Here is an 81,228-nt window from a genome sequence, read left to right on the forward strand (position 1 = left end):
GAGGCGGCGCCCGCACGGGGCCCCGTCACGCCCGCCCCGGCCCCGGCGGAGCGCACCCCGGACGCTCCCCGGGCCGCCGCCCCGGACCCCGCCCCGGACCCCGCCCCGGCCCTCACCGCTTCCGCCCGCGACGACGGCGCCGAACTCGTCGTCCTGGACGGAGGGATCGGCCTGATCAGGATGAACTCACCCATGTTCACCGAGCGGTTGCTGGGCGACCTGCGCGCGGCCTTCGACGCGGTCGCGGTGCGCACGGACGTCAAAGCGGTCGTCATCACGGGCTCCGACGGCGTGTTCAGCATGGGCGGCACCGCCGAGGCACTGGAGACACTGGCCGACGGCGAGGGACGCTTCACCGACCAGGCCTTCGTGTACGAGGGGCTGCTGCGCTGCGACCGCCCCGTGGTCGCCGCGATCGACGGGCACGCCTCCGGAGGCGGCCTGGCCTTCGGGCTGTACGCCGACGTGGTGCTGTTGGCCGAGGAGAGCGTCTACAGTGCCAACTTCGTCGCGTACGGCTTCACCCCCGGCATGGGGGCCACCTACGTCCTGGAACGCCGGTTCGGCTCGGCCCTCGCGGACGAGATGATGCTCACGGGCAGGCCCGTGTCCGGCGCCGAACTGCACCGCCACGGTGCCATGGTGACGGTCCTGCCGCGCGGTGAGGTGCTGCCGGCGGCGCTGGACCGCGCCCGCGCGCTCGCCGCCCGGCCGGAGGGAGCCGTACGCCGTCTCAAGCGGGAACTGGCCGGCCGGGTGCTGGCCCGGCTGGACGAGGTGGTCGGGCGCGAGGTCCGGATGCACGAGGAGGTGCTCGGCAGCGGCGCCCGCGACCGGGTCAGGGGTCACTTCGCCCGCGTGGCGGCGTTCGGGAGGCCGGGGGACACCACGGCGAGGACTCCCGGCCCCGCGCTCCCACCCGAGCCCTCGGTGGCGTCGGCGGGGGAGGCCGCGCCGGAGGCCGTCGCCGGGCCCTCCGAGGCCGAGGTGCGCGCGGACGTCGTCGCGTCCCTGGTGCAAGTCCTCTATCTGCGGCCGGAGGAGATCGACGACGAGCGGACCTTCGCCGAGATGGGACTGGACTCGATCGGCGCCGTCGAGGTCGTCCGCCACCTCAACGAACGGTACGGCGCCGGTCTGGAGGCCGTCGCGGTCTACGACCACCCGACCGTGCCGGCGATGACCAAGGCCCTCCTGAGCGCCCGCCGGCGGACTGCGGCCCTCCACCGCGCGGCCCTCGAACCGGCGGCGCGGGCCGAGGACGACAGCCGCGACACCGGCACCGGCACCGGCATCGACACCGGCACCAGCGCCGGAGGCACCGCCCACGGTCCCACCCCCGCGCCGGAACCCGCCCCGCCGACCCCCCGGTATCGCGGCCGGTGCCCCCGGCGCCCAGACCGCCGTACCGACCACGTCCACCACGCCTGCCGGCACGGTGACCCTGCGACCGGTGCCCCGTCGTTCCCCGGCCGGGACCAAGGCCGTACCCGGCGAGGAGGAGCGGAGCCCCGACCCGGAACCCGAACCGGCCGGCCCACCGGACGGACCGGACGTCGCCCGCGCCGACATCGCGGTGATCGGCATGTCCGGCCGTTTCCCCGGCGCCGACGACCTCGACACCTTCTGGCGGAACCTGGAGGCCGGGCGGAGCGAGATCGCCGAAGTGCCCCCGGAGCGCTGGTGCGTGGACCGCTGGTACGACCCGGACCGGTCCGTCGCCGACCGCACCGACAGCAAGTGGGCGGCGCTGGTGCGCGGAGCGGACGAGTTCGACCCCGCGTTCTTCCGGCTCTCGCCGCTGGAGGCGGAGGCCATGGACCCGCAGCAGCGCCTCTTCCTCCAGGAGGCGTGGAGGGCGTTGGAGGACGCCGGTCACGGCGCCGGCGGGACCGACCGGCCGACCGAACGCGGCACCCGGGACTGCGGCGTGTTCGTCGGCTGCGGCGCAGGAGACTACGCGGACCTCCTCGCGGCGGCCGGACAGGCCGACACCGGGCACGCCTTCCTCGGCTCCTCGCCGTCCGTGCTCGCCTCCCGCATCTCCTACTTCCTCGACCTGACCGGCCCCACCCTCGCCGTCGACACCGCGTGCTCCTCCTCCCTCACCGCCGTCCACCTGGCCTGCGAGAGCCTGCGCCGCGGCGAGTGCCGTACCGCCCTCGCGGGCGGCGTCGCCCTGATGTTCACCCCGCGACTGCACATCCGCTGCAGCAACGCCGGAATGCTGTCCCCCTCCGGCACCAGCGCCCCCTTCGACGCGCGGGCCGACGGCATCGTGCTCGGCGAGGGCGTCGGCGTGGTCGTACTGAAGCCGCTGGCACGGGCAGTGGCCGACGGCGACCACATCCACGGCGTCATCAAGGCCACCGGCGTGAACGGCGACGGCCGGACCAACGGCATGACCGCGCCCAGCGCCGCCGCCCAGACCGAACTCCTGCGCCGCGTCCACCGCGCGGCCGGCGTCACCGCCGCGGACATCGGCTACGTCGAGGCCCACGGCACCGGCACCCCGCTCGGCGACCCGATCGAGGTGAAGGCACTCCAGGACGCGTTCCGCCCCGACGGCCCCGACGGCCCCGACGGCCCCGACGGCCCCGACGGCCCCGACCGCGCCGCTCCCGCCGCGCCGACCGTGCTCGGCTCGGTGAAGGCCAACATCGGGCACACCACCATGGCCGCCGGCATCGCGGGCCTGCTGAAGGTCCTGCTGGCGCTGCGGCACCGCCGGATCCCCCCGACCCCGCACTTCAGCGAGGCCAACCCGGAGATCGACCTGTCCCGGGGCCCCTTCCGCGTGCTCACCGGCGCCGCCGACTGGCACCCCGGCCCGCGCGGCACCCGGATCGCCACGCTCAGCAGCTTCGGATTCAGCGGCACCAACGCGCACGCCGTCATCGCCGAGGCGCCGCCCCGGCCACCCGCCCCCGCCGAGGCCGCCGAGAGCGGCCGGGCCCGTCTGATCCCGGTCTCGGCACGCGACGGGAACGCCCTGGGCCGGGCCCTGACCGGGCTCGCCGACGCCCTCGAGACCGAGGACGCGCCCGCCCTCGCCGACGTCGCACTCACCCTCGGCACCGGCCGCACCCACTTCCCGCTGCGTGCCGCGTTGGTCGTCCGGGACCGGGCCGAACTCGTCCGCGCGCTCCGCGACGCCGCCGCGTGTCGCGAGGTGCCGTACGTGTACGCACCGGAGACCGCCGAGCCCGCTCTCCGGGCCCTCGCCGAGACGTACGCGCACGGCGGGCCCGTCGACTGGGCGGCCCTGAACCCCCGTGGCGCCGCGCGCCGGGTTCCGCTGCCCACCTACCCCTTCGCCCGTCACCGGCACTGGCTGCCCGGCGCCGGGCCGGACACCGGCGCACCCCGCCGCTCCGAGGACGCCCCCGGCACGCTGACCCAGGCCCTCGACCCGCGCGACCGCGTCGTGGCCGACCACCGGCTCGCCGGGCGGCCCGTGCTTCCCGGCGTCGCCGGTCTCTCGCTCGCCGTACGCGCCGCCGCCCGGCACGGGATCACCGGGGCCGTCCGCGTCTCCCGGGTGCAGTGGCTGCGCCCGGTGGAGGCAGGCGCCGTACGTGACGTCCGGGTCACGACGAAGGAGGACCCGGCGGGCGGAGTGGCCTTCGAGCTGACGGCCGCCGACGGCGCACGGGTTCCGTGCGTCCGGGGCCGCGTGGAGCCGCTCACCGGCGAAGACACCCCGGAGGGCCCGCTCCCCGTCGAGGCGGTGCGCGAACGCTGCCCGTCCTGGCACCCGGGGAAGGACCTCTACGCCGCCTTCGCCGCCGGAGACCTCGCGTACGGGCCCGCCTACCAGGCGCTGGAGGGCGTCTGGGCGGGTACCGACGAGGCGCTCGGCGTGCTGCGGGCCCCGGACACGCCCGTGGGAGAGGAGGCGTCCTGGCCGCTCGACCCGGCCGTCCTGGACGCGGCCCTCCAGACGCTGACCGTGCTGGTCCGCGACGCCGGCGACGGACCGCTCGTCCCCTTCGCGCTGCGGGCCCTGGAGGTACGGGCCCCGCTGCCGGCCCACGGCCACGCGCACGCGGTACGGGACGGCGCCACCTTCACGGTACGGGTGACCGATTCCGGGGGCCGGGTGTGCGCGTCTTTCCTGGGAGTGGCGCTGCGACCGCTGCCGACGGCGGACGACGAGCGGGAACCGGCGGCCGACGAGCGGGAACCGGCGGCCGGACGACCCGAGACCGTGGTCCTCGTCCCGCGGCTGAGGGAGGCCGGCCCGCCGGACCGGGGGGCACTCCCGGACGAGGGGACGACCTGGGTGTTCCACACGCCCGCCGCCCGGCCGCTCGCCGGGGTCCTTGCGGACGCGGGGCGGCCGGTGACCACCGTCGACCTCCCGGCCACCGACGGCACCGCGTCCCTCGCGGTGCCCGACGGGATGCCGGACACGGTCTACTGGCTCGCCCTGCACGACCCCGCCGAGCCGGTGCCCGTACCGGGTCCGGACCCGGCGACCCTCGGCCTGTTCCGGCTGCTGAAGACACTGCTCGGGCGCGGAGCCGGCAGCCGGCGGCTCACCCTGAAGGTGGCACTGTCCGGTGCCGTCGCCGACGAGGAGCGGGGGCCCGTCCAGCCGCACAGCGCCGGTCTTATCGGACTGACGCGGTCGGCCGCCGCCGAGTACCCCAAGTGGCGCGCGGGCTGCGTCGACCTGACCCCGGAGCCGCCCGCACCGGGCGAGTCGGCGGACCTGCTGCTGGCCGAGCCCTGCACGGAACCCCTCGTCGTCCTGCGGGGCACCCGTCGGCTGGTGCGCGACCTGGCCCCGCTGCCGGTCCCGCGCCCGGCCGGGCCGGGGAAGGCGCTCCGGGACGACGGCGCGTACCTCGTGATCGGCGGTACGGGCGGCATCGGCACCGCGCTCGCCCGCCACCTGGCCCGGCACCACCGTGCGCGGCTGGTGCTGGTCGGCCGCCGTCCGCAGGACGAGTCCGTGCGGGCGCTGCTCGCCGAACTCGACGCGCTGGGCGGGCAAGCCGCGTATGTGCGCGGCGACGTGGCCGAACCGGCCGACGCCCGGCGGATCGTCGCCGAGGCACGGGAGCGGACGGGCCGGGTCGACGGTGTCTTCCACAGCGCGCTGGTGCTGCGCGACCGCACGCTGGCCGCCATGGACGAGGACACCTTCCTGGACGTGCTGGCGGCGAAGACGAGCGGCCTGACGGCGCTGGCCGCCGCGCTCGACGACGAGCCGCCGGGTTTCCTGGTCTGCTTCTCCTCGGCGATCTCCTTCACCGACGCACCGGGACAGGCCAACTACGCCGCGGCCAGCACCTTCGAGGACGCCTTCGCCGGGTACCTGCGCGAGCGCTCCTTCCCCGCCTCGGTGATCAACTGGGGTTTCTGGGGAAGCGTCGGGGTGGTCGCGCAGCAGCGTCGCGTCGAGCGGTTCGCCGAGCTGGGCATCGGCTCACTGGACCCCGCCGAGGGCATCGACGCGCTCACCCGCGCCCTCCGGGCGGATCTCGCCCAGGCGGTTGTCGTGAAGGCCGACCGGCGGGGACTCGCCCTCCTCGGCGCCGCACCCGACGGCACCCCGGACACCCTGGCCCGGGCCCGCGCCGGGTTCGCCGAACTGGAGCGGGTCGCGGCGAGCCTGCTGCGCGCCCGGCTGCCCGGAGCCGACGGCGATCCCGACACCGTCCTGGCCCGGTGGAGCGGCCGGCATCCCGAGAGCGGAGCCGGTGAGCGGCTGCTGCGGGCCGTGGTGGACCTGCTGCGGCGCTCCGGGCCCGGGGGTCCCTCCGCGCAGGAGGTGATCGCCCGTCATCCCGCGATGCGCCCGCACGTCACCCTGCTGCGGCGCTGCGTCGAAGCCCTGCCCGAGGTGCTCGACGGCTCCCGGCCGCCCACGGACGTGCTCTTCCCGGACGGATCGGTGGACCTGGTCGAATCCGTCTACCGGGGCCAGCCGTTGTCCGACCACCACCACCGGCTCATGGCGGCCCAGACCCTGGCCGCCCTGAAACGCCACCGTTCGGCCGACGGCGGGCGTCCGTTGCGGATCCTTGAGATCGGCGCGGGCACGGGCGCCGGGACGGCGTTCGTCCTCGACGCCCTCGACGCCGCCCTTGAAGAAGCCCCGCATGGCACGGACGGCACGGGCGGCCCCCCACCGGTGTCGTACACCTACACGGACGTCTCCTCCGCCTTCCTCGCGCACGGCGAGCGGGAGTTCGGACCCGGCAGGCCCTACCTGTCCTTCCGGATCCTCGACATCGAACGCCCGCCCGCGACGCAGGACTTCACCCCGCACGGCTACGACCTGGTCCTCGCCACCAACGTGCTGCACGCCACCGCCGACATCGGGCGGACCCTGGCCCATGTGCGCGAACTGCTGGCCCCCGGCGGCACCCTGCTGGTCAACGAGGTCACGCGGGCCTCGGACTTCCTCACCCTCACCTTCGGACTGACCCCCGGCTGGTGGGTGTTCCGGGACGCGGAGCGCAGGCTCCCGCACACACCCCTGCTGGGGCCGGACCAGTGGCACCGGGCGCTGACCGCCGGCGGATTCGGGCCGGTCCGGACCCTCGGTGTGCCGGACGCCCCCGTCGAGCGCCTGGACCAGTGCGTGTTCGTGGCCCGGACGGCTCCCGAGCCCGTCGCCCCCGAGGCCGCACCCGACGGCGCCCGGGTCCGCGCGTACGTGCGTGACGTCTTCGCCGAGGTGCTGAAGTTCGACCCCGGTGCGCTGGCCGACGAGGTCACCTTCGACAACTACGGGGTCGACTCACTGGTCAGCCTGCGCATCGTCAGCCGCTTCGAGGAGGACTTCGGAGAACTGCCCGCGACGCTGCTCTTCGAGCGGCTGACGATCGCGCGGCTGGCCGACTACTTCGCCGAGGAACACCCCGCGGCCGTCGCCGGGCTGCTCGCCCGCGGAGACGCGCGCCCGGAGACACCCGTGGCCGCCGAGACACCGGCCCCGGACCCCGGGCCACTGCCGGGCCCGGCCGCGTCCGGGGACATCGCCGTGATCGGGGTCGGCGGCCGCTACCCGGGCGCACCCGACCTGGACACGTTCTGGCACAACATCGCCGCCGGCACGGCCTCGTTCAGCGAGGTGCCGGCCGAACGCTGGGACTGGCGGCCGACGTTCGACGCCCGGCGCGGCACGCCCCAGCACACCTACAGCCGATGGGGCGCCTTCCTGGACGGCATCGACCGGTTCGACCCCGCGTTCTTCGGCATCCTGGGCCGCGACGCGGCACACATCGACCCGCAGGAACGGCTGTTCCTGGAGACCGCCTGGAACCTGCTGGAGGAGAACGGCCACCTCGGTCCGGACACCCACGACCCGGACACCGGTGTCTTCGTCGGAGTCATGTACGGCACCTACGGACAGCTCGCGGCCACCGGCTGGCCCCGGGGCCGCCTGTCCGGCGCGCACTCGGCCCACTGGTCGGTCGCCAACCGGGTGTCGTACTTCTTCGACTTCCAGGGCCCGAGCCTCTCCGTCGACAGCGCCTGCTCGTCCTCGCTCACCGCCGTCCACCTGGCCTGCGAGAGCCTGCGGCGCGGCGAGTGCCGTACCGCCTTGGCGGGCGGAGTGAGCCTCATCCTGCACCCCGCCCACCATGTGTCGCTGAGCGCCCTCAACATGCTGTCCGCCGACGGCAGGTGCAAGGTGTTCGACGCCGACGCCGACGGGTTCGTGCCCGGAGAGGGCGTCGGCGCCGTCCTGCTCAAACCGCTCGACCGCGCCGTCGCCGACGGCGACCGGATCTGGGCGGTGATCAAGGGCGGCGCCATGAACGCCGGCGGCAGGACCGGCGGCTACACCGTCCCCAACCCCAACGCGCAGGCCGCCCTCGTCCGCCGTGTCCTGGAGCGCACCGGCGTGCCGCCCGAAACCGTGTCGTACGTCGAGTGCCACGGCACCGGTACCTCCCTCGGCGACCCGATCGAGATCGCGGCACTCGGCAAGGCGTTCGGCGCGGCCCCCCGCCCGGCTCCCTGCGCGGTCGGCTCGGTCAAGTCCAACATCGGGCACCTCGAAGGCGCGGCGGGCATCGCCGGACTGACCAAGCTGCTGCTCCAGCTGCGGCACCGTCGCCTCGCGCCCTGCGTCAACCTCGACACCCCCAACCCCAGGATCGATTTCGCCACCGCGGCCCTGGAACCGGTCACGACGCTCACCGACTGGCCCGCCTCGCCCGACGGGACTCCCCGCCGGGCCGGCGTCAGTTCCTTCGGCGCGGGCGGCGCCAACACCCATCTGATCCTGGAGGAGTACCTCCAACCGGACACGACCGCTCCCGAGGCCACCGGACCGCAGCTCTTCCTGCTGTCGGCGCGGTCCACCGAACGCCTTCGCGTCTACGCCCGCCGCGTGGCCGACCACCTCGCGGGTCCGGACGGCACCGGGACGGCCCTCGCCGCGCTCGCCCGGACCAGCCAGACCGGCCGCCGCCACTTCCCGGAACGGCTGGCGGTCGTCTGCGCCGACACCGACCGGCTCGCCGTCCTGCTGCGCTCCTTCGCCGACACCGGCCGTGCCGAGATCCCCGGCCTCGTCGTCGGCAGGGCCGCCCCGGGCCGGGGCGAGCGGCGCCACGGGCCCGGCTCCGCCCTGCTGCGCGACGCCCGTGGCACCGATCCGGCGCAGGCCCTCGCGCGGCTCGGTGGACGCTGGGCCAGCGGTGACGACGTCGACTGGGCCGCGCTGTGGGAGGGGAGCGCGGTACGGCGGGTGCCGTATCCCACGTACCCCTTCGACCGGACCCGGCACTGGCTCGACACGGGCGTGGCGGACCCGACCATGGGAGGCACCACCACGCGGGATCCGGTCCAGGAAGCGGCCGGGACGCCGCGACCCCCGTCCCGGGAAGACGGGTCCGGCGCCCTGCACCGCCTCGTTCCCACCCTGGAGCCCTGCCCTCGGGACGCATCCGTGCCGGTCGATCCGCCCCGCCGGGTCCTGCTGCTCGGGCCGGACTCCCGCGTCCGCCGCGCCCTGGCCGAGGAGTTCGACCGCCGAGGCGCCCACTGCCTCGCGGCGAGCGCGGGCGAACCGGGAGCGGACGGCGCCGTGCCGGCCACCCCCGACGCCCTGCGCCGGTTCGTGCACGACCTGGCCGAACGCGACCTGCTGCCCGACACGCTCGTCCTGGTCTGCCCGCCGGAGGCCGGACCGCCCGGGCCCGGCACCGTCGCCGACGACCTCGACCGCGGCCCCCACCCGCTCCTGTGGACGGCGGCGGCCCTGCTCGCCCGCGACCGCCGGGTGCGGCTGCGTACGGCCGTCGCCCACGGGCCGGCCGCGCGGCAACCGCAGTTCTCCGCGACCGGCGCCCTGCTCAAGTCGCTCGCGCTGGAGCACAGCGGCTGCACCGGGGTGACCCTCGGCTTCGAGACGTACGAGGACGCGGCGGCCGACACCGCCACGGCGGCCCGGTTCGCCGAAGCCGTCGCCGACGAACTGGAGCACTGCGGCGACGGTGTCACCGAAGTCGTCCACGACCGCGACGGGCGGCGGCACCTGCGCCGCCTCACCGAGCGGCCGGTGCCGACCCAGGCCGCCGACGCGCCGCTGCCCGTCCGGGCCGGCGGCACCTACCTCGTCACCGGCGGCGCGGGCGCCCTCGGCCGGATCCTCGGCGGGCTCCTCGCCGACACCGCCCCCGTCAACCTGGTGCTCGCCGGGCGCTCACCGCTCGACGACGACATCGAGCGGCGCACGGCCGAGCTGTGGCGCGGCGGCAGCACCGTCTGGTACAGGCGGACCGACCTCTCCTCCGCGACGGACGTCGCCGGCCTGGTCGCCGACATCCGCGGCCGTTACGGCACGCTGAACGGCATCGTGCACGCGGCCGGAGTGCACCGCGACGCCCGCGCCGTGGTCAAGACCGCCGCCGAATCGGCCGAGGTACTCGGTCCCAAGGTGGCCGGCACGGTGCTGCTGGACCACGCCACCCGCGACGAGGACCTCGACTTCTACGTCCTGTGCGCCTCCCTGGTGGGGGAGACCGGCAACCTCGGACAGACCGACTACGCCTACGCCAACGCCTTCCAGCTGGACTTCGCCGAGGGCAGGGAGCGGCTGCGCGCACACGGCGAGCGCCCGGGGCGGACCGTGGCGATCGGGTGGCCGCTGTGGGAGGACGGCGGCATGGACGTCGACGACGCCACCCGCAGGCTCTTCGCCCAGCTCTGGTCGATGGCACCGCTGCGCACCGGCACCGGCCTCGCCGCCTTCCGCGCCGCCCTGACCGGCACCGATACGCGGTGGCTGCCCGTGGAGCGCCTGCCCGTGGAGCGGACGCCGGTGGAGCGGACACCCGTGCCCCGGTCCCCGGCCACGCACCCGGTCACGCACCCGACCACTCCGGCCGAGCCGTCCGCCGGGTACGAGAGGGAGGTACGTACGGACACCACGAGCGGCGCCCGGCATCCGGGCGCCGATGCCCCGAACGAGGCGGTGAGGCGCCGACTGCGCGCCTTCACGGCGGAGTTCCTGCTGGTCGACCCGGACGAGGTGGACACCGCCGCCGAACTGATGGACCTCGGCTTCGACTCGATCTCGCTGAGCGAGCTGATCGTCCGCGTCAACGACCACTACGGCCTGGAACTGCTGCCGACCGTACTGTTCGAACACCCCACGCTGAACGACGTGGCCGTCCACCTCAGCCGCGAGCACCCGGCGGAGGTGAGCGCCGTGGACCCGGACCCGGAGCCGGCCTCGGCCCCGGCCGTGGACCCGGTACCGGCACCCGCGGCGCCCGCGGCATCCCGGCCCACCGCGGTGGTCCGGGACGACCCGGAGCCCGTCGCCCCGGTGCGGTCCCCGGCGTCGGCTCCCGCGAGCCGTCGCCGGGACGTGGCCGTGATCGGTATGGCGGGGCGGCTTCCGGGGTCGCCGGACCTGGACGCCTTCTGGCGGCATCTGAGCGCCGGGGACGACCTGGTCGGGCCGGTGCCCGCGGACCGCGCCGACCTGCTGGCGGACGCCACCACGGCGGGCCTGCGCGGCGGGTTCCTCGCGGACGTGGCCGACTTCGACGCCGCGTTCTTCCGGATCTCCCCGGCCGAGGCCCGGCTGATGGACCCCCAGCACCGGCTGTTCCTGGAGACCGTCTGGCGCACCTTCGAGGACGCCGGACACCGGCCGGAGGACCGCGCGGGCACCTCGACCGGCGTCTTCGTGGGCATGGCCACCTCCGACTACGGCGAGCTGATCGCCCGGTCCGGCGCGGACCCCGAGGCCCACATGGCCACCGGAGTCGCCCGCTCCCTGGTCGCCAACCGCGTCTCCCACCTGCTCGACCTGCGCGGACCCAGCGAGACCGTCGACACGGCCTGCTCCAGTTCCCTGGTCGCCCTGCACCGCGCGGTCGGTGCCGTGGCCGGCGGCGAGTGCGACGAGGCGATCGCGGGCGGCGTCAGCCTGGCGCTGAGCCCGGGGCTGTTCCGGGTGTTCGACCAGTCCGGCATGCTGAGTCCCGCCGGACGCTGCCGCACCTTCGACAAGGACGCCGACGGATACGTCCGCGGGGAAGGGGTCGGCGCGGTCCTGCTGAAGCCGCTGGAGCGGGCCGAGGCCGACGGCGACCGTATTCTCGCCGTCGTCCGCGGCACCGCCGTCAACCACTGCGGGCGGTCGCCCTCGCTGACCGCCCCCAACCCGCGTGCCCAGGCCGACGTCGTGGTCCGCGCCCACCGTGCCGCCGGAGTCTCCCCGGCCACCGTCACCTACATCGAGACCCACGGCACCGGCACCCGGCTCGGCGACCCGATCGAGACCGAGGGCCTCAAGGACGCCTTCACCCGCCTGTACGGCGACGCGGGCGAACCCGTGCCCGCCGATCCGCACATCACGCTCGGCTCGGTGAAGACCAACATCGGCCACCTGGAGGCGGCGGCCGGGATCGCCGGGCTGCTCAAGGTGCTGCTCGCCCTGTGGCACCGCACCCTCCCCGCCCATCTGCACCTGCGGGAGACGAACCCCTACCTCCGGCTGGACGGCACACCGTTCCGTATCGGTACCACCACCACCCCGTGGGAGGGGGCCAAGGACGAGCACGGCCGCCCCACCTGGCGGGCGGGGGTCAGCTCGTTCGGCTTCGGCGGCACCAACGCCCATGCCGTCCTGGAGGCCTGGACGCCACCCGACGACGCACCCCGGCCGGCCGGACGCGCCCAGGCGTTGCCGAGGGCCGAGTTCCAGCCGCGCCGCCACTGGTTCAGCACCCCGACCGCACCCCGGCCGGCGAGGACGGAGTCCCTCATGCCGCACCCCGAACAGGCAGCCACGACCACACCTCCGCAGCAGGACGCGAATCCCGCACCCGCCACCCGCCCCCGGGTACGGCTCCAACCCCTCGGCGCGACCGCACCGGCCGTCCCCGAGGAGGCCGCCCCCGAGGAGGCCGCCCCCGAAGAGGCCACCCCCGCGGAGACCGCTTCGGACGAAGCCGCTCCCGTCCGGCCGACCCCGCAGACCCGCGTCGAGCGCCCCGCCGAAGCGGACACCGCGCCCCCGGCGGCACCCGCGACCGGAGACGCCGGGCCCTCCCTGACGGAGATCCGCGCCACCGTACGCGGCCTGGTCGCCGACGTCCTCGGCCTGTCCGCCGCCGACCTCGCCCACGACACGCCCTTCGCCGACCTCGGCCTGGACTCCATCTTCCGCATGGACGTGGCCCGTGCCCTCAACGACCGGCACGGCCTCGACCTCCAGGGCGCCGAGCTGTACGAGCACGACACCATCGCCGCCCTCGCGGACCACGTGCTGACGGCCGTCGCCACGGGCGCGCCCCGACCGGCACCGCGTGAGATCCCGCCGCCGCCCGCACCGGACGGCCGCGACGACGCCCGCGACGCCCTGCGCCAGGTGCTGGAACACGCCCTCGGCCGACCCTTCGATCCGACGGTCACCTTCGAGGACAACGGCTTCACCTCCTTCGACATGCTCCGCGGTGTCAGTGCCCTGGAGGCCGGCCTCGGCGCCCTGCCCAAGGCCCTGCTCTTCGAGCGGCCCACCCTCGACCGGCTCACCGACTCCCTGTGCGAGACTCACGGCGAGCAGGCCGTCGCCCGGGTCCGGCCACCTGCCCCGCAGGAGACCCCGGCACCCGCTCCCGGCCCCGCCACCGGGGCCAGGACGCTCACCCGTACCGAGGCCGCCGCCGACCCCGAACTCGGCCCGGTCGTGGCGGAGTTGGAGCGGCGGTACGGCAAGGAGAGCGGGCTCGGCGGCCGTGACATCGCCCCGCACCTCTTCGTGGGCGCCGAACGCCGCGGCCTCTTCGCCCTGTCCAAGCGGGACCGGACCCTGCTCGTGTGGAACTACACCGGCCCCGAGGACCACTTCGCCGAGCTGGCGGCCGAGTACTTCGAGCACGCCCGGCGCACCGGCCTGCGACCCAATCTGCTGTCCCTGGTCCGCCTGGCGGAGGTGGGCGGGGAGCCCGTCACCGCGACCCCCTTCGGGGCGCTCCAGCGCATCGAGGACCTCGGCTCCTTCACGCTGTCCGGCGGCCGGATGAGCCGGCTGCGGTACATGGTCAAGCGGTTCGAGAAGGCCGGTGCCTGCCGTACGGTCGAGTACCGCAGCGGCGACGACCCGGCCGTGGACGCGGAGCTGGCCGCGCTCGTGGACGGCTGGGCGGCGACCAAGCAGATGGTCAACCCCTATGTGCGGCGGGTGCGCGGGGAACTGGCCGGCGGCAGGCTCGACGAGCGTCACCGGCTGTTCCTGACGTATCTGGACGATGCCCTGGTGAACGCCGTCGTCGTCACCCGGATCCCGTCCGAGAACGGTTACCTGCTCGACGTCGAGTTCTACCCCGGCCACATGCCGCTCGGCGGGCTGGAGTTCGCGCTCGTGCGGATCCTGGAGCGACTGCGCGAGGAGGGCTGCGAGGTCTTCAGCTTCGGCGCCAGTTTCGGCGGCGAGCCGGGCACCTCGCCCAACGCGTCCGAGTCCGCCGTACGCGCCCTTTCGGAGCTGCGGGACGCCGGCATCTTCGGTGGCGGCAACTACCAGTTCAAGAACAAGTTCCGGCCCGAGAACCGGACCCTGTACCTGGTGCAGCCCGAGGGCGACGGGGCCAGCGAGGTCGGCGACGTCATCCTGATGATCGCCGACCCGGCGGCACCCGCGGCCGCCGCCCCCGCACCGCGCGGACCCGACCCCGACCTGGCGCCGCGCGCGGCCCGGCTGTCCGCGCACGGCCACAACCCCGTCCGGCTGCCGCACCTGGCCGTCGAACTGGACCTGATCACGGACTCCTGGGCGGACCGTGCCGATCCCTGGCAGCGTGACAGGAACCGGGCGCTGGGCGAACTGGCCGACGCCGCCGGGGTCACCGGGGAGGAGCCGCCGGCCGTGCCCTGGCTGCCGTTCGCCCACCGGTTCTTCGCGGCGTCCGGCCGTGCGGCCGAGGAGCGGGTGTGCCGGGCCTGGCCGGGGCCGCGCGGCCGGGTCCTGCACGCCTCGGCCTTCCCGACCTGGCTCGGCGCGCTGACGGAACACGGCTTCGACCCGTCGGTCGCGCTGCCCGTCGTGGGCGAGGGCCCCTGCGCGGCGGACCTCCGGCTCACCGCACTGGAGGACGCGCTGGACCGGTACGCCGGGCAGGTGTCCTTCGTCCTCGTGGAGACCGCCACCAACGCCCACGGAGGCGCCCCGCTCTCCCTGGAGAACCTGCGCGGCGTCGCGGAGCGCACGCGGGCCCGCGGCGTGCCGCTGCTGCTGGACGCCACCCGGCTGCTGGACAACGCTCTGCTGGTCTCCGGCGCCGACCGGGGCCGGCCGGCCCGGGACCCGTGGGAGGTGGTCCGCGAGATGCTGGGCCTCGCCCAGACGGTGACGTTCAGTCTCTCGAAGGACTTCGGGGTCGACGGCGGCGGGCTGATCGCCACCGGTGACGAACGCCTGGCCGAGCGGCTCACCGAGCGGATGCTGGAACGCGGCCGGGAACCCGGCCTGTCCGCGCGCCGGCTGCTGTCCGCCGCCCTGCTGGACCAGGAGTCCACGACGCGGCTGGTGACCGAGCGGGTGGCGAACGTGGCCGCGTTCCGGCAGCGCCTGGAGCTGGGCGGGGTACCCCTGGTACCCGGCCCCTCCGCGCACTGCGTGCTGCTCGACGTCGACAAGGCCGCCGCCGGCAGCGCGCTCCGCCACCCCGTCGCCTCCTACCTGGCCGGGATCTACGCGGCCACCGGTGTACGCGGCGGCCCCCACCTCACCCCCGGCGCCCGCCTCGCCGACGGCTCCGCACCCCAGGAACGGCACCTGATCCGGCTCGCCGTACCGCTGGGCATGGACCGCGCGACCCTGGAACGGGGCGCCGACCGGATCGCCGCGCTCGTCGCCGCCCCGGCACCGCCGCCGGACCTCACGGAGGTCACCGGCACCCCCGGGCCCGCCGCACTGCGCACCTACCACCCCACCGACGCCCTGCCCACCGACATCCGCGAGGCCCTGGAGGAGGGCCCCGCACCCGCCACCACCGCCTCCGCCAACCACGACGTGCTCAGCGAGCGGGTCCCCGGGGTGCGGCGGCACCTGCTGCCGACGGCCGACGGCACGGTGGAGGTGTTCGACTGCGGCAGCGGCCCGGCCGTACTCATGCTGCCGCCCTTCAACATCGGCGGCGGTATCTTCGCCGACCAGATGGCGGGCCTGTCGGACCGCCACCGGACACTCGTCGTCCACCACCCCGGCGTGGGCGCCACCACCACCGCGGACGACATCTCGCTGCCCGGCATCGCCGACCTGTACGCCGACGTCCTGGACCGGCTCGACGTGCGGGGCCCGGTCCATGTGGTGGGCACCTCCTTCGGCGGCCTCCTCGCCCAGAGCTTCGTCCTCGCCCATCCGGGCCGGGCCGCGTCGCTGGCCCTGGTGTGCAGCTCGTACCGCTACGCCAACCGCGTGGGCGAGGTGAACCGCCTGGCGGACCTGGTCGCCGAGGACCTGGACCGGATCGTCGCCGCCGGGGCCGAGGACGTGGCACGGCACCGCGCCGAGTACACCGAGCGGCTGCTGCGCTGCGAGAGCATGGCCCCGCACATCGGACTGCGCTACCTGGACGTCTTCGCCCAGCAGCCCGACCTGCTGGGGCGGCTCGCCGACATCGCCGTACCCACTCTCGTGGTGGCAGGCGGCGTCGACGCCGTCGTACCGCGCAAGACCTCGCACCTGATGCACGGCGCCATCCCCGACGCCCGCTACCACGAACTGCCGCTGGCCGGGCACTTCCCGACCGTCACCGACCCCGACGGGGTGACCGCCGCCCTGGCCGCCTTCCTCGCCGAACTCGGGGAGGAACGATGACCGGGTACGGCATCGAGGCCCTGGACGTGTACGCGGGCAGCGCGGCCGTCAGCGCCCGCGCGGTGTTCGACGGACGGGGCCTGGACCCGCGCCGCTTCGACAACGTCGCATCCGACCGGCGGTCGGTGGCACTGCCCTTCGAGGACCCCGTCACCCACGCCGTCAACGCCGCACGTCCCCTGCTGGAACGGATGCCGCCGGCCGACCGCGACCGGATCGAACTCCTCGTCACCACCAGCGAGTCCGGCATCGACTACAGCAAGTCCATCGCCTCCTACGTCCACGACCACCTCGGCCTGCCGCCCACCTGCCGCATGCTGGAGATGAAGCAGGCCTGCTACGCGGCCACCGGCGCACTGCAACTCGCCGTCGGCTACCTGGCCGCCGGACTCTCACCCGGCGCGAAGGTGCTCGTCGTCGCCACCGACATGTCCCTCGCCGACGAACGCGCCCAGTACGCCGAGCCGGTCACCGGCACCGGGGCCGTGGCGCTGCTCGTCGGCGACCGGCCCCGCGTTCTCACCGCCGACCTGGGCGCGTTCGGCGTGCACGCCTTCGAGACCCTGGACTCCGCCCGGCCGGGCCCCGACCTCGACATCGCGGACGCCGACCGGTCGCTCATGGCCTACCTGGAGTGCTTCTCGCGCAGCTTCGCCGACTACCGCTCCCGCGTGGAGGGCGCCGACTTCGCGACCACCTTCGACCTGCTCGCCCTGCACACCCCGTTCTCCGGCATGGTCCGGGCCGCGCACCGCAGGCTGCTGCGCGAGGTGTACGGCAGCCCCGCCGACGCCGTGGCAGCGGACTTCGAACGCCGGGTCGCGCCCTCCCTGATCCACCCCGGCCAGACCGGCAACCTCTTCTCCGGCTCGCTCTACCTGGCCCTGGCCAGCGCGCTCGACCACACCGCGCTCGACGGCCCCGCCCGCGTCGGGCTGTTCTCCTACGGTTCCGGCTGCTCCTCGGAGTTCTTCAGCGGCGTCGTCGGCCCCGAGTCGGCCGCCGCCGTCGCCGAGGCACGCATCGGGCCCCGGCTGCGGGCCCGAGCCGACCTCGACTTCGCCGAGTACACCGCGCTGCTCGCGGAGAACACCGCCTGCCTGCGACCCGTCCCGCACCGCGACATCGACCCCGGCCGCTACGACGCCCTGCTGCGCCGGGCCGTGGACCGTCCCAAGCTCCTCGCCCTGACCGGCGTGCGCGACCACCACCGCCAGTACGCGTGGATCTGACGAACCGGAGGTAGCCCCCATGAACGGATCGGACGCAAGCTTCGCCGGCCCGGACAACGCCGAGGAACGAGTCCTGGCGGTGCTGCGCCGCACCACCCTGGACATCGTGCCGGAGGTCGAACCGGCCTCGTTCACGCCCGACCGGACCCTGTCCGACCTGGGCTGCAACAGCATCGACCGGGCCGAGATCGTCACCCTGACCATGGAGGAACTGGACATCGCGGTGCCCGTGCACGAGTTCCACCAGGGGATGGACATCGGCACCCTGGCCGCACTCATGCGGAAGCAGCTGTGAGCGGACCTGCCGCGGACGGGCGCGCCGTGGTGGTGACCGGGCTCGGTGTGCTCGGCGCCGTCGCGACCGGCCCCGAGGACCTGACCGCCGCCCTGCGTTCGGGACGGTGCGCCCTCAGCGCGCCGTCCCCACCCGCCGACGCGGACCGGCCGGGCGTGTCCTGGCCCGCGTTCACCGCCGACCTGGCGGCGGACGACGTACCCGACCGGGCCCTGGAGACGCTGCCCGGCCTGCCCGACGCCCTGCGCGGCGCGGCCCGGCGGACCGTGCTGCGGGCGCCGGTCCCGGTACGGACGGGCGTCGTCGCCGCGCTCCAGGCATGGCTGGAGGCCGGGCTCGACCGTACGGCACCGCCGCCCGAGCGCATCGGCGTCGCGGTGGCCGGCAACAACCTGACGGAGCGGGTCACCGAGGACGGCCGGGCCCGTGCCGAGCGCAACCCCGCCCATCTGCCCGCCCGTTACGCCCTGCAGCACCAGGACACCGACCACGTCGCCACGCTCAGCCGCGTCCTGGGCCTGCGGGGCGAGGGCTGCACGGTCGGCGGCGCCTCGGCGAGCGGCAACCTCGCCCTCGTCCACGGCGCCCGGATGCTCACCGCGGGGGCCGCCGACGTGTGCCTCGTCGTGGGTGCCATGACCCGGCTGTCGCGGTTGCAGACCCGCGGCTTCCTCACGCTCGGCGCGATGGCCCCGGCGGACGGCGCGCCCCCGCGCCCGCCGGCGCCGTTCGACACCGGCCACCGGGGCTTCCACCCCGGGCAGGCGGCGGCCTGCATGGTCCTGGAGACCGCCGCCTCCGCCCGGCTGCGCGGCGCGCCCGCCCTGGCCGGTATCGCGGGCGGCGCCGTCGTCCTGGACGGCAACCATCTGGCCGACCCGTCGGTGGACGGGGAGGCACGGGCCATGTCCGGGGCCCTCGCGCGAGCGGGCGTGGGCGCGGCGGACATCGGCTGGGTCAGCGCCCACGGCACCGGGTCGCCGCTGGGCGACCGCACCGAGGCCGACGCCCTGCGCAAGGTCTTCGGAGCGGACGACGAGGGCCCCTGGATCAACGCGACGAAGACCCTCTCCGGGCACTGCCTCAGCGCTGCCGGCGTGGTCGAGGCGGTGGCCGCCGTCCTGCAACTGCGGGCCGGGTTCGTCCACCCCGACCCCGGTCTTCGCGAACCCGTCGACGCCGGTCTGCGCTTCGTGCGCGACGAGCCGCGGCGCGCGTCCGGCGGATTCGTGCTCTCGAACGGGTTCGGCTTCGGCGGCATCAACACCGCGGTCGTGCTGGCCCATCCGGACGCCTGAGCCGAGCCGTCGATGGCGCCGATGCTCAGAAGTGAACAGAACCGGGGCACCGCCGGAACGTAGGGTCGCGACCCGTGCCGGGAGCGGGCCGACGGTGGCAGCGAGGGAAGGGTTTCCTATGACGGACACGACCGACAACGCCGGACCGCTGCGGGACGCCGATGCCGGACCGCCCGCCTTTCCGCAGGAGAAGGCACCGGGCTGCCCCTTCGACCCGCCGCCCGGATACCGCCGGTTCCAGGCCGAGGACCCGTTCGCCCCGGTCACCCTGCCCAGCGGACAGCGGGCGCGCGTGGTCACCCGGCACCGGGACGTACGGGCCGTGCTGGACGACCCCCGCTTCAGCGCCGACAGCGCCCACCCGGACTTCCCGCGGATGTTCCCCCGGCCCGTGCCCCAGGTCCTCAAGGGCACCTTCCCCCGGCTCGACGGCGCCGAGCACCTGCGCTACCGCCGGATGCTCGCCAGGGACTTCACCGGCCGCAGGGCGGAGGAACTGCGGTCCCGGATCGAGCAGATCGTGGACCACCGCCTGGACCTGATGGAGGAGCGGGGCGGCCCGCTCGACCTCATGGAGGAACTCGCCTACCCCGTGCCGTCCACCGTCGTGTGCGAACTGCTCGGGGTGCCGGCCGAGGACAGCCCGCTGTTCGAGTCCCGCACCCGGGTCCTCATCAACGGCCGCAGCACCCCCGAGGAGACGCTGCGGGCCAAGGACGACATCCTCCACCATCTCGAAGGGGTGGTGGCGGCCAAGGAGAAGCAGCCCGGCGACGACCTGATCAGCCGGCTGCTGGTCGAACAGGTCGCCCCCGGACTCCTGGACCGCGCCGAGGTCGCCGTCATCGCCTGGCTGCTGCTCGCCGCCGGCCACCACACCACCGCGACCATGATCGGCACCGGCACCATGCTGCTGCTGGAGAACCCGGAACAACTGGCCGCCCTGCGCGCCGACCCGGCGCTGCTGCCGGGCGCGGTGGACGAACTGCTGCGGCACCAGACGGCCATGCAGATCGGCATGAACCGGATCGCCACCGAGGACGTCACCCTCGGGGAGCGGACCGTGCGCGCGGGGGAGGGCGTCGTGTGCCAGCTGGCGACGGCCAACCGGGACGCCGATGTCTTCCCCGACCCCGACCGCTTCGACGTGACCCGCACCGCCCGCGGCCAGCTGGCCTTCGGCCACGGTCCCCACCAGTGCCCCGGACAGTCCCTGGCCCGCGTCGAGCTCCAGGTCACCCTGGGCCGGCTGTTCGACCGGCTGCCCGGACTGCGGCTCGCCGTCCCCGCGGCCGACGTGCCGTTCTGGCACCACCTGTTCGGCATCCACGGCGTCAAGGAACTGCCGGTCACCTGGTGAAACCCGGCGTCGCCCCGCGGTACGGGGGCGGCCCCGCCGCGGCCCCGCCCAAGCGACGGAGGAGGAGTCGTTGTCGGAGGTACAGCAGGAGCTGGTCCACCTGTTCGACGGGTTGCGCGCGGTCTCGCTGTCCACCCGGCGCAGCGAGAAGTGGCGGCGCTACCCGCCCGACATACTCCCGGCGTTCATCGCCGAGATGGACTTCCCCGTCGCCGAGCCGGTGCTCGAAGCCATTCGGGCGCACCTCACGGTGGGCGGGGACCTCGGCTACGCCTACGCCTACACCACCGAGGCGCCCGTGCAGCGGGCGTTCGCGGCCTGGGCGCGGGCGAGTTACGACTGGCCGGTGGAGCCGCGGAGGGTGGTGCTGTTCCCGGACACCATGCGGGTGATGGAGGTGGCGCTGGAGCAGTTCACCGAGCCGGGCGACGGCATCGTGGTCGACGTGCCCGCCTATCCGCCCTACTTCGAGGCCATCGCCGCGGCCGGCCGGCAGGTCGTGCCCCGGCCGATGCGGCTGCGCGGGGGCCGCTGGCGGCTCGATCTGGAGGGACTGGCCAGGGCCTTCCGGGCCGGGGCCGCCGCCTACTTCCTGTGCAACCCGCACAACCCCACCGGGCGGGTCCTGACCGGTGACGAACTGCGCGAAGTCCTCGCGCTGGCGGCGGAGTTCGGGGTCGCGGTGATCTCCGACGAGGTGCACGCGCCGCTCACGCACCCGGGGTACCGGCACGTGCCGCTCGGCTCGCTGCCCGAGGCGACGCGGGTGGCGACGGTGACGGCGGCCTCGGCGAGCAAGGGCTGGAACCTGTCAGGTCTGAAGTGCGCGATGGCGGTGGCCGGCCGGTCCCGGGACCACGACCGGCTCATGGAGATGCGGCCGAGGGAACGGGACGGCGTGGGCATCCTCGGGGTGAGCGCGAGCGAAGCCGCCTTCACCCTGGGCGAGCCCTGGCTGCGTGCCGTCCGCCACTACCTGCACGGCAGCCGGAGGATGCTCGTCGAACTGTTCGAGTCCTTCGGTCCGGACCTGGAGCTGGTCCCACCGGAGGCGAGCTACCTGGCGTGGCTCGACGGGCGGCGGCTGGCCGACCGGCTGGGCAGTGACGATCTGGCGGAGTTCTTCCTCGGGCGCGGCAAGGTGGCCGTCAGCGACGGCCGGGAGTACGGGAGTGAGGGCTTCATCCGGCTCAATTTCGGCACGTCCCAGCGCCTGCTGGAGGAAATGGTCCGCCGGATGGAGAAGGCGGTGCGGGAGGAGTCCCCGGAATCGGGCGGCGCCACCGGGGCGCCGCCGCCGAATGTTCCGGGATATCCCGCTCCGGTATGCAGGTCCTACAGACCGGCGGACAAGGAGGAGTTCTCCAGATAGTCCGTCAGCTCGGCTATGTGAATACACAGATGTGCTTCATCGGTGCGATGCACCACGCCGGCCACCGAGAACCTCTTGAGGAAGTAGCCGACGCGGGAGCGGGTTGTCCCGACCATTTCCGCCAGCTCTTCCTGCGTTATTCGATCGCGTATCTGAGCGGTCTGGTCCTTGCGTCTTCCCACCTTTTCCCCGAGTTTCACCAGCAATGCGGCCAGCCTGTGTTCACTGTCCATCGTGACCAGATTGGCGATCACCTGCTGCTGCTCCAGCAGACGGTTCGCCATGTGGCCGATCAGCGCCTCGCGCAGCGGCGGATCGCAGTCGTTCATGATCTGTGCGACGTGGACCTGCACCAACGTCGTGACCTGCATGGCCTGTGCGGTCTCGGTGTGCTTGGCGGCCAGTACGCTCGACTCCCCGAACACGTCGCCCGGACCGTGTATGGACAGCAGGCACTGCTTTCCGTCGCGGGTGTGCGTCAGTGTCTTCACCTGGCCGCTCTCGACCAGATAGATGTGCGCGTCCGGCTGACCGAGATTGTACACGTGTTCTTTCCGGCCGACACGAAATCTTGTCCCCCTGATGGTCCCTCTTCTAGCTGCTTCCTGAAGTGCGGTAGCCAGGCTTCGTTCTGTGTTACAGAAGGGTTCCATTCTGCTCCCGGTGACCGTATTTGATCGCCAAAGCCGCTGGTGAAGAACGTTGCGCAGATCGAATTCCTGCGCCGAATCTAAAGCATCGGTACAAGGTAACGGTAGTGCTACGGTCCAGGTTGGCTGCAAATGGCCGCAACATGCTGAGATGGATTGTTCTACGACACTCCGCCGGCCCGCCGCCGAAAAATAACTACGGGTTCTCGCGGGGCTGCCCGAGCCGTAGGGTGTTGTCGTGGCCGAGGGGATCGAGGCGGTTCTGGCGGAGAAGTACGCCTGCTTGTTGCCGCATCTGGACGAGCGGCAGCGGCGGCTGGCTCTGGGGGCGGACGCGAGGGCTCTGGGGCGCGGAGGCATCCGGCTGGTGGCCGGGGCTGCCGGGGTCTCGCGGGAGACGGTCTCGCGCGGCGTGGCGGAACTCGCCGGCGCCCCGGGACCGCCGGGCCGGGTGCGGCGTGCGGGCGGCGGGCGCAAGCGGCTGCGGGAGAAGCACCCCGGCCTGGTGCCGGCCCTGCTGGCACTGGTGGAACCGGTACCCCGCGGGGATCCGGAGCCGCCGCTGCTGTGGACGACGAAGTCGACCCGGAAGCTGGCCCAGGCGCTGACCGCCCAGGGGCTCAGGGTCGGTGCGGACACGGTGGCGGCGTTGCTGAAGGAGGAAGGTTTCTCCTTGCGGGGTGCCGGCCGCACGACCGAGGGGGCCCGCCACCCGGACCGGGACGCCCAGTTCCGCTACATCAACGGCCGGGTCCGGGAGTTCGCCGACGCCGGACAGCCGGTGATCAGTGTGGACGCCAGGAAGACGCCGGCGCCGGGTCACCGCGCGGGCGCCGGGACCGACCCGTACGGGAGCCACGAACCGCCCGCGGACGCAGGCCGGGTGCCGGCCGGGTGTGAGGGTGACACGGCCGCGTTCGCGGTGGCCACGCTGCGACGCTGGTGGGACGGCGAGGGCAGCCGCCGCCACCCGCATGCCGCGCGCCTGCTGATCACCGCGGACGCCGGAGGCTCGGACGGCTGCCGGGTGCGGGCGTGGCAGAAGGGACTAGCGGACTTCGCCCGCTCCACCGGCCTGACCGTGACGGCCTGCCACCTCCCGCCGGGAACCTCGAAATGGAACCGGAGCGAGCACCGGCTCCTGTCCCGCATCAGCACGCACTGGCGGGGGTGGCCGCTGACCAGTCACGAAGTCGTGGTCAGCGGGATCGGCGAGGTCGCCACCGGCACGGGCCCGGCCGTCCACGCCGCGTCCGGCCCCGCCCAGGACCCCGTCCGCGTCCACGTCCCGGACGAGGCCGTCGCCACCCTGCCGCTGACACCCCACGACTGGCACGGCACCTGGAACTACACCCTCGATCCGGGACGGCCGGCCAGGAGGTTCCCGAAGTCCTGAAGTTGTTTTTCGGCGGCTCCCCGAGGCCACGACGGTCGGACGCGACCCGTCCGACGGCGGCGGGGGCTCCGGCCCCCGACCAGCGCGGTGGGTGGTCCAGCAGGTCATCGGGGGCCTCCAGCCGCACCCACTCCGCGCTCGCGCCCCGGCCACCGGCCCCGCCCGCAGCCACTCCGGGGGAGCGGCCCTGCCGGGCGAGGGGCGGCGCATCCGCGAGCGGGCCGCGCGCCGGCCGACAGCGGGATGCTGTCGCCTCCCTGTGAACGGAGGGAGTCAAGAGCGAATTCCGGCCGAGAATCCGCCTTCCCTTCGCGTCCGAACCACCCGGTGTCTCCGGCCCGGTGGCGCCGTCACACCCGGCGACTGAATTTGATGGAGTCCGACCGTTTCTCCGTCATTCGGGAGCGGGTCTGTATCCGGCTTATCGGGCTGTCGTACGAGGCCTCATACCAGAGCGGGACGTTGCCCGGGGGACTTTGGCAACTGCCCACCGCACATGAGGGGCAGACGACTACTGTCAGTGTCCGTCGGGCGACGCAGGGCCGACGGACCAGTACACGGACCAGTACGAGGACACCGATGTCTCACCTCCGCGCCCCGGCCGCGCGAGCAGACCGCCGCGAGGGCGGGCGGCACGGCCGGCCGGCCCCACGTACCACCGCCACGCTCCCCGAGACCCACATACGGTCCCAACTCCTGAGGCTCGCCGTCCTGCCGCCGGTCGCGGTCGCCCTCAGCGGCTGCGCGGTCGTCCTGTTCACCGTCCGGTCCACCGGCGCCCGGCCCGCCCCCGTCCTGTGGGGCGTCCTGGCCGGTGCCGTCTCGGTGACCCTCGCGGCCGTCGCCATCGCCGCCGTCGCCGCCGACCGCGCCGCGCGGTCCGTGCACGACCGTGTCGGCGCGCTACGGCGCAGCACCGCGCGCCACGAGGGCGACCTGCGCGCCGTCGTCGAGGCGTTGCGCCGCGGCGAGGCACCGCCCCCGCGCACCCCGCGCGGCGGACCGCCGGACGACGCCGACGACCTCGAACTGCTCGCCGCCGACCTCTCCCGCGCCCACGACGGCGCCGTCACCGCCGTCGTCCGGGCCGCCCAGCTCTCCAGCCAGGCGGGCAGCGAACAGAAGCTGGAGGTCTTCGTCAACCTCGCCCGGCGCCTGCAGTCCCTGGTGCACCGGGAGATCTCCATCCTGGACGAGCTGGAGAACGAGATCGAGGACCCCGACCTCCTCAAGGGCCTCTTCCACGTCGACCACCTCGCCACCCGCATCCGCCGCCACGCCGAGAACCTGGCCGTGCTCGGCGGTGCCGTCTCCCGCCGCCAGTGGAGCAACCCGGTCGACATGACCGAGGTGCTGCGCTCGGCCATCGCCGAGGTCGAGCAGTACTCCCGGGTCCGGCTGGTCCCGCCGATCGACGGCACCCTGCGCGGCCACGCCGTCGCCGACGTCATCCACCTGCTGGCCGAACTCGTCGAGAACGCCACCCTGTTCTCCGCCCCGCAGACCCAGGTGCTGATGCGCGCCAACCTCGTCACCTCGGGCCTGGCCGTCGAGGTCGAGGACCGCGGACTGGGCATGCCCGTCGGCGAGCAGAGCCGGATGAACGCCCTGCTCGCCGACCCCGACCAGGTCAACGTCGCCCGCCTGCTGGCGGACGGGCGCATCGGGCTGTTCGTCGTCTCCCAGCTCGCCAAGCGGCACGGGATCACCGTGCGGCTGCAGACCAACATCTACGGCGGTGTCCAGGCCGTACTGGTGGTGCCCCAGGCCCTGTTGGGCACCGAGCCGGGGGCGCTGCCCGGGGGCGGGGCGGGGCAGACGCAGGCCACCGGTGCCGAACGGGTGCCCGTGGCGCCGCCGCCCGGGCAGCAGTTGCGGGCCGTGTCTCCTGTGACGCCGCAGGCTCCGGTCCTCTCCAGCACGCTCCACGTGCCGACCCCGGACGGACGTACCCCCCAGGCACCGACCCTCGACGCACCCGCTCCGGCCGCGCCGACGCCGGTGCCCGCCCGACCGGCTCCCGCCGTTCCCCCGCCCGCGCCCGTTCCCGCCCCCGCTTCCGAGGTGCCGGGTCCGGCCCAGGTGCGCAGGGCCGACGGCGAACCCGTGCCGCTGCCCGTGCGCGGCACGCACCGGAACCGCCCCACCCCGGCCGCCGCCGTGCCCGGTGTGCGGTCCGAGGACCGGGGCGTCCTCGCCGAGCACGCGGCCACCCCGCCCGTCCCGCGGCACAGCGCGGTGCGCGGCACCATGGGGAAGCCCCGGCTGCCGCGCCGCCGCGCCCAGGAGCACATCGCGCCCCAGTTGCGCGGTGGCCCCGCGCCCCGCCAGGAACCCGAGCAGTACACCGGGCACGACCCGGGTCTGATGGCCGCCTTCCAGCGCGGCGTCGGCCTCGCGGAGGCCCAGCAGCACACCGAACCGGCGCCTTCGGCACCGACCCACCGCGACCCGGGCGTGACAGCCGAATGACCCTCCGCACGACCACCCCCACGACCGCCCTCACCCCCACCCCCACTCCCACGACCAGCGCTCCCGCAGACCTTCGTACCCCAAGGAGTCGATCCACCATGGCGAGCGATGCGCCGACCGGCCACGTGTCCGACCTCGACTGGCTGATGAGCGGCCTCGTCCAGCGCGTACCGCACACCAGCAGCGCGGTGCTCCTGTCCGCCGACGGACTCGTGAAGTCCGTCCACGGACTCGACGCCGACAGCGCCGACCACATGGCGGCCCTGGCCTCCGGTCTGTACTCCCTCGGCCGCAGCGCCGGCGTCCGCTTCGGCGACGGCGGGGACGTGCGGCAGGTCGTCGTCGAACTCGACTCGACCCTGCTCTTCGTCACCACCGCGGGCTCCGGCACCTGCCTCGCCGTGCTGGCCGGCCGCGAGGCCGACGCGGCCGTCCTCGGCTACGAGATGGCGATGCTGGTCAAGAGCGTCCGCCCCTACCTGGTCACCGCGCCCCGGCAGCACGCCGTCGAACCCCCGGCGATGAGGCCTTGACGGTGGCCGCGGCCGGCGACGGGCCCTGGCTCGACGACGCGGCCGGACGGCTGGTGCGCCCCTTCACCGTCAGCAACGGCCGTACCCGGCCCACCGTCTCGCTCGACCTGATGTCCCAGGTCATGGCCACCGGGGCGACCCCCCTCGGCTACCTCGGACCCGAGCACGCGCAGGCGCTCGACCTGTGCCGGGCGCCCCTCCCGGTCGCCGAGCTCGCCGCACATCTGCGGCTTCCGGTGGCGGTCACCAAGGTGCTGCTCTCGGACCTCGTCGACTGCGGCGCGCTGACCACCAAACCCCCCGCCGCGTTCCACCACCACCCCACGGACCGGGCCCTTCTGGAGGCAGTGCTCGATGGACTACGACGACAGCTCTGACTACGCACACGGCGAAGGCGCCGACCCGTTCCCCACCGCCCTGAAGATCCTCGTGGCGGGCGGATTCGGCGTCGGCAAGACGACCTTCGTCGGCGCGGTCAGCGAGATCGCACCGCTGAGCACGGAGGAACTGCTCACCACGGTCAGCGCCGCGACCGACAACCTCGACGGAATCGAGAACAAGCTCGAAACGACCGTGGCCATGGACTTCGGCCGCCTCACCCTCGATGCCGAACACGTCCTGTACCTGTTCGGAACGCCCGGCCAGGAACGCTTCTGGTTCATGTGGGACGAGCTGTGCGAAGGCGCGCTCGGCGCGGTGATCCTCGCCGACACCCGCCGCCTGGAGGAGTCCTTCGCCGCCGTCGACTTCTTCGAGGAGCGCGGACTCGGCTTCGTCGTCGCGATCAACGAGTTCGACGGTTCCTACCGCTACGACCCCGAGGAGGTGCGCGCGGCCATGGACCTGCACCCCGAGATCCCGATCGTGCGCTGCGACGCCCGGATCTCCAGCTCCGGCGTCCAGACGCTGCTCACCCTCGTACGCCACCTCATCGCCCACACCCCGGCCCCGGCGTCCGGGTCCGGCGCCGGAGTCCGCCCATGAGCTACGACCCGCCGCGCCCGGCCGGACGTCTGCTGCTCACCCCCGAGGACCGGGAGGCCCCCGCCCGGGTACGACGGCTGCGCCGGCTCGGCCTGGCGGAACGCCCCGACCCGGCCCTGGACGCCTTCGCCGCCCACCTCGCGGGCCTCGCCGAGGCGCCATACGCGATGGTCAACTTCCTGGTGGAGGGCGGGCAGTTCTTCGCCGGTCTGCGGGTGCCGGAGGTGCCGCCGGTGACGCGGGGCGACGGGACCAGCCCCGAGTTCGGCCGGCTCCAGCCCAGGGACCACGGCTTCTGTCCCCACGTGGTGGTCCGGCGCAAGGCGCTGGTCCTGGAGGACGTGCGCGACTACCCGCGTTTCGCGGGCAACCCCGTCGTCGACGCGTTCGGCATCCGCTCCTACCTCGGTGCCCCGCTCATCGACAGCACGGGGACGGTCCTCGGCACCGTGTCCGCGGCCGACGTGCGGCCCCGGACCTGGGGGACCGCGGGCCTGGCCACGATCAAGTCGACGGCGGCCGACCTCGTACGGCGCATCGAGCGCAGCGCGGAGGACGGGCTGCCCCTGTGAGCTGCGGGCGGGCCCGCGCGGCAGCCTGTGCGGCGGCCGGCGCGGAGGGCGTGAAGGAAAGCTGCGGCCGGGCTTAAGAAAGGCTCGATGGACCCGGGACGGTGTCGTACGGCAGATTGCTGTGCGATTCCCCTCCCCATCCCGGACGCGGGCCGCTCCGGCGTGCCACCGCCGGGACCTCACCCCCGTCAGGAGCCGTTCCGTTGAAGGCGCTGGTCAAGGAGAAGGCGGAGCCCGGGCTGTGGCTCGCGGACGTGCCCGAGCCCGCCGTGGGACCCGGTGACGTCCTCATCAAGGTGCTGCGCACCGGCATCTGCGGCACCGACCTGCACATCCGGGCCTGGGACGGCTGGGCGCGGCAGGCCATCCGCACCCCGCTCGTCGTCGGCCACGAGTTCGTCGGCGAGGTCGTCGGCACCGGGCGCGACGTCACCGACATCAAGACCGGCGACCGCGTCAGCGGCGAGGGCCACCTGGTCTGCGGCAAGTGCCGCAACTGCCTGGCCGGACGGCGCCACCTGTGCCGCGCCACCATCGGGCTCGGCGTCGGCCGGGACGGGGCGTTCGCCGAGTACGTCGCCCTGCCCGCTTCCAACGTCTGGGTGCACCGCGTCCCCGTCGACCTCGACGTCGCCGCGATCTTCGACCCGTTCGGCAACGCCGTGCACACCGCGCTGTCCTTCCCGCTGGTCGGCGAGGACGTCCTCATCACCGGCGCCGGACCGATCGGCCTGATGGCCGCCGCCGTGGCCCGGCACGCGGGCGCCCGCAACGTCGTGATCACCGACGTGAGCGAGGAGCGGCTGGACCTCGCCCGCAAGGTCGGCGTCAGCCTCGCCCTGAACGTCTCGGACGCCACCATCGCCGACGGACAGCGCGAGCTGGGCCTGCGCGAGGGCTTCGACATCGGCCTGGAGATGTCCGGCCGCCCCGAGGCCATGCAAGACATGATCGCCAACATGACGCACGGCGGCCGGATCGCCATGCTCGGCCTGCCCGCCGAGGAGTTCCCGGTCGACTGGGCCCGCATCGTCACGTCCATGATCACCGTCAAGGGCATCTACGGCCGCGAGATGTTCGAGACCTGGTACGCCATGTCCGTGCTGCTGGAAGGCGGCCTCGACCTCGCCCCGGTGATCACCGGCCGGTACTCCCACCGCGACTTCGAGGCCGCGTTCGCCGACGCGGCGAGCGGCAGGGGCGGCAAGGTCATCCTCGACTGGACCGCGTAAGTCATCTGCTTTCCTAGGAGCTTCTGAGATGTTCGACTCCGTGCGCGACGACCTGCGCGCCACCCTCGACGAGATCCGCGCCGCCGGCCTGCACAAGCCCGAACGCGTCATCGGCACCCCGCAGTCCGCGACCGTCAGCGTCACCGCGGGCGGCCGCCCCGGCGAGGTCCTCAACTTCTGCGCCAACAACTACCTCGGCCTCGCCGACCACCCCGAGGTCGTCGCCGCCGCCCACGAGGCACTGGACCGCTGGGGCTACGGGATGGCCTCCGTGCGCTTCATCTGCGGCACCCAGGAGGTGCACAAGGAACTGGAGGCCAGGCTCTCGGCGTTCCTCGGCCAGGAGGACACGATCCTCTACTCCTCCTGCTTCGACGCCAACGGCGGCGTCTTCGAGACCCTCCTCGGCCCCGAGGACGCGGTGATCTCCGACGCCCTCAACCACGCCTCGATCATCGACGGCATCCGGCTCAGCAAGGCCAAGCGCCTGCGCTACGCCAACCGCGACATGGCCGACCTGGAGACGCAGCTCAAGGCCGCGGGCGAGGCCCGCCGCAAGCTGATCGTCACCGACGGCGTCTTCTCCATGGACGGCTACGTGGCCCCGCTCGCCGAGATCTGCGACCTGGCCGACCGCTACGACGCCATGGTCATGGTCGACGACTCGCACGCCGTCGGCTTCGTCGGCCCCGGCGGCCGCGGCACCCCCGAACTGCACGGCGTCATGGACCGGGTCGACCTCATCACCGGCACCCTCGGCAAGGCGCTGGGCGGTGCCTCCGGCGGCTACGTCGCCGCCCGCGCGGAGATCGTCGCCCTGCTGCGCCAGCGCTCGCGTCCGTACCTGTTCTCCAACACCCTCGCCCCGGTGATCGCCGCCGCCTCCCTCAAGGTGCTCGACCTGCTGGAGTCGGCCGACGACCTGCGCGTACGGCTCGCCGAGAACACCGCCCTGTTCCGCCGCCGGATGACCGAGGAGGGCTTCGACATCCTCCCCGGCGACCACCCCATCGCGCCCGTCATGATCGGCGACGCGACGAAGGCGGGCCGCATGGCGGAGCTGCTCCTGGAGCGCGGCGTGTACGTGATCGGCTTCTCCTACCCGGTGGTCCCGCAGGACAAGGCCCGCATCCGCGTCCAGCTGTCCGCCGCCCACTCCACGGACGACGTGCACCGCGCGGTGGACGCCTTCGTCTCCGCGCGGGAGCGGCTCGCCGCCTGAAACCCCCGGTGACCTGAGAGAATCGATCCCATGATCGAGGCGCGGCGGCTGCACATCCTGCGAGCGGTGGCGGACCACCGCACCGTGACGGCGGCCGCCGCCGCGCTGTACCTCACCCCGTCCGCGGTTTCCCAGCAGCTCGCCGCCCTGGAGCAGGAGACCGGGCACCGCCTGGTCGAGCGCGGCGCCAGGGGCGTACGGCTGACCCCGGCCGGGGAGATCCTGCTCAGCCACACCAACGCCGTCCTCGCCCAGCTGGAGCGGGCGGAGGCCGAGCTGGCCGCGTACGGCTCGGGCGAGGCCGGCACGGTCACGGTCGCCTCCTTCGCGACCGGTATCGCGCTCGTCGTCGCGCCCGCCCTGGCCCGCCTCGCCGCCTCGGCGCCCGGCATCCGCATCCGCGTCCAGGACGCCGAGGGCGACGCCAGTCTGCCGATGGTCCTGGACCGGCAGGTCGACGTGGCCGTCGCCGTCGAGTACCGCGGCGCGCCTTCCGCCGACGACCCCCGCCTGACCCACGTCCCGCTGTACGCCGAGCCCTTCGACGCGGTCGTCCCGGTCGCCCACCGCCTCGCCGACGCCGAGGAGGTGCCGCTCGCCGAGCTGGCCAAGGACACCTGGATCGGCCCCTACCCGGGCAACCCGTGCCACGACGTGGTCGTGCTGGCCTGCGAGAGCGCCGGGTTCCAGCCCCGCCTCGAACACTCCTCGGACGACTTCCGTGCCGTGGTGTCGCTGGCCGCGGCCGACGCCGGGGTGGCGCTCGTCCCGCGCTCGGCGCTGCACGGCACCGACCTCACCGGCGTGGTCGTCCGCCCGGTCGACGGGGTGGCGCCGACCCGCCGGGTCTTCGCGGCCGTACGCCGGGGAGCGGAGGAGCACCCGCTGATCCGCCCGGTCCTCGACGCGCTCGGCGAGGCGGCCCGGGCGTGAGGCTTCCGTAGTACGGCGTCTCCTGTACCGGTGGGCCGGGCGGACCCGGGCCGGCGCGATCCCCGAGTACGCGGCGGACCCGCGGCCGGTGACGCTCCTCTTCTTGCAGGTCGGCGTGCGGCTGGGCGCACCCGTCGTCGCCGGGTGATTGTCGGTGGCGGCGGCTACCGTGCCTGTCATGCCGGACGCAGAAGACGTACGCCGTATCGCCCTGTCCCTGCCGGACACGACGGAGAAGATCGCCTGGAGCATGCCCACCTTCCGGGTCGCGGGAAAGATGTTCGCGACGCTGCCCGAGGAGGAGACCTCCCTCGCGGTGCGCTGCCCGAAGGAGGAACGCGACGAACTGGTGCTGGCCGAACCGCGGAAGTTCTGGATCGCCGCGCACGAGGCGCAGTTCGCCTGGGTGCGGGCCCGGCTCGCCGCCCTGGAGGGCGAGGACGAGCTGCGCGACATCCTCGCCGACTCCTGGCGCCAGGCGGCCCCGACCCGGCTGCTGGAGGCCCATCCCCGGCTGGGGCTGCCCGCCGGGGGCTGAAAACCCCTCGGGCGTTGTCAGTGCCCCGTGGCATGATCCGAAGACGTGCGTGACAGCCGGGACCGGAGGGGGGTTCCGGCTGTCGGACGCACGGTGCCACGGGAGGGCAAGGGGAGGGGAGAGGACGGGATGGCCGGTACGTCGTCGCGGCCGACGGCGGCGCGAGCCGTCTGGTCGCGGGACTTCGCGCTGTTCTTCGCCGCCCGGGCGGTGGCCCGGCTCGGCGACACCATGCTGCCCGTCGCGCTCGCCGCCGGACTGCTCCAGCACGGGTACGGGGCGGGCGCGGTCGGCCTCGCCATGGCCGCGACGGCCGCCGCCTTCGCCGGTCTGGTCGTCTTCGGCGGAGTCCTCGCCGACCGCTTCAGCACCCGCAAGCTGATGATCGGCGCCGACCTGGTCCGGCTCGGCACCCAGGCCGCGGCCGCCGCGCTCTTCTTCTCCGGGCACGTCGTGCTCTGGCAGATCTGCGCCATCGGGTTCGCCAACGGCGTCGCGGGCGCCGTCTTCCAGCCCGGCGTCGCCAGCACCGTGCCCCGGCTCGCCTCCGACGTCCAGGGTGCCAACGGCGCGATACGCGTCGCCGAGTCCGCCGCCCAGCTCGCCGGACCCGCCGTGGCGGGACTCCTGGTCGGCTTCGCCTCGCCCGGCGGGGTCTTCGCCGCCCACGCCACCACCTACGCGATCAGCGCCCTGTGCCTGCTGCTGCTCCGGCTGCCGCCGCCCGCGCCCGGGAGCCGAGCGGTCTCCGGCCGCGGGAGCAAGGCCTTCCGCGCCGACCTGGTCCAGGGATGGCGGGAGTTCCGTGCGCGGCGGTGGCTGTGGAGCGTCATAGCCGTCTGGTGCGTCTACATGATCGCGGTCTGGGGTCCGACCGTCCCGCTCGTCGCCACCGAGGTGGTGCAGCAGCACGGCCCGCGCGCCTACGGGCTGGTCAACTCCGCCCTGGGCGCGGGGACCGTCGTGGGCGGCCTGCTCGCCCTGCGGCTGCGGCCGCTGCGCATGCTCCGGGCCGGTGCGATCGCCCTGGTCGGCTTCGCCGCCTTCCCGGCGAGCGTCGGTGCCGGGCTCGGCGTACCCGCCATGGCGGCCGGAGCCGCCGTCGCCGGGGCCGGCCTGTCCTTCTGGGGCGTGATGTGGGCGACCAGCGTGCAGACCCAGGTCCCGCCGGACGTCCTCAACCGCATCCACGCCTACGACGTGGCGGGCTCGCTCGCGATGATGCCCGTCGGCCAGGCCCTGGCCGGTCCGGCCGCCTCCGTCCTCGGCGCCGACCACGTGCTGCTCGTCGCCGGTGCGACGAGCTTCGCCGTGTGTGCGGCCCTGCTCCTGATCCCGGCGGTGCGCGGGCTGGTGCGCGTGGAAGCGGCCGCGGCGGGATCGAGCGGCACCCCGGCCCCGGCCCAGCCCCCGACCGAGGCCGAGCCGCCCCGCCCGCAGACGTGCTGACGCACCCCGGGCGCGCGCCGGAAAAGCGGTGCGCGACCATCGGCCCGAGTGCGGTATGGTTTTCCTGCGCGTTCGACCGGGGGAAACCCCAGGTCAGACGGGCAACGGGACGTGGCGCAGCTTGGTAGCGCACTTGACTGGGGGTCAAGGGGTCGCAGGTTCAAATCCTGTCGTCCCGACTGGAGACGGTCGTTGATCGAGGGGCGGTTTCGGAGAGATCCGAAACCGCCCCTCGATTGTTCTCCCTGCGGCGTGCCTGGACGCTCGGGCGAGATGCCCGATATATCACTGTCGGGTGTCCGTGCTCATCCTCTGCCACTTCGCGCTCGCGCTGTTCGCCGCGCCGTTGGTGAGATGGTGCGGAACCCGGGCCTTCCTCGTGCTGGCCCTGCCGCCCGCCGCGGCGACCGCCTGGGCCGCCACCCGGTGGAGCACGACGGCCGCGGGCGGCGCCGACACCGTCGAGTGGCGCTGGCTGCCGACCTACCACGTGGACTGGGCGCTCAGACTGGACGCCCTCGCCGAACTCATGGTGCTGCTCGCCGCGGGCGTGGGCACCCTCGTCCTGGTCTACTGCGCCTCCTACTTCGACGACCGCTCGCGGCAGCTGGGCAGGTTCGCCGGGAACCTCCTCGCCTTCGCCGGGGCGATGCTCGGCCTGGTCCTCGCCGACGACCTCGTCCTGCTCTACATCTTCTGGGAACTGACCACCGTTTTCTCCTACCTGCTGATCGGCCAGACCAGCGACCACAAGCGGAACCGGCGCAGCGCCCTGCAGGCCCTGACGGTCACTGCGCTCGGCGGACTGACCATGCTCGTCGGCCTCCTGCTCCTCGGACACGAGGCGGGCACCTACCGCGTCTCGGCGATCCTCGCCGATCCGCCGCCCCCGTCGGCGGCGCTGTCCACGGCGGTCGTGCTGATCCTCGTCGGCGCCCTGTCCAAGTCCGCGATCTGGCCCTTCAGCCTCTGGCTGCCCAACGCCATGGCCGCCCCCACCCCCGTCAGCGCCTATCTGCACGCCGCCGCGATGGTCAAGGCGGGCGTCTACCTCGTCGCCCGGCTCGCCCCCGCCTTCGCCGACATCACGCCCTGGCGCCCGCTGCTGCTCGTCCTCGGCTCGGCGACGATGCTGCTGGGCGGCTGGCGGGCGCTGCGGCTGCACGACCTGAAACTCGTCCTGGCCTACGGCACCGTCAGCCAGCTCGGCTTCCTCACCGTCCTGACCGGTGCGGGCCGCCACGACACCGGCCTCGCCGCCACCGCCATGATCCTCGGGCACGCCCTGTTCAAGGCGCCGCTCTTCCTCGTCACCGGCATCGTCGACCACGCCACCGGCACCCGCGACCTGCGCAAGCTCTCCGGACTCGGACGCCGGCTGCCCGCCGTGTGCGCCGTCGCCGTGATCGCCGGAGCGTCCATGGCCGCGGTGCCGCCGCTGCTCGGCTTCAGTGCCAAGGAGGCCGCCTTCCAGGCGCTCCTGGACGGGAGCACCGGTGACCGCTGGGCGCTCGCCGCGGCCGTCGTCGGCTCCGCCCTGACCACCGCCTACACCCTGCGCTACCTGTGGGGCGCCTTCGCCCGCAAGCCCGGCCTGCCCGACACCGACGCACACCGTGTCCGGGCGGCCTTCCTGGCGCCGCCCGCCGTGCTCGCCCTGGCCTGCCTCGTCCTCGGCCCCGGAGTGTCCTGGCTCCAGGGCCTCCTCGGCACCTACGCCGGGCAGTTTCCGGCGCCCGCCCACCCGTCCCACCTGGCGCTGTGGCACGGCGCGGGCCCCGCACTCGCCCTGTCCGGCGCGGCCTGGGCGGGCGGCGTCCTGCTGTTCCTCGCCGCGGGCCCCGTCCAACGGGCCGGCCAGGCGGTCGCCTGGCGCTCCGCGGACCTCGTCTTCGGACGGCTGCTGCTCGCCCTGGAGCGCACCGCCCTGCAGTGCACCGGACTCGTGCAGCGCGGCTCGCTGTCGGTGTACCTGGTGACGACCATGAGCGTGGTCCTCGCCGGGCAGATCGCCGTGCTGGTCGCCGACGAACCCTGGAGGGCGGTGCCGGCCCCGCGCCTGTGGGACCACCCGGCCCAGGCCGCCGTCGCCCTGCTGACCTGCGCGGCGGCCCTGCTGTGCCTGGGGGTGCGGCGCCGGATGAAGGCGGTCGTCTTCGCCGGCCTCACCGGATACGGCACCGCGCTGCTCTTCGTCGCGCAGGGCGCGCCCGACCTCGCGCTCACCCAGTTCTGCGTGGAGACCGTCTCGATGATCGTCTTCGTGCTGGTGCTGCGCCGGATGCCGGTGCGCTTCGAGGAGAACTTCAGCCGGTGGCGACGCCTGCTGCGGATGCCGGTGGCCCTCGCGGGCGGTGCCGCCGTCGCCGTCGTCGTCTGGATCATGGCGGGGCATCGCCGGGGTGACGGCGCGGGAGCGGCGATGGTCGAGGAGACCGCGCACCACGGGCTGAAGGACGTCGTCGCGACGATCCTGGTCGACCTGCGCGCCTGGGACACCATGGGCGAGTCCGCGGTCCTCGCGGCCGCCGCGATCGGCGTCACCAGCCTCATCTACCTGCACCGCCGCGCCGACGGCGCCGAGCAGCCCGTACTGCCGCTGCCCGGGGACCACCCGCACGCCGGGCTGCGCACCGCGTGGCGGGCGAGCCGGTACGAATCGGCGGGCCTGCCCAGCGGCGACGAGGGGGCACCCGAGCGGACCTGGCTCGCCGCCAGCGCCACCCTCGCCCCCGAGCGCCGCTCCCTCGTCCTGGAGGTGGTCGCCCGCCTCATCTTCCACCCCGTCCTCGTCCTCTCCGTCTACCTGCTGCTGTGCGCGGAGAACCTGCCGGGCGGCGGCTTCGTCGCCGGACTGACCGCGGGCGTCGCCTTCATCGCCCGCTACCTCGCCGGCGGCCGTCACGAACTCGCCGACGCCGTGCCCTTCAAACCGGGCGTGTTCACCGGCCTCGGCCTGTTCCTGTCCACCGGGGTCGCGCTCGGCGGCCTCGGCGAGGGCACCGTGCTGCACGGCTGGACCTGGCACGGCCACCTGCCCGTGTGGGGCGACGCCCACCTGTCCACCGCCGTCCTCTTCGACTGCGGGGTCTACCTGCTCGTGCTCGGCGTGGTCCTGGACATCGTGCGGGCCCTCGGCGCCCGGATCGACCGCCAGATCGAGCGGGCCGCCCCGCGCCCGGAGGCGGGCCGCCCATGACCGTGAGCCTGTCCCTGCTGGTGGCGGCCGCCGTCCTCAACGCCGTCGGCGCGAGCCTGCTGCTGACCCGGTCGCTGACCCGGATCCTGCTCGGCGCCGTCGTCCTCGGCAACGGCGTCAACCTGCTGGTGCTCGCCTCCACGGGAAGCGCGGGCGACGCGCCGCTGCTCTACCCGCACATCATCCGCAACCGCGTCACCGACCCGCTGCCCCAGGCCATCGCCCTGACCGCGATCGTCATCACCCTCGCCACCACCGCCTTCCTGCTCGCCATGGCCTACCGCAGCCACCAGGTCACCGGCTCCGACGAGATCAGCGACGACACCGAGGACCGGCTGGTCGCCCTGCGCGCCGAGTTCCTCCACCGGCGCGGCGAACTCCGCGACCGCTACCGCGAGGCCCGCGCCGAGGACGGCGGCGCCGACGCCGAGCAGCGCGCCCGCTACCGCGCCGCCCGCAAACGGCTGCGCCGCAGGGTCCGCGAGGAACGCGCCTACCAGGCCCGCGCCAACGACGTCTCCGGGAACCTCTGGAACGACATCCTCGGCGCCGACCCCGAGGACTACCGGGAGGGCCGCGAGCTGGGCTCCACCGACGCGGCCGGCCGCCCCGGACCCGCCCCGGCCCGCGTCGCCGGGCCCTCCAACGACCCCGAGGAGACCGGCCGCGAACCCGACTCGCTCCCCGGCGAGGACTCCTGCCACCCGCCGCCCGACCAGCCCGACGACCCCGCGGGCGCCGGCACGGAAGGAACCAGGTGAACGCGCTCGTCCCGCTCCCCGTCCTGCTGCCCCTGTGCGTCACGGGCCTGAAGCTGGCCATCGGACCCCGGCTGCACCGGTTCCAGCGCTTCATCAGCCTCGCCGTGCTCGGCGCGGTCCTGGTGCTCTCCGTGATGCTCATGGTCGCCGCCGACCGCCACGGCCCGCTCAGCGTGCACCTCGGCGACTTCGCGCCGCCGGTCGGCATCACCCTGGTCGCCGACCGGCTGGCGGGCCTGATGCTCACCGTCTCCAGCGCCGTCACCCTGCTCGTCCTCGTGTACTCGCTGGGCCAGGGCATGGCCGACCGCGACGACCAGGCGCCGGTCGGTGTCTTCCACCCCGCCTACCTCATCCTCGTGGCGGGCGTCTCCTGCACCTTCCTCGCCGGAGACCTCGTCAACCTCTACGTCGGCTTCGAGATCATGCTCGTCGCGAGCTTCGTGCTGCTCACCATCGGCGGCACCGCGACCCGTATCCGGGCCGGGTCGACGTACGTGATCGTCTCGCTGTTCTCCTCCGTGCTCTTCCTGGTCGCCATCGCGATGACCTACGCGGTGGCGGGCACCGTGAACTTCGCCCAGCTCGCCGGGCGGCTGCAGGAGGTGCCGCTCGGGGCGCGCACCCTGCTGGAGGCGATGCTGCTGACGGTCTTCGCGATCAAGGCGGCGGTGTTCCCGCTCGCGGCCTGGCTGCCCGACTCCTACCCGACCGCGCCCGCACCGGTCACCGCGGTCTTCGCCGGGCTGCTGACCAAGGTCGGCGTGTACTCGATGCTGCGCACCCAGACCCTGCTCTTCCCCGGCCACCGCCTCGGCGACCTGCTGATGCTCGCCGCACTCGCCTCCATGGCCGTCGGCATCCTCGGCGCCGTCGCCCAGACCGACCTGAAACGGGTGCTGTCCTTCACCCTCATCAGTCACATCGGCTACATGGTCTTCGGTGTCGCGCTCGCCGGGCGCGGCTCGATCGCCGGGGCGATCGTGTACGTCGCCCACCACATCACCGTGCAGACCACCCTGTTCCTCGTCGCCGGGCTCATCGAGCGGCGCGACGGCACCACGGAACTCACCCGCCTCGGCGGGCTGGCGAAGGCGGCGCCGCTGCTCGCCGTGCTGTTCTTCGTGCCCGCCATGAACCTCGCGGGCATCCCGCCGCTGTCCGGCTTCATCGGCAAGCTCGGCCTGATGCGGGCAGGCGTCGCCGACGGCGGCGGCTGGGCCTGGGCACTCGTCGCCGGGTCCGCCGCCACCAGCCTGCTCACCCTCTACGTCATGGCGAAGGTCTGGAACCTCGCGTTCTGGCGCGACGCGCCGCCCGGCGCCGAGGAGGAGGGCGTGGTGCTGGAGTCCGCCGAGGACGAGGAGCCGGACGACGAACCGGACGACGAGGAACGGCCGACCGGCTCGGGGAGCGGGCTGCCGGTGCCCGCGGGCGCCGTGGTCGCCGCGGGCTTCCTGGGGCAGTCCATCACCACCAGCAAACGGCTGCCCTGGCCGATGCTGGTGGCCACCGGCGCCGCCGTCGCCCTCGGCCTGTCGTACACCGTACTCGGCGGTCCCCTCACCACCTTCACCCAGGCCGCCGCCACCGAACTCCTCGCCCGCACCCCCTACATCGAGGCGGTGCTCGGCCGGTGAGCAACCTCTTCCGCGACCGTTCCCCCTACAGCTGGTCCTTCCGCGTCGGCCGCGGGCGACGCGTGCTCGACCTGCCGCTCGTCGGCTGGCTCACCGTCATCTGGATCCTGCTGTGGGGCACCCCGTCCTGGGCCAACCTCGTCAACGGCGTTCTCGTCGCGGTCTGCCTGTGCCTGGCCTTCCCGCTGCCCGCCGTGGACATCGGCCTCAGGCTGCGCCCCCTGGGCATCCTGCGCCTGGCGGCCTACCTGCTGTACGACATGTTCTCCTCCAGCGTCGAGGTCACCCGGCAGATTTTCGCCAAGGGCCCCTACCAGGCGGCGGTCGTGGCCGTCCCGCTGCGGGTGCGCAGCGATCTGATGCTCACGGCCACCGCCGTCGCCGTCTCCAACGTCCCCGGCGGCTCCGTGATCGAGGTGCGCCGGTCGACGGCCACCCTGTTCCTGCACGTCCTCGACGCGGCCAACCCCGGCGAGATCGAGGGCGCCCAGCGGCAGGTGTGGCGCATGGAGGAACTCGTCGCCCGGGCCTTCGGCACCGCCAAGGACATCGCCGACGCCGCCCGCCCCGTACCGGAAGGTGACCCCTCGCCGTGACCACCCTGCACGCGGTCGAAGACGCGCTGCTCGTCGCCGCGCTCGCGATGATCCTCGTCGCCGGCGCACTGCTGCTGTACCGCATCTGGTACGGCCCCTCGATGCTGGACCGCGCCGTCGCGCTGGACGTGGCCGCGGCGCTCATCATCGCCGGCATCGGCGTCAAGGCCGCCCACGACCGCGACTCCTTCTACTTCCCCGTGATGCTGGTGCTCGCCTTCCTCGGGTTCACCGGCTCGGTGGGCATCGCCCGCTTCATCGCCGTACGCGACCGGCCCTCCGTGCGGGCGGACGGCCGGCAGGACCACCGGTGAACGCCTGGGCCCGGGCCGCCGACCTGGCCGGAACCGTCCTGCTGTTCCTCGGCTGCCTGCAGTGCCTCCTCGGCGTGATCGGGATGCTCCGCTTCCCCGACGTGCTCTCCCGCAGCCACGCCGCCACCAAGCCGCAGACCCTCGGGATGCTCCTCGTCCTGGCCGGGGTGGCGCTGAGGCTGCGCCACGGCACCGACGTGGGCACCCTCGCGCTCATCGCCTTCTTCCAGTTCCTCACCAGCCCGGTCGCTTCCCACCTGGTGGCCCGCTCCGCCTACCGCACCGGGCAGACGGGGTCCCGGGGCCTGCTCAGGGACGACCTGGACCCGCAGCTCAGCGACGGGCGACGGCCGGAGGAGTGACCCCGGGGGCCGGGAGCGTTCAGTCCACGCAGCCCACGTGCGCCAGCGCCTGCTTCAGCAGCACCCCGTGGCCGCCCGGCATCTCGCCGCGCACCGCCTCGGACAGGGCCTCGCGCGGATCGAACCAGACCAGGTCGAGGGCGTCCTGGCGCGGCCGGCAGTCACCGGTCACCGGCACGACGTAGGCGAGCGAGACCGCGTGCTGCCGGGGGTCGTGGTACGGCGTGACACCGTGCGTCGGGAAGTACTCGGCCACCGTGAACGGCTGGAGCGAGGACGGCACCCGGGGCAGTGCCACCGGGCCGAGGTCCTTCTCCAGGTGGCGCAGCAGGGCGTCCCGCACCCGCTCGTGGTGCAGCACCCGGCCGGAGACCAGCGTCCGGCTGACCGTCCCGTCGGGCCCGATGCGCAGGAGCAGGCCGACGCTGGTGACTTCGCCGCTGTCGTCCACCCGCACGGGCACGGCCTCGACGTACAGGATCGGCATACGGGCGCGCGCCATTTCGAGTTCGTCGCTCGTCAGCCAGCCCGGCGTGGTTTCGGTCATGTCAGACATCGCTTGATCATACTTTCAGCCGTTCGTACTTCCTGGGCGGCGCTCCGGGACTGTGACCCGTCCCACGCCGCTCAGCCGTCGTCCGCCGGACCGCCGGGCAGCCGGTAGACCCGCCGGGCGTTGTCCCGTCCCGTCCAGCGGGCCAGGCGCAGCGCGTCCGGCAGGGACAGCTCGTCGGCGTCCAGCCGCTCCTGCAGCAGTCCGGTCAGTCCCCGCCGGAAGGCCAGCGCCCCCAGGTAGTGGAACTCGGCCGGCCCGTAGGCGTCGGAGCTGTACAGCAGCTTGCGGAACGGGGTGATCTCCAGTGCCTCGGCGAGGATCGAGCCCGCCCGCGCGGGACCGACGTGGTGCAGGGTGAGCCCCACGTCGAGGTACACCCGCTCGAAGACCGCGGACAGATAGGCCGCCTGGCGCTGGTAGGGCCAGCAGTGCAGCAGCAGGACCGGGATGGTGCCGGCGGTCAGATGCAGCCAGTCGGTCAGCAGGGTGGGGTCCACCCGGTGCAGGCGGATGTCGCTGTCGCCGAACCCCGTGTGCAGTTGCAGCGGGCGCCCGAGGTCCACGGCGGTCCACAGCAGGTGTCTCGTCAGCACCGGATCGTCGAGTCGGCCGCCGCCGCGCGCCAGCCAGCGCCGGGCGGCCTCGGTGACCTCGCCGGGCGCGGGACGGGCCGGATCCAGGTCGAAGCCGGTCCGGTAGGCCGCCACCGACTTGACGCCCACCACGCCGGGCTGCCGCACCGCCTCCCACGCCGCGGCGCGGAACGCCCGGGCGTAGGCGTCCGGTTCCACCCCGGCCGCCGCCACCGCCTCCGCGACCCCCTCCAGCCGGACCACCTCGTACGCCCTGGCGCCCGCCGCCTGGGCCAGCTCGGCCGGAGCGGTCACGCGGTGCGGGGCGTATCCCGTGTCCACACAGAACACGCCGGTCCGCGCGGCCCGCAGGAACCGCCGGTTGACCTCGGCGGCGCCCAGTTCCGACCGACGGGCCAGGTACACGTCGGCGGGGGAGTGGCGCGGCAGACCCAGCAGGGGCGCGCAGTGGCGGCGCACGGCCAGGCCGACGGGGCTGTCGAAGGGGGAGACGCCGGGCCACGCCTCGCCCTCGGTGAGCAGGGACTCGAAGCCCGCCCGGTCCAGGTCGTCGGTGACGGCGCCGTGGCAGTGGTGGTCCACCAGCTCCAGCGCGGCGAGCCGCTCGTGCACGGGCCCGGCGGCCATCTCAGTACGTCCAGCGGTAGGCCGCCGCCACGCCGTCGTCGTCCAGCCCCTCGACCGACCGGGCCTCGCCGAGGCGTACGGCGATCACCGCGTCCGCCAGCACCGGACCCAGCGCCTCGCGCAGTACGCCGTCGGCGCGGAAGGCCTCCACCGACTCGGTGAGCGTGACCGGCAGCCGCCGCACGCCCCGGGCCGCCGCCTCGGTGGCGTCCAGCCGGGCCGGGTCGCCGGTGGTCTCCTCGGGCAGCGGCGCCGACGAGGAGAGCCCGTCGAGACCGGCGGCGATCACCGAGGCGAGGGCGAGATAGGGGTTGGCGGCGAGGTCGACCGGCTTGACCTCCAGGTTCGCCGCACGGTCGCGGATCCCTGCGGTGCCGGTGACGATCCGTAGCGCGGCCTCGCGGGTCTCCCGGCCCCAGGCGGTGAACACCCCGGCCCACTGCGAGGGGCGCAGCCGCAGGTGACTGGCCGGGCTCGGCGCGGTCATCGCCGTGAGCGCCGGGAGCCGGCCGAGGATCCCGGCCACGAAGGACTCGGCCTCGGCGGTCATGCCGTACCGGCCCGTGCCGCCCGCGTGCAGGTTCGTCCCGCCGCGCCAGGCGGAGAGGTGGAGGTGTCCGCCGTTGCCGACGCCCCGTCCGAGGACCGCCGGGGCGAAGGAGACCCGCAGCCCGTGCCGCCGGGACACCGCCCGGATCGTCTGCCGCACCAGCACGCTGTGGTCGGCCGCCGCCACCGGGCCGAGCGCGCCCACCGAGATCTCGAACTGCCCCGCCGCGTACTCGGGGTGGAACTGCTCCACGTCCACGCCCTGCGCCGCGAGCGCCGCCAGCAGGTCCGCGGCGCAGTCGCTCAGCTCGATCTGCCGGGTCGCGCCGTACGCCGGTCCGGACACCGCAGGGACGAACGCGTCGCCGTCCGCGTCGCCCCGCCCCACCACCCACTCGATCTCGACGGCGGCCCGGAAGGTGATGCCGTGCCGCTCGGCGGCCCGCGCCACGGTGCGGCGCAGGACGGTGCGCCCGCACGCCGGATGCGGTGCGCCCTCCTGCGTGATCCGGTCGACCGGCGCCCACGCCCAGCCGGGCTGCGCCGCCAGTACGGTCAGCCGGTCGAGGTCGGGGTAGAGGCGCAGGTCGCCGTCGGGGGAGCCGAGGACGTCCGTGGTGACGATCGAGTCGTCGGCGAGGAAGGTGTCGAACACCGGCGACATGCCCACGCCCCAGGCCGCTGCCGCGGCGAGCCCGGCGGTGGGCACGGTCTTCACCCGGGCGATCCCGGCGGTGTCGACGTACGCCAGCACCACGCCGTGCACGCCCCGTCCGGTCAGTTCGCCGGTCAGCGCGGTGGCCCGCTCGACCTCGCCGGGGCGCCCGCCGGGCACGGGGTCGCTGTCGCTCACGTCTCGGCTCCTTCGCGGGTGCGCCGTCCGTCGCGCACCATTGTGCCGCCCGGTGATCACCCTGTCCGGGTTTCGCCGGATGTGCGCACGACGCGGTGGAGCCCGGTCGGGGTCAGTCCAGGTCGGCGGGCTGCGGCGAGGGGGTGCCGCCGTCCAGGACGGTCTTGAGGCGCTCGGTGCCCTGGCGTACCGCCTGCTCGACGGCGTCGGTCTGCCCGCCGTCCAGGCCGCCGCCCATGACGGTGACGGCGGAGGTGTCGACGCGGACCGTGGCGATGTCCAGGGTGAGCGTGGCCGGGCCGCCGTCGGCGTCGCCCCGCACGGTCACCCGCAGCCCCGTACGGGCGTCGCCCACGTCGGGCACCGACGCCTCGGTCACCTGGACCGTGCGCTTGGCGCCCCCGGAGCCGGTGGCGGTGAACTCGTCGCAGGTGTCCGGCAGGGTCCGCAGCCACTTCATACGGGCGTCCAGACCGGCGCGGTCGTACCCGGCGACCTGTTCGAGCAGGCGGGAGTCGCCCTGCTCGAAGCCGGTGAGGGCCGACGGCCCGGAGGGGTCGCCCAGCAGGTCGTCGCCGTAGAGGGCGTCCAGCAGGGCCTGGCAGTCCGTCGCGGCGGCCTTGGCGGTGAGGAAGCCGGCCACGTCGACCTTGCCGACGAGCAGCCGGTCGCGCCACTTGTCCGCGTCCTGGACCTGGTTCCAGCCGCCCTCCAGGTCGGCCTCGGTGAGCAGCGCGGCCTTGGCGCCGGACTCGGTGAGGGCTGCGGGGGAGGCGCTGGGGGAGCCCGTCGGGGAGTTCGTGGGCGAGCCGCTCGGGGTCTGCTTCGCCGCGTTCTGCCGGGCGACCCCGGCCTGTTCGGCGGCGGTGTCCGAGGCGCTCTCCGACCCGCCGCCGTCCGAGCAGGCCGCGGTGGTCAGCAGCGCGCCCGCCGCCAGGGCGGAGGCCAGGAGACGGACGGGGTGGGACGGACGACGGCTCATCGCGGGATGCCTCCTGGGACGGGAAACGGTGTCCTCAGCGCATCACCGGGGCCGGGGGCGCACCAGCGCACGGGCCTGTTCGGGTGACCGGCGCGGCCGGGCGGCGGGAGCGGGTCCATCCGCCGGGCCCGGCGCGCTCAGCCGACGCGGCCGAGGGTGTCCTCGGCCACGTCCTTGTCCACCGCCGCACGCACCAGCGCCGCCGCCAGGACGGCGGGTTCCGTCTTCCCGGCCAGGGAGAGGAGCCGGTCCGGGTCGCCGGGCAGCCCGAGTCGCTCGGCACCCTGGAGTGCCTTGCGGTCCAGGCGTGGCCCCGCCTCCGGCCAGACCAGCTGGGCCTCCCGCAGGAAGATGTCCGCGCCGGTCGGGCCCACTCCGGGGAACTCCTGGAGCAGCCGCCGTATCCCGGGGACGTCGCCGTCCGCCTCGGCGCGGAGCCGGCGCAGGTCACCGCCCCAGCGCTCGATCAGCAGGGCGGCGGCCTCGCCGAGCTGGCCGGCGGTACGCTCGTCGTAGCGCCGGTAGCCGCCCCGGCCGAGCGCGTCCACCCGCTCCTGCCAGGTGGCGTCCGCCATGCGGCGCGGGTCGCGCAGTCCCGCCTCGCTCAGGGCGCGGGCGGCGGCGACCGCGATGGAGGCGCTGATGCGGGCGCTGAGCAGGTGCGCGAGGACCAGCAGCCGGTACAGCGGCTGCGGGGTGTCCTTCAGATGGATGCCCGCCTCCTCGGCGTACGTCCGCCCGTGCGCGTCGACGAGTTCGCGCACGGTCCGCCGTTGGTCGCGGCCCACCGCTAGGGCTTCAGCGGATCGTGACCGACCGTCATGAGCCGGTGCCTGAGCCGGGTGTCGTCGGACCGGGGCTCGTTCTCCAGGTCGGCCTGCGAGGTCACGGTGTCCACGACCTCGCGCATCGCCCGCAGGTCGTCCTCGGTCAGGTCGGTACGCCGCTTCTGCAGGATCGCGAGGACGTGCCGGCCCAGCGGCGGCCCGGCGTCGTCCGGCAGCGGCTCGGTCAGCTCACCGGAGTCGCGCACCCGGAGCCAGTCCGCGAGTTCCGCGGAGGTCATGTTCACCACGCGGTGGAAGTCCTCCCACAGCGCGTCGAGTTCGAGGGCGTCGGCCATGAGGTGTCCTTCATTTCGTCGTGCGTACGTGCGTGTCGCGCGGTCAGCCGGAGCAGCGCGACGCGCTCCGCCTCGTCGGTGCCGCCCCACACGCCCGACGTCTGCCCCGACTCCAGCGCGAACGTCAGGCACTCGGGGGTCACCGGGCATCTGGCGCAGACCCGCTTGGCGGCCGCCGTGTCCCGCAGGGCGGGTCCGGCGGTGCCCACCGGGAAGAACAGATCGGGGTCCTCATCCACGCAGGCGGCGCGGCGCAACCACTCCATGCGGGCGCGGGTGCCCAGGGGACGCCGGGGACAAACTCCGGATGGACGGCCGCCGCGGGCCCCGCGGGCGCCGGGCCGGGTCAGCGGGCGAGGACGCCGTCCAGGAAGCGCGTGACGTCCGCGAACACCTCCGCCCGGTTCGTCTCGTTGAAGACCTCGTGCCGGGCGCCCGGGTAGATCCGCTCGGTCAGGTCGCCGCCGCTCAGCGGCTCGACGCCGACGCGGCTGCCGGGCAGCGGCACCAGCCGGTCGTCGTCCCCGTGCACCCACAGCAGCGGCAGCCGGCCGACGTCGCCGCCCTCGGCCACGGTCTCCAGCGTCCGCACGAACGCCTGAAGCGTCGGCCGCTTCATCGGCCCGTGCCACACCAGCGGGTCCGCCGCGTACGCCGCTCCCACCGCCGGGTCGCGGGAGAGCGAGGCCGGGCTGATCGGGGTGTCGGGGATCTCCGCCAGGGCGAGCAGCCGGCGCGGCAGCTCCCAGTCGCCGATGACGGGCCCCGACAGCACCAGCGCCGTCAGCTCGCCGGGGTGGCGCTGGGCGTAGCGGGCGGCGACGAGGCCGCCCATGGAGTGTCCGATCAGGACGACCGGCAGGCCGGGGTGGGCGGCGCGGGCGAGATCCGCCACGGTGTGCACGTCGGTGACCACGTCCTCGAAGTCCTCGATCACCACCCGCTCGCCGTCCGAGCGCCCGTGCCCGGTGTGGTCCGGCGCGTAGACGGCCGCGCCGTGTCCGGTCAGCACGTCCGCCACCTCCTCGTAGCGCCCGGTGTGCTCGCCGTACCCGTGGACCAGCAGCGCGACGTAGCGGGGGCGCCCGGCGGGCCACTCGCGGACGGCGATCCGCCCCCGCGTCCCGGTCAGCGTGTGCTCGCGGGCCTCGGCCATGTCTTCTCCGGCTGTGTCGGCGACGGTCCTCCGGAGGATCTTCCCAGGACCCCGTCCGGCGGTCTATAGTCCAAAACTAGCAGTGCTAATTAAGGCTGGTGTTCAGCAAGGTTCGTGATGGTCGACGCGGCGGCGGTGCGCCGTCCGGTGACCGCGCGACGACGGTCAGGAGTCTTTCGTGCGTCCCGTCCACTTCGCGGCCGCCCGCCGCACCCCGATCGGCAAGCTGCGCGGCGCGCTGTCCGCCGTACGGCCCGACGACCTCGCCGCCGCCGTGATCCGGGGCCTGGTCGCCGACGTGCCCGCGCTGGACCCGGCCCGGATCGACGACGTCTACTGGGGCGCCGCCAACCAGGCGGGCGAGGACAACCGCAACGTCGCCCGGATGGCCGCCCTGCTCGCGGGCCTGCCCGAGACCGTGCCCGGCGCCACCGTCAACCGGCTGTGCGCCTCCGGTCTCGAAGCCGTCACCACCGCCGCCCGCACCATCGCCGCGGGTGAGGCCGACATCGTGCTGGCCGGCGGCTCCGAGTCCATGAGCCGCGCCCCCTTCGTGCTGCCCCGCCCCGACGAGGCGCTGCCGCACCGCATCGAGACCGCCGACACCCGGCTCGGCTGGCGCCTGGTCAACCCGGCGATGAAGGACCTGCACGGACTGCTCGCCATGGGGGAGACGGCCGAGGAGGTCGCCGAGCGGTACGGCGTCCCGCGCGAGCGCCAGGACGAGTTCGCCCTGCGCAGCCACCGCCTCGCCGCCGAGGCCCGGAAGAACGGTCACTTCGACGACGAGATCCTCCCCGTCGAGCGCCCGGACGGCGTGGTCGTCGACACCGACGAGTGCGTCCGCGAGGACACCTCCCTGGAGAAGCTGAGCCGCCTCAAGCCGGTTTTCCGCCCCGGCGGCACGGTCACCGCGGGCAACGCCTCCCCCATGAACGACGGCGCCGCGGGCCTCCTCCTGGTCAGCGAGGAGGCGCTGAACGACCTCGGCCTGGAGTCGCTGGGCCGCTACGTCGCGGGCGGCTCGGCCGGTGTCCACCCCGACGTCATGGGCATCGGCCCGGTCCCGGCCACCCGCAAGGTGCTCGCCCGGGCCGGCTGGAGCGTCGGCGACCTCGCGGAGGCCGAGTTCAACGAGGCGTTCGCCGCCCAGGCCCTCGCCTGCGTCGACCGGCTCGGCATCGACCCCGACCTGGTCAACCCCACCGGCGGTGCCATCGCGCTGGGCCACCCGCTCGGCTGCTCCGGCGCCCGCATCCTCACCACCCTGCTCCACCGCATGCGCCGCACGGGGGCCGGCCGCGGGCTGGCCACGATGTGCGTGGGCGTGGGGCAGGGCAGCGCGGTCCTCGTCGAACGCCACTAGGCCCGCGCCGGTCGAAGCCACCCCCTCTGCAGAGCCGCAGCAAGGAAACGGAGCAACACCCCATGGCAACCCTCTCCGTCGCCGCCATCCTGGCCGAGAACGCCCGGCGCCGTCCCGACAAGGAGGCGCTCGTCGAGGGCGACCTGCGGCTGACCTTCGCCGAGGTGTGGCGGCGGGCCCGCGCCCGGGCCGGTGCCCTGGCCGGCCTGGACGTCCGGCCCGGGGACCGGGTGGCGCTGATGGCACCGAACACCGCCGACTTCCCCGTCGCGTACTACGCCGCCGCCGCGGCCGGAGCCGTCGTGGTGCCGGTGCACCTGCTGCTGTCGGCGGCCGAGGTCGAGCACGTGCTGCGCGACAGCGGTGCCACCCTGCTGCTGTGCCATCCGGCGCAGGCCGGGACCGGAGCGGCCGCCGCGCGGGAGACCGGCGTACGGATGATCACGCTCGGCGAGGAGTTCGACAAACTCGCCGCGGACGCCGAGCCGCTGCCCTCCTACGTCACCCGTAACGCCGACGACCCGGCCGTCGTCTTCTACACCAGCGGCACGACCGGCGTTCCCAAGGGCGCCGTGCTCAGCCACTTCAACCTGGTGATGAACGCGACGGTCAACGCCTTCGACGCCAACGACATCCGGCCCGACGACGTGGCGCTCGGCGCGCTGCCCCTCTTCCACGCCTTCGGCCAGACGGTCTCCCTGAACTCCACCTGGCGGGCGGGCGCGACCCTCGTCCTGCTGCCGCGCTTCGACGCGGCGCGCGCCGTCGAGCTGATGGTGAAGGAGGGCGTCAACACGTTCCACGGGGTGCCGACCATGTTCGTCGCCCTCGCCGCCGCGGCGGCCGGGGCCGCGGTCCTGCCGGAGCTGCGGGTGTGTATCTCCGGCGGCGCCTCGCTGCCGGTGGCCGTCCTCGAACGGTTCGAGGAGGCCTTCCGGGCGAAGATCTACGAGGGGTACGGGCTGTCGGAGACCTCTCCGGCGGCCGCCGTGAACCAGCCGGTGTTCGGCGCCAGGCCCGGCACCATCGGCCACCCGCTGTGGGGCGTCGACGTGGAGATCGCCCGCGCCGAGGTCGAGGGCGCGGTGGAACTGCTGCCGCCCGGCGAGCTGGGCGAGGTCGTCGTCCGCGGCCACAACGTCTTCTCCGGCTACCTCGGCCGCCCCGAGGCCACCGCGGAGGCACTCGTCGACGGCTGGTTCCGCACCGGGGACCTGGGCACCAAGGACGAGGACGGCTTCCTGAGGATCGTCGACCGGAAGAAGGACGTCATCATCCGGGGCGGCTACAACGTCTATCCGCGGGAGGTCGAGGAGGTGCTGCTGCGCCACCCCGGCATCGCACAGGTCGCCGTCATCGGCCTCCCGGACGAACTGCACGGCGAGGAGGTCTGCGCCGTGGTCGTGCGCGCCCCCGGCACGACGGCCGACGCGGCGGTTGCGGACGCCGGGGACGTCACCGAGTGGTCCAAGCGGCACCTCGGGCGGCACAAGTACCCGCGCCGGGTCGAGTTCGCGGACGAGCTGCCGCTCGGGCCGAGCATGAAGGTGCTGAAGCGGGAGCTGCGCGTGCGGTACACCGACCACTGAGGACCGATGGGCGAGACGGTGCTCACCGCGCCGGTGGGCCGGGCATAGCATCGGTCCCCGCAATGGACACCATGACGCTCTGGCACCTCACCGGCTGGGAATTCGCCGCCCTCGCCTTCGCGGCCCTGCTCGTCGGCTTCTCCAAGACCGCGGTGAGCGGGGCCAACACGGTCAGCCTCGCGATCTTCGCGGCGGTCCTGCCCGCCCGCGCCTCCACCGGCATCCTGCTGCCGATCCTGATCGCCGGTGACATCCTGGCCGTCCTCACCTACCGGCGCCACGCGCACTGGCCCACCCTGTGGCGGCTGTTCCCGGCGGTCGGGGTGGGCGTGGTGGTCGGCACCGTGTTCCTGGTGTGGGCCGACGACGCGGTCGTGCGCACGTCGATCGGCGCGATCCTGCTCCTCATGGCCGGGGTGACGGTGTGGCGCCGGCGGCAGGCCGACGCCGCCGAGCAACCGGACGAGGTCACCTCGCGCGCCGGCCGGGTGAAGGCCCGCTCGTACGGAGTCCTGGGCGGCTTCACCACGATGGTCGCCAACGCGGGCGGCCCGGTGATGTCGCTGTACCTGCTCTCCGCGGGGTTCCGGAAACTCGGCTTCCTGGGCACGTCGGCGTTCTTCTTCCTGATCGTCAACGTCTCCAAGCTGCCCTTCAGCGCGGGCCTCGGCCTGATCGACGGCCACTCGCTGCTGCTCGACGCGGCGCTGGTCGTCTTCGTGGTGCCCGGCGCCTTGCTCGGCAAATGGGCCGTGAACCGCATCAACCAACGCCTGTTCGAGCGTCTGGTGATCGCGGCGACGGTGGTGGGCGGTCTTCAGCTCCTGCTCGCCTGACGCGTTCCGGGAGACCGCTGCTGAGGTCCTCCACCAGCAGCCGCTTGGCGATGGCGTCGACGGCGGCGCGCAGCTCCGCGTCCGTGGGGCGGCCGATGTCCCGCTCCACCCGGTCCTCCAGCCAGGTCGCCCAGGCCCGGCCGATCACCAGCGCCTCGCGGGCCCCCGCGTCGGTGTGGGAGAGCAGGGAGCCGTGGCGGGTCAGGAACCCCTCCTCCACCATCCGGTCGAAGACCGGCAGCAGCACCTCCGGCGGGAGCCGGCGGCGGGCGGCGATCAGGCCGAGGCTGGCGTGCCCGACCAGCCGCGTGAACAGGTCCACCTGCATCACCGCCCAGGCGCCGGCGACGTCCAGCCGGGTGTCGCTGTCCGCGACGATCCGGCGCGCGGTGTCCAGTTCCGTACCGCCGATGATCTTCCCGACGGAAGCCTCCAGCGTCCGCCTGCTGTTGGCGTCGTGCGGTGAGGCGAAGCCCTCGCCCATGTCCGTGGAGCCCGCGCGGGCGCTGTCGCGCAGCTGGACCTGCTTGAGGAACAGGGCGACGACGAAGCCCAGGACCGCGACCGGCACCGTCCACAGGAACACGGTCTGGATGGTGTCCGCGTACGCGCCGACGATCGGCGCCGACGCCGGGGGCGGCAACCGGTGCACGCCCTCCGGACTGGTCGACGCCCTGGCGATCACCGACGGGTCGGCGGCCCCGGTGCGGGCCGCCGCCGTGACGCCGTCACGCAGGTTGGGGCCGAGCGCGTTGGCGTAGATCGTGCCGAACACGGCGGTGCCGAAGGAACTGCCCAGCGTGCGGAAGAAGGTGACGCCGGAGGTCGCGGTGCCGAGGTCGGCGTATTCGACGGTGTTCTGCACGGCGATGGTCAGCACCTGCATGGACAGGCCGATCCCCGTGCCGAGGACGAACATGTACAGCGATTCGAGCCCCGCGCCCGTGGCCGGACCCATCAGCGACATCAGGTACAGGCCGACGCCCATCACCAGCGTGCCCGCGATCGGGAACAGCCGGTAGCGGCCCGTCTTGCTGACCACGTTGCCGCTGAACACCGAGGCGATCAGCAGCCCCGCCACCATCGGCAGCGTCCGCACCCCGGAGACGGTGGCCGAGTCCCCGTCCACGTACTGCAGATACGTCGGCAGGTACGTCAGCGCGCCCAGCATGGCGAAGCCGACGATGAAGCTGAGGATCGAGCAGACCGTGAACACCGGGTTGGAGAACAGCCGCATCGGCAGCATCGGTTCGGCCGCCCGGGTCTCCACCCAGCAGAACAGGCCGAGCGCGATCAGCCCGCCCGCGAACAGGCCGATGATCACGGCCGAGCCCCACGCGTACTGGTTGCCGCCCCAGCTGGTCGCCAGGATCAGCGCGCTGGCGCCGACCGCGACCAGCGCGATGCCCAGGTAGTCGATGACGGGACGGGCCGCCGACTTCACCACCGGGATGGTGCGGGCGGCGGCGATCACGACGACGACCGCGATGGGCACGTTGACGTAGAAGGCCCAGCGCCAGGACAGGTGGTCGGTGAACAGCCCGCCCAGCAGCGGCCCGATGACGGTCGCGACCCCGAACACCGCGCCGATCGCGCCCTGGTACTTGCCCCGCTCCCGCAGCGGGATGACGTCCGCGATCAGCGCCATCGACGTCACCATCAGGCCGCCCGCGCCGACGCCCTGCACCGCCCGCCAGAGGATCAGCAGCGGCATGTTCGTCGCGAGCCCGCACAGGAACGAGCCGGTGATGAACACGACCGCGGACACCTGGAAGACCACCTTGCGGCCGAACAGGTCACCGAACTTGCCGACCAGGACCGTCGCCACGGTCTCCGCGAGCAGGTACGAGGTCACCACCCACGACATGTGTTCGGCACCGCCCAGGTCCGACACGATCGTGGGCAGCGCGGTGCCCACGATCGTCTGGTCCAGGGCCGCGAGGAGCATACCGAGCATGATCGTGACGAAGACGACGTTGCGGCGCCGCCGGTCCAGCACGGGCGGCTGGGAGGCGGCGGTCCGCGGCGATTCCTCGGCGACTGTCACACGGTCACGATCACACCCGTGCACCGGCCACGCATGCGGGGACGGTCCGCCCGGGTGTGCCCAGAGGACCCGGTCGGGACCGGCCCGGTCAGCGGTCGCCGGGGTTGCGCCGCAGCAGGTACGTGTCCATGATCCAGCCCTTGCGCTCCCGCGCCTCGGCGCGCAGCCGCTCGATGCGGGGCGCGGCCTCGGCGATCGGGCCGGAGTCGAGGATCTCGTCCGGGGTGCCCAGGTAGGCGCCCCAGTAGATGTCGATGTCCTGGTCCGCGTACTGCCGGAAGGTCTGGTGGGCGTCGAGCATCACGACGACGTCGTCCGCGTCCTCGGGGAAGCCCTCGGCGAGCCGCCGCCCCGTGGTGATCTGCACCGGGCGCGCCACCCGGTTCAGCCCGGTCCGGTGCCGGGCGACGAGGGAGGAGACGCTGCTGATGCCGGGCACCACGTCGTACTCGAACGCCACCGAGCCGCGCTCCAGGATCTCCTCCAGGATGCCCAGCGTGCTGTCGTAGAGCGCCGGGTCGCCCCACACCAGGAACGCGCCGCTCTCGTCCTCGCCCAGCTCCTCGGCGATCAGCCGCTCGTAGATGCCCGCGCGGGCACTGCGCCAGTCCCCGACCGCGGGGGAGTACGCCGCCCCGCCCGCGCCGCGGTCCCGCTCGGGGTCGCGCGCCTCGACGACCCGGTACGCCCCCTCCGGTATGTGCGTCTCCAGCATGTCCCGGCGCAGCCGCACCAGGTCGGCCTTGGCCTCGCCCTTGTCCAGGACGAAGAACACGTCCGTGCTCCGCAGCGCCGCGACTGCCTGGAGCGTCAGCTGGTCGGGGTCGCCCGCGCCGATTCCGATCACATGAATGGTCCGCACGCCACGAGTCTGCCGTACGCCTCCGACAACGCCCCGGCCGGGCTGCCCCGGCTGCGGGTTCAGCCCCGCAGCCGGGGCGCCCGCGCCGCCGCGTCCACGGTCCCGCCGCCCTCCACCTCACCGGCCAGCTCCCGGGCCCACCCGGCGACCGCCCCCAGATCCATCCCGTACGGCCGCTTCCGCCCGGCCGATGCCGCCCACTCGGTCACGGCGCCCGCCCCGCGCCGCAGCAGCCTGGCCCCGCCGGTGACATTGCCGCGCGCGGAGTGCGTGAGGCCGACGGCCAGCTGGGCCATGCCCCGCCACAGCTCCCGCTCCTCGTCGGGCCCCGACTTCCAGGCGTCCTCGAAGACCTCGTGCGCGTGGAACGGCTTCCCGCCGTCCAGCAGCCGCTGCGCCTCGGCGACGGTCTCCTCCGGGGCCCGTACGACGCCCTCGGGCTGGCGGTCCACACCGTCCGCGCCGTACGGCAGCGGGCGTCCGAGCCCGTCCCGGGGCCGGGCGTTGCGCGCCCGGCCCTCGTCGTCACGGTCCCGCCCCTCCGCCGGGCGGTCGGAGGCGGTGCGGTCCACGGGGTTGTCGGCAGGGCTGTCCATGGGACCGATTGTCCCTCGCCGACGCCCGCTTAGGCGTCGCCCGGTGTGTGGGGTAAAGTGCTGTCCGCGTGATCGCGCGGTACACCGCGCGTGAGCACACCGGGACGTGGCGCAGCTTGGTAGCGCACTTGACTGGGGGTCAAGGGGTCGCAGGTTCAAATCCTGTCGTCCCGACGGTGTGGAGGGCCTGCACGGACGGGAGTCCGTGGGGGCCCTTTTCTCGTGCTGTCGCCGCCTCCCGGCGGTCAGTCCCGCGGTCGTGCGCCCGCGGTGACGAGCAGGTCCATCGTCTCCGGGTACGGTCCCTTCGACGCCCAGTCCAGTGGTGCCCGGCCGGTGCCGTGGTCCTCGCGCAGGTTCGGGTCGGCGCCGTGTTCGAGGAGTGCGCGGACGGCCTCCGTGTGGCCCCAGCAGGCAGCCCCGCACAGTGGTGTGCCCTCCGAGCCGATCCCGCTCTCCGTGTCGGGCCGGGCTCCGGCGGCCAGCAGGACGCGGACGATGTCGGCGGCCCCGTTCACGGACGCCACGTACAGCGGGGTGCTCCCGGTCGGGTCCGCCGTCTCGGCCGGTGCTCCGGCGCGCAGCGCGGACCGCACCCGCGACAGGTCGCCGACGAGCGCGGCGTCGACGAGACGCCGGGACAGTCTCTTGTGCTTTCGCCTGTTCACGCGAGCCGAGATTACGTGGCGCTTGACTTGAAGCGCACTTCAAATTGAAGACTCCCCTGCGTACCCGGACGACCGGGAACGAATGGGGAGGATCACCATGAAGTACCGCACCATAGGCGCCGATCCGGCGCACCGCCGTGAGGTGAGTGTGCTCGCGCTCGGCGCGATGCTGTTCGGCTCGCGGACCGACGAGCGGACCTCGTTCGCCGTCCTCGACCGCTATGTGGAGGCCGGCGGGAACTTCATCGACACCGCCGACAACTACGCCTTCTGGACCGACGGCGGCCAGGGCGGCCAGAGCGAGGAACTCCTCGGGCGCTGGCGGCGCAGCCGCGGGGTCGGCGACGAGGTCGTGATCGCCACCAAACTCGGCGCGCGTCCGCTGGCACCCGGCACCCACTACACCGACAACCCGGAGGGCCTGTCGGCCAAGGTGATCCGCGAGGCCGCCGACCGCAGCCGGGAACGGCTCGGCATGGACAAGCTGGACCTGCTCTACGCGCACCTCGACGACTTCACCGTGGAGCAGCGCGAGACCGTCGAGGGGTTCGGCGCACTGGTCGCGGAGGGCACCGTCGGACTGCTCGGCGTCAGCAACCAGGCGATGTGGCGCGTCGAACGGGCCCGGGCCCTGGCCGCCGCGGCCGGACTGCCCGGCTACGAGGTGCTGCAGTACCAGCACAGCCACCTGCGCCCCCGCTTCGACGTGCCCAGCGAGTTCTCCCCGTACGGCAGCCTGGCCCACGCCGGCGCCGAACTCCTCGGCTACCTGCGGGCCGAGCGGGACCTGACCCTGGTCGCCTACTCGCCGTTGCTGGCCGGTGCCTACGTCCGCGAGGACAAGCCGCTGCCCCCGGACTACGACCATCCGGGCACCCCGGCCCGGCTCGCCGTGCTCCGCGAGGTCGCCCGGGAGACCGGGGCCACGGTCAACCAGGTCGTCCTCGCCTGGCAGATCGGCGCGGAACTGCCGATCGTGCCACTGGCCGGGGCCTCGTCGGTGGCCCAGCTGGAGGAGAACCTGGCGGCCGTGGAGCTGGAACTGACGGCGGACCAGCGTGCCCGCCTGGACGCGGTCCACTGAGGCCGGTCAGTTCCTGACCAGCAGCTGGAAGTCGAACGCGTAACGGGACGCGCGGTAGACGTGTGTCCCGTACTCGACCGGCCGTCCGGTGTCGTCGTACGCGATCCGCCGCATGGTGAGCAGCGCGGCGCCCTCCTGCTCGCCCAGGAGCCCGGCCTCCTCGCGGGAGGCGATGCGGGCGCCGACGGTCTGGCGGGCGCTGTGCAGGGTGATGCCACGGGAGCGCATCATCCGGTACAAACCGGTCGACTCCAGGCGGGCGTCGTCGAGTTCCAGCAGGCCCGCCGGGAGGTGGTTGCACAGCATCGCCACCGGCTGCCCGTGGGTGAGGCGCAGCCGCTCCAGGACGGCGACCTCGGTGCCCTCCGGGACGCCGAGGGCCGCCGCGACCTCGGCGGTGGCCGGGACGCGCTCGTTGCGCACCACCCGGGTGCCGGGGCCCTGCCCGGCCGCCTCCAGGTCGTCGTAGAGGCTGCTCAGTTCCAGCGGACGCTTGACCTGGCTGTGCACCACCTGGGTGCCGACCCCGCGCCGCCGCACCAGGAGCCCCTTGTCGACCAGCGACTGGATCGCCTGCCGGACGGTCGGCCGGGACAGGCCGAGGCGGACGGAGAGGTCGACCTCGTTGCCCAGCAGGTTCCCCGGCGCGAGCACGCCGTGCTCGATCGCCGCCTCCAGCTGCTGGGCCAACTGGTAGTAGAGCGGCACCGGGCTGCCGCGGTCCAGGGCGAAGTCCAGGGTGCTGATCACGGGGGCGGTCACGGCACGTGCGGGGTCGCCGGGCTTCGCCATGGACGTACCTCCCTTGCGTAGGGGACGGGCTGTCGGGGGAGCCGAGAACCTCAGAGGTGGCGGCGTCGGTCGGCGACCGCGCGCTCGTAGGCCGCCCGCGCGTCCGTGGCGGCCTCGCGGGCCGACACCTCGGCCACCGGCACGTCCCACCACGCCTGAGCCGGGAGGGCGTCCGACGCGGGCGCCGTCTCGACGTACACACACGTCGGGCGGGTCGCCGCGCGGGCCGTCGACAGCGCCTCGCGCAGCTCCCGCACCGTCTTGGCGCGCAGTACGTCCATGCCGAGGCTGGCCGCGTTGGCCGCGAGGTCGACGGGGAGCGGGGCGCCGGTGAAGGAGCCGTCGGCGACGCGGTGGCGGTAGTCGGTGCCGAAGCGCTCGGCACCCACCGACTCGGACAGGCCGCCGATGGAGGCGTAGCCGTGGTTCTGGACCAGGACCAGCTTCACCGGCAGGTTCTCCTGGACCGCCGTGACGATCTCCGTGGGGTTCATCAGGTACGTGCCGTCGCCGACCAGGGCCCACACGGGGACGTCGGGCGCGGCCTGCTGGACGCCGAGCGCGGCCGGGATCTCGTAGCCCATGCAGGAGTAGCCGTACTCCAGGTGGTACTGGCGCGGGGAGCGGGCCCGCCACAGCTTGTGCAGGTCGCCGGGGAGCGAACCGGCCGCGTTGATCACCACGTCCTCGTCGCCGACGACCGCGTCCAGCGCGCCCAGCACCTGCGTCTGGGTCGGCACCGCGCCGTCGTCGTCGGCGCGGAAGGCCGCCTCGACCGTCTCGTCCCAACGGGCCTTCCCCGTGCGGTACTCGCTCTCGTACGCCGCGTCCACCCGGTGCCCGGCCAGCGCCTGCGTCAGCGCGGCGAGCCCCGAGCGGGCGTCGCACACCAGGGTGGCGGCGGCGAGCTTGTGGGCGTCGAAGGCGGTGATGTTGAGGTTCAGGAAGCGGACGCCGGGGTGCTGGAAGAGGGTGCCGGAGGCCGTGGTGAAGTCCGAGTAGCGGGTGCCGACGCCGATCACCAGGTCCGCGGTGCGGGCCAGGGAGTCGCTCACCGCGGTGCCGGTGTGGCCGATGCCGCCGAGGTCCGCCGGGTGGTCGTGGCGCAGTGCGCCCTTGCCGGCCTGGGTGGAGGCGACCGGGATGCCGGTGGCGTCCACCAGCGCCTTCAGGGCCTGTTCGGCCTCGCTGTGGTGGACGCCGCCGCCCGCCACGATCAGCGGGCGTGCGGCGGCGCGGACCGCCCGGACGGCCTCGGCCAGCTCCGCCGGGTCGGGCACGGGGCGGCGCACCCGCCAGACGCGGTCGGCGAAGAACTCCCGCGGCCAGTCGTACGCCTCCGCCTGCACGTCCTGGGGCAGTGCCAGGGTGACCGCGCCGGTCTCCGCCGGGTCGCTGAGCACGCGCATCGCCTGGAGCGCGGAGGCGAGGAGCGCCTCGGGGCGGGTGATCCGGTCGAAGTACCGGGACACGGGCCGCAGGGCGTCGTTGACGGACACGTCGGCCTCGACCGGGTGCTCCAGCTGCTGCAGCAGCGGGTCGGCGGCGTGCGAGGCGAAGTAGTCGCCGGGCAGGAGCAGGACCGGCAGCCGGTTGACGGTGGCGAGCGCGGCGCCGGTGACCAGGTTGGTGGCGCCGGGGCCGATGGACGTCGTCACCGCCTGCGCGGAGAGGCGGTTGAGCTGCCGGGCGTGGCCGACCGCCGCGTGCACCATGGCCTGTTCGTTGCGGCCCTGGTGGTACGGCATCGCCTCGCGGTACTCGACGAGCGCCTGGCCGAGGCCGGCCACGTTGCCGTGGCCGAAGATGCCCCAGGTGCCGGCGATCAGGCGGTGCCGCACGCCGTCGCGTTCGGTGTACTGCGCGGCCAGGAAGCGCACCAGGGCCTGGGCGGTGGTCAGTCGGCGGGTGACGGCGGCGCTCATGCGGACCTCTCCGGTGCGGTGTAGAGGGGGAGCCGGGGGTCGACCGGCTGCTCGGGCCAGGTGTCGCGGACCCAGGCGTGGTCGGGGTGGTCGCAGATCAGCCAGGCGCGTTCGGGCTCCGGCCCGGCCATGACGTTGAGGTAGTACATGTGGTGGCCGGGGACCGCCATCGACGGCCCGTGCCAGCCGTCGGGGATCAGCACGACGTCCCCGTCGCGCACTTCGGCGAGCACGTCGGTTCCCCGTCCCTGCCCGGAGGGGGAGACGCGTTGGTAGCCGAGGCCCGGGGTGCCGTCGTGGTCCGCGAACTCGAAGTAGTAGATCTCCTCCAGCACCGACTCCTCGCCGGGCCGGTGCTCGTCGTGCTTGTGGGGCGGGAAGGAGGACCAGTTGCCGCCCGGCGTGACGACCTCGACCGCGATCAGCCGGTCGCACTCGAACACCCCCGCCGCGCCGAAGTTGTTGACCTGCCGTGAACAGTTCCCGGTGCCCCGCAGCTCCACCGGCACCGAGGACGCCGGGACGTACCGGGCGGGCAGGTGGCGGGTGCAGCGGGCGCCGGTCAGGGCGAACCGGCCGCCGCCGGTGGACGTCAGGGTCGTACGGGCGTCGCGCGGCACGTACGCGAAGTCGGTGACACCGCTGAACACGTCGGCACGGCCGTCGAGTTCGAAGGTGTCGTGGCCGAAGTCGTCGGCGGTCGCGACCGTGCAGCCGCCGCTCAGCGGCAGGACGATCCACTCGCTCTCGCCGCTGTCGAAGGTGTGGCCTGCGCCGGGGGCGAGGTCCACGACCCGCAGCCCGGAGTAGCCCCAGCCCGCGCTCTCGGGCGTCACGTCCACGGTGTAGGGGCCGTCCGCCGCCGCCTTGCCCGCCGGAAGGTGATACGTCATCGTCCGCTCCTCCGCCTCTCCTCGGTCACACCCGGTCACAGCAGTCCGACGGCCGTGTCCACGGCCTGTTCCACGCTGCCCCCGGCCGGGTAGAGCAGCGAGCGGCCGACGACCATGCCCTGCACGGTGGGCAGCCGCAGGGCCTTGCGCCAGCGTTCGTAGGCCGCGGTCTGGTCCGCGGGGGAGCCCCCTATGTCGCCGCCGAGCAGCACCGCGGGCAGCGTGGAGGTCTCCAGGACCTCGGCCATGTCGTCCGGGTCGTGGGTGACGGGCAGTTTCAGCCAGGTGTAGGCGGAGGTGCCGCCGAGACCGGAGGCGATGGCGATGGAGCGGGTGACGGCCTCGGCCGACAGGTCGTTGCGCACCCGGCCGTCGATCCGCCGGGAGATGAACGGCTCCACGAACAGCGGCAGTTCGCGTGCCGCCATGGCGTCGACCGCCCGGGCGCTCGCCTCCAGCGTGGCCAGCGAGCCGGGGTCGTCGTAGTCGATGCGCAGCAGCAGCTTGCCGGCGTCGAAGCGCAGCCGGGCGATGTCCTCGGCGCGGTGGCCGGTGAAACGGTCGTCCATCTCGAAGGCGGCGCCCGCGAGTCCGCCGCGGTTCATCGAACCCATGACGACCTTGTTCTCCAGCACCCCGAGCAGCAGCAGGTCCTCCAGTACGTCCGCGGTGGCGAGCACCCCGTCGACGCCGGGCCGGGACAGCGCGGTGCACAGGCGTTCCAGCAGGTCGGCCCGGTTGGCCATGGCGAGCCTGCGGTCGCCGACGCCGAGCGCGCCGCGCGCCGGATGGTCGGCGGCCACGATCATCAGGCGGCCGGAGTCGCCGATCAGCGGACGGCGTACCCGGCGGGCCGCGGCCTCGGCGATCGCCTCCGGGTGCCGGGCTCGGACCGCGGTGAGGTCCGGGATGCTGGAGATGCTGGGGGACAAGACGAAGCTCCGTTCAGGGAGTGGCTCGCGCGAGGAGGTCGTCGACCTCCGCCTCGGTGGGCATCGCGGAGGAACAGGCGAGACGGGAGGCGACCAGGGCGCCGGCCGCGTTGGCGTACCGCATGATCCGCTCCAGCTCCCAGCCGGAGAGCAGACCGTGGCACAGGGAGCCGCCGAACGCGTCGCCCGCGCCGAGTCCGTTGACCACCTCGACGGGGACCGGCGGCACTTCGGCGGACCGGCCGTCGCGGTGCACGGCGAGGACGCCCGCGGGGCCCTGCTTGACGACGGCCAGTTCCACTCCGGCCGCCAGCAACGCCTCGGCGCAGGCGCGGGGTTCGCGCACGCCCGTGGCGATCTCGCACTCGTCCAGGTTGCCGACCGCGACGGTCGCGTGCCGGAGCGCCTCGGCGTAGTACGGGCGGGCCTGGTCCGGGTCGGCCCAGAACATGGGGCGCCAGTCCAGGTCGAAGACCGTGGTGCCCGACTTCGCGCGGTGGGCGAGGGCGGCCAGTGTCGCCGTACGGCTCGGTTCCTCGCTCAGCCCGGTGCCGGTCATCCAGAAGATCGAGGCCGCGCGGATCGCGTCCAGGTCCAGCTCCTCCGGGTGGATCTCCAGGTCGGGAGCCTTGGGGCGGCGGTAGAAGTACAGCGGGAAGTCGTCCGGCGGGAAGATCTCGCAGAACGTCACCGGGGTCGGGTACGCGGCGACCGGGGCGACCCAGCGGTCGTCGACGCCGAACTCCTTCAGCGCGCCGTGCAGATAGGCGCCGAAGGGGTCGTCGCCGGTCCGGGTGACGACGGCCGTGGCGCGGCCGAGCCGGGCGGCGGCGACCGCCACGTTGGACGCCGAACCGCCGAGAAACTTGCCGAAGGTCTCAACCTCCGCCAGGGGTACGCCCGTCTGCAAAGGATAGAGGTCGACCCCGATGCGGCCCATCGTGATCAGATCGAAACGCGGGACTGACTCGGCCATGTGCGACGCTCCTCGGGCTGGGCGGGGGCCTGCCGCCTCCCAGGTGTATGACTCCTGGACGACGCTGTCAAGACTTTGTACTTACATTCGGACCTGTGAGTGAAATGATGTCTTGACAAAGTATTGACAGTGGGCGTCTCAAGGACTTGTATCCGGTCCCAGTGCAGCAACAGCCATTCTTCTCGGGTCTGGCACACGGCTTTCCCGTCGCACAGTCGCACAGTGAGGTGCAGGAAAAGATGGACCGCTCTTCGCACGCCCGCTCCCGCAGATTCGCCCCCGCCGTGGCCCTCGCCGCCGCCGCGGCCCTGACCCTCGCCGGCTGTTCCAGCAGCTCGGGCGGGAAGAAGGCCGACGAGGAGGGCGACTCGGGGGCCTCCGCGGGCAAGGCGAACACCCCCCGCATGACCGTCGCCCTGGTCACCCACCAGGCGCCCGGCGACACCTTCTGGGACATCGTCCGCAAGGGCGCCCAGGCCGCCGCCGACAAGGACAACGTCAAGCTCGTCTACTCCGCCGACCCGAACGCGGGCAACCAGGCCAACCTGGTGCAGAACGCGATCGACCAGAAGGTCGACGGCATCGCCGTCACCCTCGCCAAGCCGGACGCCATGCGGAGCGTCCTGGCCAAGGCGGAGAAGGCCGGCATACCCGTGGTCGGGCTCAACTCCGGTCTGGCGGACTGGAAGAAGCTCGGCCTGATGGAGTTCTTCGGCCAGGACGAGACCGTGGCCGGCGAGGCGCTCGGCAAGCGGCTCAACGAGGACGGGGCCAAGAAGGCCGTCTGCGTCATCCACGAGCAGGGCAACGTCGGTCTGACCCAGCGCTGCGACGGCGTGAAGAAGACCTTCGAGGGGTCCCTCGAGAATCTCTACGTCAACGGCACCGACATGCCCTCGGTGAAGTCGACCATCACCGCCAAGCTCAAGCAGGACGGCGACATCGACCACCTCGTCACGCTCGGCGCCCCCTTCGCCATGACCGCCGTGCAGTCGGTGGACGAGTCCGGCGGCAAGGCCAAGGTCGCCACCTTCGACCTCAACAAGGAACTGACCGGCGCCATCGACAAGGGCGACATCGAGTTCGCCGTCGACCAGCAGCCCTACCTCCAGGGCTACCTCGCGGTCGACGGACTGTGGCTGTACAAGAACAACGGCAACTACAGCGGCGGCGGTGAGCAGCCGGTGCTGACCGGCCCGGCCTTCGTCGACAAGTCCAACGTCAAGGCCGTCGCCGAGTTCGCCTCGAAGGGCACCCGGTGATGAGCATGGCCCAACAGGCTGAGCCGGCGGTGACCACACCGCCGGCCCCCGGCCCCCAGCAGACCGACGGGCGGACCCGGGAGCGCCCCCTGGCGCTGCGGCTGCTCGCCCGGCCCGAGGTCGGGGTCTTCCTCGGCGCCGTCGCCGTGTTCGTCTTCTTCCTGATCGCCGCGCCCACGCTCCGCGACGGCGGCTCCATGGCGACGGTGCTGTACCAGTCGTCCACCATCGGCATCATGGCGCTGCCCGTCGCCCTGCTGATGATCGGCGGCGAGTTCGACCTGTCGGCCGGTGTCGCCGTGGTCACCTCGGCGCTCACCGCCGGCATGCTCAGCTACCAGCTGACCATGAACGTCTGGATGGGCGTGGTCGTCGCCCTCGTGGCCTCGCTCGCCGTCGGCGCCTTCAACGGCTGGGTGCTGGTGAAGACCGGCCTGCCGAGCTTCCTGGTGACGCTGGCCACCTTCCTGGTCCTCCAGGGCGTCAACCTCGCCGTCACCAAGCTCGTCACCGGCAACGTCGCCACCGACGACATCAGCGACATGGACGGCTTCGACCAGGCCAAGGCCCTGTTCGCCTCGTCCTTCGACGTCGGCGGCGTCGAGGTGAAGATCACGGTCGTGTGGTGGCTGGTCTTCGCGGCCCTGGCCACCTGGGTACTGCTGCGCACCAAGTACGGCAACTGGATCTTCGCCGTCGGCGGCAGCCAGGAGTCCGCCCGCGCGGTCGGCGTGCCGGTCACCTTCACCAAGATCACGCTGTTCATGCTGGTCGGCTTCGGCGCCTGGTTCGTCGGCATGCACCAGCTGTTCTCCTTCAACACCGTGCAGTCGGGTGAGGGCGTCGGCCAGGAGCTGATCTACATCGCCGCGGCCGTCATCGGCGGCTGTCTGCTCACCGGCGGCTACGGCTCCGCCATCGGCCCCGTCTTCGGCGCCTTCATGTTCGGCATGGTGAACCAGGGCATCGTCTTCGCGGGCTGGAACCCCGACTGGTTCAAGGCCTTCCTCGGCGTGATGCTCCTCGGCGCCGTCCTCATCAACCTGTACGTCCGCCGCGCCGCGACCCGGAGGTGATCGGAAATGACCAGCAAGACCCCCGCAGCCCCCGGCACCCACGGCGCCGTCCTCGCCGACCCCGCACCCGAGCAGGACCGCCCGCTCGTCGAACTCCGCCGCGCCGGCAAGTCCTACGGCAACATCCGCGCCCTGCACGGAGTCGACCTCACCGTCCACCCCGGCAGGGTGACCTGCGTGCTCGGTGACAACGGTGCCGGCAAGTCCACCCTCATCAAGATCATCTCCGGGCTGCACCAGCACACCGAGGGCGAGTTCCTCGTCGACGGCGACGCCGTGCGCTTCGCCACCCCGCGCGACGCCCTCGCCCGCGGCATCGCCACGGTCTACCAGGACCTCGCCACGATCCCGCTGATGCCGGTGTGGCGGAACTTCTTCCTCGGCTCCGAGATGACCAAGGGCCCCTGGCCCGTGCGCCGCCTCGACATCGCCCGCATGAAGCGGACCGCCGACGAGGAACTGCGCAACATGGGCATCGTCCTGGACGACCTCGAACAGCCCATCGGCACCCTCTCCGGCGGCCAGCGCCAGTGCGTCGCCATCGCCCGCGCCGTCTACTTCGGCGCCCGCGTCCTCATCCTCGACGAGCCCACCGCCGCCCTGGGCGTGAAGCAGTCCGGCGTGGTCCTCAAGTACATCGCCGCCGCCCGCGAACGCGGACTCGGCGTCATCTTCATCACCCACAACCCCCACCACGCCTACATGGTCGGCGACCACTTCAGCGTGCTGCGCCTGGGCACCCTCGAACTGAGCGCCGCCCGCGCCGACATCACCCTCGAAGCACTCACCAACCACATGGCCGGCGGTGCCGAACTCGCCGCGCTCAAGCACGAGCTGGCGCAGGTCGGCGGGGTCGACGTCGAGGCGCTGCCCGACGACACGGGCGATGCGGCCGCGGCCACCGCGCCCGATACTGCCGACAGGACCGACGCCGCAGCCTCCGATGCCGCCGCATCCGGCGGCGCCGCCTCCGAAAGCACCGCATCCGGTACCGCCGAAGGGAAGGCCTGAGCATGCCCTCTGCCCTCGACCGCATCCGCGTCGGCTCGGCCCCCGACTCCTGGGGCGTCTGGTTCCCCGACGACCCCCGGCAGGTGCCGTGGGAACGGTTCCTGGACGAGGTCACCGAGGCCGGCTACGACTGGATCGAGCTGGGCCCCTACGGCTACCTCCCCACCGACCCCGCCCGGCTCACCGACGAGGTGACCCGGCGCGGGCTCAGGGTCTCCGCGGGCACCATCTTCTGCGGGCTGCACCGCGGGCCCTCCGAGTGGGACGCCACCTGGGAACAGGTCAGCCGCGTCGCCGCCCTCACCCGGGCCATGGACGCCAGGCACCTCGTCGTCATCCCGTCCTTCTGGCGCGACGACAAGACCGCCGAGATCCTGGAGCCGCCGGAGCTGACCGGCGAGCAGTGGGCCCACCTCACCCGCGGCATGGAGCGCCTCGGCCGCGAGGTGCGGGAGACCTACGGCCTGGACATCGTCGTCCACCCGCACGCCGACACCCACATCGACACCGAGGAGCACGTCGAGCGCTTCCTCGACGCCACCGACTCCGACCTGGTGAACCTCTGCCTGGACACCGGCCACTACGCCTACTGCGGCGGCGACAGCGTCAAGCTGATCGAGACCTACGGCGAGCGCATCGGCTACCTGCACCTCAAGCAGGTCGACCCGGAGATCCTCGCGGGGGTGCGGGAGGGCGGGGTGCCGTTCGGCCCGGCCGTGCAGCGCGGCGTGATGTGCGAGCCGCCGGGCGGCGTACCGGAGCTGGGCCCGGTGCTCACGGCGGCCCAGGAACTCGGCGTGGACCTGTTCGCCATCGTCGAGCAGGACATGTACCCCTGCGAGCCGGACAAGCCGCTGCCCATCGCGGTGCGCACCCGGAAGTTCCTGCGCTCCTGCGGCGCCTGAGACGGGCCGCACCGGCGGGGGAGTCCCGCCGGTGCCCCGCTCGGCGGGCCGATGTCAGTGGTGCGCGCTAGCGTGCGCAGCACTGACACCTCGTCCCGTTCCGGGAGGCACCCATGTCCTCGCGTCTCAACCCGTACCTCAGCTTCGACGGCGACGCCCGACAGGCGATGGAGTTCTACGAGCAGGTGTTCGGCGGCACGCTGGCGCTGAACACCTTCGGCTCGGCCGGCATGCCGGACCCCGCGTACACCGACAAGATCATGCACGGCATGCTGGAGACGCCGAGCGGCTTCACCCTGATGGGCGCCGACACGCCGCCCGGGATGGAGTACACGCCGGGCAACACCTTCGCGGTGAGCCTCAGCGGCGACGACGCGACCGAGCTGCGCGGCTACTGGGAGAAGCTGTCCGCCGGCGGTTCCGTCGCCGTGGCCCTGGAGAAGCAGATGTGGGGCGACGTCTTCGGCATGTGCACGGACCGCTTCGGCATCCCCTGGATGGTGAACATCGGCGAGCCGGCGAGCTGACCGGGCAGCCCGCCGGACCGTGGGCCCGGGACGCCCCGCTCAGCCCCGCCGCACCTCCGCGATCGTCACCGGCCGGTGCTCGCGCAGCGACAGGGTGCACGCCTCGGCGATCCAGCCCGCCTCCAGGGCGTCCTCGATCGTGCACGGGGAGGTGCGGGTCCCGGCGACGACCTCGGTGAACGCGGTCAGCTCGGCGCGGTAGGCGGCGGCGAAACGGTCCATGAAGAAGTCGTGGGGAGTACCGGACGGGAAGGTCGCACCCGGCTCGACCGACCGCAGCGGCAGCCTGTCCTCCAGTCCGACGGCGATCGAGTCGTCGAAGCCGTGGATCTCCATCCGGACGTCGTGACCGCGGCCGTTGTGGCGGCTGTTGGAGACCACGGCGAGGGTGCCGTCGTCCAGGGTGAGGACCGCGCCGGTGGTGTCCGCGTCGCCCGCCTCCCTGATGTAGTCCGCGCCGCGGTTGCCGCCGACGGCGTACACCTCGCTCACCTCCCGGCCGGTCACCCAGCGGATGATGTCGAAGTCGTGCACCGAGCAGTCCCGGAAGATGCCCCCGGAGGCGGCGACGTACGCGGCGGGCGGCGGCGCCGGGTCCAGCGTGGTCGACCGTACGGTGTGCAGCGTGCCCAGCTCGCCACTGCGCACGGCGGCCCGTGCGGCGGCGAATCCGGCGTCGAAACGGCGGTTGTAGCCGATCTGGACCGGCACGTCGCGGCCCGCGATCGCCTTGAGGACCTCGACGCCCTCGGTCATGGTGCGGGCGACGGGCTTCTCGCAGAAGACGGGCACACCGGCCTCGACGGCGGCGAGGATCAGGTCCGGGTGGGCGTCGGTCGCCGCCGCGACCACCACACCGTCCACACCGGCGGCCAGCACCGCCTCGGGCGAGTCCGCGACCTCGGCGCCGAAGCGCTCGGCGGCGGCCTTCGCGGCGTCCGCGAACGGGTCGGCGACGACGAGTGAGCCGACGGCGTCGAGTCCGGCGAGGGTCTCGGCGTGGAAGGCGCCGATGCGGCCGAGGCCGAGGATTCCGATACGCATGTGCTGTGCTGCTCCTTGCTCGGGGTGCGGGGGATATGGGGTGTCCCTGCCGGGGCCCGTGCCCCGTACGCCCCCGTTCACCGGCTCTCTCGTCGTGCCCGGCCCGCCCGCAGTTCCGCGCGCAGCGCCTGTGGCGTCCACTCCTCGCGCAGCGCCCGCCGCACGAGGTCCGCCTGGGAGGGCGGGGCCAGGCCGTCGACCGGCGGGTCGCGGTCGAGGTTGGTGGGGAAGGGGTACCCCTCCGCACTCGCGGCGACCACCTGCTCCAGCCACCGCCCGTCCACGCCCTCGGCCTTCCGCTTCAACAGCACCGGGTAGACGGCGTCCACCACCGCCTCCCGGTCCACGGTCTCCATGGCCCGGCCGAACGCGGAGGAGATCTGCAGCAGGTTGGCCATGCGGCGGATGTCCGCGGAGCGGTTGGCGCCCGCCGCGTGGAACAGCGCGGGGTTGAAGAACACCGCGTCGCCCTTGGCCAGCGGCAGCTGCACGTGGTGCGCCTCGAAGTAGGCCCGGAACTCCGGCAGCCGCCAGGCCAGGTAGCCCGGCTCGTACTTCTGGGAGTGCGGCAGGTACATCGTGGGGCCCGACTCCACCGGCATGTCGCAGTGCGCGACCGCGCCCTGGAGCGTGAGCACCGGGGAGAGGCGGTGCACGTGCGCCGGGTACGCGGCGGCGGCCTCGCCCGAGAGGAATCCCAGGTGGTAGTCGCGGTGCACGGTCTGGGCGGCACCGCCCGGGTTGACCACGTTGATCTGCGAGGTGACCTGGTAGCCGGGGCCGAGCCAGGCGCGGGCGACCAGGGCCAGCGCGTCGTCGGCGTAGTACTCGGCGAAGGCCTCCGGGTCGCGCAGGGCCGTCTTCTCCAGCGCGTTCCACACCCGGTCGTTGGCCCCGGGCGCGGCGAAGTGGTCACCGGCGGCGGTCCCCGCGGCGCGCTGCTCGGAGATCAGCGCGTCGAACACGGCGGTGGCCCGGTCGACCACCGCCGGGTCCGGGAAGGCGCGCTCGAGGACGACGATGCCGGGGCCGTCGGCGAGGGCGTGGACGAGTTCGGCCGCCGTCCCCGGGTCGTCGCGCAGTTCCCCGGCGTCGTACACGGGGACGTTCCGCTCCACCGCGGCGGCGCGCGGGTACGCGGTCGGGTCGGTCCGCTGCTCGACGAGCGCGCGGAAGGCGCCGAGATCGCAGTCGCGTGCGGACAGCCGGGCGCGGTGGGCGGGGACGGGGGCTGCGGACATCGTCGTCCTTTCGCTGACAGGGGCGACGCGGTGCTGTCATTCTTGTCCTGACAAACGCGTCGAACAACCAGCAGACGGCCATCAAAAACCCCTCAGAGGCCGCCGTGCGGACGAAACCGAGGAGCCGGTCGCATGGGGCACCCCTTCCCGATCCGGGAGATCGCACGGCAGGCGGGCCTGAGCGAGGCCACCGTCGACCGGGTGCTCAACGACCGCGGCGGCGTACGCGAGAGCACCGCGTACGAGGTGCGCCGGGCCATCGCCGACCTGGACCGCCAGCGCACCCAGGTCCGGCTGGTCGGCCGCACGTTCATGTGCGACATCGTGATGCAGGCGCCGGAGCGCTTCTCCACCGCCGTGCGGGCCGCGCTGGAGGCCGAACTGCCCGCGCTGCACCCCGTCGTGCTGCGCTGCCGCTTCCACTTCCGCGAGACCGGCCCCGCCGCGGAACTGACCGGCACCCTCGACCGGATCGCCCGGCGCGGCTCCCAAGGGGTGATCCTCAAGGCCCCGGACGTCCCCGAGGTGACCGCCGCGGTGAGCCGGCTGACCGCCGCGGGCGTCCCCGTCGTCACCCTGGCGACGGACCTGCCGGCCAGCCCCCGGGTGGCCTACGTCGGCATCGACGACCGGGCGGCCGGCGCGACCGCCGCCTACCTCGTGGGCCAGTGGCTCGGCGACCGCCCCGGCCATGTCCTCACCAGCCTCAGCAGCGGCTTCTTCCGCAACGAGGAGGAGCGCGAGATGGGCTTCCGCGGCGTCATGCGGGCCCGGCACCCCGAGCGGGCCCTCGTCGAGATCGCCGAGGGCCAGGGTCTGGACGCCACCCAGTACGACCTGGTGCGGGCCGCGCTGGAACGCGACCCGGAGATCCGGGCGGTCTACTCGATGGGCGGCGGCAACATCGCCACCCTGCGCGCCTTCGCGGACCTCGGCCGCCCCTGCGAGGTGTTCGTCGCCCACGACCTCGACCAGGACAACACCCGGCTGCTGCGCGAGCGGCGCCTGTCCGTCGTCCTCCACCACGACCTGCGCCAGGACCTGCGGGAGGCCTGTCGCCACGTGATGCGGGCCCACGGCGCCCTGCCGTCCGCCGGTCCGGCGCGGCCGTCGGCGATCCAGGTCGTCACCCCGCACAATATGCCGCCGGACACCGCGACCGCGTGACGCGTGCCGCCGCCCCGGGCGTGTGACGCGGCCGTCCGTGCGCTCGCTCCTACCGTCGGTGGCATGTGGAAATCGAATCCGGCCGGCGGCCCCGAGCGAGTGGTGGCGCTGGCCGACGGCGTCTTCGCGATCGCCATCACCCTGCTCGTCCTCGACTTCTCCGTGCCCCGTGGCCTGGACTCCTCGGCCTACCACGCCGAACTGCGCGATCTGGCCTCCAACCTGGGGGCGTACGTGCTCAGTCTGCTGGTGCTCGGGCTCTTCTGGCGCGACCACCGCCGGATCTTCGGCTTCGTCGAGCGGGTCGACGGCCAGGTGATCACCCTGAACCTGGTCGGTCTCGGCGTCGCAGCACTGGTTCCCTTCCCCCCGAAGCTCATCGCCGAATACGGGCGGGAGCCGGTCTCCGTCGCCGTCTACGCGGCGGCGGTCGCCGCCCTGGGCGCCTCCCACCTCGCCCTGCTCGTCGTGCTGGCCAACCGGCCCTGGCTGCGGGGCGAAACAGCACCGGAGGAAGGGTTCCTGCTCTACGGCGCGGACATCGCGGCGTCGGTGGTGGTCTTCGCGCTGAGCGTCCCCCTCGCGCTGGCGATCGGCCCCGCGGCCATGTGGAGCTGGCTCGTGCTTGTCCCGGTCAAGGGACTGCTGGGCCGGTGGGCGATGAGGGCCCGCGGCGCCGTCACCCGGACGTCTCGGGACTGACCCAGGTGCCGCTCTGGGCCGACCGCGTCATGGCCTCCAGCACGGCCGCGCTGTGCACGGCGTCCGCCAGGGTGGCGCCGTACGGGGTGCCCTCCGCGATCGAGCGCAGGAAGCGGTGGGCCTCCACCACCTTCAGGTCGTCGTACCCCATGGCGTTCGCGGCCCCCGGCTGGAAGGCGGCGAACTCGCCGTGCCCGGGGCCGACGTACACCGTGCCGACCGGCTGGTCCTGGTACTCCGTGCCGCGGCTGACGCCCAGTTCGTTCATGCGGCGGAAGTCCCAGAACACCGCGCCCCTGGTGCCGTGCACCTCGAAGCCGTAGTTGTTCTGCTCGCCGACGGAGACCCGGCAGGCCTCCAGGACACCGCGGGCGCCGGAGGCGAAGCGCAGCAGGCAGTTGACGTAGTCCTCGTTCTCGACGGGGCCCAACTCGCCGCCCGTGGCCCGGGCGTGACCGGCGGTGGCGGCGGCGGGACGGGCCCGCTCCGGCAGGAAGACGGCCGTGTCGGCGGTCAGCGACGCGATGTCGCCGAGCAGGAAGCGGGCCAGGTCCGCGCCGTGCGAGGCCAGGTCGCCGAGCACCCCGCTGCCGCCGCGCTCCCGCTCGTAGCGCCAGGTCAGCGCGCCTTCCGGGTGGGCCGCGTAGTCGCTGAAGAGGCGGATGCGGGCATGGGTGACGCTGCCGATCTCGCCGGCGGCGATCAGGTCGCGGGCGGTCTCCACGGCGGGGGCGTTGCGGTAGTTGAAGCCGACCGCGCCCTGCACACCGGCCTCGGCCACCGCGTCCGCCACCGCCCGCGCGTCGGCGGCGGACAGGCCGACCGGCTTCTCCACCCAGATGTGCTTGCCCGCCCCGGCCATCGCGACGGCGATCTCGCGGTGCAGGAAGTTGGGGGCCGTGATGCTGACCGCGTGCACCCGCGGGTCCGCCGCCACCTCGCGCCAGTCGCGGGTCGTCGAGGCGAACCCGAACTGCGCGGCGGCCTCCTCGGCCCGCCCCGGCACCTCCTCGGCGACCGTCACCAACTCCGGGCGCAGCGCGAGGTGCGGATAGTGGTGGCGGACCCGGGCGTACGCCTGGGTGTGCACCCGGCCCATCCAGCCGAAACCGACGACGGCGACACCGAGTGCCTCGACCATGAGCGCCCCTCTTCGGACCTGTCCGTGAGCTGTCCAGCGTGATCTGTCCAGGCAACCCTGGGCGGGCTTCGGCATCATGTCAACCTTTTGACAGGACAAACCCCGGAAGATCCGGGACCGGCCTCAGGGTCGGCCGAGGTCGATCGCGTACGCCTTGCGCAGCGTCTCGTGCACCGTCCACGTCGTACGGTCGCCCTCGCGCAGTACGGCCAGGTCGCCCGGCCCGACCGTGAGCGTCGGACCGCCCGCCACCTCGATGGTGGCCGAGCCGCTGAGCACGACGAACATCTCGTCCGCCTCGGTGTCGGTGACCACGCCCGGGGTGATCTGCCAGACGCCGCGCACCCGGCGCCCGTCCGGCGACTCCCAGACCACCTTGCCGGTCACCTCGGGGGTGCCGGACACGATCTGTCCGGGGTCGAGCGGTTCGGGTTCGAGCCGGGCGTCGGGGACGTGGACAACGAAGCTGTGGGTCATGCCGCGACGTTAACCAGGACCTGTGGTGCGCCGGGGGAGACAGGGTGTGGGACTTCCGGCCCGGCGGGCGGACACTTCGTCGCGGCCACGCGGGAGAGCATAACGCGAACAAAATTGTTGACAATCTTGTCTGGCTAGATTTACGTTCGACAGGCACTCACTCAGGGAGGGCAACCATGCCGAACCAAGCCCGTCCGGGCACCGGGGAGCAGGCCAAACAGCTTGCGCTCGGGCAGCTGCGGCAGGCGATCCTGCGCGGCGACATGGCACCCGCGCAGCGGCTGGTGGAGAACGAACTCGCCGAGCAGTTCGGTGTGACCCGGGCCAGTATCCGGGCCGCGCTGATCGACCTGGAGTCCCAGGGGCTGGTCGAGCGCATCCGCAACCGCGGTTCACGGGTGCGGGTGGTGACCGTGGAGGAGGCTGTGGCCATCACCGAGTGCCGCCTGGTGCTCGAAGGGCTCTGCGCGGCCAAGACCGCCGCCGTCGTCGACGACGGGCAGGTGGCCCGGCTGAAGGACCTGGGCTCGGCGATGCGCAAGGCCGTGGCCGGTGGCGAACCGCTGACCTACTCGGACCTCAACCACGAACTCCACGCCCGGATCCGGGAGTTCTCCGGCCAGCTGACCGCCGTGCAGCTGCTGGAGCGGCTCAACGCCCAACTGGTGCGGCACCGCTTCCAGTTGGCGCTGCGACCTGGACGCCCGCAGCAATCCCTGAACGAGCACCTGGCCATGATCGAGGCGATCGAGGCCAGAGACCCACAGGCCGCCGAGGCGGCCGTCCGGGCCCACCTCACCAGCGTGATCGAGGCGCTGCGCGACTGACACACGCACCCGACACACGCACCGAGGCGGGCGCCACCTGTCCACCAAGGAGAAGTCACCCATGACGTACGGCAACGCGCCCGCCGCCGTCCCCCGCTCGACCCTCGTCGTCACCGCCCACGCGGGGGACTTCGTGTGGCGGGCGGGCGGCGCCATCGCTCTGGCCGCCTCGCGCGGGGAGCGGGTCACCATCGCGTGCCTGACCTTCGGCGAGCGCGGCGAGTCCGCCAAGGCCTGGCGCGAGGGGAAGAAACTGGCGGAGATCAAGGCGCTGCGCCGGGAGGAGGCCGAGAAGGCCGCCGCCGCCCTGGGCGCCGGGGTCCGCTTCTTCGACGCCGGCGACTACCCCCTGACCGCCACCCCGGAGCTGACCGACCGGCTCGTCGGGGTCTACCGCGCCACCCAGCCCGACGTCGTGCTCACCCACCCGGTCGAGGACCCGTACAACGGCGACCACCCGGCCGCCCACCGCATGGCCCTGGAGGCGCGCGTCCTCGCACAGGCCATCGGCTACCCGGGCGAGGGCGAGATCATCGGTGCCCCGCCCGTCTTCTACTTCGAGCCGCACCAGCCGGAGATGAGCGGATTCCGGCCCGAGGTGCTGCTCGACATCACCGAGGTGTGGGAGACCAAGCGCAAGGCGATGGAGTGCCTCGCCGCCCAGCGCCACCTGTGGGACTACTACACCGACCTGGCCGTCCGCCGCGGCGTCCAGCTCAAGCGCAACGCGGGCCCCAACCTGGGCCTGGCGCACCGGACCATGGCCGAGGCGTACATGCGCCCCTACCCGCAGATCGCGAAGGAGCTGGCATGAGCGGCGTCGTCGTCACCAACCCGCCCAAGGCCGGCGCCGGGGACGTCGAGGCACTCGCCGGGTACGGCGTCGCCACCGTCAGCGAGGCCATGGGCCGCACCGGACTGCTCGGCCCCGGGATCCGCCCCGTCCAGCAGGGCGTACGGGTCGCGGGCACCGCGGTCACCGTGCTCAGCTGGCCCGGGGACAACCTGATGATCCACGCCGCCGTGGAGCAGTGCGGCGAGGGCGACCTCCTCGTCGTCACCACCACCTCCCCGTCCACCGACGGCCTGTTCGGCGAACTGTTCGCCACCGCCCTCCAGCGGCGCGGCGTCCGCGGCGTCGTCACCGGCACCGGCATCCGCGACACCCGGGAACTGCGGGAGATGGGCTTCGCCGCCTGGTCCCGTGCCGTGTCCGCACAGGGCACGGTCAAGGCCACCGGGGGCTCGGTCAACGTCCCGATCGCCGTCGAGGGCCAAGTGATCCGCCCCGGTGACGTGATCGTCGCCGACGACGACGGCGTGGTGGTCGTCCCCCGCGAGCGCGCCCGGCAGGTCGCCGAGGCCGCCGAGGCCCGCGAGAAGAAGGAGGCCGCCACCCGCGCCGCGTTCCTGGAGGGCCAACTGGGGCTGGACCGCTACGGGTTGCGCGAGAAGCTCAGGGAACTCGGGGTCACCTACCAGTCGTACGACGCGTACCGCGCCGGGGAGCGGCCGTGACCGGCACCGGGGAGGTGCGCTGCACGCTGATGCGCGGCGGCACCTCGAAGGGCGCCTACTTCCTCGCCGCCGACCTGCCCGCCGACCCCGCCGCCCGTGCCGACCTGCTGCTGCGGACCATGGGCAGTCCCGACCCGCGCCAGATCGACGGCCTGGGCGGCGCGCACCCGCTGACCAGCAAGGTCGCCGTGGTCTCCCGCTCGGCCGACCCGGCCGCGGACGTCGACTACCTGTTCCTCCAGGTCGCCGTGGACGCGCCCGAGGTCACCGACCGGCAGAACTGCGGCAACATCCTCGCCGGAGTGGGCCCGTTCGCCGTCGAGCGCGGACTCGTACCGGCCGGGGAGGCCGAGACGTCCGTACGCGTCCGCATGCTCAACACCGGCGAACTGGCGATCGCGACCTTCCCGACGCCCGGCGGGCGCGTCGACTACGCGGGCGACACCCGGATATCCGGCGTGCCCGGCACCGCCGCCGCGGTCGTCATCGAGTTCCCGCGGGGCGCCGGCCCCCTGCTGCCCACCGGCAACGTCCGCGACACCGTCGCCGGCACCGAGGTGACCTGCGTCGACAACGGCATGCCGGTCGTCCTGGTCCCGGCCGCCGCGCTGGGGGTCACCGGGTACGAGACCCCGGCGGAGCTGGAGGCGGACGCGGCCCTCGCCGACCGGCTCCGCGAGATCCGGCCGGCCGCCGGGCACCTGATGGGCCTCGGCGACGTCGAGGGCGCCACCGTGCCCAAGCTGACCCTGCTCGCCCCGCCCCGGGACGGCGGCGCGGTCACCACCCGCACCTTCATCCCCGTGCGCTGCCACACCTCCATCGGTGTCCTGGGCGCCGCGAGCGTGGCCGCCGGGCTGCGCGTCCCCGGCGGCGTGGGGGACGGTATCGCCCGACTCCCCGGCTCCGGCGACCGCGTCCGGGTGGAACACCCGACCGGCTTCCTGGAGGTCGGCGTCCGGCTCGACCCCGGCCCGCCGCCCGTGGTCCGGCGTACCGCCGTCGTACGCACCGCGCGCAAGATCTTCGACGGCAGCGTCTTCCCCCGGTCCGCCGCGACGGCACCGCTCCCCGCACAACGCCCTGGAGGCCACCATGACTCCGCCGCTCGGTGACATCGCCCACGTCGGCCACGCCCAGCTGTTCACGCCCGACCTCGACGCGAGCGTCGCCTTCTTCACGGACTACCTGGGCCTGACCGTCAACGGGCAGCACGGCGACACCGTCTACCTGCGCACCTACGACGACTACGAACACCACAGCCTCGTCCTCACCGCCCGCGAGCAACCCGGCCTCGGCCGCCTCGCGTTGCGCACCTCCGGCGAGGAGGCGCTGCGGCGCAGGGTGGCGGCGCTGGAGGCGGCGGGACGGCCCGGCACCTGGGTCGAGGACGAGCCGGGCCTCGGCAAGCTGTACGTCACCACCGACCCCGACGGGCACGAACACGCCCTGTACTGGGAGAGCGAGCACTACCGGGCGCCCGAGGAACTCAGGCCGGCCCTCAAGAACCAGCCGCAGGCCAGACCCAACCGGGGCGTGGGCGTACGCCGCCTGGACCACGTCAACTTCCTCGCCGCCGACGTGCTCGCGAGCGCCGAGTTCCAGGAACGGCTCCTCGGCGCCCGGCCCACCGAGCAGATCCGGCTCGACTCCGGGAAGATCGCGGCCCGTTGGCTGACCTTCACCGACAAGTCCTACGATGTCGTCTACACCGAGGACTGGACCGGTTCCTCCGGGCGCCTGCACCATATCGCCTTCGCCGCCGACACCCGCGAGGACATCCTGCGCGCCGCCGACCTCGCCGTCGACACCGGCGTGTTCATCGAGACGGGCCCGCACAAGCACGCCATCCAGCAGACGTTCTTCCTGTACGTCTACGAGCCCGGCGGCAACCGCGTCGAACTGTGCAACCCGCTCACCCGCCTGGTGCTGGCGCCGGACTGGCCGCTCGTCACCTGGACGGAGGCCGAGCGCGCCAGGGGACAGGCCTGGGGCCTGAAGACCATCGCGTCCTTCCACACCCACGGCACCCCGCCGGTCGCCTGACGACAGCTTCCGGCAGCTCTCGCACCGGGGGCGGGTCGCGCACGTCCGCGTGCGGGACCCACCCCTAAATCGTCGCTGAATTGTCAACAAAAGCGTTGACACTGCCGAGGGTCCACCGCCCCGGGCGAGACGGCGCTCCCCCGCTCAGTCGGCCGCAGGTCTCCGCCGCGACATCCACGCGGCGACCACCGCACCGGACACGTTGTGCCAGACGGAGAAGACCGCCGCCGGCAACGCGGCCAGGGGACTGAAATGGGCGGTGGCCAGCGACGCCGCGAGGCCGGAGTTCTGCATGCCGACCTCGAAGGCCATGGCGCGGCTGCCGGGCTCGCCCAGCCGCCCGAGGCGCCCCGCGCCGTAGCCGAGGGCCAGACCGAGTCCGTTGTGCAGCACGACGGCGACGAACACCAGCCCCGCGGCCGACTTGATGGCGTCCGCGCTGCCTGCCACGACGACCGCCACGATCACGGAGATCGTCAGCGCGGACAGCCAGGGCAGCGCCGGCAGCGCCCGCTGCACGTACCGTCCGGCGAGCAGCCGTACGACGACGCCCGCGAGGACCGGCAGCAGCACCGTCTTGAGGATGTCGGTGACCATGGACCCGGCGTCCACCGGGAGGTACTCGCCGGCCAGCAGCAGCGTCAGCGGCGGGGTGACCAGCGGGGCGACCAGCGTGGACACGGTCGCGACGGAGACGGACAGGGCGACGTCGCCGCGGGCCAGGTAGGTCACCACGTTGGAGGCCGTACCGCTGGGCGCGCAGCCCACCAGGATGACGCCGGCGGCGAGCTGCGGCGGCAGGTCGAGCAGGTGGGCGATCGCCCAGCCGAGCCCCGGCATGATGACGTAGTGCGCGGCGAGCCCGAGCGCCACCGCCCAGGGCCGCTTCACGACTCCGCGGAAGTCCTCCGGGGTCAACGTGATGCCCATGCAGAACATCACGACACCCAGCAGGTACGGCACCGACTCGCTCCACCCGGTGAAACTCCCGGGGAGCAGCAGTCCGAGGGCGCCGGCCAGGAGGACGAGGACCGGGAAGACGGTCACGGCCCGCCGCGCGGAGTGGTCGCCGGTGACGTCGTCACCGAGGTGTTCGTCGCGTTCGCTGTTCGCGGTTCTTTCGGTTCGCACCGTGCGAGACAACGCCTGGTGGGCGGGGTGACGCAAAGGCGTCTCGCGATGTGATCATCCCATTCGGTCCCGTGCCGAGTGGCGCTCGATGGCCGGGCACCCGCCGAACGGGGCCTGGGCGGCGGCCGCCCCACCGCGCGGATGGGGTAGGCTTGACCAGCGCGATCACGGAAAACGCGGATCGCGCACCGGGACGTGGCGCAGCTTGGTAGCGCACTTGACTGGGGGTCAAGGGGTCGCAGGTTCAAATCCTGTCGTCCCGACGGTGGTGAAGGGTCTTCGCGAGCGGAAGCTCGCGGGGGCCCTTTTGTCGTGGTGCCCCGTCCTGGCGGTTTCTTGGTGGGCGGACACCCTCTTGACGCGTCCTCGGCACCGGTCGAGACTTCCCCAGTAATCCTAGTGATTAGGTAGGGAAACTCCGGGGAGAACCATGACCGTCACACCGCTCGTCCCTGCCCCCGCCTTCCGCGGCCGGATCGGCCGCGACCCGAGCAGCGGCCACTACGCCGTGCCGCGCCGCTACCGCCTCCACCTCGCGCCCGGCCACGACGACTGTCTGGGCATCGCCGTCGTGCACCGCCTCCTCGGCCTCGACCGGATCTGCCCGGTGACCCTCCTGCCCCCGCGCCCCGACTGTCCCGACGGCGGATACGCCGCCCTGCGGCCGCTGTACGAGGCGAGCGCCCACCACTACCGGGGCCCGGCCGTCGCGCCGGTGCTCAGCGACGGCTGGTCGGGCCGGATCGTGAGCACGCACGCGCGCGACATCATGCGCGACCTCGCCCGGTCCTTCACCCCCGCCGCCGGTCCGGTGCTGTATCCCCGCGGCGCGGAGGCGGAGATCACCGCCGTGCAGGAACTGTGCGCCCGGGCCGCCGACCCCGCGGCGCTGCCCGGCGTGCTGGACCAGCTGGAGCGGCGTCTGACCGCGCACTCCCACGTGGTGGGCGACCGGCTCACCGCCGCCGACGTCGAGGTGTGGGCGGCCCTCGTCCGGCGCGACACCCCGCGGCGCGCGCACGACCACCCCGCCCTGTGGTCCCACCTCCGGCGCCTGACCGCTCACCCGGCCTTCGACCGCCCCCTCGCGGGCGGTACCGCCTGACGCGAGGGAACGGGAAGTCGCCGTGTCCGCCGCCCCCCAGCGGCGGACACGGCGTGTGCCGCGGCGCGTCGCCCTCCCCCGAAGGCGGCGCGCCGCGGCCGGCCCCCGGCGCCGGTCCGTGGCCACGGCGCCCGGGTGCTCGTGAGCCGCGCGGTCACCAGTACATGACCGCCGTCTCGCCCGCACCCCACGAGGAGTACAGACGCACCCGGACGACATAGCGGCGGCCCTTGACGAAACGGGCCCTGATCGTGGCGTTGCGGGGGGTGCCCCCGTCGTCCTGTCCGGCGCAGTAGCGGGGCACGCCGTCCCGCTCCTCGAAGACCACGACGACGGCGTCACTGTCACCGAAGGTGCCCACGGTGTACTCGCGGGTCTCCGGCGGGTCCACCCGGAAGTCGGCCTGCTCGCCCGGCCCGAGACCCAACGGCACCGAGCGGAACGGCACCAGCGGACCGGGCCGGCCGGTGGGCGGGTACCAGCGCAGGGCGAACTCCTTGTCGGCGGCGGAGAGGGTACCGGGCGGGTGCAGGCCGGAGCGGTAGTGCTCGGGCTCCAGAATCAGCCCCGAGGGGAACGGGTACTCCATGATCGACTGCGGGTCCCAGACCGGGCCGTTGGCCTCGTCGCCGTCGAGCTTGCGCAGGATGTTGTGGAAGGTCCGCTCCCGGCTCCAGTGGTTGGGCGGGCCCGCGAGCTCCGTGTAGACGGCCTCGTCGTCCCAGAGGATGCCCGCGAACGGGCTCTGGTGCTCGTGCAGCATGCCGAGCGCGTGCCCGATCTGATGCAGGGCGGTCGCCCGCTCACCCGGTGCGGTCAGGTCCCAGCCGAAGTTCATCGTACGGTCGTTGAGACCGACCCGGAGCGCGTCCTTGCCCACCGCGGACCAGGAGCCGTCGCCGGGCTGGAAGCCGATGCGCAGCTCCGCCTCCGACCGGTCGCGGACCTCTTCGAGGCCGAGGCCGATGCCGAGGTCCCGCCACTCCCGGAAGCAGTCGCGCACCACGTCCCGCTGCTCCTCGGTCCCCACCCACGACCCCCGCCGGGGCCGCCCGGTGCCCGGCATCGGGACCACCGAGGTGTCGGTGTCGCCACCGAGGAAGCAGTAGTGCAGCACGGTTCCGTTGGCCCACATCCGCTGCCCGCCGACGAGCGCGGCGACGCGCTCGGCGGCCAGCCCCGGTGCGAGCACGGGGGCAGGCTGCTGCGCGAGCGAGCAGTAGCGTGCGGTCATGGTCATCAGGGTGCCGTCCGGCCCGGTCCCGGCGCCTGAGTCGGGGGGTACTCAAGTCCCCCTGTATCAGGGGTGAGTATGCCGACTCATGTTGCCGTGACGACTTCTCTGCGGGACGCGAAGAGGCTGGAGACGCCCTGGCCGTTCACCGGCCGGGCGGACGAACTGGAGCTGGTGCGCAGGTCCGTGGCGGCCGGACGGGGCGGCCTCGTGGTGACGGGCCCGGCGGGCGCGGGCAAGACCAGGCTCGTGACGGAGGCCGTGCGCGGAACCGACTGCGTCCGGGCCGCCGGGACGCCCGAGACCCGGGACATCCCCTTCGCCGCCTTCGCCCACCTGCTGCCCGAGCGGGTCACCCTGCACCGCGCGGTCCACCTCCTGTCCGGCGTACGGCTGCTGCTGGTGGACGACGCCCACCTGCTCGACGACGCCTCCGCCGCCCTCGTGCACCAGCTCGCCGTGCACGGCCGCACCCGCCTCCTGGTCGTCGCCACCGACGGCGCCGCCGTGCCGGGCGCGGTCTCCCGGCTGTGGTCCGGTGAGCTGCTGCCGCGCCTCGCCCTGGAACCGCTGCCCCGCGAGGAGACCGCGGAACTGCTCACGGCCGGCACGGACACCGCCCTGGAGCCGCTCACCGCCGACCGGCTGCACCGCCTGGGCCGCGGGGACCTGCGGCTGCTGCGTGACCTGGTGACCGCCGTGCGCGAGGGGGGCCGGCTGGTGCGGGTGCCGGACGCGGACCAGTGGGCATGGCGGGGACCGGTGCCGATCACCCCCGCGGTGCGCGAGCGCGCCGCCCACGTCCTCGACCGCACCCGCACCTCGGAGCGGGAGACCCTCGAACGCCTCGCCTTCGCCGAGCCCCTGCCCCTGGACCTGGACCGCGACGCCCTGGACGTTCGGGTCCTGGAGAATCTGGAGGCCGAGGGACTGGTCACCGTCGACGACCACGGCGCCACCCGGCTCGCACACCCCCTGCACGGCCCGCTGCTGCGCGCCGCCGCGGGACGGCTGCGGGCCCGGCGGCTGGCCCGCACCCCGGACCGGACCGGCCCCGCCCTGGAGGCGGAGCGGGCCGCGCTCGCCCTGC

The 81,228-nt window shown here is 73.6% G+C and carries 63 protein-coding genes, 3 tRNA genes and 3 pseudogenes; 45 read left to right on the forward strand and 24 right to left on the reverse strand.

Annotation, left to right across the window (positions count from 1 at the left end; all coding sequences use genetic code 11):
• Positions 1-192: 192 nt before the first annotated feature.
• From BZZ08_RS40125 to BZZ08_RS18545, 7 genes and pseudogenes are all read left to right on the forward strand, one after another.
• Positions 193-1,131, forward strand: a pseudogene (locus BZZ08_RS40125) (polyketide synthase); the annotation flags it as partial.
• 322 nt (positions 1,132-1,453) lie between these two features.
• The gene (locus BZZ08_RS18520) at positions 1,454-16,309 is read left to right on the forward strand and encodes an SDR family NAD(P)-dependent oxidoreductase (RefSeq protein WP_104633365.1); all 14,856 of its coding nucleotides are present in this window, start codon (positions 1,454-1,456) and stop codon (positions 16,307-16,309) included.
• Positions 16,306-17,541 (forward strand): hydroxymethylglutaryl-CoA synthase family protein, encoded by a 1,236-nt coding sequence (locus BZZ08_RS18525; protein ID WP_104633366.1) that lies wholly within the window; start codon positions 16,306-16,308, stop codon positions 17,539-17,541. The genes BZZ08_RS18520 and BZZ08_RS18525 overlap by 4 nt, the downstream gene beginning before the upstream one ends.
• 19 nt (positions 17,542-17,560) lie before the next feature.
• Positions 17,561-17,836 (forward strand): phosphopantetheine-binding protein, encoded by a 276-nt coding sequence (locus tag BZZ08_RS18530; RefSeq protein ID WP_104633367.1) that lies wholly within the window; start codon positions 17,561-17,563, stop codon positions 17,834-17,836.
• The gene (locus BZZ08_RS18535) at positions 17,833-19,134 is read left to right on the forward strand and encodes a beta-ketoacyl synthase N-terminal-like domain-containing protein (protein ID WP_104633368.1); all 1,302 of its coding nucleotides are present in this window, start codon (positions 17,833-17,835) and stop codon (positions 19,132-19,134) included. Before BZZ08_RS18530 ends, BZZ08_RS18535 begins: the two co-directional genes overlap by 4 nt.
• Positions 19,135-19,252: 118 nt before the next feature.
• On the forward strand, positions 19,253-20,494 hold the full coding sequence (locus BZZ08_RS18540) for a cytochrome P450 (RefSeq protein WP_104633369.1): 1,242 nt from the start codon (positions 19,253-19,255) through the stop codon (positions 20,492-20,494).
• Positions 20,495-20,564: 70 nt separating this feature from the next.
• Positions 20,565-21,866 (forward strand): MalY/PatB family protein, encoded by a 1,302-nt coding sequence (locus BZZ08_RS18545; RefSeq protein ID WP_104633370.1) that lies wholly within the window; start codon positions 20,565-20,567, stop codon positions 21,864-21,866.
• Here BZZ08_RS18545 and BZZ08_RS39025 read toward each other — a convergent pair.
• Complete coding sequence (locus BZZ08_RS39025) at positions 21,830-22,519, reverse strand: Crp/Fnr family transcriptional regulator (RefSeq protein ID WP_104633371.1); 690 nt, start codon at positions 22,517-22,519, stop codon at positions 21,830-21,832. The genes BZZ08_RS18545 and BZZ08_RS39025 overlap by 37 nt on opposite strands.
• A gap of 235 nt (positions 22,520-22,754) precedes the next feature.
• On the opposite strand from BZZ08_RS39025, the pseudogene BZZ08_RS18555 reads away from it, so the two are divergent.
• From BZZ08_RS18555 to mnhG, 18 genes and pseudogenes are all read left to right on the forward strand, one after another.
• Positions 22,755-23,888: pseudogene (locus tag BZZ08_RS18555) on the forward strand (ISAzo13-like element transposase-related protein); the annotation flags it as partial.
• Between the two features lie 603 nt (positions 23,889-24,491).
• Positions 24,492-26,384 carry a sensor histidine kinase gene (locus tag BZZ08_RS18560; RefSeq protein WP_104633372.1) on the forward strand — a complete coding sequence of 631 codons (1,893 nt, stop codon included), beginning with the start codon at positions 24,492-24,494 and terminating at the stop codon, positions 26,382-26,384.
• 98 nt (positions 26,385-26,482) lie between these two features.
• The gene (locus BZZ08_RS18565) at positions 26,483-26,917 is read left to right on the forward strand and encodes a roadblock/LC7 domain-containing protein (protein ID WP_104633373.1); all 435 of its coding nucleotides are present in this window, start codon (positions 26,483-26,485) and stop codon (positions 26,915-26,917) included.
• Positions 26,918-26,919: 2 nt separating this feature from the next.
• Positions 26,920-27,294, forward strand: a complete 375-nt coding sequence (locus tag BZZ08_RS18570; protein ID WP_104633374.1) for a DUF742 domain-containing protein — start codon at positions 26,920-26,922, stop codon at positions 27,292-27,294.
• On the forward strand, positions 27,272-27,901 hold the full coding sequence (locus tag BZZ08_RS18575; protein WP_198601561.1) for a GTP-binding protein: 630 nt from the start codon (positions 27,272-27,274) through the stop codon (positions 27,899-27,901). The genes BZZ08_RS18570 and BZZ08_RS18575 overlap by 23 nt, the downstream gene beginning before the upstream one ends.
• Positions 27,898-28,473, forward strand: coding sequence for a GAF domain-containing protein (locus BZZ08_RS18580; protein WP_104633375.1), 576 nt, complete (start codon positions 27,898-27,900; stop codon positions 28,471-28,473). Before BZZ08_RS18575 ends, BZZ08_RS18580 begins: the two co-directional genes overlap by 4 nt.
• Before the next feature lie 203 nt (positions 28,474-28,676).
• Entirely contained in the window at positions 28,677-29,705 is a 1,029-nt protein-coding gene (gene tdh / locus BZZ08_RS18585) for an L-threonine 3-dehydrogenase (RefSeq protein WP_104633376.1), read from the forward strand.
• 28 nt (positions 29,706-29,733) lie between these two features.
• Complete coding sequence (locus tag BZZ08_RS18590; protein ID WP_104633377.1) at positions 29,734-30,927, forward strand: glycine C-acetyltransferase; 1,194 nt, start codon at positions 29,734-29,736, stop codon at positions 30,925-30,927.
• Positions 30,928-30,957: 30 nt separating this feature from the next.
• Entirely contained in the window at positions 30,958-31,860 is a 903-nt protein-coding gene (locus BZZ08_RS18595) for a LysR family transcriptional regulator (protein WP_104633378.1), read from the forward strand.
• Between the two features lie 178 nt (positions 31,861-32,038).
• Positions 32,039-32,398: an MmcQ/YjbR family DNA-binding protein gene (locus BZZ08_RS18605; protein WP_198601562.1), complete on the forward strand. Its 360-nt coding sequence runs from the start codon at positions 32,039-32,041 to the stop codon at positions 32,396-32,398.
• A gap of 129 nt (positions 32,399-32,527) precedes the next feature.
• On the forward strand, positions 32,528-33,847 hold the full coding sequence (locus BZZ08_RS18610) for an MFS transporter (protein WP_104633380.1): 1,320 nt from the start codon (positions 32,528-32,530) through the stop codon (positions 33,845-33,847).
• Positions 33,848-33,952: 105 nt separating this feature from the next.
• Positions 33,953-34,026: transfer RNA gene (locus tag BZZ08_RS18615), tRNA-Pro, on the forward strand.
• Between the two features lie 116 nt (positions 34,027-34,142).
• Complete coding sequence (locus tag BZZ08_RS18620; RefSeq protein WP_104633381.1) at positions 34,143-37,046, forward strand: Na+/H+ antiporter subunit A; 2,904 nt, start codon at positions 34,143-34,145, stop codon at positions 37,044-37,046.
• Positions 37,043-37,807: a Na(+)/H(+) antiporter subunit C gene (locus BZZ08_RS18625; protein WP_104633382.1), complete on the forward strand. Its 765-nt coding sequence runs from the start codon at positions 37,043-37,045 to the stop codon at positions 37,805-37,807. Before BZZ08_RS18620 ends, BZZ08_RS18625 begins: the two co-directional genes overlap by 4 nt.
• Complete coding sequence (locus BZZ08_RS18630) at positions 37,804-39,447, forward strand: Na+/H+ antiporter subunit D (protein ID WP_104633383.1); 1,644 nt, start codon at positions 37,804-37,806, stop codon at positions 39,445-39,447. The genes BZZ08_RS18625 and BZZ08_RS18630 overlap by 4 nt, the downstream gene beginning before the upstream one ends.
• Positions 39,444-40,043, forward strand: coding sequence for a Na+/H+ antiporter subunit E (locus BZZ08_RS18635; protein ID WP_104633384.1), 600 nt, complete (start codon positions 39,444-39,446; stop codon positions 40,041-40,043). Before BZZ08_RS18630 ends, BZZ08_RS18635 begins: the two co-directional genes overlap by 4 nt.
• A 47-nt stretch (positions 40,044-40,090) precedes the next feature.
• Positions 40,091-40,357 carry a monovalent cation/H+ antiporter complex subunit F gene (locus BZZ08_RS18640; RefSeq protein ID WP_166661578.1) on the forward strand — a complete coding sequence of 89 codons (267 nt, stop codon included), beginning with the start codon at positions 40,091-40,093 and terminating at the stop codon, positions 40,355-40,357.
• A complete protein-coding gene (mnhG, locus tag BZZ08_RS18645) occupies positions 40,354-40,719 on the forward strand; it encodes a monovalent cation/H(+) antiporter subunit G (protein WP_104633386.1) in 366 nt (121 codons plus the stop codon). Before BZZ08_RS18640 ends, mnhG begins: the two co-directional genes overlap by 4 nt.
• Before the next feature lie 19 nt (positions 40,720-40,738).
• On the opposite strand, the gene BZZ08_RS18650 is transcribed toward mnhG, so the two are convergent.
• The 8 genes from BZZ08_RS18650 to BZZ08_RS18685 all read right to left on the reverse strand — a co-directional run bounded on the left by BZZ08_RS18650 (position 40,739) and on the right by BZZ08_RS18685 (position 47,158).
• Positions 40,739-41,266, reverse strand: a complete 528-nt coding sequence (locus BZZ08_RS18650; protein WP_198601567.1) for an NUDIX hydrolase family protein — start codon at positions 41,264-41,266, stop codon at positions 40,739-40,741.
• An 80-nt stretch (positions 41,267-41,346) separates the two neighbouring features.
• The gene (locus BZZ08_RS18655; RefSeq protein ID WP_104633388.1) at positions 41,347-42,495 is read right to left on the reverse strand and encodes an amidohydrolase family protein; all 1,149 of its coding nucleotides are present in this window, start codon (positions 42,493-42,495) and stop codon (positions 41,347-41,349) included.
• A gap of 1 nt (position 42,496) precedes the next feature.
• A complete protein-coding gene (locus BZZ08_RS18660) occupies positions 42,497-43,897 on the reverse strand; it encodes a glutamine synthetase family protein (RefSeq protein WP_104633389.1) in 1,401 nt (466 codons plus the stop codon).
• 112 nt (positions 43,898-44,009) lie between these two features.
• Positions 44,010-44,879, reverse strand: a complete 870-nt coding sequence (locus BZZ08_RS18665) for a hypothetical protein (protein WP_104633390.1) — start codon at positions 44,877-44,879, stop codon at positions 44,010-44,012.
• Between the two features lie 137 nt (positions 44,880-45,016).
• Positions 45,017-45,667 (reverse strand): endonuclease, encoded by a 651-nt coding sequence (locus BZZ08_RS18670; RefSeq protein WP_104633391.1) that lies wholly within the window; start codon positions 45,665-45,667, stop codon positions 45,017-45,019.
• Between the two features lie 2 nt (positions 45,668-45,669).
• Positions 45,670-46,002 carry a DUF3140 domain-containing protein gene (locus tag BZZ08_RS18675; RefSeq protein WP_104633392.1) on the reverse strand — a complete coding sequence of 111 codons (333 nt, stop codon included), beginning with the start codon at positions 46,000-46,002 and terminating at the stop codon, positions 45,670-45,672.
• Positions 45,948-46,268 (reverse strand): WhiB family transcriptional regulator, encoded by a 321-nt coding sequence (locus tag BZZ08_RS18680; RefSeq protein ID WP_241965509.1) that lies wholly within the window; start codon positions 46,266-46,268, stop codon positions 45,948-45,950. Before BZZ08_RS18680 ends, BZZ08_RS18675 begins: the two co-directional genes overlap by 55 nt.
• 80 nt (positions 46,269-46,348) lie before the next feature.
• The gene (locus BZZ08_RS18685) at positions 46,349-47,158 is read right to left on the reverse strand and encodes an alpha/beta hydrolase (protein WP_104633393.1); all 810 of its coding nucleotides are present in this window, start codon (positions 47,156-47,158) and stop codon (positions 46,349-46,351) included.
• A 178-nt stretch (positions 47,159-47,336) separates the two neighbouring features.
• Between BZZ08_RS18685 and BZZ08_RS18690 the strand changes: the two genes are divergently transcribed.
• The 3 genes from BZZ08_RS18690 to BZZ08_RS18700 all read left to right on the forward strand — a co-directional run bounded on the left by BZZ08_RS18690 (position 47,337) and on the right by BZZ08_RS18700 (position 50,949).
• The gene (locus tag BZZ08_RS18690) at positions 47,337-48,524 is read left to right on the forward strand and encodes a thiolase family protein (protein WP_104633394.1); all 1,188 of its coding nucleotides are present in this window, start codon (positions 47,337-47,339) and stop codon (positions 48,522-48,524) included.
• 62 nt (positions 48,525-48,586) lie between these two features.
• Positions 48,587-50,113: a long-chain-fatty-acid--CoA ligase gene (locus BZZ08_RS18695; RefSeq protein ID WP_104633395.1), complete on the forward strand. Its 1,527-nt coding sequence runs from the start codon at positions 48,587-48,589 to the stop codon at positions 50,111-50,113.
• A gap of 62 nt (positions 50,114-50,175) precedes the next feature.
• Positions 50,176-50,949: a sulfite exporter TauE/SafE family protein gene (locus BZZ08_RS18700; protein WP_104633396.1), complete on the forward strand. Its 774-nt coding sequence runs from the start codon at positions 50,176-50,178 to the stop codon at positions 50,947-50,949.
• Here BZZ08_RS18700 and BZZ08_RS18705 read toward each other — a convergent pair.
• The 3 genes from BZZ08_RS18705 to BZZ08_RS18715 form a co-directional block, all read right to left on the reverse strand.
• On the reverse strand, positions 50,876-52,996 hold the full coding sequence (locus tag BZZ08_RS18705; protein WP_198601563.1) for an MDR family MFS transporter: 2,121 nt from the start codon (positions 52,994-52,996) through the stop codon (positions 50,876-50,878). The genes BZZ08_RS18700 and BZZ08_RS18705 overlap by 74 nt on opposite strands.
• Positions 52,997-53,084: 88 nt before the next feature.
• On the reverse strand, positions 53,085-53,858 hold the full coding sequence (gene cobF, locus BZZ08_RS18710; protein ID WP_104633398.1) for a precorrin-6A synthase (deacetylating): 774 nt from the start codon (positions 53,856-53,858) through the stop codon (positions 53,085-53,087).
• A 59-nt stretch (positions 53,859-53,917) separates the two neighbouring features.
• Entirely contained in the window at positions 53,918-54,454 is a 537-nt protein-coding gene (locus tag BZZ08_RS18715) for a DUF309 domain-containing protein (RefSeq protein WP_104633399.1), read from the reverse strand.
• Between the two features lie 100 nt (positions 54,455-54,554).
• On the opposite strand from BZZ08_RS18715, the gene BZZ08_RS18720 reads away from it, so the two are divergent.
• Positions 54,555-54,628, forward strand: a tRNA-Pro gene (locus BZZ08_RS18720).
• A 71-nt stretch (positions 54,629-54,699) separates the two neighbouring features.
• Here the strand turns inward: BZZ08_RS18720 and BZZ08_RS18725 are convergent.
• Entirely contained in the window at positions 54,700-55,122 is a 423-nt protein-coding gene (locus BZZ08_RS18725) for an ankyrin repeat domain-containing protein (RefSeq protein ID WP_104633400.1), read from the reverse strand.
• Positions 55,123-55,219: 97 nt separating this feature from the next.
• On the opposite strand from BZZ08_RS18725, the gene BZZ08_RS18730 reads away from it, so the two are divergent.
• Positions 55,220-56,206 (forward strand): aldo/keto reductase, encoded by a 987-nt coding sequence (locus BZZ08_RS18730; protein WP_104633424.1) that lies wholly within the window; start codon positions 55,220-55,222, stop codon positions 56,204-56,206.
• A gap of 6 nt (positions 56,207-56,212) precedes the next feature.
• On the opposite strand, the gene BZZ08_RS18735 is transcribed toward BZZ08_RS18730, so the two are convergent.
• From BZZ08_RS18735 to iolC, 5 genes are read right to left on the reverse strand one after another with little or no spacing between them, the layout of a single operon-like run.
• Positions 56,213-56,998, reverse strand: coding sequence for a GntR family transcriptional regulator (locus BZZ08_RS18735; RefSeq protein ID WP_104633401.1), 786 nt, complete (start codon positions 56,996-56,998; stop codon positions 56,213-56,215).
• Between the two features lie 50 nt (positions 56,999-57,048).
• Positions 57,049-58,923, reverse strand: a complete 1,875-nt coding sequence (gene iolD, locus BZZ08_RS18740; RefSeq protein WP_104633402.1) for a 3D-(3,5/4)-trihydroxycyclohexane-1,2-dione acylhydrolase (decyclizing) — start codon at positions 58,921-58,923, stop codon at positions 57,049-57,051.
• Positions 58,920-59,816: a 5-deoxy-glucuronate isomerase gene (gene iolB, locus BZZ08_RS18745; RefSeq protein WP_104633403.1), complete on the reverse strand. Its 897-nt coding sequence runs from the start codon at positions 59,814-59,816 to the stop codon at positions 58,920-58,922. Before iolB ends, iolD begins: the two co-directional genes overlap by 4 nt.
• Before the next feature lie 35 nt (positions 59,817-59,851).
• Entirely contained in the window at positions 59,852-60,748 is an 897-nt protein-coding gene (locus BZZ08_RS18750; RefSeq protein ID WP_104633404.1) for a Cgl0159 family (beta/alpha)8-fold protein, read from the reverse strand.
• Positions 60,749-60,761: 13 nt separating this feature from the next.
• Entirely contained in the window at positions 60,762-61,724 is a 963-nt protein-coding gene (gene iolC / locus BZZ08_RS18755) for a 5-dehydro-2-deoxygluconokinase (RefSeq protein ID WP_104633405.1), read from the reverse strand.
• A gap of 239 nt (positions 61,725-61,963) precedes the next feature.
• Between iolC and BZZ08_RS18760 the strand changes: the two genes are divergently transcribed.
• The 5 genes from BZZ08_RS18760 (at position 61,964) to BZZ08_RS18780 (ending at position 66,505) form a co-directional block, all read left to right on the forward strand.
• Complete coding sequence (locus tag BZZ08_RS18760) at positions 61,964-62,986, forward strand: sugar ABC transporter substrate-binding protein (protein WP_104633406.1); 1,023 nt, start codon at positions 61,964-61,966, stop codon at positions 62,984-62,986.
• Entirely contained in the window at positions 62,986-64,062 is a 1,077-nt protein-coding gene (locus BZZ08_RS18765; protein ID WP_198601564.1) for an ABC transporter permease, read from the forward strand. Before BZZ08_RS18760 ends, BZZ08_RS18765 begins: the two co-directional genes overlap by 1 nt.
• A 6-nt stretch (positions 64,063-64,068) precedes the next feature.
• Positions 64,069-65,073 (forward strand): ATP-binding cassette domain-containing protein, encoded by a 1,005-nt coding sequence (locus BZZ08_RS18770; RefSeq protein ID WP_104633408.1) that lies wholly within the window; start codon positions 64,069-64,071, stop codon positions 65,071-65,073.
• A 2-nt stretch (positions 65,074-65,075) separates the two neighbouring features.
• Positions 65,076-65,978 (forward strand): sugar phosphate isomerase/epimerase family protein, encoded by a 903-nt coding sequence (locus tag BZZ08_RS18775; RefSeq protein WP_104633409.1) that lies wholly within the window; start codon positions 65,076-65,078, stop codon positions 65,976-65,978.
• Positions 65,979-66,091: 113 nt separating this feature from the next.
• Complete coding sequence (locus tag BZZ08_RS18780; RefSeq protein ID WP_104633410.1) at positions 66,092-66,505, forward strand: VOC family protein; 414 nt, start codon at positions 66,092-66,094, stop codon at positions 66,503-66,505.
• A 39-nt stretch (positions 66,506-66,544) separates the two neighbouring features.
• Here BZZ08_RS18780 and BZZ08_RS18785 read toward each other — a convergent pair whose 3' ends face one another.
• Together BZZ08_RS18785 and BZZ08_RS18790 are read right to left on the reverse strand one after the other, a co-directional pair.
• Entirely contained in the window at positions 66,545-67,549 is a 1,005-nt protein-coding gene (locus BZZ08_RS18785; RefSeq protein ID WP_198601565.1) for a Gfo/Idh/MocA family protein, read from the reverse strand.
• A gap of 77 nt (positions 67,550-67,626) precedes the next feature.
• Complete coding sequence (locus BZZ08_RS18790; protein WP_104633412.1) at positions 67,627-68,790, reverse strand: phytanoyl-CoA dioxygenase family protein; 1,164 nt, start codon at positions 68,788-68,790, stop codon at positions 67,627-67,629.
• 132 nt (positions 68,791-68,922) lie between these two features.
• Between BZZ08_RS18790 and BZZ08_RS18795 the strand changes: the two genes are divergently transcribed.
• Positions 68,923-69,957, forward strand: a complete 1,035-nt coding sequence (locus BZZ08_RS18795; protein ID WP_104633413.1) for a LacI family DNA-binding transcriptional regulator — start codon at positions 68,923-68,925, stop codon at positions 69,955-69,957.
• Positions 69,958-70,020: 63 nt separating this feature from the next.
• Positions 70,021-70,659, forward strand: a complete 639-nt coding sequence (locus tag BZZ08_RS18800; protein ID WP_198601566.1) for a TMEM175 family protein — start codon at positions 70,021-70,023, stop codon at positions 70,657-70,659.
• Here BZZ08_RS18800 and BZZ08_RS18805 read toward each other — a convergent pair.
• Positions 70,637-71,800, reverse strand: a complete 1,164-nt coding sequence (locus tag BZZ08_RS18805) for a Gfo/Idh/MocA family protein (protein WP_104633414.1) — start codon at positions 71,798-71,800, stop codon at positions 70,637-70,639. The two genes, BZZ08_RS18800 and BZZ08_RS18805, sit on opposite strands and share 23 nt — an antisense overlap.
• 123 nt (positions 71,801-71,923) lie before the next feature.
• Entirely contained in the window at positions 71,924-72,277 is a 354-nt protein-coding gene (locus BZZ08_RS18810) for a cupin domain-containing protein (RefSeq protein WP_104633415.1), read from the reverse strand.
• 176 nt (positions 72,278-72,453) lie between these two features.
• Between BZZ08_RS18810 and BZZ08_RS18815 the strand changes: the two genes are divergently transcribed.
• From BZZ08_RS18815 to BZZ08_RS18835, 5 genes are all read left to right on the forward strand, one after another.
• On the forward strand, positions 72,454-73,104 hold the full coding sequence (locus BZZ08_RS18815) for a GntR family transcriptional regulator (protein WP_104633416.1): 651 nt from the start codon (positions 72,454-72,456) through the stop codon (positions 73,102-73,104).
• Between the two features lie 61 nt (positions 73,105-73,165).
• Complete coding sequence (locus BZZ08_RS18820) at positions 73,166-73,918, forward strand: PIG-L deacetylase family protein (protein ID WP_104633417.1); 753 nt, start codon at positions 73,166-73,168, stop codon at positions 73,916-73,918.
• Entirely contained in the window at positions 73,915-74,622 is a 708-nt protein-coding gene (locus BZZ08_RS18825; RefSeq protein ID WP_104633418.1) for a 4-carboxy-4-hydroxy-2-oxoadipate aldolase/oxaloacetate decarboxylase, read from the forward strand. Before BZZ08_RS18820 ends, BZZ08_RS18825 begins: the two co-directional genes overlap by 4 nt.
• Complete coding sequence (locus BZZ08_RS18830; protein WP_241965510.1) at positions 74,619-75,737, forward strand: 4-oxalomesaconate tautomerase; 1,119 nt, start codon at positions 74,619-74,621, stop codon at positions 75,735-75,737. The genes BZZ08_RS18825 and BZZ08_RS18830 overlap by 4 nt, the downstream gene beginning before the upstream one ends.
• A complete protein-coding gene (locus BZZ08_RS18835; protein WP_104633419.1) occupies positions 75,718-76,668 on the forward strand; it encodes a VOC family protein in 951 nt (316 codons plus the stop codon). The genes BZZ08_RS18830 and BZZ08_RS18835 overlap by 20 nt, the downstream gene beginning before the upstream one ends.
• Positions 76,669-76,812: 144 nt before the next feature.
• Here the strand turns inward: BZZ08_RS18835 and BZZ08_RS18840 are convergent, their stop codons facing one another.
• On the reverse strand, positions 76,813-77,799 hold the full coding sequence (locus BZZ08_RS18840) for a bile acid:sodium symporter family protein (RefSeq protein WP_104633420.1): 987 nt from the start codon (positions 77,797-77,799) through the stop codon (positions 76,813-76,815).
• A 189-nt stretch (positions 77,800-77,988) separates the two neighbouring features.
• Between BZZ08_RS18840 and BZZ08_RS18845 the strand changes: the two genes are divergently transcribed.
• Positions 77,989-78,062: transfer RNA gene (locus BZZ08_RS18845), tRNA-Pro, on the forward strand.
• 167 nt (positions 78,063-78,229) lie between these two features.
• A complete protein-coding gene (locus BZZ08_RS18850) occupies positions 78,230-78,904 on the forward strand; it encodes a glutathione S-transferase C-terminal domain-containing protein (RefSeq protein ID WP_104633421.1) in 675 nt (224 codons plus the stop codon).
• A gap of 154 nt (positions 78,905-79,058) precedes the next feature.
• Here the strand turns inward: BZZ08_RS18850 and absR1 are convergent, their stop codons facing one another.
• Entirely contained in the window at positions 79,059-80,138 is a 1,080-nt protein-coding gene (absR1, locus tag BZZ08_RS18855; RefSeq protein WP_104633426.1) for a beta-glucuronidase AbsR1, read from the reverse strand.
• Positions 80,139-80,216: 78 nt separating this feature from the next.
• Here absR1 and BZZ08_RS18860 point away from each other — a divergent pair.
• Positions 80,217-81,228 (forward strand): annotated as a pseudogene (locus tag BZZ08_RS18860) (hypothetical protein); the annotation flags it as partial.

Source organism: Streptomyces sp. MH60, from assembly GCF_002939385.1.
GTDB lineage: Bacteria > Actinomycetota > Actinomycetes > Streptomycetales > Streptomycetaceae > Streptomyces.

Coding starts and splice junctions, on each gene's coding strand:
- BZZ08_RS18530 (WP_104633367.1), top strand. CDS start 17,561: ATGAACGGATCGGACGCAAGCTTCGCCGGCCCGGACAACGCCGAGGAA.
- BZZ08_RS18730 (WP_104633424.1), top strand. CDS start 55,220: ATGAAGTACCGCACCATAGGCGCCGATCCGGCGCACCGCCGTGAGGTG.
- BZZ08_RS18715 (WP_104633399.1), bottom strand. CDS start 54,454: ATGGACAGCCCTGCCGACAACCCCGTGGACCGCACCGCCTCCGACCGC.
- absR1 (WP_104633426.1), bottom strand. CDS start 80,138: ATGACCGCACGCTACTGCTCGCTCGCGCAGCAGCCTGCCCCCGTGCTC.
- BZZ08_RS18850 (WP_104633421.1), top strand. CDS start 78,230: ATGACCGTCACACCGCTCGTCCCTGCCCCCGCCTTCCGCGGCCGGATC.
- BZZ08_RS18590 (WP_104633377.1), top strand. CDS start 29,734: ATGTTCGACTCCGTGCGCGACGACCTGCGCGCCACCCTCGACGAGATC.
- BZZ08_RS18575 (WP_198601561.1), top strand. CDS start 27,272: ATGGACTACGACGACAGCTCTGACTACGCACACGGCGAAGGCGCCGAC.
- BZZ08_RS18810 (WP_104633415.1), bottom strand. CDS start 72,277: ATGACCCACAGCTTCGTTGTCCACGTCCCCGACGCCCGGCTCGAACCC.
- BZZ08_RS18835 (WP_104633419.1), top strand. CDS start 75,718: ATGACTCCGCCGCTCGGTGACATCGCCCACGTCGGCCACGCCCAGCTG.
- BZZ08_RS18775 (WP_104633409.1), top strand. CDS start 65,076: ATGCCCTCTGCCCTCGACCGCATCCGCGTCGGCTCGGCCCCCGACTCC.
- BZZ08_RS18735 (WP_104633401.1), bottom strand. CDS start 56,998: ATGGCGAAGCCCGGCGACCCCGCACGTGCCGTGACCGCCCCCGTGATC.
- BZZ08_RS18605 (WP_198601562.1), top strand. CDS start 32,039: ATGCCGGACGCAGAAGACGTACGCCGTATCGCCCTGTCCCTGCCGGAC.
- BZZ08_RS18560 (WP_104633372.1), top strand. CDS start 24,492: ATGTCTCACCTCCGCGCCCCGGCCGCGCGAGCAGACCGCCGCGAGGGC.
- BZZ08_RS18625 (WP_104633382.1), top strand. CDS start 37,043: ATGACCGTGAGCCTGTCCCTGCTGGTGGCGGCCGCCGTCCTCAACGCC.
- BZZ08_RS18770 (WP_104633408.1), top strand. CDS start 64,069: ATGACCAGCAAGACCCCCGCAGCCCCCGGCACCCACGGCGCCGTCCTC.
- iolB (WP_104633403.1), bottom strand. CDS start 59,816: ATGACGTATCACCTTCCGGCGGGCAAGGCGGCGGCGGACGGCCCCTAC.
- BZZ08_RS18820 (WP_104633417.1), top strand. CDS start 73,166: ATGACGTACGGCAACGCGCCCGCCGCCGTCCCCCGCTCGACCCTCGTC.
- BZZ08_RS18650 (WP_198601567.1), bottom strand. CDS start 41,266: ATGACCGAAACCACGCCGGGCTGGCTGACGAGCGACGAACTCGAAATG.
- BZZ08_RS18595 (WP_104633378.1), top strand. CDS start 30,958: ATGATCGAGGCGCGGCGGCTGCACATCCTGCGAGCGGTGGCGGACCAC.
- BZZ08_RS18580 (WP_104633375.1), top strand. CDS start 27,898: ATGAGCTACGACCCGCCGCGCCCGGCCGGACGTCTGCTGCTCACCCCC.
- BZZ08_RS18665 (WP_104633390.1), bottom strand. CDS start 44,879: ATGAGCCGTCGTCCGTCCCACCCCGTCCGTCTCCTGGCCTCCGCCCTG.
- BZZ08_RS18685 (WP_104633393.1), bottom strand. CDS start 47,158: ATGGCCGAGGCCCGCGAGCACACGCTGACCGGGACGCGGGGGCGGATC.
- BZZ08_RS18790 (WP_104633412.1), bottom strand. CDS start 68,790: ATGTCCGCAGCCCCCGTCCCCGCCCACCGCGCCCGGCTGTCCGCACGC.
- BZZ08_RS18785 (WP_198601565.1), bottom strand. CDS start 67,549: ATGCGTATCGGAATCCTCGGCCTCGGCCGCATCGGCGCCTTCCACGCC.
- BZZ08_RS18780 (WP_104633410.1), top strand. CDS start 66,092: ATGTCCTCGCGTCTCAACCCGTACCTCAGCTTCGACGGCGACGCCCGA.
- BZZ08_RS39025 (WP_104633371.1), bottom strand. CDS start 22,519: ATGGAACCCTTCTGTAACACAGAACGAAGCCTGGCTACCGCACTTCAG.
- BZZ08_RS18540 (WP_104633369.1), top strand. CDS start 19,253: ATGACGGACACGACCGACAACGCCGGACCGCTGCGGGACGCCGATGCC.
- BZZ08_RS18675 (WP_104633392.1), bottom strand. CDS start 46,002: ATGGCCGACGCCCTCGAACTCGACGCGCTGTGGGAGGACTTCCACCGC.
- BZZ08_RS18765 (WP_198601564.1), top strand. CDS start 62,986: ATGAGCATGGCCCAACAGGCTGAGCCGGCGGTGACCACACCGCCGGCC.
- BZZ08_RS18800 (WP_198601566.1), top strand. CDS start 70,021: ATGTGGAAATCGAATCCGGCCGGCGGCCCCGAGCGAGTGGTGGCGCTG.
- BZZ08_RS18815 (WP_104633416.1), top strand. CDS start 72,454: ATGCCGAACCAAGCCCGTCCGGGCACCGGGGAGCAGGCCAAACAGCTT.
- BZZ08_RS18655 (WP_104633388.1), bottom strand. CDS start 42,495: ATGGCCGCCGGGCCCGTGCACGAGCGGCTCGCCGCGCTGGAGCTGGTG.
- BZZ08_RS18525 (WP_104633366.1), top strand. CDS start 16,306: ATGACCGGGTACGGCATCGAGGCCCTGGACGTGTACGCGGGCAGCGCG.
- BZZ08_RS18610 (WP_104633380.1), top strand. CDS start 32,528: ATGGCCGGTACGTCGTCGCGGCCGACGGCGGCGCGAGCCGTCTGGTCG.
- BZZ08_RS18825 (WP_104633418.1), top strand. CDS start 73,915: ATGAGCGGCGTCGTCGTCACCAACCCGCCCAAGGCCGGCGCCGGGGAC.
- BZZ08_RS18565 (WP_104633373.1), top strand. CDS start 26,483: ATGGCGAGCGATGCGCCGACCGGCCACGTGTCCGACCTCGACTGGCTG.
- BZZ08_RS18695 (WP_104633395.1), top strand. CDS start 48,587: ATGGCAACCCTCTCCGTCGCCGCCATCCTGGCCGAGAACGCCCGGCGC.
- BZZ08_RS18805 (WP_104633414.1), bottom strand. CDS start 71,800: ATGGTCGAGGCACTCGGTGTCGCCGTCGTCGGTTTCGGCTGGATGGGC.
- BZZ08_RS18680 (WP_241965509.1), bottom strand. CDS start 46,268: ATGGAGTGGTTGCGCCGCGCCGCCTGCGTGGATGAGGACCCCGATCTG.
- BZZ08_RS18795 (WP_104633413.1), top strand. CDS start 68,923: ATGGGGCACCCCTTCCCGATCCGGGAGATCGCACGGCAGGCGGGCCTG.
- BZZ08_RS18760 (WP_104633406.1), top strand. CDS start 61,964: ATGGACCGCTCTTCGCACGCCCGCTCCCGCAGATTCGCCCCCGCCGTG.
- BZZ08_RS18640 (WP_166661578.1), top strand. CDS start 40,091: ATGATCCTCGTCGCCGGCGCACTGCTGCTGTACCGCATCTGGTACGGC.
- BZZ08_RS18700 (WP_104633396.1), top strand. CDS start 50,176: ATGGACACCATGACGCTCTGGCACCTCACCGGCTGGGAATTCGCCGCC.
- iolC (WP_104633405.1), bottom strand. CDS start 61,724: ATGGCCGAGTCAGTCCCGCGTTTCGATCTGATCACGATGGGCCGCATC.
- iolD (WP_104633402.1), bottom strand. CDS start 58,923: ATGAGCGCCGCCGTCACCCGCCGACTGACCACCGCCCAGGCCCTGGTG.